Genomic DNA, 102,049 nt, shown 5'->3' on the forward strand with positions numbered 1-102,049 from the left:
TCAGCTGCGGAGCCAGATTCGCCTGCCGGACGCGCCGGGGCAGCGGTGCCGTACCCGGTTCCGGCTGTCCCGCCGCCGTGTCGCGGCGGGAAGTCGTGTCGTCCGGTCTCCCGGCGGACGCGGTGGTGCGGGTGCGCCGGGGCAGGGCTGGGGCGTCATGGGGGCCCTGGACGTCCGGACGGCCGGTGGTGCCCGCACGGAGACCGGGCGTACCGGGAGGTTCTGGTGCCTCGTGAAGAGCGGGCCTTCCGGGTGTTCGGGCGCCCCCACGCGGACCGGAGGCGCCGGGGCGTTCGCCGCCGCTCCGGGCCGAGGCCGCGGATCGCTCGCCGCGCCGCTCGGGCAGGGGCTTCATGCCTTCGAGTTCGGGCATCCGGCGTTTCCGGTGTTCCGCGTTCTCTCCCGGCTCCGGGTCCCGTGCCGATTCGAGGTCCTGGGCCGTGGTCTCGTCCGTCTGTTCGCGCCACGCCCCGGTCCGGGTGACGGGACGGCCGTGGGAGCTGACGAGCTTGGGTGCCCGGCGGCGCGGCAACGGGACGGGAGCGGTGTCCGGACGGTCGTCGTCGCCCGGGCGGGCGGTGTCGTCGCCGTCGCCGGTCCGCTGGTACCGCCCCGCGGGAACCCCGGCGATGGAGCGCCGCGGGCGGAACAGTCCTCCGCGTTCGCTGTCGTCGTCGCCGAGAGCACCGGGGAATCCGGTGAGCGTGTCCAGGTCGACGGGCTCGTCCAGCTCGACGGGGCCGTCCAGGACCGAGGCGGGCAGGCCCGGAAGCCGCGCCGACGATTCGGTGAGTGTCGGGCCGCGGCGTTCCCCGGTCTTGCGCTCCTTGGCGGGCAGGGTGCGGTCGAGGCGGAATCCGATGCCGTTGGTGTCCGGGACGTCGTCGCTGAGCAGGGCGTCCGGCATGAAGACAACTGCGGTGGTGCCGCCGTACGGGGAAGGCTGCAGCGAGACGCGGACGTTCTGCCGCTGGGCGAGCCGGCTGACCACGAAGAGACCGAGCCGGTCGGTGTCGGAGAGTTCGAACTCGGGGGTCTCGGCGAGCCGCAGGTTGGCGTCGAGCAGTGCCTCGGCGGTCATGCCGAGGCCGCGGTCGTGGATCTCCAGGGTGAAGCCGTTGGCGACGCGCTCGCCGACGACGTGGACGGCCGTGTGCGGGGGCGAGAACACCGTTGCGTTCTCGAGGAGTTCGGCCACGAGATGGGTGACGTCGGCGACGGCGGGGCCCGTGACCGCGACACGCGGCAGCCGGCGCACCTCGACGCGTTCGTAGTCCTCGACCTCGGCGACGGCGGCGCGCACGATGTCCATGAGCTGGACCGGCTTGCGCCACTGCCGGGACGGCGCCGCGCCGGACAGGATGACCAGTCCCTCGGCATGGCGGCGCATTCGGGTGGTCAGGTGGTCGAGGCGGAACAGGTCGGCCAGTTCGTCGGTGTCCTCGGTCCTGCGTTCCATGGTGTCGAGGAGGGTGAGCTGTTTGTGGAGCAGCACCTGACTGCGGCGGGCGAGATTGACGAAGACCTCGGAGACGCCCTCGCGCAGTTCGGACTGCTTGACGGCCGCCTCGACGGCGGCCCGCTGAAGGGTGTTGAGGGCCTGGCCGACCTCGCCTATCTCGTTCCTGTCGTACTCCAGGCGCGGCACCTCGGTCTCGACGTCGACCTGCTCGCCCGCGGAGAGCCGGCGCATGACGCTGGGCAGCCGCACGCCGGACGCCTCGTGGGCCTCCGTGCGCAGCCGCCGCAGGTCACGGATGAGACTCCGGCCGATGCGTACGGACATGACGAGCGAGATCAGCAGGGCGATCAGACCCACCACGCCCGCGCCGACGGCCTGGAGGATGACGCCCATGGCCACCGGCCTGATCCGGTCCCGGTGGTGGTCGCCCGCCCGGTCCTCGAGCTGACCGAGTTCGGCGAGCACATGTCCGGCCGCGCCGTCCCAGCTCTTCGCGGTGACACCGCTCGGCGAGCCGGCCGTGGAGGCGGCGACGGCCTGCTCCGCCGCGCGCAGCGGTCCGGTACCGGCGTTCCTCCAGTAGCGCTCGAAGCGCTCGCGGTCCGACGAGGGCAGCGACGGCAGGCTGATCTCGTACAGCAGGGTGCGCTGGGCCACGAGGTCGGAGACGTCGCGGAGTTCGTCCCGGGTGATGCGACCGGCGACCAGCGCGGAGCCGAGGAGGGCGTCCTCACGGGAGAGCAGCTCCCGGGCGCGGGAGACGTTGACGAGGGCGCGGCCCTCTTTGTCCACCTCCACGTCGTCGACGACGTGGAGGTTGGCCAGCAGGACGTAGCAGGGATCGATCAGGCGGTCGTAGAGGCCGAGCGCCTGGGCGCGGTTGATGGTGCCGTCCTCGACGCCGTCGCGCAGCGAGGAGATCCCGTCGACCGCGTCGATGAGGGAGGTGAGGCGCTCCGCGGTGCCCTCGCCCAGTTCCTCCCGCACGCTCTTGTCCCTGGCGTTCCTGCGGACCCTCGCCAGGACGAGGTCCGTGGCACCGCGGCTGCGCTTGAGCGCCGCGAGCCCGTCGGACGCGCGGGGGTCGGCCAGATAGACCAGCGTCCGACGGCGTTCCTGCTGGAGGACCCTGACAGTGTCCTCGGTCGGATGACCGATCTTCTTGACGATCTCCGAGACGCTGAAGAGCTGACCGGCTTCACGCCCCGTCAGTACCGTCGCGAAAGCCCAGATCGCCGTCAACGACACCAGGGGCACGAGGAGCAGCGCCACAATCTTCCGGCGGATGGACTTCCCGCGAAAGCGCATGGCCTCCCCCAGCTCGACCCCCTCCGGCCGGGGGCACACATGTGCGTCAACAAACGGCGTGAGCCTACTACTGACGCGGAGGTAACTCGAAGACCCGTCCGGGCGTGGCCCCGGCTCGACAGGGAACGAGACATGGGGAGTTGTCCGTTCATTGGGGGAGATTGTTCCCCTGGATCCGGCACTTGGGGCCGGATCCCATCGGAGTGGGAAACTTCGTCGGTTGGCTGAAATTCTTCGCTCGACGGGAATCTTCGGCGCAGGTCGTTCGTCTGTATGTACGGGAATTGAGGGCGGAATCGGCCACAGGCGCCGCATGCCGCTCTCAGTCGGCGTAAAAGAACGCAAGCCGGGCAGCCACTGGGGGGCGGGGGTCGCGAAGACACCCGTGCGAGAGGACTGCTGGGCGGTGGGGAGTGACAAGTTGATGGGCACGGCGGAGCGGAGCGGGTCACCCGCTGCTGAGATCGCGACACGGAAGGCGGTACAACCGGCCACCCGGACACGGGACGAGGGCGTCCCGACAGCGGAACACGGCCGTCCGGACGCGGGGTCCGCGGCGGACGGGCTCGGCAAGGCGGACCTCCAGGACCCCACCCAGGACAAGGGTGGCCGAGTCGAGGAGAAGGGCGCTGCCACGAACGGACACGAGGACCACGAGGAGCGGGCGTACTACCGGCCGTTGTGGATCGAGGAGCCTGCACGGAGGCGTCGGCTGCCCGACCCGGTGCGTACGTCCGCCGTGCGCGCGGTGCTCGTCATCTCGGTCACGCTGATACAGGCCGTGGTGGCCTTCCTGTGCACGGTGGCGGAGTCCTGGCTGGCTTTCCCGATGGTCATCAGCAGCGTGGCCAGCACGGTCGTCGCCACATGGGCCGCCCTGGACGTCTGGGTGACACGGCAGGTCTGGAACCAGCGGAACGGCGTGGTGTCGGTTCCCAGCAGCACGGCGCGGGCACTGCGGCGCGAGCGCCGCAAGGCCAGGCGCCAGGCACGGATCACGGCGCGGGCCCAGGAGCGGATACGCAGGCAGGGCGGGGCCGGGCAGTTGTCGCACTCGTGAACGGAGCGGCGGCCCTCGCCGCCCCGGTCCTTCGACCGGCCGTCTTCGGCGGCTCCCTCGCCCGCCGGACCGTGTCCGGTTCCTGTCGCCGTGCGGGGACAGCGAAGTCACCACGGTTCGGCGGGCGGGCAACTCCCGGACCATGACGTGGGGGTGCCCCGGTGGTACAGGTCCCGTGTCCGGTACGGGTGCATTGCCGACCTGGGCAGGACCGCCGAGGGCGACGACGCCTGGGGCCGACCGCACAAGCACCCTCACGCTGCGCGCAGCGCGCTGTCGCTGTCGCTGTCGCTGTCGCTGTCGCTGTCGGCAGATCCCGAACCGGCTGGCCGACGCGAAGCAGTGCCGCTCCCCGCCCGCCGATGCCGGTTATCACGACTTCGGCGGGCGGGGAGCGGCCGTCGGACAGTTTCACTCCGGTGTCCGTGCCGGGAGACGTTCATGTGGTTCGGCGATTCGTCACCGGACCACGTGGACGAGCGCACCGCGAGGAGGGCGGGGAACCACGCGGCCGGCTGCTGACGGCACGCGGTCCCCCGCTGCTCGATCGCTACGAGGCGACCGGCGCCGGGCGCTTGAACATCCGGGTCGCGGTGATCTCGGTGTGCACGGCCTCCCCGGCGGCCGCCTCGCGCGGCAGCCCCGGCCGCAGGTGCTCCTCCACGCTGATGTACTTCAGCCCGGCGCGAAGGTCGGCGTCGTTGCGCAACCGGATGACGAGGGGGAACTCGGCGAGCGCGGTCGTGTCGAACAGGCCGGTGGTGTAAAGGAGCTGAACGCCCAGCGCGTCCGAGACGGCCCGCTGGAGCTCCAGCAGATACGTCGCGTTGGCGCGCCCGATGGGGTTGTCGAGGAACAGGGTGCCGGCGTGCCGGTGCTTGTCGCGGCCGCGGTCGTTGCTGCGCAGTGCGGCCATCGTGCAGTACAGCGCGATGGCCGCGGTGAGCAGCTGGCCTCCGGAGAACACGTCGCCCATCTGCCCGACGGGGACGCGCTCGGCGCGCAGTACGGCGTCCGGCTTGAGGATCTCGACGGCGACGCCCTTGGGCTGGAGCGCGGCGCTGACTCCGCGCAGCAGCAACGACATGCCGTCGCGCCGCATGTCGGAGTTCTTCTTGACCGCCGCGCGGGTGGCCTCGTCCACCACCTCGCCGAGCCGCTCGGTGAGGGTGGCCTGGTCGGGTTCCTCGAAGCGGATGCGCAGGAATTCCTGCCCGGACCACTCCCCCAGTCCCTCCGGCAGCCGGGACAGCCGCTGGGCGGAGCGAAGGGTGGCGAGGGAGGACTCGACGAGCCCGCGCAGCCGGTCCACGATCGAGTCCCGGTTGCGTTCCAGTTGCGCCAGTTCGTCGGTCAGCACCCGCAGCCGGGGCGCGAAGGCGTCCGCCCACTTCTGCGCGTGCTCGGGCAGCGAGGAGGCGGGCAGCTCGCGGATCTGCTGCCGGGCGGGGGTGCGCACCTGCTCGTAGCGCGTGGAGTTGGCGTGGCGTACGAGGATGTCGCTCGCCTCGCGGACCGCAGCCTCGGCCGTGGACAGGTCGGTGGCGCAGCCGCGCAGCGAACGGCGGCTCTCGGCGGCGGAGTTCCGCGCCTCTTCGAGGGTGCCGGGGTAGGGCTCGGGCTCGTCCTGCTCCTCGTCGACGTGGTCGCGGAGCAGGTCCCTGAGGAGCGCGGCGACCTCGTCGAAGCCGCCGGCCGCGTCCTCGGCGGAGCGGTGGGCGTCGAGGAACTCCGCGTGTGCCTCACGGGCGTGGTTCAACGCCTCGGTGCGGGAGACGAGTTCGGTCGTGGCGGTGCGCAGCAGCGCCTGGGCCTGCTCGGCGTCGCCCGGGACCAGTTCCTCGGCCAGCTCGGTGTGGGCCTCGCCCTCCTCGGGCGCGTGCCGCTCGGCCTCGCCGCGCAGCCGCCCGAGCTGTTCGCTCGCGGTCGACATCCGGGTCTCCAGGAGCTGCACCAGCTCCTCGGCCCGTGCCGCGGCCGCCTGGCGGGAGGGACCGTCCGAGCCGTCGGGTGATTCCAGGAGCTGCTCGGCGCGGGTACGGACCTTGTTGCTAAGCCGGTCCAGCTCCGCGAGGGCCGCGGTCTCGTCGCTCTCGGCCCGTGCCTGCTCCGCTCGCAGGTCGGCGCCCACGCCGACCTTCTCGTAGAGCTGCGACGCGGCCCGGTAGGCCTCGCGCAGGGCGGGCAGCGAGGCCTTGGCCACCGCCGGCCCGTCCTGTGTCACGTCGTCGGGGGCGCCCGCGATCTCCGCGCGTTCGGCGCGCAGCGCGCGGGCCGTGCGGCGGGCGTCGTCGGCGGCGCGCTGGGCGCCACGGCGGTCCTCGTCGGCGGCGCGGGCGCGCTCCAGGCACACCTGGGCGCGGGCCTCCGACTCCGCCGCCTCGTCGGCGAGTTCGCGGAGTTTGACCTGCCATCCGGCGCGTTCGCGCAGCCGGAAGGCGAGTCCGGCGAGCGCGTCGGCGGCGCGCCGGGCCTTCTGCGCGGCTTCCTGCCGCTCGTCGCGCACGTGGGCGGCTTCGGCCGCCGTCTCCTCGGCCTCCGCCCGGACGGTGCGGGCCTCGGCCAGCTCGGCCTCGGTCTCCTCCGCGAACACGCGGGCGTCGCGGGCGGCCGCGGCCAGCTCGGCGAGCCGCCCGGCGGGGCAGCCGGTGCGCCAGGAGGCGAGGCGCGCGGCCAGCTCCCGGTCCTTGCCGAGGCGGGCGGCGAGGGTGCGGATCTCCTCGTCCCGCAGGACCGTCCGGGCCCGCAGCGCCTGGCGCTCCTCGTCCGCCGCGTGTTCGTCGTGCATGGCGGGGTTCGGCGGCACGAGGAAGACACCGCCGTCGTCCGCGCCGGCGGCCGGGGTGGGGGCGAGCAGCGCGGCGGCGGTGCCGACCGCCACCGTAGAGCGCGGCAGCAGCGCCGCGTCGCCGAGGACCTCGCGGGCCCGCACGTGGGTGTCGGGGTCGGTGATGATCACGCCGTCGACGAGTTCGGGCCGGGCGGCCAGTACGCGCGCGTGGTCGACGGGGTCGACGGCCTGCGCGAGGTAGCGCCAGCCGGGCAGTGCGGGGATGCCGTGCTCACCGAGGTACTCGACGGCGGCGAGGACGTCGGGGCCGGGCGGCAGCAGCCCGCCGTCGCCGAGCGCCCCGAGGATCCGCGCGTCGTCGGCCGCCGCGGTGCGCAGTTCGAAGAGCTGGCGCTCGGCGGCGGCGACCCCTTCGTCGAGCAGTCCGCGCAGTTCGTCGGCGTACCGGTCGAGCTCTTCGGGAGCCAGCGGCACGCCCGGCGAACCGGCCGGGCCGTCGGACTCCTCGTCACGGTGCGGTTGCGGAACACCGCGGCGGGTGTCGGTGCCCGGCAGGCTCAGCAGCTCCGCGAGCCGTTCCTCCTCCGCCAGCGCCTCGGCCGTGCGCCGCTCCGCTTCGTGCGCCCGCTCGGCGGCTGTCGCCGCGTCCGCCGCGCGGGCGGCCGTCAGCTCGGCGCGGGACTCAGCGGACGCCGCCTCCCGCGCCTGATCGGCGGCGCGCCGCGAGACCTCGCGCGCGGTGTCCCAGGCGGCGACGGCGCTCTTCTCCGCGTCGCTGGCGGCGAGCGCGGCCCGGGCCGGGTCGGCGTCGGGGGCGCTGTCGTCGAGCCAGCCCGCCCGGACCGCCTCGGCGGTCTCCTGCTCGACCTCGGCCAGCCGCTGGCGCAGGTGTCCGATCTCGCTGCGGGCACGCTGCGCGGCGGTGGCGGCGGCAGTCGAGTCGGCGTACGCCGTCTCGCCGGCCTCCAGGAGGCCGGCGGAGCGCTCCTCCTCCTCGTTGGCGAGCGACTCGGCGCCCTCGGCGGCCCGGTGCAGCGCGCGGACGAGGTCGACGGCGGCCGTGGCCCGGGCCGCGAGCGCGGGGGCGGCGTCCCGTTCGGCCTCACGGATCGCGTCGGCGACGCGGGTGGAGCGGTCCGCGGCGGCGCGGTGGCGCAGCACGGCCTCGGCGGCCTGCCAGGCCGCGTGCAGGGTGCGTGCGTCGGCGAGCTCACGCTTCTGCGCCGCGGCCGACTTCTCCGCTCCGGCGAGGGCCAGCGAGGCGTGCCGGTAGGCGAGTTCGGCGGCGATCAGCGCGCTGCGCTCGCGGGCGCCCTCGGCGTGGGTGACGGCGTACGCGGCGGCGGTCACGCGCTGGGCCAGCTCACCGGCGCGCACGCGCTCCTGCACGGCCCGCGCGGACAGCCGCCGTGCCAGGGTCCTGGTGCGCCGCTCGGCGCCGGTGTGGACGTCACGCGCGCGTGCCCGCGCCCCGGCGGCGTCGACGATCCGGCCGAGCAGATCCACGGAACCGGCGGTGAAGTCGCGCTCGGCGATGAGTTCGGCGCGTCGCCCCAGCTTGTTGCCGAAGCCGCTGACCAGGTCGGCGAGCCCGTCGGTGTCGCGGGTGTCGGTGACCGCGCGCAGCAGCAGATCGGTGAAGTCGGAGTCCTTCTTGACCGCGAAGAGGCCGGCGGCCTCGCCCTCGTCGGCGTTCATCTCCCGCTGGTAGCGGAAGAGTTCGGGGTCGAGGCCCAGGTCGCCGAGGTGCTCGTTCCAGCGGTCGTGGATCTCCTCCCAGTGCACCTCCAGGTGCGGGTAGGCCTTGCCCGCCTCGGTGATCGCGTCGCGGAAGCCCTTCATCGTGCGCCGCCGCCCCTGTGCTCCGGAGGCACCCTCGACGGGCGGCCGCACCGAAGTGGCCTCGGCGACGGGCAGGTTGTCCAGGCTGAGCCCGGGGCCCGGCCGGAACGAGTACCAGGCCTCGGCGAACTTCCGCGGGTCGTTGGAGACCTGGCGCCCCCGCCACTCGCTCGCCTTGCCGACGACCACGCACTCGCCGGTCAGCGTGTGCTGCCACTCCAGCGCGACGTGACCGCAGTCGTCGGCGAGCAGGAACTTGCGCAGCACGCCGGAGCTGGCGCCGCCCAGGGTGTTGCGGTGGCCGGGGAGCATGACCGAGAAGATCAGCTTGAGCAGCACGGACTTGCCGCCGCCGTTCTCCAGGAAGAGCACACCGGCGGGCGCGGGGCGGCGCGGCGGGCCGACCGGCTCCTCCTCGAAGAACTCCGCCTGGGTGGGCGCGGGGTCGAGTACGGGTTCGCCGACTCCGCGCAGGTCCAGCACGGTGTCGGCGTAACGCGCACCGGCGGGCCCGATGGAGTAGAGGCGGACCCGGGACAGCTCGTACATGGCGGCGGACTCTCGTAGTCGAAAAGCGGGAGATCGTGGAACGGGAGGTCGTGGGGGGGGGACGGGGAGGGCGGGGCCGTCAGGAGTGGAACGGCAGTCCGGCGCCGGCCACGAGCTCCAGGTCGTCGGCGTCCTCGGCGGGCAGCAGTGTCGCCGTGCCGTCCGTCACCGGGACGATGCCCAGCTCCAGCAGTTCGGCCATGGCCGCGCTGCCCGCCATGTCGCGGACCTGGAGTTGGTAGCGGGCCGTCGTCCGGTAGGTCCCGCCGGCGTCGTCCCCGGTGCGCTGGAGGAACCCGGAGTCGGTGAGGAAGGCGACGGCCTTGGCGATGATGCCCGTCGTCGAGCCGGCCAGTCTGCGCGCGTCCTTGGTGGCCCCGGTGGAGCTGCGCCGTGCCCAGATCCGCCAGGCCGCCTCCAGTCCGGGCGCGTCGGTCGCCGGGTCGGTGTTCTCGCCGGTCTCCTCGGCCCGCTCCTCCAGGCGCCGGCAGGCCTGTCGTACGAAGGCGTCGACGCCGTTGACCGAGACGCGCCCGATGTATCCGTCGTCGGCGAGGTCCTCGGGGCGCGGGAAGGCCAGGGCGGCCACGGCGAGGTGGGCGAGTCCGTGCAGGAACCGGTCCCCGGAGTCGGTCGAGGCGCGGCGCGCGTAGTCGCCCATGCGGACGGCGAAGACCGAGTCCTCGGCGGCGGTCACCGCCATCCCCGCGCGCGGGGACACCTCCAGGACGACGAGCCCGAGGCCGGCGGCGACCGCGTCGGCGAGCCGCGCGAAGGGCGGGTCCTCGCGGTAGCGGCGCAGCAGCTCGGTGTACTCCTGGTCGCGCGCGGGCTGCAGTTTGGGCTGTAGCCCGAAGGCGACGAGCCGCGCCGCGTCGGCGGCGTCGGCAGGGGTGACGGGGGCGTTCGCCGGTGCGGCGGTGGCCTCCGGTTCACTCCACTCGACGTGCTCGGTCACGGCTGGGGCTCCTTGTTCGAAAGTACGAGGGTACGTGCACGGGCGGGGGCGGGCGCCCCGCGCGGGGCTCGCGGACCGAAGGGGTGCGGTCTCCCCGGACGGGCGCGGCCGGTGGCGCCGGACGCGGGGGTCCGGGGCGCCCCGCGGTGTCCGGTTTCTCGCGGCGGAGGGTTCATGCCCGGTCCGCCTTCATCCCGGCCGCGTCGAGCAGGGCCATCCCCACGATCAGATCGGCCCCGCCGAATTCCGGGTCGTCCAGCTCGGTCCCGTCGTCCACGGCGAACAGCAGGCGCTCCTCGCCCTGCCGGTAGGCGGTGCCGACCGGCGGACTCGCGGCGTGCACCGCCAGGAGTGCCACCAGGTAGGGCAGCTCGGGATCGTGGCGGCGGGCCTCCGCGAGCAGCCCGGACAGCCGTCGCGGCGCGTCGGGGGGAAGGTTCAGCAGCTCCTTGGCCGCGGCCAGCTGCTCCTCGCTGAAGCGGCTGTCGTCCGGTGTGGCGATCAGGTCGGGCTCGGGCATCTCCGCGCCGAGGTGCTCGCGCTCCAGCGGCGGTGTCAGCAGGATGTCGACGAGGTCCGCGACCCGCACGGCGACGGGGGTGCGCAGGCCCGTCCCGCGCTTGAAGAAGGCGTCGGTGACGCGCAGCGCCCGCTCCACCGGCAGGGGCAGTACCGGCGCGACCAGATGGCCGTAGAGATCGATCCCCGAGGTCGTCATGGGGGTCCCGAAGGCCTGCCGGTCCTGCTCGGCGCGGAAGAGGGGGCCGGCCTCGAGGAGGCGGGACTGGAGCTGGGTGTGCCGGCGGATGCAGTCCTTGACGATGTCGACGAGCTCGGCGGCGCGCCGCTTCTGCTCGGGGTCCTCGGACTCGTCACGGGCCTTGCGGATGTTGGTGAGGATCGCGTTCTCGTGGCGGTACCGGTCGGCCACGTGGTCCAGTGCCTCGGCGATCATGTCGGGCACGGCCTGGAGCCAGTCGACGGCCCGGACGTTGCGCCGGGTGGCGTCGAGGGCCTTGCGCAGGGTCTCCGCGTACTGCACGGTGCGGTAGCGGGCCTGCTCGGCGGCGAGCTGCGCGTCGGCCAGCCGGCCGCGGCTGATCAGGACCTCCAGCTTGACCTCGGCGGCGATCTGCGCGCTGGTGACATCGGTGTCGAGGGCGCCGACGAGGACGTTGACCGCTTCGTCGGTCGTACGGAGGTAGACGCTTCCCCCGTAGCCCGGCACTTCCTCGATCAGCTTGAAGTCGTAGTCCCGGCGCACATAGGTGCCGTCGGGGGCGAAGGTGCCGTACACCGCCCTGAAGCCCCGGTCGACGCTGCCGACGTTGATCAGGTTCTCCAGGACCCAGCGGGCCACGCGCTCGTGCTCGGCGACCGGGCGGGCGGGGGCCTGGGCGGCGATGCGCGGGACGAGCCTGGCCACTATCTGCTCGTGGTCGGCGCCCGTGTCGAAGTCCATGTTCAATGTGACGAGATCGATGGCCGCGAGGGCGACCTCGGCCATGCCGTACACCGTGTACTCGCCCGCGAGGTTCGCCTTGCGCATGTCCAGGTCGTGCAGCGGCGCGGTGCAGGCGAGCGCGCGCAGCCGCCGCGCCAGGCCCTCGTCGGCGGCCGGGCCCGGCGCCGGGCGCGGTCCCGCGCTGAGCTGGGGCGGAACGCTGTCCGTCGATGCAGGCGAAGTCACGGTGAACAGACTAAATCCTCGGTCCGACAACGGCCGAAACCGCGCAGAAGCGACCGCCGTCACGACCGCGCCACAACCCGCCGGCCCTGCTCCGACCCGCCGGCCCGCCCGGCCCCGACCCCGCCGACCCACCGGCCCGTGAACCGCCGACCGACCCAGCGCCCCGCCACCGGGCCGCCACACCCGTCTCGAGCCCTCACGGCCCGGCCCCGCGACGCCTGAGGAGGACCCCGCCCCGGCCGGAGCCCGCGGTGGCTCCCCCGGCGCGGGCAGTCACGCGCACACCCGCTCCGCGTGACCGACGCCACGGCGTCCGTCCCAGTGGCGGCGCCATGACACCCGCCTCCGTGGCCGAAGGCGCGGCACCGGTCCCGGGCGTCCGCCGCCACGGCGCCCGCCCTCATGGCCGACGTCACACGCCGGCCCGCACGGCACGCACGCCCGTCCGTCCGTCAGGCCGTGCCCTGCCCCCCGTCGGCCACCCGGCGCGCGTACACCTCGACCAGGCCCCGGAGCGAGTCGTCGAGGTAGGCCGCGAGGAGGCGCTCCGCGCCGTCCCGGTCGCCCGCCCGGAGGGTCTGGAGGATCTCGTGGTTGCGCGCGAGGTAGGGCTCGTGGAGCCGCTGGGGGTCGTCCACGACGTGGAAGGCCAGACGCAGCTCCGCGAAGACGCTGCGCATCACCTCGTCGGTGCGGGCGCTGCCGGCGAGCGCGACCAGCTCGCGGTGGAAGTGGATGTTGGCGGTCGACACTCCTTTCCAGTCACCTTCGCGCGCGGCCCGCTGCCCGTCGGAGACGGCCTTGCCGATCCCTTCCACGGCGTACGGCGGACTGCCGAGTCCACGGACCACGGCGCACTCGACGAGGGACCGGGTGCGGTAGATGTCCTCGACGTCCTCGACGGTGAGCACCCGCACGAAGACCCCGCGATTGAGTTCGTGCACCAGCAGCCGCTCGTGCGTGAGCAGCCGGAACGCCTCCCGCAGCGTGTTGCGCGAGACCCCGAGGGCACCGCCGATGCTGTCCTCCGACAGCCGCGTCCCGGGCGGGAAGAAACCCTCCGCGATCCGGCTCCTGAGGATGTCCGAGACCCGCTCGGCAGTGCTGGTGCGGCCCAACAGGGCGCGATCGTCGGCCAGTTCCGTGAGCTCCGCCATGCCCGGAATTCAACCGCAGACCCCGGAACGAAACAACACGGGTATTGAGGGATCGTTCAACGATCCTCTACCTTGTCGGGCAGGCGCTCTCCGCACCACCGGGTGCGCGCGGTCCGTCGCACCACCGCACGCGCACAAGATTTCGCACCACCGCACGCGCACGGGATGTCGCACCACGACACACAGCACTCCGCGCACCGCTTCGCACCACCCCGAACTGCCAAGCGCCCCAAGGCTTCCGCACGGCTCGGCTCAGTCCTCACGCACTCTTCGTCTCTCACTGCGAGGTGCCCATGAGCACGACCCCTCCACCCCAGGCCCTGACCCCCGGCACCACACCCGCCACGGGTGAACCCGCCGCCCGGGAGGGCGCGTTCGGCTGGCTGCGCGCACTCGGCCCGCGGGGCCGGCGCGCCTTCGGCGGCGCGTTCGGCGGCTACGGCCTCGACTCGTACGACTACTTCACCCTGCCGCTGAGCATGGTCGCCCTCGCGGCGTACTTCGGCCTCGACAGCGGTCAGACCGGCCTGTTCACCACCGTCACGCTGGTCGTGTCCGCGGTCGGCGGCGCGCTCGCGGGCGTGGTCGCGGACCGGATCGGACGCGTCAAGGCGCTGATGATCACGGTCGTCACCTACGCGGTGTTCACCGTGGCCTGCGGTTTCGCGCCGAACTACGAGACCCTGCTGGTGTTCCGCGCCCTCCAGGGCCTCGGCTTCGGCGGCGAGTGGGCGGTCGGCGCCGTCCTGGTCGCCGAGTACGCGAGCCCGCGCCACCGGGGGCGCACGCTCGGCGCGGTCCAGAGTGCCTGGGCCGTCGGCTGGGGCCTGGCGGTGGCCGTCTACACACTGGTCTTCCAGTACCTCGACGACGGCCTCGCCTGGCGCGTGATGTTCTGGACCGGCGCGCTGCCCGCGCTGCTCGTGGTCTGGGTGCGGCGCGAGGTGCGGGACGCCCCCGAAGCGGCCGCGGTCCGTGAGAAGAGCGCGGACAAGGGGTCGTTCACCGCGCTCTTCAGGCCCGGCACGGCGCAGACCCCGGGCCTGCTGCGCACCACGTTCTTCGCGGTCCTGCTCTCCACCGGTGTCCAGGGCGGCTACTACACGCTGGCCACCTGGGTGCCCACCTATCTGAAGACGGAGCGCGGACTGTCCGTCGTCGGCACCGGCGGCTATCTGACGCTCCTGATCTCCGGAGCCTTCCTCGGCTACCTCACCGGCGGTCTCCTCACCGACAGACTGGGCCGCAAGCACAACATCCTGCTGTTCGCGGTCCTCTCCGCGGCCTGCATCCTCGCGTACGCGAACATCCCGAGCGGCGCCGACACCCTTCTCCTGGTGCTCGGTTTCCCCCTCGGCTTCTGCATGTCGGCGATCTTCAGCGGCTTCGGCTCGTTCCTCAGCGAGCTGTACCCGGTGGCGGTACGGGGCACGGGACAGGGCTTCGCGTACAACACCGGGCGCGCCGTCGGCGCGGCCTTCCCCACCACGGTCGGCTTCCTGGCCGACAGCTGGGGCGTGGGCGGAGCGCTGGTCTTCGGCGCGATCGGCTACGCGCTCGCCGCACTCGCCCTGACCGGACTCCCCGAGACCCGTGGCAAGGAGCTCCTGTGAACGACACCGTCCAGGTCCGCCCGCCCGCCCTCCCCGAAGACGGCTCGCCCGGCCTGCTGACGCCCCTCGCCCGCGCGCACGCGTGGACCCCCGCGAGAGCCCGTCGGCGGTTCCGTTCGGGGCTGTCGGTCCCCACCGCCGGAATCGCCGCGGGCCACGCCCAGGCCAACCTCGTCTCGGTACCGGCCGACTGGGCGTACGAGATGCTGCTGTTCTGCCAGCGCAACCCCAAACCGTGTCCCGTCCTCGACGTCACCGACGCCGGTTCCTGGACCACCGTGCTCGCCGGGGGCGCCGATCTGCGCACCGACCTGCCGGGCTACCGGGTGTGGGAGCACGGCGAGCTGGTCGCCGAGCCCACGGACGTCGTCGACCACTGGCGCCCGGACCTGGTGTCGTTCCTGATCGGATGCAGCTTCACCTTCGAGTGGGCGCTGAGCTCCGCGGGCGTCCCGATGCGCCACATCGAGCAGGGCCGCAACGTCTCGATGTACGTGACGGCGCGTCAGTGCCGCCCGGCGGGCCGGCTGAGCGGGCCGATGGTCGTCTCGATGCGCCCGGTGCCGCCCGAGCACCTGAGCACGGCGATCCGGGAGAGCAGTCTGCTGCCCGCCGTGCACGGCTCCCCGGTGCACTGCGGCGATCCGTCGGGGCTGGGCATCGAGGATCTGGCACGCCCCGATTTCGGCGATCCGGTGGTCGCCGCCCCGGACGACATCCCGGTGTTCTGGGCCTGCGGAGTGACACCCCAGGCCGCGGTGATGGCGTCCCGTCCGCCGTTCGCGATCACCCACGCGCCCGGCCGGATGTTCATCACCGACACCCGCGACGAGCAGTACCGAGTGGCCTGAACGGGCCGGAGGAGGAGGAACGGCAGCCCATGACCCCCATCGATCTCAACGCCGATCTCGGCGAGGGCTTCGGCCGCTGGCGGCTGACCGACGACGAGCAGCTGCTGTCCGTCGTGACCAGCGCCAACGTGGCCTGCGGCTTCCACGCCGGGGACGCGGCCACCATGCGGCGGGTGTGCGAGCTGGCGGCGGAGCGGGGCGTACGGATCGGCGCCCAGGTCTCCTACCGTGACCTGGCGGGGTTCGGGCGGCGGGCGATGGACGTGCCGCCCGGCGAGCTGACGGCCGAGGTGGCCTACCAGATCGGCGCCCTGGAGGTCTTCGCGCGCGCGGCGGGCTCGCGGGTGGCGTACGTGAAACCGCACGGCGCGCTCTACAACCGCGTCGTGCACGACGAGGAACAGGCGGCGGCGGTCGTCGACGGCGTCCTGCTCGCGGGCGCGGGGCTGCCGGTGCTCGGCCTGCCGTCCTCGCGCTTCCTGAAGACCGCCGAACGGGCCGGACTGCCCGTCGTCGCCGAGGCGTTCGCGGACCGCGCGTACACCGGGGAGGGCACTCTGGTGCCGCGGTCCCAGGAGGGCGCGGTGATCGCGGAGGCCGATGCCGTGGTCGAACGCTCCCTGGGACTGGCGTGCTCCGGGGAGGTCGTCTCCCTCTCCGGGGAGCGCGTTCCGGTCCGGGCGCGCTCGCTGTGCCTGCACGGGGACACACCGGGGGCGGTCGGGCTGGCCCGTCGGGTGCGGGCCCGGCTGGAATCGGCGGGCGTGCGCGTGGAGGCGTTCGCGTGAGGGCCCTGCCCGTCGGTGACCGGGCGCTGCTCGTCGAGGTCTCCTCGGGAGAGGCCGCCCAGGCGCTGCACGCCGAACTGGTGCGGCGCCGCGCGGAGGGATCGCTCACCGTGCGGGAGATCGTCCCGGCGGCCCGCACGGTGCTCCTGGACGGACTGGACGACCCCGTCCGGCTCGCGGAGTCGCTGCCCGGCTGGGAGATCCCCCCGCTGAACGCGCGCGTGGAGGACACCGTCGAGATCCCGGTACGGTACGACGGCCCCGACCTGGCGGACGTGGCGGCCTTCTGGGGGGTGGCGGTGCGTGATGTGCCGGAGATCCACGCGGCGGCCGGGTTCCGGGTCGCGTTCTGCGGGTTCGCGCCCGGCTTCGGCTACCTCACGGGGCTGCCGGAGCGGTACGACGTGCCGCGCCGGGCGACCCCGCGGACGGCGGTGCCCGCGGGATCCGTGGCGCTCGCGGGCCCGTACACCGGTGTGTACCCGCGCAGTTCGCCGGGCGGCTGGCAGCTGATCGGCACGACGGACGCGGTGCTGTGGGACCACGCGCGCGTGCCGGCCGCGCTGCTGGCGCCCGGCGCGCGGGTGCGTTTCGTGCCGGAGGGACGTCCATGAGCGACCGGGCCCTCGCGGTGGTGCGGGCCGGGGCCCTGACAACCGTCCAGGACCAGGGGCGGACGGGGCACGCCCACCTCGGCGTACCGCGTTCCGGAGCGCTCGACGCGCCCGCGGCGGCACTGGCCAACCGGCTCGTCGCCAACCCCGTGGAGGCCGCCGTGCTGGAGACGACGGTCGACGGCTGTGCCCTGCGGCCCCGTTCGACGGTCACGGTGGCGGTGACCGGAGCGCCCTGTTCGGTGAGGGTGGACGGCCGCCCGGCCGCCTGGGGGGCTCCCGTCCGGGTGCCCGCGGGGGCGCTCCTGGACGTCGGTCCCGCGCGCGCGGGGCTGCGGAGCTACGTGGCCGTGTCCGGCGGCGTGGCGGTCGATCCGGTGCTCGGCAGCCGCTCGACCGACCTCCTCTCGGGGCTCGGCCCCCCGCCCCTGGCGGACGGCGCGGTACTTCCCCTGGGCGGTCCCGGCGTCCTTCACGCGCGCGTGGACGTCGCCGCGCACCGCGCGCCGCCCGCCGAACTGGTTCTGCGCGTGACCCTCGGCCCGCGCGACGACTGGTTCACCGGGCCGGCCCTGCGGACGCTCACGACGCGCGCCTACCGGGTGTCGGCGGCGAGCAACCGCATCGGCCTGCGCACGGAGGGGCCGTCGCTGGAGAGGAGCGTGTCCGGCGAACTCCCCAGTGAGGGCATGGTGCTGGGTGCCGTCCAGGTGCCCCCCGACGGCAGGCCGGTCGTCTTCCTCGCCGACCATCCGACCACCGGGGGCTACCCGGTGATCGCGGTCGTCCGTCCCGGCGACCTCCCGGCGGCCGCCCAGGCGGTCCCGGGGACCCCGGTGCGCTTCGTGGCCGTACGCCGCCGCTGACGCCGACGCGGGCGGGCACTCGCGGAGGAAGCACCGGCCCGTGCGGCCGGTGCCCGCCTCACGCGTCCGGCCGTCCACCGGGCCGCACCCGCCCGTCAGGCCACGTCCGGCCGTTCCGGCACGGACAGGGCCGCCAGGGCGGACGCGACGGCGTGCGAGGCACTCAGGTCGAGGCGGGCGCTGGTGCCCCGGGCCCGGTGGCGCACCTCGGACGCGGCGAGGGTGAGCAGTTGGGGCAGCAGGTCCGTGCAGCGCCGGGCCACCCAGCCCGTTCCCGCCGTGGCCAGCCACAACAGGCTCGCGGAGCGGGTCGGCGCGGGGAATTCGGCCTCGGCCGAGGGGCCGGTCCCGGCGGCGAGGCCCTCCTCGGTGAGCAGCGCGTGGAAGCGCAGGGCCAGTTGACGGTGCCCCAGCTCCCCCGGATGCAGCCGGTCGGCGCTCCACACGGAACGGTCCTCGATCCACTCCTCCTCCGCCGCGTGCAGATGCATCGCCCCGTGCCGCTTCGAGAGCGCGTGCACCACGGCGTTGACCGCGTGCTGACGCCGGGCCAGCGGACGGGCCAGGGCTCCCGGCAACCCCAGCATCGAGCCGGGGTCCGGGAGGCAGGCGGTCAGCACGGTCGTGTCCCGCGCGCGGAACGCCGCGTACACCGTGTCGAGCCGTTCGGCCACCGCATGGATGTCGAAGGTGTACCGCAGGGTGTCGTTGACGCCGATCACGACGGAGACGACGTCGGGTTCCAGGGCGAGCGCCGCCGGGGTCTGCCGTTCGAGGACGTCCCGTGTCTGTGCCCCGCTGACCGCGAGGTTGGTGAAGTCCACGGGCGCGTCCGCCGGGGCGAGCCCGGGGGCGAGGAGTTCGGCCCACCCCCGCCACCGGTCCCCGACGGGGTCGCCCACTCCTTCGGTGAGGGAGTCCCCGAGGGCGACGAACCGCACCGGTCTCATGCCACGCCCTCCTGGAGACGCGGCCGCGGCACGGCCACCGCGTCGTGCGCGGCGAGGAAGCCCGTCACGGCGGCGTCCCAGCCGAAGCACTCGGCACGCGCGCGTGCGGCCTGCCTGCGCTCGCTCTCGGCGCGGCCGAGCAGCAGCCGTACCGCGTCCGCGAAGGAGTCCCCGCTGTCGGCGGCGGTGGCTCCGGCGGAGCCGACGATCTCCGGCAGGGCGGAGTGCGCGCTGGCGACGACGGGGGTCCCGCAGGCCATGGCCTCCAGGGCGGCGAGCCCGAAGGTCTCCGCGGGCCCGGGTGCCAGGCACACGTCCGCCGAGGCCTGGAGCGAACCGAGCAGGGCGCGGTCGGCGACGTGCCCGAGGAAGGTGACGGGCAGCCTCCGTTCCCGGGCGCGCTGTTCGAGCCGGGGCCTGAGCGGTCCGTCCCCGGCGACGACGAGCACGGCCCGCTCACCGCGCCGCAGCAGCGCCTCCAGCGCGTCGAGCGCCGTGCCGGGGCGCTTCTCCACCGAGAGGCGGGAGCACATGACGAGCAGGACCTGGTCCGCGCGCGCGTGGCGGGCGCGCAGCGCCGGGTCGCGCAGGGCCGGGTGCCGGCCCACCAGGTCGACGCCCAGGGGGGCGCGTACGACGTTGCGGGCGCCGATCCGCACGAACTCGCGCTCGGCGAACTCCGTGGTGCACACCACGCGTGCGTAGGTGTGCGCGGTACGGACGTTGAGGGCGTCGGCGGTCCGCCGGGCCATCGCCTCGGACAGTCCCCAGGTCCGCAGGACGCCGTCGGCGGTCTCGTGGGAGACCATCACCGCGGGCACCCGGGCCCGTCGTGCCCAGACCCCGGTCCAGCGCAGGGTCGTGCGGTCGGAGACCTCCAGGCGGTCGGGGGCGAGCGACTCCAGGAGCCGGGCGACCCTCCGCCTGTCGGTGAGGACGCGGTAGCCGCCGGTGCCGGGCAGCAGCGGGCCGGGCAGCGTGATCACCCGTCCCTGCCCGGTGTCGCGGTCGCTCGCGCGCGCGCCGGGTACGACGAGGACCGGTTCGTGACCGGCGGCCAGGTAACCGGTGCCCAGCTCCCGCAGCGCGGTGCGCAGCCCTCCGGAGGCGGGGGCGACGAAGTTGGCGAGCCGTACGATGCGCAGGCTCATGCCGCCACCGGCTTCCGCGCGGAGAGCACGTCCTCGTAGTGGCCGATGAGCTGGTCGCCCACCGCGGCCCAGGTGCGGCCCTCGACCATGGCACGGCCGGCGGCGCCGTAGGCCGCTCGCAGCGCGGGGTCGGCGGCGAGGACGCGCACCGCGTCCCGTACGGCGTCGCCGTCGCGCGGCGGGACCAGCAGTCCGGTGCGCCCGTGGGCGACCAGGTCGAGCGGTCCGCCCGCGGCGGGGGCGACGACGGGCACCCCGCCGGCCATGGCCTCCTGCACGGTCTGGCAGAAGGTCTCGAAGGGGCCGGTGTGCGCGAAGACGTCCAGCGAGGCGAAGATCCGGGCGAGTTCGTCGCCGGTGCGCCGGCCGAGGAAGACCGCGCCGGGGAGCGCGCCGCGCAGGGTGGTCTCGCTGGGGCCGTCGCCGACCACGACGACGCGGACGCCGTCCAGTCCGCAGACGCCGGAGAGCAGTTCGACCTGCTTCTCGGGAGCGAGCCGGCCGACGTAGCCGACGATCAGCTCGCCGTTCGGCGCCAGTTCGCGGCGCAGCGCCTCGTCGCGGCGGTCGGGGTGGAAGCGGACCGTGTCGACACCGCGGGCCCACAGCCGTACCCGGGGCACGCCGTGCGCCTCCAGGTCGCGCAGGGCCGCGCTGGAGGGGGCGAGCGTCCGGTCGGCCGCGGCGTGCACCGAGCGGATGCGCCGCCACGCGGTGGCCTCACCCGCGCTGATGTACGTGCGGGCGTATCCGGCGAGGTCGGTCTGGTAGACGGCCACGGCGGGGATGCCGAGCCGGGAGGCGGCCGCCATGCCGCGGACGCCGAGGACGAAGGGGCTGGCCAGGTGGACGATGTCGGCGCGGTGTTCGGTGATGGCCGCGGCGACGCGTCGGCTGGGGAGGGCGACGCGGACCTGGGGGTAGCCCGGGAGCGGGATGGAGGGGACGCGGACGACCGGGCACGGCGCGAGGGCGTCGGGCCCGTTCCCGGTGGGGGTGCCTCCCTGGTCGGGGGAGGCCGAGAACCTGGGCGAGGCGGCCGGGGCGACGACGAGGGGAGTGTGACCGCGGTCGACGAGGTGCCGGGCGGTCTGGAGCGCGCAGTGGGCCACGCCGTTCACATCGGGGGGAAAGGATTCGGTCACGATGACGACACGCATACGGGTGTTCTCGCCGCATTGGACGTGGCCGCGTCAACGTGGATCTATGCGAACGATGAACGTCCCGTGAGCGTTGCTCTCCGCCCCTGAGCAGGCCGACCCCCGTCCACGCGCTCCTGACTCACGGGTCACCGAACGTTCATACGGCCGGCATGTCGGGCCCGATCCTGCTCCGTACCGCTGTCTGGACTTCGGCCTCCTCGGCCGGATCCGCCGCCAGCCGGCGCAGCTGGTCCACCACGCGCGCGTCACCGGTCTCGGCGTGCCGGGCGGCGATCTCCCGGGTGGTCTCCTCGCAGTCCCAGAGGCACTCGACGGCGAAGCCCGCGGGGAAGGAGGGGTCGGTGGCGGCCAGGGCGCGGGCGGCGCGCTGACGCAGGTGCGACGACGCGGTCTCCCGGTAGACGTGCCGCAGCACGGGGGCGGCGCAGGCGATGCCGAGCCGTCCGGTGCCGTCGACGAGGGTCCACAGGGTCGGCGCGTCGGGGCCCTCGCCCCGTACCGCCTCGCGCAGGGCCGCCAGGACGAGATCGCGGTCCTGCGTACCACCCCGGCAGGCGAGCACGCGGCCGGCGGCGGCACCGAGGGCGTCGGGCCGGTGCGCCCAGCCCCGCGCCCGGTCGACGGCGGCGACGCTCCGCATCCGTTCGAAGGCGTCGACGGCGGCTTCGACGACGGCCGCCGACCCGTCCGCGACGGCCGACTCGACGAGGTCGAGGGCGTCCGGATCGTTGCCGTCGGCCAGATAGCGCAGGGCCGTGCAGCGCGCGCCGTCCGAGCCGTGGCGGGCGGCCTCGACGATCTCGGGGCGGTCCTCCGGTCCGGCGACGGCGGTCAGGCAGCGGGCGGCCGGGACGTGCAGTGCGGCCCCGCGCTCGACGCCCTGCTGGGCCCACTCGAAGACGGCGCCGACGCTCCACCCGGGACGGGGTCCCGACGGCCGCATCTGGCGCTGCCAGCGGTCGAAGGACCCGGCCTCCTGAGCGGCACGCACGCGGCGAGCGACGGACTCACGGGAGTCGTCGGCCCACAGCCGCCACGGCCGTGGCTCGAAGGCGTCGCGCACGGCGGCGGCGAGGGCGGCCTCGCCGTCCGGGTCGGCGGGGAACCGGGCGAGCACGGGGGCGGCGAGGGCGCGCAGGCCCGCGTCGTCGTCGCGCAGGGCCAGCTCGTCGAGGGCCCAGGCCCAGTTGGAGCCGACCGCGGCGTACCTGCGCAGCAGCGCGAGCGCGTCACGCCTGCCGTACGAGGCGAGGTGCCCGAGGACGGCGAGGGCGAGCCCCGTGCGTGACTCGCAGTCGTCGAGGATGTCCTCGGCGTCGAAGAGGTGACGCTCGATCTCGTCGAGTTCACCGTTCAGGTCGAGGTAGAGACGGGCGTAGTACAGGGAGCGGTTCTCCACCTGCCAGTCGTGGCGGGGGTCCCTGAGGACACAGTGGTCCAGTGCCGCGAGCGCTTCGGCCCGCGGTGCGGTGAGCGCGTGCAGCGTGCCGTCGCCGCGGCCCCTCTGGAGGAGGCCGAGCAGCGTACCGCTGGGCGCTATGACCGGATCGAACATGGGAAACAGCCTCACATCAAGCGTCGACGCAACCGGGATCCTGCATTACCTGGCCGCGTGACAACACGTCGGGGCGCCCGCCGTCTCTTGCTTGCTGTAGACCATCTTCCTCTGCCTCTCGTCGGTGGCCCATGCGGGCCGAGTCACGGCCCGCGCGGTGCGGCAACTCCTGCCCAGCCATCGCGTCCGTGAATCACGTCGTCATGATGACCCGGCCGTTCTTCCTGCCGCGACCGTATTTCCGGCGGCCCCGTTCCGCCTCCCTTTTTTCCCGCGTATCGCCTGGTCAGAGCGTTCGATTCATGATGTGCCGAACAATTCGAGCAGGTCCGTCTTGGCGAACATGCGTGCCGTGTCGACGGCCGAGGGAGTACCCGCGGCCGGATCGGCGCCGGCGGCCAGGAGGACCCGGATGACGGCCTCCTCGCCCTTGAAGACGGCTCCGGCGAGGGGGGTCTGGCCCCGGTCGTTGACGCGGTCGGCCTCGGCGCCGCGCTCCAGCAGCGCGCCGACCGCCCCGGCGTGACCGTGGTAGGCGGCGAGCATCACGAGCGAGTCCCCGCGGTCGTTGGTGAGGTCGGCCGGAACACCCGCGTCGACATACGCCACGAGCGTCTCCGTCTCGCCGCGTCGCGCCAGATCGAAGATCTTGGTCGCGAGCTCCACGACCTCGGGGTCGGGGGCTTCGCTCATCGGCCGGACCGCCTCTCACTGCAACCGTTCGGGTGAATCGACAGGGTACTGGCTCCGGCGGCGCACGACAGGCATCCTCCGCTGCAAAGATCACAAAATGCGCATCGAGCGCAACGGAGCAGCTCAGGCGGCGCAAGACGGCTCCGTCACATGGATGAAATCCGGCGTTTTTCACCCAGTTGCACCTTTTATCGTATGGATACATGCTGTGATCCTGGAACAACTCATGGTGACCGTCCCCACGAACCAGGAGAGCTCAAATGATTCTGTCCATGTCAGGCGTCGTCCTTCTCGGCATCATCGTCTTCCTCTTCTTCAAGAAGGACGGACTGAAGGCGTCGCACGCTTTCGTGGCCGCGCTCTTCGGCTTCTACCTCGCGAGCACGGCCATCGCGCCGAGCATCAAGGCCGGCGGGGAGAGCCTGGCCGGCCTCCTCGGCGGGATCAAGTTCTGACGACGTCCCCACCTCGTACGCACCTCCAGGAGACAGCAGTGGCCCGGCGCCCTCTCCCCCGCATCCTCAGCAACGGCACCACGCAGATCGCCAAGAGCCGGGAGCTGGCCCGGACGGCGGCCGACAGCGCCACCGACGTCCTCCACCCGTTGATCACGGTCACCCGTGGACTGCGCCGGCTGGCAGCCGCCGGGCGGCGCAGGTGGGCCGCCACCCCCAAGGACCGGCGCGGGCCGCTGCTGTTCCTGGCGGCCTCGGTGATCCTGATCGTGGCTCTGGTGCCGTACGGACCTCTGCTCGCCGTCATCGGTCTGATGGCGGCGGCGGCCTGGGCCGGTCGCGAGCGCACCCCACCGCCCGCGACCGGCCCGGACGAGGCGCAGACCGGACGCCTCCAGTCCCTCTACGAGGCGCTCGTCCCGTACTTCTCCGCGGCCGAGGACCCCGCTCCCCTGTACGCCCACGACGGCGACTGGGAGAAGGTCTTCTCCTCGTACGACTTCGACGACGACGGGCGGATCTCCCGTCTGCTCATCCACTACCCGGCGTACTTCACGGACGGCGAAGCGGACTCCCGCGCCCGCATCGAGCAGCTCCTGCACGCCAAGTCGGGCCGTGGCCGTGAGTACCACTTCGACTGGGACGAGGAGGGCAACGAACTCACCGTCACGGTCCTTCCGCCCCTGCCCACCGACATCGCCGCCCAGCGTTTCGTCACCGCGCCCGGCGAGACGGTCCTCGGGTTCACCGATCCGGCCGACGTCCAGCGCACGCTCCCCCTCACCCACGGCGAGGAGCGGCGCGACGTCCCCCCGGTCGTCTGGCGCACGGGCGCCCGCTCCACCGAGCCGCATCTTCTGATCACCGGCGAACCGGGCACCGGTACGACCACCCTCCTGCGCTCCATCGCCCTGCAAACCCTCCGGTACGGCGATGTCGTCGTCGTCGACGGCGGGGGCACCGGCGAGTACGCGTGTCTGACCGGGCGGGAGGGCGTCCTGGCCGTCGAGTGCTCGACGGGCGGGGCGCTCGCCAGTCTGGAGTGGGCGGCGCACGAGACCGAGCGACGGCTGATCGCCGCGAACCGCGCCCGCCAGGCCGGGCATCCCGCCCCCGACGACATCAGGAACCCGCTGTGGATCCTGCTGGACCGGCCGAGCGCGCTCGGCCATCTGGCCGCCGCCGACGGACGCGAGGACCCCCAGTCGCTGCTCCAGATCCCCCTGCGGCACGGCCGTGCCGCAGGCGTCACGGTCGTGGTCGCCGAGCACCTCGAGAACCTCGACTTCATCGGCGACGCGGTACGTCAGCACACCCGCGCGCGCGTGGTGCTCGGCCCCGCATCGGCCGCGCAGCTCGAAGAGGTCCTGGGCGCGCCCCCGCACACCACCCCGACCCGGAACGTGCCGCCCGGCCGCGGCTACGCACGCCTGGGCACCGGCCCCGTCCTGCGTCTCCAGGTCCCCGCGACGCCGGACCCCTACGACAACGCCACCAGCGAGGCACAGCGGCGGGCGGTGCTCGATCTGCTGCCGGAACGGACGACCCCGGCGGACGCGGCGGAGCAGGCGCCCTCCGAGGCCGCCGGGGTGGCCGGGGTCGCGGTGGCGGAGGGATAGCCGAAGAGGCGCACGGAGGACAGGGCACGCCCCCGGGGCCGGCACACGGACACCGGGCGGGCCGGAACCCGGCCCGCCCGACGTGCAAGCGACCGAGCCGATCGGCCACACCGAATCCCGCCCCCGCCCGACATGCAGGCGACCGGGCCCACCCGACGTACAGGCGACCGGCCTCAGCCGACACGCAGGCAACCGACCCGTCCGACATACGGATGGCCGGACTCAACCGCGCCCCGGCGGCCGAGCCCGCCAGGCGTGCCGGCAACCGGGCTCGGCCGGCACGCAGGCAACCGGGCTCAACCGGTGTCCCGGCAACCGACTCCGCTCAACGCGCGGGCGACCGGGCCCGTCCGGTGTTCCGGCAAGCGGGCTCCGCTCCCCCGGTGTGCGTTCCCGGGCCGCTCGTACGGCTACGCCACGAACGTCCGGGGCCCCTCGCCCCCTCCGCTCGCGCCGGTCTCCACCAGCCGGGCGGCCGCTGCCAGCCGGGTCGCCGCCTCGTCCGCGACGGCGCCGCCCACGGTGAACGGCAGCCGCACGTACCCCTCGAAGGCGCCGTCCACCCCGAACCTGGGCCCGGAGGGCACCCGTACGCCCACGCGCTCGCCGACCTCGGCCAGCCGCGACCCGGACAGACCGCCGGTGCGCACCCACAGGGTGAGACCGCCGCGCGGCACGGAGAACTCCCATCGGGGCAGCTCCCTGCGGACGGCCGCGACGAGGGCGTCACGGTTCTCCCGGGCCTGGTCGCGCCGGACACCGACGGCCTCCTCCCAGCCCCCCGTGCTGAGCAGCCAGTTCACGGCGAGCTGTTCCAGCACGGGCGTGCCGAGGTCGGCGTAGGCGCGCGCGGCGACCAGGCTGCGGATGACGTCGGGGGCGGCCCGCACCCAGCCGATCCGCATGCCCGCCCAGAAGGCCTTGCTCGCCGAGCCCACGGTGATCACGGTCGAGCCGGCCGGGTCGAAGCCGCACACGGGGCGCGGCATCTCCAGCCCCTCGTCCAGGTGCAGCTCGCTCATCGTCTCGTCGACGACGAGGACGGTGCCCGCCGAGCGCGCCGCCTCCACGAGCCCGCGCCGCTGGTCCTCGTCGGCGAGCGCGCCGGTGGGGTTGTGGAAGTCGGCGACGACGTACGCGAGCCGGGGCGCGGCGTCACGCAGGACCTGGCGCCAGCGGTCCATGTCCCAGCCGGCCAGTCCCTCGGCCATCGCGACGGGCACCAGCCGGGCGCCGGCCTCCCGCATGAGCTGGAGGATGTTGGCGTAGGAGGGGGACTCGACGGCGATGCGCTCACCGCGGCCCGCGAAGAGATGGCAGATCGCGTCGATCGCGCCCATCGCGCCCGTGGTCACCATGATCTGCTCGGGCATGGTCGGGATGCCGCGTGCCGTGTACCGCTCGGCGAGCATGGCGCGCAGCGCGGGAAGGCCCGCGGGGTAGTCGCCGTGCGTGTGCGCGTACGGCGGCAGTTCCTCCAGCGCGCCCTGCACGGCCCGGGTCAGCCACGGCTCCGGCGCGGGCAGCGCCGCGCAGCCGAGGTCGATCATCGAACCGAGGGTCTCGGGCGGCAGCGGTTCCAGACCGCGCGCGGGCAGCGGGTTCCCGGCGGGGACCGCGGTCCAGCTGCCGGCTCCGCGGCGCGACTCCAGGAAGCCCTCCGCCCGCAGGGCCTCGTAGGCGGCGGCGACGGTCGTACGGCTGACCGACAGGGCGAGGGCCAGCTCCCGTTCGGCGGGCAGCCGCGCGGCGACCGGCACCCGTCCTTCGAGCACGAGCAACCGCACCCCGTCGGCGAGGGCACGATAGGCGGGCGGGCGCCGGGTCCCCTGCCCGGCGGGCCGCTCCTGCTGGGAGTTGAGGAGCCGGGCCAGCTGCGCGGCCCCCACCGCTGAAGTCCACTGCGCCATGATTCCAGTCCACCTTCCCCGAATTGGCCATGGTTGAAGCCAGTTCCCAAGCCACAGAGTGTCATGCGCCAGGCCACTACCACCACTGGGGGGCATCACGTGTCCACACGCTCCGACTCCGCACCCGCCGGGGCTCCCGGTCCCGGGCGGCTCCCCAGCCGTCTCGTCCAGCTCTACGCCGGCCTCGCCCTGTACGGCGCGAGCTCGGCGCTCCTCGTGGAGGCGGGTCTCGGGCTGGAGCCGTGGAACGTGCTGCACCAGGGTCTCGCCGAGCTGACCGGCCTGACGATCGGCGTGGTGTCGATCGTCGTGGGCGCGGCGGTGCTGCTCCTGTGGATCCCGCTGCGCCAGCGGCCGGGCCTCGGCACCGTCTCGAACGTCTTCGTGGTCGGCCTCGCCATGGACGGCACGCTCGCGCTGGTGCCGGACGTCCGCTCCCTGGCCCTGCGGATCCCGCTCCTGGTGGCGGGCGTCGTGCTGAACGGCGTGGCCACGGGCCTCTACATCTCCGCCCGCTTCGGCCCGGGTCCCCGCGACGGTCTGATGACGGGACTGAACCGGCGTACGGGCCGCTCGGTCCGTCTGGTGCGCACGGTCCTCGAGGTGGCCGTCGTCGCGACCGGCTTCGCGCTCGGCGGCACGGTCGGCGTCGGCACGGTGCTCTACGCCGTGGCCATCGGCCCCCTGGCCCAGCTCTTCCTGCGGGTGTTCGCCGCCCGGCCGGCACCGGTCGTCAGCGCCGTTGTCGCCCCGGGTCAACCCGAGCGCGCCATACTGCCCGGGTGAGCACCCGCACCCTTCACCCCTACCTCGACCATCCCGGCCCGATCCCCTTCGCGCATCGCGGCGGGTCCGCGGACGGCCTGGAGAACACCCTGGCGCAGTTCCGTCGGGCGGTGGACGCCGGATACCGCTACATCGAGACCGACGTGCACGCCACGGCGGACGGCAGGCTGGTCGCCTTCCACGACACGACCCTCGACCGGGTGACCGACGGCGCGGGCAGGATCGCCGACCTCCCCTGGGACGACGTGCGCCAGGCGCGCGTGGCGGGCAAGGAGCCGGTCCCCCTCTTCGAGGAACTGCTCGAGGAGTTCCCCGAGACGCGCTGGAACATCGACGTCAAGGCGGAACCCGCGCTCCTGCCGCTGCTCGACCTGATCGGCCGCACCGACGCCTGGGACCGGATCTGCGTCGGCTCGTTCTCCGAGGCCCGCGTGACCCGCGCCCAGCACCTGGCCGGACCGCGCCTCGCGACCTCGTTCGGCACCCGGGGGGTGCTCAACCTGCGGCTGCGCTCCTGGGGCGTGCCGGCCGCGGTGCGCCGCTCCGCGATCGCGGCCCAGGTTCCCGAGACGCAGTCGGGGGTGCCGGTGGTCGACCGCCGGTTCGTGCGGGCCGCCCACGCGCGCGGGCTCCAGGTGCACGTGTGGACCGTAAACGAATCGGAACGCATGCACCGGCTGCTGGACCTGGGGGTCGATGGCATCATGACCGATCACATCGACACACTGCGCAAGGTCCTGGAAGACCGGGGCACCTGGTTCTGAGCCTCCTCGCGCGGTCCGTTCACGGGGAAGCGAGGGCACGGGTGAGCACCGACACCGTGCGGGCGGGGGCGGCCGACGAGGCCGCGGAGCGCCGGCGAGAACAGCGCGGCTGGTACTTCTACGACTGGGCCTGCTCCGTCTACTCGACGAGCGTGCTCACCGTGTTCCTCGGCCCCTACCTGACGGCGGTGGCCAAGCACGCGGCGGACGCGGACGGGTTCGTCCACCCGCTCGGGATACCGGTCCGCGCCGGTTCCTTCTTCGCGTACGCGGTCTCCGCCTCGGTCATCCTGTCGATCGTCGTGATGCCGATGGCGGGCGCCGCCGCCGACCGCACGGGCCGCAAGAAGCCGCTGCTCGCGGCGGCCGCCTATCTGGGCGCAGCAGCCACCACGGGCATGTTCTTCCTGGACGGCGACCGCTACCTGCTGGGCGGGCTGCTGCTGATCGTCGCGAACGCCTCGCTGGCCGTGTCGATGGTCCTGTACAACTCCTACCTCCCGCAGATCGCCCCGCCCGAGGAACGCGACGCCGTCTCCTCCCGGGGCTGGGCCTTCGGCTACGCGGCCGGATCGGTGGTCCTGGTGGCCAACCTGGTCCTGTTCACGGCCCATGACAGTTTCGGCGTCTCCGAGTCGACGGCGGTGCGCATCTGTCTGTCCTCGGCGGGTGTCTGGTGGGGCGCCTTCACCCTCGTACCGCTGAAGCGGCTGCGTGACCGCCGGGCGCCGTCCGACTCCCCCGGACGGCCGTCCGCGCACGGATGGCGGCAGCTGGCCGCCACGGTGCGCGACATGCGCCGCCAGCCCCTCACGCTGTCCTTCCTGCTCGCCTACCTCATCTACAACGACGGCATCCAGACGGTCATCTCGCAGGCCTCGGTCTACGGCTCCGAGGAACTGGGGCTCAGCCAGTCGACCCTGATCACGGCCGTACTCCTGGTGCAGGTGCTCGCGGTCGCGGGCGCACTGGGCATGGGCCGACTGGCCCGCGCGTACGGCGCCAAACGCACCATTCTCGGATCGCTCGTCGCCTGGACGCTCACCCTCGCCGCCGGGTACTTCCTGCCCGCGGGCGCGCCCGTGTGGTTCTTCGTCCTCGCGTCCGGCATCGGTCTGGTCCTGGGCGGCAGCCAGGCGCTCTCGCGCTCCCTGTTCTCGCACCTCGTGCCGAGCGGCAAGGAGGCCGAGTACTTCTCGGCGTACGAGATGAGCGACCGCGGGATGAGCTGGCTCGGCCCGCTGCTGTTCGGGTTGACCTACCAGCTGACGGGAAGTTACAGGGACGCGATCGTCTCGCTCGTGGCCTTCTTCGTCATCGGCTTCGTCCTGCTCGCCCGGGTCCCGGTGCGCCAGGCGGTGCGGGACGCGGGCAATCCCGTACCCGAGAGGATTTAGCGTCCGGGGCCAAAGAGCGGTAGTGTACGCGTTTGGCCTGCCTGGCGTACCGTTACTGCGCGTCAATGATACTGAAGCGTTGGGTGACATCTGATGCCAGATGTGACAAACCGGGCGACGGTGGGTACAACAAGGGGCGGCTACGACGGCGACGCATGACCCATCAACGGGAATCTTTACCGCCGACCGGACGTTGACCGGATGACGACGACAGCGACACCTGTCCTGTGGGCGACAAGCCCGGGAGGCACGATTCATGAGTGAGCGAGCTCTTCGCGGCACGCGCCTCGTGGTGACCAGCTACGAGACGGACCGCGGCATCGACCTGGCCCCGCGCCAGGCCGTGGAGTACGCATGCGAGAAGGGGCACCGCTTTGAGATGCCCTTCTCGGTCGAGGCGGAGATCCCGCCGGAGTGGGAGTGCAAGGTCTGCGGGGCGCAGGCACTCCTGGTGGACGGCGACGGCCCTGAGGAAAAGAAGGCCAAGCCCGCGCGTACACATTGGGACATGCTGATGGAGCGGCGCACCCGAGAGGAGCTCGAAGAGGTCCTCGAGGAGCGCCTGGCCGTCCTGCGCTCCGGCGCGATGAACATCGCGGTGCATCCGCGGGACAGCCGCAAGTCCGCCTGACCTCTTCGAGGGTCGAGCGGCATACACCGCACGCCGAGACCGCGGGCACCGTACTCCAGGTACGGGTCCCGCGGTCTCGTGCGTTGCGGTGACGACGGTCCGGTTCCGGCGGGCGCGGTTCCGGCGGGCGCCGGGCCGTGACGCGGCCCGGCTCCCGCCGGAGTGGTGGCTAGCGGTTCAGGGGCGGATAGTGGCCGCCGGGCTCGCTCGGGGTCTCCTCCCTGATGACCTCGCCCTGGACCACCTTGCCGTCGGGGCGGTGGATACGGGCCTGCTGGAAGGCGTCGCCGACGGAACCGGGGGCGGCCAGCCGCATCCTGCGCTCGAAGGCGCCCTGCGCGTAGCGGCTGACGCCCTTCTGGACCGGCGGGACCAGCAGGAGCAGGCCGATCACGTCGGAGATCAGGCCCGGGATCATCAGGAGCAGGCCGCCGAGCATCGTCAGGCCGTTGCCCCGGCCGCCGTCGCCGGGGGACGCCGCACCGCCCTGCGCCTGCTGGAGCGTCTGGCTCAGGTTCCGGAAGGCGCGGCGGCCGGCCCGCTTGATGACCACGGAGCCGAGGACGAACCCGGCGACCAGCAGCAGGAACACCGTGAAGCCGCTCGTGGCGTGCGCGACGAGCGTCAGCAGCCAGATCTCCAGCACCAGCCACACCGCGACACCGAGCGGCAGGAAGGTGCGCGGCCGCGAGCGCCGCGGACGGGAGGGAGCGGGGGTCGGAACGCCTGTCGTCATGCTCCCAGTGTGCCTGGGCCCGCCTCTGTTCGGGATAAGCGGACGCTCAATCCCTGCCGCCGGACCGCCGCCCCCGGCGTGACGGCACCGCTCGCCGGCCCCGGCGGCGGCGCGGGCCCGCCGGCCCGTCCTGTCGTCGGGAGAGCCGGTGGGCCCGCGCGGTGCCGGGACGGCGTCAGGACTGCTTGCGGCGGCCCGTGATGCGGCCGACGCGCTCGCCCACGCCCCACGTGGTGACGCGCCACAGCGCCTCGACGATGATGTCGCGGCTCATCTTGGAGTCGCCCAGCTCGCGTTCGACGAAGGTGATCGGGACCTCGACGACGTGGTAGCCGGCCTTCACCGCGCGGCGGGCCAGGTCGACCTGGAAGCAGTAGCCCTGGGAGGCGACCTCGCCGAGGCCGAGGCCTTCGAGGGTCTCCCGGCGGAAGGCGCGGTAGCCGCCGGTCACGTCCCGGATCGGCACGTCGAGCAGGACACGGGAGTAGAGACTGCCGCCGCGCGAGATGAACTCACGGGACTTGGGCCAGTTCACCACGCGGCCGCCCGGCACCCAACGCGAGCCGAGCACCAGGTCGGCGCCCTTGAGCGCGGTCAACAGGCGGGGAAGTTCCTCCGGCTGGTGCGAGCCGTCGGCGTCCATCTCGATGAGGACGCCGTAACCGTGCTCCAGGCCCCAGCGGAACCCGGCGAGGTAGGCGGCACCGAGCCCTTCCTTGCCCTTGCGGTGGAGGACCTGGACGTTCTCGTCGTCGGCCGCCAGCTCGTCGGCCAGCTTGCCCGTGCCGTCGGGGCTGTTGTCGTCCGCCACCAGAACGTGCGCCTCGGGCACGGCGGATCGCACCCGGCCGACGATCTTCTTGATGTTCTCCGCCTCGTTGTAGGTCGGAATGATCACCAAGGCCGTGCCGAGCGGGCCGAACCGCCTCCCCTGGGCTTCCGCCGCGAGGGTCCCGTCGCCGTCGTTCACTGCTGCCCCTTCGTATCCGTACGCAGAGGTCCACCATAGTGCGCCCAGCCTGCGCTGTTGCGTCGCAGCATGCCTACGGGGGTGTCGATTCACCAAGAGGCGGGTAAGACGGACACTCCGTGGCGGGAAACGCGTCCTGCGGATCGGGGCCCGGCGCCCTTCGGGCCGGCCCGGGACCCGCTGGCTGCGGGTCGACCGAAAGCCGTTGTCTACTGGACGTCCGGGCCCCACCCGGGTCGCACCTGCCGACGTGTCGGAACGTTCCATCTCCTCGCGGCGCCCGCGCTGGGCCTGGCTCCCGGCGGCGGTGCACCGGTGCGGCGCACCACCCCTGACCCAGCGGCGCCGCGAGGCCGTGCGGAAGTTCCCCGGCCGGCCGTCCGGTGGTGGACCCGGCCGAACCTACCCGCCCCCTGCGGTCGGCTGTCAACACTGGCTTGATCTGCACCTTTCCGGCAAAGCGCAGGTCAGCGCCGAGGACACGCAGGTCGAACGACGGGGTGCCGGGCCCTGACCCGTCCCTGGCACCCCGGGACATCACTCGTTGGGCCGTACGAACACCGTCCGTCCGCCGACCACCGTGCGCAGACAGAGGGGAAGGTCACCGCCGGGGGTCAGATCCGGCAGTCCGGGAGTGCCGGATCGGGGGTCGGTGGACCAGCGCGCGACCCGGTCGTCGGGAGCCTGCACGAGGAGGCTGCCGGTGCGCCACACCGCGTAGTCCGCGGGCGCTCCCGGAACCAGGATGCCCGCGTCGTCCCGTCCGACGGCCCGCCAGCCGCCCCGCGTGTGGGCCGTGAAGGCGGCCCGCACGGACACCCGGTGCCCGGGCGTGCGGTGGAAGGCCGCCGCACGCACGGTGCCCCACGGGTCGAGCGGGGTCACGGGGCTGTCGGAACCGAAGGCCAGCGGCACGCCGGCGCGCAGCAGGGCCGCGAACGGGTTGAGCTCCCTGGCCCGCTCGACCCCGAGCCGCTGGGCGTACATGCCGTCCTCGCCGCCCCACAGGGCGTCGAAGGCGGGTTGCACGGAGGCGGTGAGGCCGAGCTCGGCGAAGCCCGCGACGGTCTCCGGGGTGAGCATCTCGGCGTGCTCGACGCGGTGCCGGGCGGCGCGCACGCGCGCCAGGCCGACCTTCTCGGCGGCGGCGCGGACGCCCTCGACCACCGAGGTCACCGCGGCGTCCCCGATCGCGTGGAAGCCCGCCTGGAGGCCCGCCTCGGTGCAGGCGACCACGTGCGCGGCGACGGCGTCCGCGTCGAGGTGGGCGACGCCCGTGTGGTCCGCGTCGAGGTACGACTCGCGCAGACAGGCCGTGTGGGAGCCGAGGGAGCCGTCGACGAACAGGTCGCCGGCCGCGCCGACGGCACCCAGGGCCCGCGCCTTCTCGACGTCGCGGTCGGCCCAGTAGCCGACGACCCTCGGTCCGGGCTCCTCGGCGGCGAGCCGCAGCAGTCCGGTGAAGTCGTCCTCGGAGGAGATCTCGGGTCCCGCGCACTCGTGCACGGAGCCGATGCCGAGCGAGGCCGCGTGGGCGAGCGCGGCGCGCTGGGCCTCCGTGCGCTGCTCGGCGCCGATCGCGCCGAGGGCCGCGGCACGCACGGCGTGGTGGGCGTCGCGGGTCAGGGGACCGTCGGGTGCGTACCCGGCGAGCGCCGTGACACCGGGGACCAGGTCCAGGAGCGCGCTGGTGGCCACGGCGGAGTGCACGTCGATGCGGGAGAGGTAGAGCGGCCGTCCGCCGGTCGCGGCGTCGAGTTCGGTGCGGGCCGGGGGCCGGCCGCCGGGCCAGCGGGCCGCGTCCCAGCCGTGGCCGAGCAGCACCCGGTCGGCCGGACGGGCGGCGGCGAACTCGCGCACGAGGACGAGGGCCGCCTCCAGCGACGGCGCGTCGGACAGGTCGAGGCCGGTGAGCGCGAGCCCGGTGGCGGTGGTGTGCACGTGCGCGTCGGTGAACGCCGGGGTGACCAGGGCGCCTTCGAGGTCCACGACCTCGTCGACGCCGCCCGCGAAGGCGTCGGCGGCTCCTTCCGAGCCGACCCAGGCGACATGGCCCCGTTCCACGACCATGGCGGTGGCGAAGGGGTCGGCGGGGCTGTGGACTTCTCCACCGCGCAGCAGCACGGTGTCCGACGGGGCGGTGCTCTCACTCATGGGAACAGTCTCGCGCCTGCCGGCGGCCGGTCGTCGCCCGGGGCGGGGCGACACGGCGGGGCGGCCGGGGAGGCCGCCCGTCCGGACGGGCCGCGGGCCGGGGGTCGGTGACCCTGCGGGTCCCTCAGATGCGGGGCGGGCGGGATTCGTACGGTGTCGACAGGACGACCGTGGTGCGCGTCGACACACCCGCGAGCGCCCGCAGCCGCCCGAGGAGTTCCTCGAGCTCGTGCGGGGTCGAGACGCGTACCTTGAGGATGTAGTTCTCGTCGCCCGCGACGCTGTGGCAGGCCTCGATCTCCGGTACGCCCGCGAGGCGTTCGGCGATGTCGTCGGGGGCGCTGGGGTCGAACGGCTTCACCGAGATGAAGGCGGTCAGGGGCAGCCCGACGGCCTCCGGGTCCACGACCGCGGCATAGCCCCGGATGACGCCGCGCTGCTCGAGGCGGCGCACCCGCTGGTGCACGGCGGACGTGGACAGGCCCGTGGCCTTGCCCAGGTCGGTGTAACTCATCCGCCCGTCTGCGACGAGCAGCTGCACGATCTGTCGGTCCAGCTCCTCCATGGCGCAAGAACCTACAGGCCGCCGATCCCCCGGGACACCTCAGCGGTGCAGGTCATGACCGCTTTGTGATGTGCCCGGTCCCGGTCGCGCGCCACCCGGCCGACAGAATTCCGCCGGGGCCGGGCACCTGCGGGCGGCATGTGACGAAGGACACACGGATGCAACCGGGTCCGCGATGTTCGCGTGATTACCCCGGAGACGGGGCGGGAAGTGCTTGCTGTGGTCGAGGTCGCAGCGCCTTGTCGGCCCACCCGAGGGGGAGAATCCCATGCAGAGTCTTAAGCGCCCTGGTCGTACCGCACCCAAGCGGCAGCAGGCCGTTCTCGAACCCGAGCCGGAGGGTGTCGAACCCGACGCCCTGGACGGTGACGAGTTCGACGCGTACGACACCTTCGAGATGTACCGGGTCATCTGCCCGGACTGCGCGCAGCCCATCGCGCTGCTGGCGGACGAGGAGGTCCTGCCGGAGCACGCCCTGTGCGCCTCCCCGTGGAACCCGTTCGGACTCACCGTCTGCTCGGGCACGGGGCGCGCGGCCGCCGAGACGCGGTCCGCGGACGACACCGCGGAACTCCAGCAGCAGGACACCGCCCTCCTGCTGACGCTCCCTCAGGGGCTCGACTGGCGCATGCAGCCGTTCTCCCACGTGGGCGGTCCGGGTTCGATCCCGATGCGCGTCCACGAGCTGCGGCGCGCCGCCTGACCGGTCGCCGCGTCCGTCGGTGACGTCCGGTCCGCTTCCGCAACCACCCCGCACCACGGCCCGTGGGCTGCCGTGGTGCGGGACCGGCGCGTCCGGGGCCGGGGAGATCCTCGCCTCGCCGGAGCGCACCCGTCGGCGGGCGGACCCGGCATGACGGTCGTGCGCCGCGGTGCAGACAGCCGGCGCGATCCGGGGGGACACGCACCCCGACGACGGAACCGACGGCCCGTCAGGCGGGCGCAGAAGGCCGGACGGAGCGCTCCCCCGCGGACCTCGCGGGGGTCCCGCCGCGAACACACACCCGATTCCACGTGCGGGTGACCTGTCCGCCCGCCCGCACGTTGCCCCGGTATGAGCCCCACACCTTCCGCGACCGGGCACCGGCGCCGGATCCTCGTCCCGGCTCCGGTGCAATCGGTTCACTGGGCACCGCCACCACCCCCGCCGGTCCAGGATCCGCCCATCTACCGCGCCCTGATGCGCGCCTGGGCCGATCGGGGCCGCACACTGCCGGGGCGCCACGACCCCGAGTGGGTACGCCTGGCGGCGCCGTCGGTGATGTACGGGTACGGGCAGTTCGGCGCGCTCACGGAAGCGCGGGGGGAGGAACGCTTCGCCCCGGGCCGGGACCCGCGCGAGGACGGACACTTCGACGCGCCCCGGGACCCTCGGCACGAGTTCCGCGCGGGCGCGGATCCCCGGGGGGAGTTCGGCACGGACGCGGACCCGCGCGACGGCCTCAGCCCGTCCCGGGACCCACGAGGTGCCGCGCGATGACCATGCGCTGGATCTGATTGGTGCCTTCGACGATCTGCAGCGCCTTCGCCTCCCGCATGTACCGCTCGGCCGGGAAGTCGGCGGTGTACCCGTACCCGCCCAGGACCTGGACGGCGTCCGTGGTGACCTTCATCGCCCCGTCCGTGCACAGCAGTTTCGCCATGGCCGCCTGCTTGGAGAAGGGCCGCCCGGCGTCGCGCAACCGGGCGGCGGCCAGGCAGAGCGCCCGGCCGGCCTCGACCCGGGTGGCCATGTCCGCGAGCAGGAAACGAAGCCCCTGGAAGTCCGCGATCCGTCCGCCGAACTGGCGCCGTTCCGTGGCGTACGCGACGGCTTCGTCCAGCGCGGCCTGGGCCACCCCTGTCGCGCAGGCCGCGATGCCGAGCCGCCCGGAGTCGAGCGCCGACAGCGCGATGGCGAAGCCCTGGCCCTCGTCGCCGAGGCGGCGGGCGTCGGCGACCCGCACTCCGTCGAAGTGGACCTGAGCGGTCGGCGAGCCCTTCATGCCCATCTTCCGCTCGGGCGGCGAAGCGCTCAGCCCCTCGGCGTCGCCGGGCACCAGGAAGGCGGTAATACCGCGCGGGCCCTCGCCGCCGGTCCGCGCGAACACCGTGCAGAAGTCGGCCACCCCGCCGTGCGTGGTCCACGCCTTGGTGCCGGTGACGACCCACTCGTCCCCCTGCCGTACCGCCTTCGTCCGCAGCGAGGCGGCGTCGGAACCCGAGGACGGCTCGGAGAGGCAGTACGCGCCGAGCAGGCCGCCGCCGAGCATCGCGGGCAGGTGCCGGGCCCGCTGCTCCTCGGTCCCGTAGTCCGCCAGCGCGTGGCAGGCGAGGGTGTGGACGCTGGCGCCGAGGCCCACGGTGAGACGGGCCATGGCGAGTTCTTCGAGGACCTGGAGGTAGACCTCGTACGGCTGGCCGCCGCCACCGTGGGCGGGGTCGTACGGCAGTCCGAGCAGTCCGGACCGCGAGAGCAGCCCGAAGACCTCGCGCGGAAAACGCCCGGCGTCCTCCTCCTCGGCCGCCCTCGGGGCGATCTCGCGCCGCGCGATGTCGCGGACGAGCGAGATCAGGTCCCGGGCCTCGTCCGTGGGCAGCTGACGGTCCACCGGCTGCGGGGCGCGATCGGGCACGGCGACGCTCCTCCCTGTTCGGGTACGACGACGGACGCCCGCCCGGGGGCGGCGGCGCCGGGTCTCACCTGGCCCCGCCGATGCTCCCGGCCGGGCTCACGAAACCCGGTGAACGACGGCCGTGGCGCCGGGAGTACGCCCGAACGGAGGCACGGCCGCGCCGGACGCCGACAGGACGCGCCCATCGGATCCCGGCCGCCCGCCGAAGGGGCACGCCCACCGGATCACCGCCGTCCACCCAGGGGCGCGCGATTGGTCCGAACCATTGACAGGGTGGTCTAGTCCTCATACCGTTCCGTCAGTCGTCCCGCCGGGCGTCGGGCGGGGCCGCGTAGGAGGGGTCGAGCTCCTCGACGGCACGCATCGCGCCCCCCAGCATCTTCACCAGCAGTTCGCGCATCGTGTCGCGCGGCAGCACGGGGTGGTCGATCCAGTCGAGGGTGGCCCCCTCCACGCCGTGCAGCCAGCCGAGCAGGGCGACGCGCGGCAGCGGTCCGACCTTGCCCTTGCCGTACGCCCCTTCGGCGATCGTCGCGACGATCGCCTCGCGCACGCCCTCGCGTATCGCCTGCACCTCGGCGTCGAAGCCCACGCCACCCGCGATGATCGTGCGGTAGGCGGCCTGGTTGTGCTCGGCGTAACGGAGATAGCCGTCGATCGTGCGCTGGACCCGCTCCACCCCGGGGAGCTCCAGACCGTCGGCGGCCCGGGAGACCAGATCCGCGACCGAGTCCTCGACGATGGCGAGGTAGTAGCCGCGCTTGGACTTGAAGTAGTAGTAGATCAGCCCCTTGGCGACATGCGCCTGTCGTGCGATGTCATCCATCGACAGCGCGTCGTACGACGTGTCGGCGAACAACTTCCTTCCGATGGCGATGAGTTCGGCGCGACGCGCCAGTGAGCGGTCGGTGCCCCGCGCACGGGGACGGTCGACCTCACGCTGTTGACTATTATTCAATTCCGGCCCTGGTCTCCAACTGCCGACGGAACATGCGCAGTATGGCAGAACCGTGCCGACCGTCATCCGGGGGCGATCGGCACCCGTCGGCACAGGACGAACGACGGCTCCCGGCCGTCCGTGAACGCCAGGGAGCCCGCCTCGGGTCCCGGGCAGGGCCCTCTCAGAGAAGGCCGAGCCGCGTCACCAGCATGGCCACGACCACCACGAAGATCCAGCCCAGGACGTGTTCGAGGATCTTCGGGCCGTCGTCCCAGGGACCTCCGGTACGGGTACGGGCGCGCGGCCGGAAGGCGGTGGCGGAGCTCGCGGTCATGGCATCTCGCTGACGTAGTGGTGCGGTGGTGTCCCCCGCCTCCCGTCGGCTCCCCACCGACCCGACCACCTTGCCACCGGAACCGCCGTCACCGGTAGAGACCCAGGTCACGTCCGCGGCCCGGCCGGCCCCTCGCCCCGCCGGATTCCCTCCGGAGCGCACCGCGTGTGCGTCTCGTCACACGGCCCGGCCGGAATCCCCCTGCGGGCAGACACCGGCCGGACGGAAGCTCTCCCGCGGGCGGGCCCCGCCGGCCGGGGGCCCGCCCCCCGCGTCACCGGACGCCCACCGCCGCGAGCGCCTTGCGCTGCCGCGCCGAGGGGTGCGCCGGGAAGTACAGGTAGCAGACCCCGCCGGTGCCGGAGACGACCTTCCCGGAGGCGTTGTAGCGCTTGGTCCGCAGCCAGATGTTCTCCCACTCGGAGCGCTTGTAGACCCTGCGCACCGCGTCGTCGCCGGGCGAGGCCGGGTCGTTGGCGATCACGTCGCCGTCCGCGGTGAACCCCACGACCGTCATGAGGTGGCCCGAGGTACCGTAACCCGCTCCCGTCAGCTCGGACTTGAGGAACGACTGGGACGTTATGGCCGGGATGCCCGCGGCGATCAGCGTCTCCAGGTCGGTCAGCGAGCCGAGCCGGGTCACCACGCCCTGGAGGTCCTTGTACGTGGCCGCGTAGGCGGCGTTGAAGGGCCAGTTGCCGCAGCCGGCGTACTGGTAGTCGTAGGTGGAACGGGCCGCGAGGCACACCTGCGGGTCGGCGTACGAGGGGTCGACCCAGGCGAGCTGCCCGGCGGTGGGCCTGCGCCCCCAGTACTCGATGATCATCTGCGAGGAGGTGGGGCTGCACCAGGCCTCGCCGCCGTTGTCGTACTCCGGGTACTGGCCGGCGTGGATCTCCTGCGAGTAGCGCGGGACGTTCAGTTCCTGGGCGAGGCCCGGGACCGAGGCGGGGACGGTGAAGCGGTCCGGGATGTCGGAGCCCATCGCCCCGAGGCGCCACACGGTGGGGGTGACCTTGGAACCCGGGGCGCGGTAGAGGGTCAGGCGCAGCCGGTAGGAGACGAGGCGCAGGCCGGAGGCGGCGTCGTCGATGGAGAAGGTGTCCGTCCAGATGGTGCTGCGGCCGTCGGTCTGGTCGTCCACGGAGGTGCGCCGGATGTCCTGGTCGCCGGAGGCCCAGCGGCCCATCACGTACCAGGGCGTGTCCGTGCCGTCGGAGTACGTTCCGGTCAGCTCGACCTGGAGCCAGGTGCCGGCCGGGGTGTGGGCGTTCCAGGAGGCGATGGCCTCCGTGGCGGGGACCGGGAGCCGGTGGACCGGAGAGGTCCAGGTCGCGTACTCCCAGGTGGCCGTCCTGCCGGTGTGGGGATCGGTGTAGTCCGTCGTGCCGGCCGGGGCGGCGATCACCAGGCCGGGACGGGCGCCCCGGGTGGCACGCGTGCCCGCCGCGCTGCCCGCACGCCAGTCGCTGTACGAGGTCCAGGCGCGGTTGTCGACGAGACCTCCGGGAGGTCCGGTCCGGCGGGCCGGGGCGGCGGCGGCCACGGGACCCGCGGCCCCCACCGCCGCCGCGGCGACCGCGGCGGCCAGGACGGTTCTGCGGGACGGCTGTTCGGCTCTGCTCATGGGTGGAGAACCCCCAGGGTGTCCGGAACGGGCGGGCCCAATGCTCTGTCGTGCGCCAACTATGGACGCCGGTGGGCGACTTCTGCCAGCACTTCGGCCCGTGCCGCGCCCACCAATATTGGTCGGGACCACTGACATGACCTGGGACGCCCCGGTCCCGGCGGGTGCCGGGGCCGGGGCTGAGGGGTGATCAGACGAGGTCCATGGCGGCGACCTCGTCGGGGCGGCCGTAGCTGACGGGACCCTGGAAGCGGCGGCGCGCCGTGGCGAACCACCACACCGTCGCGACGGTCAGCACCACGGCCAGGGCGATCGAGGCGTAGTTGAAGTTGTCCCCGGTGATCGGCGAGACCTGGGGCAGCATGAAGAGCACGCTGCTGGCGAGGATCCAGGTCACGGCCACCCAGCCGACGGGCTTGCTCCAGCGGCCCAGGTTCCAGGGGCCGGGCTGGAACTCGTCACCGAGCCGCAGCCTCAGGAAGACCGGCACGGCGTAGGCGAGGAAGAGTCCGACGACGTTGACGCTGACGATGGCCGTGAAGGCGGTGTGCGACCACCATCCGGGCAGGACGAGGGCCAGCGAGCAGGCGACCGCCAGCCAGACGGCCTTGACGGGCGTGCGGGTGCGCGGCGAGACGGAGTGCCACCAGCGCGAGCCCGGCATCGCGCCGTCGCGGGAGAAGGCGAAGATCTGCCGGGTGTTGCTGGTCAGGTTGGCCAGCCCGCAGAAGAGCATGGAGCCGATCACGATGAGCAGGATGAATTTAGCCATGCCCATGCCAAGTCCGTCGATGAGGATCTGCACGGGCGGCGCCGAGGAGCCGGCGACCCGGTCGTAATCATGAATGCTGTACACGAGGGCGAGCATCAGGACGAGCCCGGTGATCGCCGAATAGCCTATCGAACGGGTGATCCCCTTCGGCGCGTTGACCGTGGCCCGCACCGTTTCCTCGGACATGTGGAAGCTGCCGTCGAAGCCCGTGAAGGTCCAGCTCGTGACCAGCAGACCGAGCATCCCTCCGTAAATCCCGTTCGTGAAGCCGGTGTTGTTCGCGAAATGAGTGACGAACGAGGCCGACTGATGGTCGTCGGGCATCACGACGAGTGTGCTCACGATCACTACGAGCCCGATCAGGAGCCACCACACGGAGATCCGGTTCAGCACGGCGACCAGCTGGACCGTGTAGGTATTGGCCAAACCCTGGAGCACGATGATCAGTGCCGTGATGAGGACCGTCTGCTCAGCGGTCGGACGGTACGAGTCCCACTGCAGGGCGACGAACGCCTGGATGAAGGTGGCGGCCGCGTACCCGGTGGCCGCCGTGCCCCCCACCTGACCCACGAAATTCAGCCACCCCGTGTACCAGGACCAGGCACCCTTGTGCCGCTTGGCGAGCTTGCCGGCGGAGAAATAGAGCGCCCCGCTGGTCGGATAGGCGGAAGCCACTTCCGCCATCGCGGCACCGATGAAGAGCACCATCACGGAGACGCCGATCCAGCCGAACACGAGAATGCGCGGGCCGCCGGCGTTCATTCCGAAACCGAAGGACGAGAAGATACCGGAAATAATATTGATGATGGTGAAGGAGATCGCGAAATTGTCGAACGCCTGGAATCGACGGGTGAGTTTTCTCGGATATCCCATCGCGTGAAGCGTGGCGTCGTCGTCGAAGGTGACGGAATCCTTTCCGGGACCGGTTCTCCGACCCGGGGCCGTTATTCGCTCTGACACGGCTGACCTTTCTCTCGGGGGTGGTTCGGGACGACGGGGAGGGCCGGCGGTCAGCCGGCCCCCGGCACGGGCAGGCCGCAGGCGCGGCGGGCGCGGGAGAGCTGCTCCTCGGGTTCGCCGAACACGCTCCACGGCATGCGGCAGGCGTACGGCCCCATGGCCATGAACACCGCGCGCGCCTCGAACTCGCGCTGCGCCATGAAGAGCGCGTGCGCCAGGTACGCCAGGTCGAGCACCGGCGTGAAGCGGTATCCGGCCACTTCCGGCAGCCAGTTCTGGTAGATCGCGAGCGCCGTGGAACGCCACTGCGGCTGCTCCCAGGTGCGGTCGACCAGCAGTTGCGTGGGGTTGTAGCTCTCCACCAGGGCCACCAGCGGCAGCAGTCGCAGCGGCGAGGTGGCGGGGGCGCGCTGGCTCAGGAAGGCGGCGACGTCCCAGGCGGCGTTCACGGAGCCGCCGTAGCGCGTGAAGAAGAACGCCAGGAACCGGTGGTGGCCCTCACGGTTCCAGGGGTCGAGGCGCAGGACGTGCGAGAACAGGCGCCAGGGGCCCGGAGGCCGGGTCAGCAGCCCCTCCGGGGCCGAGTCGCGCAGGTCGTGCAGCCGGGCCATGGACAACCGGGCGACCCAGGGCGTGGGATCGGCCCGGTCCATCACCGCGGCCCGGTCGCAGGCGGTCAGCGCTATGCGCTCCAGCGCCTCGGCCCGGTCGTCCTTGGCGTCGGCCGCGCGCAGTGCCCGCAGCACGGCCACGCGGGCCCACATCAGGGCGGACTCGGGGGTCTGCTCCTCCGCCAGCCAGCGTTCGGCGAGGTCGGAGTCGGCGGCCTCGGAGGCGAGGACCAGGGAACGGTGGGCCCGTAATCCGTAGTGGGAGCGGGTTTCCTCAAGAGCTTGGTGGGCGCTCAGATAGCGGCCCGCTCTGACGTCCGTGCAGACGCTCGCGAGAGTGCGGTCGTCGGCCGCCGGATGCCACACATACTGTCCCTCGAATAATCCCGCGGCCATCTTCCCCTGTCCGTCCCCGTACGACTTCGCCGTTCCGCAACAGGAACCCTACTCAGCATCTCCGAGTACCGGAACGCCTTATCCGAAATACCTGGTTCCGCGGGGTCGGGAATTTGGGGAGCGAGTCCGTGAAGTTCTTGAGGATTGTTCAGCGAATGGTTCAATACGACACCATCCTGAACCCATGGATCCGCTGTGGGCGGCGCCTCGATAGAATGTTCCCCAGGACTATGCCCACCCCGCGCCTCACCCCGGGAAACCCCATTCACGACCTCGCCTCGCGGCTGCTGCGGCTGCCACCCTCCTGCGGGCCCGTCCGGCTGATCGGCGTGGACGGCCACGCCGGCTCCGGAAAGACCACGTTCACCGGGTCACTGGCGGCGGCCCTGGGCGGCGCGCCCGTACTGCACCTCGACGACATCGCCACCCACGAGGAACTCTTCGGCTGGACCGGGCGCCTGCTGAGCCGGGTGATCGAACCGTTCGGGCGCGGCGAGACGGCGCGGTACGCCCCCTACGACTGGACCGCCCGGGAGTTCGGACCGGTCCGCGAACTGCCGGCCGCGCCCGTGGTGCTCGTCGAGGGCGTCGGAGCCGGACGCCGTGCGCTGCGCCCGTGGCTCGCGCGCGTCCTGTGGATGGAGTTGCCGCACGAGCAGGCCTGGGCGCGGGGGCGGCGGCGGGACGGCCGGGCGCAGAGCGACTTCTGGGACGGATGGGTCCGCGCCGAGCGCCGGCACTTCGCCGAGGACCCCACACGGCCGTTCGCGGACCTCGTGGTGCGGCAGTGTCGCGAGGGGTACGAGGTGCTGCCAGGGCCTGCCGGGACGTCTGGACCGGACCAGCTCATCACTCACCGTGATGGACCGTCCGCAGTGTGCTGAAGTCGCGAAGACCCACTCCGGAGAAGTTGCCTCGGTGCCCCAACTCCGCTTGACCAGGGGGCCGTACAGGTCTTACGTTCTGAAGCAGCGGCCCTTCGGGAACCGCCCGCAGTCGCGAAGCCCCCGGTTGTTCCCCCGTGATCGGGGGCTTCGTTCTGCCCACACCCTCTCTTTCCGGACACCCCGCAGCGTGATTCGCTCACCCTGGGTCACTGTCCGCAGTGCGCCCCGTCCGCTCCCACCTCGTGGAACGGGCCGTGCGGCACCCTTCGGCAGGCCCGTCGACCGCGGGTACCATGCCTCTCGGTGCGGCTTTCGGACGGCTGCTCTGCCGCACCGCTTCAACTCCCGTCCGCGGCACAGTCGTTCGACCAGAGCTGCCGACGGGCACCGGCCCGGCGGCAAGGGGATGTCCTGATCCGCGAGGCACTTCCCGATCATCGGGGGCACGGTTTGTGGGGGACGTGATGGACTTCGGCACGCAGGGCCCCGAGGCCCCGGCCGACCTCGCCTGGCTGCGAGGCGTGGACGCCTACACGATGGGCGCCTACCCGCAGGCGGAGGAGGAGTTCCGCGCCGCGGTCCGGATGGACCCCGGCATGGCGGACGGCTGGCTCGGACTGCACGCGCTACGGGTGGACACGACGACCGCTCTGCTGCGGATGTTCCGGCACCGGGACCGCTTCGGCGAGCAGCGCTCCCGCCACCGACGCACCCTCAACTCCTGGTACTGGCTGGGCTGGTGGGTCCAGCCGGTGCTGGAGAGCCCGCGCGACCTGCTGCTCGCGCACGCCTCGCACTGGCTCGACGGCCGTCATGTCCCCGAACTGGACCGGGCGTTGGCAGGTCTGCCGCCGGTCGACGCGGACCACCAGGTGCGGTTCCTGCACGCGTGCCGCGCCTATCTGGTGAAGGACTGGGAGCAGTTGGTGCGGCACACCGATCCGCTGATCAACGATCCCATGCTCGGTATCGAGGCCGGCCTGTTCGGCGGCATGGCACGGGTCCGGCTGGAGATGTACGGACAGGCCGAGCCGCTGCTGTCGTCCGCCCTGATGCGCTGCCGCAGCGAGCAGCCGCAGCGCAAGGAGCTGCGGTACTGGCTGGCCCGCGCCCACGAGGGCACCGGACGCTCCGCCGCGGCCCTGCCCCTGTACCGGGCGGTGCACCGGGTCGACCCCTCCTTCATGGACACCTCGGCGCGGCTCGCCGCCATCGCCGAGGGGGACGGGTACGACGAGACCGCCGCCGACCTCGCGGCGATCACGCTCGCCGGGATCGGGCAGGACGTGCTGGAGGGCCCGGACGGCATGGACGCGCTGTTCGGCACCGAGGGACGCGATCTGAGGCTCCCGGATCCCGACCCGTCGCCGCCCGGTGCCCTGCCGGTCCAGGCCGACGGCTTCCGGGAGAAGGCCGCGGTGCCGGTGCAGCCGATGCCCGCGGGGCCGACCGACCCCGCCCTGCTCGACGAGGCGCTCGCCGAGCTGGAGCGCATGGTGGGCCTGGAGCCGGTGAAGCGACAGGTCAAGGCGCTGTCGGCACAGCTGAACATGGCCAGGCTGCGCACCGGGCAGGGACTGCCGGTGCAGCCGCCGAAACGGCACTTCGTCTTCTCCGGCCCCTCCGGCACCGGCAAGACCACGGTGGCCCGCATTCTCGGCCGGGTCTTCTACGCGCTCGGGCTGCTCGGCGGGGACCACCTGGTCGAGGCCCAGCGGGCCGACCTGGTCGGCGAGTACCTCGGCCAGACCGCCGTGAAGGCCAACGAGCTGATCGACTCGGCGATCGGCGGCGTCCTGTTCGTGGACGAGGCGTACTCCCTGTCCAACTCCGGCTACGGCAAGGGCGACGCGTACGGCGACGAGGCCCTCCAGGTGCTGCTGAAGCGGGCCGAGGACAACCGGGACCACCTGGTCGTCATCCTCGCGGGATACCCCGAGGGCATGGACCGCCTGCTCGCCGCCAACCCCGGTCTCTCCTCGCGCTTCACCAGCCGCGTGGACTTCCCCTCCTACCGCCCCCTCGAACTGACCTCCATCGGCGAGGTGCTGGCCGCCGAGAACGGCGACGTCTGGGACGAGGAGGCGCTGGACGAGCTCCGCTCGATCGCCGGGCACGTCGTCGACCAGGGCTGGATCGACGAGCTCGGCAACGGCCGCTTCCTGCGCACGCTGTACGAGAAGAGCTGCGCGTACCGCGATCTGCGGCTGTCGGGATACCCCGGCACACCGTCGCGCGACGACCTGTCGACGCTGCGTCTGCCCGACCTCATGCAGGCCTACGGGGAGGTCCTCTCCGGCCGGGGCCCGCAGGATCCGTCCGCCATGTGACAGATGCGACAGGGCCCCGGTCCCGCCGGGCCGTACGACCGTCACCGGTCGCACGGCCCCCGGGGAGCCCGGGGCCCACGCGCGGTCAGCTCGCCAGCGCCTCCTCGGCCTGGCCGGGGCGCTGCTCCGCGACCCGTACCGGCGTCACCTCGCGGTGCGCCGGGTCCCGTACCTCGCCGACCAGCAGTTCCAGCACGTCCTCGAGGGCCACGAGGCCGAGGACCTTCCCGGAGGCGTCGGCGACCTGGGCGAGGTGGGTGGCGGCACGGCGCATCACGGTGAGGGCGTCGTCCAGCGGGAGTTCGGACCGCAGGGTGGTCATCGGCCGCCACATCTGCTGCGGCACCGCCCGCTCGGACTCCTCCAGGTCGAGGACGTCCTTCACGTGGAGGTAGCAGCCCATGAAGGCGCCGTTCTCCGCGACCACCGGGAACCGGGAGTACCCGGTGCGCGCGGTGAGCGCGACCACCTGGCCCGGGGTGACCGACGGGTCCACGGTGACCAGCGAGGCGCCGTCGAGGAGGACGTCGGTGACCGGGCGGGAGCCGAGTTCCAGGGCGTCCTCGAGGCGCTCCTGCTCCTCGGGTTCGAGGAGTCCCGCCTGTCCGGAGTCCTCCACCAGCCGGTTGAGCTGCTCGCTGGTGAAGACCGCCTCGACCTCGTCCTTGGGCTCGACCCGGAACAGCTTGAGGATCAGCTGCGCGCAGGCGCCGAGGGCCACCGTGACCGGGCGGCACACCCGTGCGAAGGCGACCAGTCCGGGACTGAGCCACAGGGCCGTCTTCTCGGGCGCGGCCATCGCCAGGTTCTTCGGGACCATCTCGCCGATGACGAGGTGGAAGAAGACGACGAGGGCGAGCGCGATCACGTAGCCGAGGGGGTGGATCACCCCGTGCGGCAGCCGGACCGCCTCGAAGACCGGCTCCAGCAGCCGGGCGACCGTGGGCTCGGCGACCGCGCCGAGGGTCAGCGAGCACAGCGTGATGCCGAACTGGGCCGCCGCCATCATCTGCGGCAGGCGCTCCAGGCCGTACAGGACCTGCCGGGAGCGGGCGGTGCCCAGCGGTTCGATCTGGCTGCGCCGTACGGACACGAGCGCGAACTCGGCGCCGACGAAGAAGCCGTTGGCGAGCACCAGCAGGCCCGCGAACAGCAGTTGGAGCATGCTCATCGGACGGCCTCCGGGGCGAGCGCGGTCCGCACGAGGCGGACGCGTTCGGCGCGGTAGTGCCCGACCTGCCGCACCACGAGGCGCCAGCCCGGGAGCTCCGCCTTGTCGCCGGGGGCCGGGATCCGGCCCAGCAGGTCGGCGACGAGGCCGGCCACGGTCTCGTACGGCCCCTCGGGCACGTCGAGGCCTATGCGCTGGAGGATGTCGACCCGGCAGCTGCCGTCGGCGTCCCAGGCGGGCCGGCCGTCCTCGGGGGGAGCCGCCGCGAGCTCGGGCTGCTCCCCCTGCACGTCGTCGTGCTCGTCGCGGACCTCGCCGACGAGTTCCTCGACGATGTCCTCCAGGGTCACCACGCCGGCCGTGCCGCCGTACTCGTCGACGACGACGGCGATCGGCTGTTCGCTGCGCAGCCGCTCCAGGAGGGGCTGCACGGGCAGGGTCTCCGGGACGAGCAGCGGGGCCTGGGCGATCCGGCCCACGGGGGTGCGCAGCCGGTCGTGCGCGGGGATCGCGAGGGCGTCCTTGAGGTGCACCATGCCCACGACCTCGTCGATCCGCTCCCGGTAGACGGGGAAGCGGGACAGGCCGGTGGCACGGGTGAGGTTGACGACGTCCTCGGCGGTGGCCGACGACTGGAGGGCGCTGACCTTCACCCGCGGCGTCATGACGTGCTGCGCGGTGAGGTCGGCCAGGGACATCGTGCGGACGAAGAGGTCCGCGGTGTCCTGTTCCAGGGCGCCCGCGCGGGCCGAGTGGCGGGCGAGGGAGACGAGTTCGCCGGGGGTGCGGGCGGAGGCCAGCTCCTCGGCGGGTTCCACGCCCAGGGCGCGGACGAGCCGGTTGGCGACCGCGTTCAGCGCGGCGATCACCGGCCGGAACAGCCGGGAGAAGACGTGCTGCGGGCCGGCGACGAAGCGGGCCACCTGGAGCGGCTTGGACACCGCCCAGTTCTTGGGCACGAGTTCACCGACCACCATCTGCACGGCCGAGGCCAGCAGCATGCCGGTCACCACGGCGACGCCGGGCACCGCGCCCTCGGGCAGTCCGAGCGCCCCGAACGGGCCGTCCAGCAACTGGGCGAGGGCCGGTTCGGCGAGCATGCCGACGACGAGCGAGGTGATGGTGATGCCGAGCTGGGTGCCGGAGAGCTGGAAGGACAGCTCCTTGAGCGACTCGACGACCGTGCCGGCGCGTCTGTCGCCGTCGGCCGCGGCCTTCTCGGCGTCGGGGCGCTCGACGGTGACGAGGCCGAACTCGGCGGCCACGAAGAAGCCGTTGGCGAGGATCAGCAGGAACGCCGCGCCAAGGAGCAACAGGGGGATGGTCATGCCGCCGCCTCGCTATGTCGGAAGGGGGCGGCGCAGGTACTACAGGACGATCCGTCCATCGCTGGAGGGAGTCACTCCTCGGGTAGCAGGGGGCCTCTGAGGGCGGGAGCACGACGGAGGCGGAGGCGCGATGAAAACGCCTCCGCCGACAGATTAATCAAGACATGGGTTCTCGGGGCAGGGTGGAGGGCCGAGAGTCAGCTCTCGTGTCCGCCGTTGCGCCCGTCCGGCTCCGGGATCGCGCGGGCCGAAGCCAGGGCCCGCAGAGCACGGGCGTCCTCGATGGCGCGCTGCCTGGCGATGCCCGGCTGGATGCCGAGCGCCGGGAGACTGGTGCCGTCGCTGAGGTCGAGGAACACCCAGGGGTCGCCGGGACGCAGGTTGACCTGGAGGATCTCCGCCCAGTCCAGGTGCCGGCGGCTCGCGATGTTGACGACGGTGACACCGCTCTCGTCGGCGACGACCTTGGGCCGCGCGAGCAGCACGAGCACGCCGAAGAGCAGCGCCGCGGTGAGGATGAAGCTGAGCCGCTCCCCCGGGCCTAGTTGCTCCAGAAGCATGGCGACCGTGGTGATGACCACAAGGATCGAGGCGCCCGCGGTGAGCAGCACGGCCCGGGTACGGGAAGGGCGGAAAGTTATGGGAAGGGAGGGAAGATCCGACATGTCCGTTGGTTCCGTCAGAGCCGGCAGGCGTGGATGGCCGTGGTCAGGATGGCCCGCGCGCCGAGCGCGTACAGGTCGTCCATGATCCGCTGGGCCTCCTTGGAGGGGACCATGGCGCGGACGGCGACCCAGCCCTCGTTGTGCAGGGGCGAGATGGTCGGCGACTCCAGGCCGGGAGTGAGCGCGACGGCCCTCTCCAGGTGCTCGGCGCGGCAGTCGTAGTCCATCATCACGTACGTCCGCGCGACCAGCACGCCCTGGAGGCGGCGCAGGAACTGCTGCACCTTGGGCTCGGCGTCCTCGGTGGGGCCGGCCCCGACGCGGCGGACGACGACGGCCTCGGACTTCATGATCGGCTCGCCGAAGATCTCCAGACCGGCGTTGCGCAGCGAGGTCCCGGTCTCCACGACGTCCGCGATGACCTCGGCGACACCGAGTTCGATGGCGGTCTCGACGGCGCCGTCGAGGTGGACGACGGAGGCGTCGATGCCGTGGTCGGCGAGGTGCCCCGCGACGATGCCCTCGTAGGAGGTGGCGATCGTCCTGCCCTTCAGGTCCGCGACGCCGTTGGCGGTGCCCGGCTTGGCGGCGAAGCGGAAGGTGGAGCGGGCGAAGCCGAGCGGGAGGATCTCCTCGGCGTCGGCTCCGGAGTCGACCAGCAGGTCGCGGCCGGTGATGCCGATGTCTAGCTTGCCGGAGGAGACGTAGATCGCGATGTCCCGGGGGCGGAGGTAGAAGAACTCGACCTCGTTGTTCGGGTCGACGATCCGCAGTTCCTTGGACTCCCGGCGCTGCTGGTAGCCGGCCTCATGCAGCATGTCCGCCGCAGGTCCTGAGAGGGAACCCTTGTTGGGGACGGCGATGCGCAGCATGAGGTCGGCTTCCTTTGCTCGGTGGTGTTCGGGGTGGGTGGGACGGGCGGACGTGCTCGGTGAGGGGGTACCGCTGGAAGCGGCCCCTACAGATGCGCGTACACGTCGTCGAGGGAGATCCCGCGCGCGACCATCATCACCTGGACGTGGTAGAGCAGCTGCGAGATCTCCTCGGCGGCGGCGTCCTTGCCCTCGTACTCGGCGGCCATCCAGACCTCCGCGGCCTCTTCGACGACCTTCTTGCCGATGGCATGGACGCCCTTGCCGACGAGTTCGGCGGTGCGCGAGGTGGCGGGATCGCCCGTGGCGGCCTTGTGCTGGAGCTCGGTGAAGAGCTCCTCGAACGTCTTATTGGACATGGTGGTCCTCACCCTACGCGCTCGGGGCCGTACCTCAGTGCCAGGGTTCAGATACTGAGCGGAGGGTGGCCGCGGTCGCCACGGCGGCCGTCACCGCCTCGTGGCCCTTGTCCTCGTTGGAGCCCTCGATGCCCGCCCGGTCCAGGGCCTGCTCCTCGGTGTCACAGGTCAGCACGCCGAAGCCGATGGGGACGCCGGTCTCGATGGAGACCTGGGTGAGGCCCTGGGTGACGCCCTGGCACACGTACTCGAAGTGGGGGGTCCCACCGCGGATGACGACGCCGAGCGCGACGATCGCGTCGTAGCCGCGGCCCGCCAGGACCTTGGCGGCGACCGGCAGTTCGAAGCTGCCGGGGACCCGCAACAGGGTCGGCTCGTCGATTCCCAGCTCGCGCAGGGCGCGCAGCGCGCCGTCGACGAGACCGTCCATCACCTTGTCGTGCCACTGTGCCGCGATGACCGCGACCCGCAGGTCGCCGCAGTTGCGTACGGACAGTTCAGGTGCACCCTTGCCGCTCACGTCTCTCCTTCAGTCCCGCTGTGCCGTGTTGCCGATAGTTCCGTGCTGTCGTGCTGTCGTGCTGTCGTGCCGATGGTGCCGTGTGCCGCCGGTCGTGCGGGGTCACTGGCTCCCGCAGGCCGACACGGTGACCGAGTCGAGCCAGGGCAGGTCGTGTCCCATCCGGTCCCGCTTGGTCCGCAGGTAGCTCAGGTTGTGCTCGCCCGCCTGGACCGGCATCGGTTCCCGCCCGGTGACCCGCAGGCCGTACCGGACGAGCGCGTCGGTCTTGTCGGGGTTGTTGGTCATCAGGCGCAGGCTGCGGACGCCGAGGTCCTCCAGGATCCGGGCGCTCGCGCCGTAGTCCCGGGCGTCGGCGGGCAGGCCGAGTTCCAGGTTGGCGTCGAGGGTGTCCCGGCCGCGCTCCTGGAGTTCGTACGCGCGCAGCTTGGAGAGCAGGCCGATGCCGCGCCCCTCGTGGCCGCGCAGGTAGACCACGATGCCGCGGCCTTCGGCCTGGATGCGCTCCATGGACGTCTGGAGCTGGGGACCGCAGTCGCAGCGGTGCGAGTGGAACACGTCGCCGGTGAGGCATTCGGAGTGGACGCGGACGAGGACGTCCTCGCCGTCGCCGATCTCGCCGTGGACGAGGGCGACGTGCTCGACGCCGTCGGCGGTGGAACGGTAGCCGTAGGCGGTGAACTCACCGAAGGCGGTGGGCAGACGGACCTCGGCCTCGCGCCGGACGGTGGGGGCGGCGGCACCCGTCTCCGCCGACGTGCCGTGCTCGGTGGAGCGGCGGTAGGCGATCAGGTCCTCGATGGAGATGATCGTCAGGCCGTGCTTGCGGGCGAAGGGGATCAGCTCGGGCAGCCGGAGCATCCGGCCGTCCTCGCCCGCGATCTCGACGATCGCCCCGGCCGGGCGCAGTCCCGCGAGGCGGGCCAGGTCGACGGCGGCCTCGGTGTGGCCGTTGCGGGCCAGCACACCTCCGGGCCGCGCGCGCAGCGGGAAGATGTGGCCGGGGCGCACGAAGTCGTCGGCCCCCGAGACACCGTCGGCGAGGAGCCGCAGGGTGGCGGCGCGGTCGGCCGCCGAGATGCCGGTGGTCACCCCGTGGGCGGCGGACGCGTCCACCGACACCGTGAACGCGGTCTTCATCGACTCGGTGTTGTCGTCGACCATCTGCGGCAGGCGCAGCCGGTCGAGTTCGTCGCCCTCCATCGGCGCGCAGATCAGTCCGCGGCACTCGCTCATCATGAAGGCGACGATCTCGGGGGTCGCCTTCTCGGCGGCGACGACGAGGTCCCCCTCGTTCTCGCGGTCCTCGTCGTCGACGACCACGATGGGACGGCCGGCCGCGATGTCGGCGATGGCCTGCTCGACGGGGTCGAGCGCGAAGTCCGAGGCATCCTGATCGTGCCCGGTGCTGTACCAAACCGGCGCCGTTGTCATGCCGGGGCTCCTTCCATGACGGGCTGCCCGGCCTCACGGGAGCGCAGCCACCAGTCGCGCATGCCCCACAGGACGAGCGCGCCGTACAGGACGTAGACGAAACCGGAGAAGGCGTAGCCGTTGGCGAAGTTGAGCGGGACGCCCACCACGTCGACGAGCAGCCAGGCGAACCAGAACTCGACCATGCCGCGGGCCTGCGCGTACATGGCGACGATCGTGCCGACGAAGATGTAGGCGTCGGGCCAGGGGTCCCAGGACAGCGTCGGGTACGCGTGGAACAGGCCGCTGACCGCGAGGGTGCCCACGGCCGCGGCGCCCACCATGGCCGCGCGTTCGCGCCAGGTGGCGAACCGGACGGAGACGCGCCCGTCCTCGCTCTCGCCGCGGTTCCACCGCCACCAGCCCCACAGGGCGACGGCGATGACCACGACCTGCTTGCCGGCGCTGCCGGTGAGGTGGCCGAAGAAGGCGGCGAAGAGGACGAGTCCGGAGAGGAGCTGGACGGGCCAGCTCCACACGGAGCGCCGCCAGCCGAGCGCCAGGGCGATCAGACCGATCACGTTGCCGATCATGTCCGACCACACGATGTGCTGGTCGAGGAGGACGAAGGCCTCGGAGTTGAGCCAGTTCACCTGCCCGCCTCCTGTGCGCCGGGCTGCTCACCGCGTGCGCCCAGCAGCCGCTCGACGTACTTGGCGATCACGTCGACCTCGAGGTTGACCGGGTCGCCGGGCTGCTTGTGGCCCAGCGTGGTCAGGTCGAGGGTGGTGGGGATGAGGCTGACGGTGAAGAAGTCGGGACCGGCGTCGACCACGGTCAGGCTGATGCCGTCGACGGTGATGGAGCCCTTCTCGACCACGTAGCGCGAAAGGTCGGCGGGCAGCGAGATCTTGACGATCTCCCAGTTCTCGGACGGCTTGCGCTCGATGACCGCGCCGGTGCCGTCGACGTGTCCCTGCACGATGTGGCCGCCGAGGCGCTCTCCCACGGCCATCGGCCGTTCCAGGTTGACGCGGGAGCCGACGGTGAGGGCACCGAGGCTGGAGCGGTTCAGGGTTTCGGCCATGACGTCGGCGGTGAACTCGTCACCCTCGTGCTCGACCACGGTGAGACAGACTCCGTTGACGGCGATGGAGTCGCCGTGCTGCGCGCCCTGCGTGACGACGGGGCCACGCAGCCGGAAACGCGAGGCGTCGTCGAGGATCTCGACGGCGGTGACCTCACCCAGCTCTTCGACGATTCCGGTGAACACTTCCCGGGTCCTCCTGCCTCATGGGGCACGGACTCCGGGGCTGTCGATGACGACACAATGAGCGGACCGCGGCACACCGGGAGCGACGCCGAAAGGACACCCGTCCCGCAGGACGAGCAGCAACAAACGGCAGCGCGCACGAATGCCCGCCCGCCGCGCACTGCCTCCCATCCGGACTTTAACCGTCGGTCCAGGAATTTCACCTGGTCAACCGGCCGCTGGAAGCGACCGGGTCGCGGACTGTAACCGCCGGTTCGGAATTACACCGACCCCGGAGTGCGCTGCTTCTGGTACATGGCCAGTGTGCCACGCCCGATCGACGGCCATGCGGTCACATCCCTGTGGGGTGGCTCACAGGCGATCCGCATGGACTTCCACGGAACGGTTCGCCGGTCAACTTCCCCGCCCCCGCGCGGCCTTGGGCCGCGGCGCACATCTTCGCGACTGGTCCATACCTATTGACGCTATGGTCTAGTCCTCTTAGTGTCCTCGATCAAGACTGCGTGATCATTCATTGCCGGTCCCCCCACGATCGACCCGGCGGCGGTGACGAAGGCCCTTGCCCCGCCGCCGGGTCTCCAGCAGGCCCGGCGGACCGGCCCCCACGTGATCCGCGGACGTGCGGCCTCTGCGACGCTGGAGGCGTGACCACGAGCCCCGCCGACGAGTTCGAGACGTACCGCCCGCGGCTGTTCGGGCTCGCCTACCGCATGCTCGGTTCCGCCGCCGACGCCGAGGACACCGTGCAGGACGCCTATCTCCGCTTCAGCGGCGCCGACCGGGCGGGGGTCGAGCAGCCCGGCGCCTGGCTCGCCAAGGTCGTCACCAACCTCTGCCTCAACCGGCTCACCTCGGCCCGCGCGCGGCGTGAGCGGTACGTGGGGCCCTGGCTGCCCGAACCGGTCGCCACCGGGGACGGCACCCTCGGCCCCCTGGAGTCGGCGGAGCGGCGCGACGCCGTGTCCGTGGCCCTGCTGGTCCTGCTGGAGCGGCTCACGCCGACCGAGCGGGCCGTCTACGTCCTGCGGGAGGCCTTCGCCTACGGCCACCGGGAGATCGCCGGCGTCCTGGAACTGAGCGAGGCCAACTGCCGCCAGCTGTACCGGCGGGCGGTACGGCGCCTCACCGTGCCCGAGGCCCGCTTCGAGGCTCCCGCCGAGCAGCGGACCCGGCTCGTCGACTCGTTCCTCTCCGCCGCCCGCGAGGGTGATCTGGCGGGCCTGGAGCGGCTGTTCGCCGAGGAGGTCGTCTGGTGGTCCGACGGCGGCGGCAAGGTCTCCGCGGCGCGGCGGCCCGTCGAGGGACGCGAGAAGGTACTGCGTTTCCTGGCCGGTGTCGCCGCCCGGGCCGGGGCGGACGGGTTCGCCCTCTCGGTGGCCGAGGTCAACGGCCACGACGCCCTGATCGTCCGCGGCCCCGCGGGCGCGGACGGGGACGCGGGCGTGATCGGCGTCGTCGCCTTCGAGGTCCGCGACGGCGTGATCGCGGAGGCGCGGATGGTGATGAACCCTGACAAGCTGGAATTCCTGGGACGTCAGCTGGAACGGGCCCGCACTCCGGGGTGACCGGAACCCGGGAGCAGACGGGCCGGGGGCCACCGGACCCCCTCCGCCCGTTCGCCGGCGGCGTTGTCACATTCACGCGGGCCGCGCGGTCTCAGTCGGCGAAGGGCGCTCCACCCGGGAGCGTCCGGCGTGGAGAGGACCGAACAGCATGACCACGATCCTGGTGACCGGCGGCACCGGAACCCTCGGCCGGCTCGTCACCGAGCGGCTGAGGGCGGACGGCCACGAGGTGCGGGTGCTCAGCCGGCACGCGCAGCCGTACGCCGTCGATCTCCGTGAGGGCGGCAGCGGCCTGGAGGCGGCGGTCGCGGGGGCGGACGCGATCGTGCACTGCGCGACCTCGCCCCGCGGAGGGGACGAGGAAGCGGCCGCGCGGCTGATCGAGGCCGCCCGCCGGGCGGGCGTCCCGCATCTGGTCTACATCTCGATCGTCGGCGTCGACGCGGTGCCGTTCGGCTACTACAGGACCAAACGGGCCGTGGAGAAGCAGGTCGAGGAGTCCGGGCTCGGCTGGACGATCCTGCGCACCACCCAGTTCCACGACCTCGTCGCCCAGGTCCTCGGCGGCCTCGCCAGGCTGCCCGTGCTGCTCCTGCCCGCCGGGGTCTCCGACCAGCCGATCGAGACCGCCGAGGTCGCCGAACGGCTGGCGGGGCTGGCGGCCGGGGTGCCCGCGGGGCGGGTCGAGGACATGGGCGGGCCCGAGGTGCGCACGTTCCGTTCGCTGGCGCGGGCCCACCTGCGCGCCACCGGGAAGCGCCGCCCGCTGCTCGACGTACGCCTGGCGGGCAAGGCCTACCGGGCGTTCCGGGAGGGGCACCACCTCACGCCGGGCCACGCCGTGGGGAAGGGAACGTTCGAGGACTTCCTGAAGGCGCGCTCCGGAAGCCCGCGCTGACCTCGCACCACGACTCGGACGACAAGGTTCCCGGCCCGGGAAGTGCCCGCGTCCCGCGAGGCGTCCCCGCTCCGGGCGGGCCCGGGGTCCCCCGTTCCGGGCGGGCCCGGGATCTCCCGCTCCGGGTCGGCCCGGGGCCTACCGTGACGGCGGCGGGGCGAACAGCTCGTCCTGTGCGCCGTCGCGCGCGATCAGCAGGGCGCCGCGCAGCACCGCGCCTCCGCCCAGCGCGCTCGCGCGCACCTCGGTCGGGAGCGGCGAGATGCGGGCGAGCCGCCGCCCGACCCGGACGGCAAGTTCCGTGCCGCCCGCCTGGCCGACCTCGCCGCCGAGGACCACGCACCCGGGGTCCAGCACGGCGCTGACGGAGGCGGCGCCGACGGCGAGGCGCTGGGCGAGGGCGTCGAGGAAGCCCTCGGCCGCCGGGGATCCGGGGCTCGCCAGCGCCTGCCGCACCAGCGCCGCGGCGTGCGGTTCGTGGCCCTCGGGCCGGGCCTGGACACCGTGCTCCGCCGCCAGCTCCGCGATCGCCGCGGACCCGACCAGCGAATGGAAGCCGCCCCCGCAGTCGGTCGCCGAGGGCAGGCTCGTGGTGCCCGGCACCGGCAGGAAGCCGATCTCCCCAGTTCCTCCGGAGGCGCCGCGGCGCAGGGCGCCGTCGAGGACGACGGCGGCGCCGGTGCCGTGGCCGAGCCACAGCAGGACGAACGTGTCACGGTCCCGGGCGACACCGTCGCGCTGCTCGGCCAGGGCCGCGAGGTTGGTCTCGTTCTCGACGAGGACGCGGGCCTCGGGAAGCCGCTCCTGGAGGACCGCGACCAGCCGCCGGTGCCAGGCGGGCAGACCGGTGGAGTTGCGGAGTTCACCGCTGGCGGGATCGATCAGACCGGGCGCCCCGATGCCGACGGTGTGCAGCCTGCCCCACCCCCGGACGAGTTCGGGCGGGGACGACGCCCCGAGCGACCCCGCCGCCTTCGCCACCCGCTCGACCAGCGCCACCGCCTGCTCCACCGCAGGCCCGGTCCCGGTGCCCTCGCCGATGGGCACGGACGCCTCGGCCAGGACCTGACCGACCAGGTCGGAGACGACGACGGACACGCCCTCCGTGCGGACGTCCAGCGCGGCCAGACGGGCGCGGTCCGCGACGATCCCGTAGACCCGGGCGTTGGGGCCGCGCCGCTGCTCCCCCGATTCCCCGACGACGGTGACGAGACCGGAGGCCGTGAGGCGTTCGACGAGGTCGGCGACGGTCGGCCGGGACAGTCCGGTGAGCTGCTTCAACCGCGTGGCCGTCAAAGGGCCCTCCTGCTGCAGCAGCCGCAGGGCGAGCCGGTCGTTGATGGCCCGTGCGGTGCTCGGGGATGCGGGCATGCCGGGAATCCTCCCAGATCGGCTCGGCCGCCGGACGAGCGGGCGGCGAGCGGACATCTATTTATCAGGCAGGGTTCCTGATAGTTTACGGCGGCACACTGTTGAACCATCACCCGGGGAGGGGCCCGAGCATGAGTGGAGTGGTCTACGACCAGCGCGAGGTCAGGCGCGCCCGGTACGCCGTGGCGGCCGTGTTCGCCGTGCACGGAGCCGTCACCGGGTCCTTCGCGACCCGCGTGCCGTGGATCCAGGACCACGCGTCGGTCAGCGCGGGGCAGCTCGGCTTCGCCCTCGCCTTCACCGCGTTCGGCGCGTCCTGCTCGATGCCGCTGGCCGGCCGGATCACCCACCGCTTCGGCAGCCGTGCGGCGCTGCGCGGTCTCATCGCCCTGTGGACGCTGGCGCTGGTCCTGCCCGCCCTGGCGCCGAACCTGCCGGCCCTGTGCCTCGCGATGTTCGTGTACGGCGCCACGGCGGGAATGGCCGACGTCGCCATGAACGCGCTGGGCGTCGAGGTCGAGAACCGGCTCGACAAGTCGATCATGTCCGGGCTGCACGGCATGTGGAGCGCCGGCGCGCTGATCGGCGCGGCGGCCGGCACGCTCGCCGCGCACCTGGGCGCGGACGCGCGGCTGCACCACGGCCTGGCCGCGGCCGTCCTCACCCTTCTCGGCCTCGCCGCCTGCCGGTGGGTGCTCGACCTGCAACCCACCGAGGACGAGGAGCCGCCGCCGCGCTTCGCGCTGCCGCCCCGGTCGGCACTGCTCATCGGCGCGGTCGGCTTCTGCGCGGTCTTCGCCGAAGGCGCGAGCCTGGACTGGTCGGCGGTCTACCTGCGCGACCGGCTGGACAGCTCGGCCGCCCTGGCCGCGGCCTCGACCACCGGCTTCATGCTGACCATGGCGGTGGCCCGACTGGTCGGCGACACCGTGGTGAACCGCTTCGGCGCCGTCCGCACCGTGCGGGCCGGCGGCGTCCTCGCCGTGCTCGGCGGACTGCTGGTCGTCCTCTCGGAGCATCCGGCGGTGGCGATGAGCGGCTTCGCGCTGCTCGGACTCGGCATCGCGGTCGTCGTCCCGCTCTGCTTCGCGGCGGCCGGGCGCAGCGGCCCCAACCCCAGTCAGGCCATCGCGGGCGTCGCCACCATCACGTACACCTCGGGGCTCATCGCGCCGAGCCTGATCGGGTCGGTGGCACAGGCGACGAACCTGATGGTGTCGTTCGTCCTGGTCACGGTCCTGGCGGTCGGGCTGGTCACGCTCGCGGGCGTGCTGCGCGCCGGGGACCGCGTCAGCCCGAAGGTCGGTCCGCTGAGCGCAGCAGTTCCCGACCCACGGCCCTGAACCGCTCGCTCCACGGCGCCGGGCGCAGCGTCCCGGCGTCGAGCCGGACGAGGACCCGGGTCCCGTGCGCGTAGGTGACCGCGCCATCGGGGGAACAGAAACGGAAGCCGTACGTCAGTCCGGTGTTCCCGAGCCTTTCCAGCCAGAGGTGGACGGCGTACGTGCCGGGGCGGCTGACCGGGGCCTCGTAGGTGATCCGCAGCTCCTTGACGGCGTTGCAGGAGTCGCCCGCCGCCTCCCAGTCGCCGTCGAAGCCGAAGCCGCGCTCGTTCCACAGCGCGGTCCAGGCGCGCTCGACCAGGACCGGGTAGCGGGCGTTGTGGAGCAGTCCGAGCGCGTCGAGGTCGTCGAAGTGGACGGTGACGGGCAGGAGCCGTCCGTACGGGAGGGCGGGGGCGACGGGTGCTTCGGCGGTCACGGGCGGGGCTCCTGGGACGTGCTGCGGCGCGCGGAGGTGCGGGCCTGGCTGAAACGGTGCCCCCATCCTAAGCAAACGCTCAGGAGCCCCGCCCGGGCGGGATCAGCCCGCGATGGAGTCGAGCTGCTCGGCGGCCGGACGCAGCTCCCACAGATCACCGCCGGGCGGTGCCTCGAGCCGTGGCACGGCGGCCCGCGCGGCCGGGTCCCCCGCGTCGGCGGCGGCGCGCACCACGTCGCTCGCCGCGAAGCGGTGGAACTCCAGCTCGGGATGGCCCCACGGTTCGGCGCCGGTCGCCGTCGGCAGCAGGTAGTCGACCGCCTTGAACAGGCTCTGGCCGTCCGGCCCCCGGTACGCCCACAGGTCCACGCCGACCTTCCGGCCGATCGCCGCGAGCCGGGTGTACGCCACCAGGTCGAAGGTCGAGTAGTGCCAGCTCCGGGTGCGGGCGAGCTCCTGGGGCTGGCCGCCGTCGGCGGCGATCTGCGGGTCGACGCGCAGGGCGCCCGCGGCGAGCACGGTCCGCCGGGCGAGTCCCCTGTCGCCGGTCGCGCACGCGAGGGCGGCGAGCTGCATGTCGTAGAAGGTGCCGTGGTTGTTGCGCGCCGCGCCCTCCTCCTTGCCGAAGGCGCTGTCCGTCAGCCAGTCGCGGTAGCCGGTGTTCCAGGCGAGCATCGCGGCCCGGTCGCGCCGGGACCAGCCGGGGGCGCCGGTGTCCAGGAGGGCGATCGCGTCGAGGACGCTCGTGTAGGACTGCGAGAAGTCGATGACGCCGATGGCCCGGCCGTCGTACTTGCAGGGGATGAACTGGCCGTGGTCCAGGTTCGGGTTCATCCGGGTGGCCGGGTCCAGGAACCAGGTGCGCAGGACCTGGGCGGCCTTCACCGCGTACCTCTTCTCGCCGGTGTAGTACCAGGCGAGAGCCAGGTCGTACGTCGAGTCGAACACCTTCTCCACGTCCTGACGGTCGGTGCCGCTGTCCACCTCGGGGTTGCGCTGCCCGTCGCGCTGGACGTACGGGCACCCCCAGGGGTTGTCGGCGGTGGCGGGACGTGAGGGCCACCAGTAGGGAGCCTGGCTGAGGTAGTCGTGGACGTCCCCGCCGGGAGCGGGTCTCGGCTTGTCGACGACCGTCCAGGGGCCCTGGTCCAGCCAGTTGTCGGCGCGGGTGGTCAACTTCCGCAGGGCACCGGCGAGTCGGCGGTCGCCCTTCTCCAGCCGGGCCCGGGTGCGCCACAGCCGGCCGCCGTCCAGGACCACGGTCTCCGGCGGCTCGGACGCGGTCCGGCCGGACACCGCGGACGCGGTGCGGGCGGATGCCGGGGGGAGGAACGGGGCCGCCGTACGGGCCGACGCCGAGGGGGCCACGAGGGAGACGAGGGCGACGGCGACCGCCGCGATCGCCAGGCCCGGTCCGGATCGTGTACTCACATGACACTCCGATCAGACATATGAACGACGTTCATGAGAAGGACCGTGCGAGCGTAGAGCGGCTGGCCGGACGTGACAATGGTCCGGACCGATTCACGTACAGAGAAAGCGGACCTCACCATGGACCTCGGCGTGGGCTGGAAACTGCACGGCGACGGGCGGACCCCCGCCCCGGGAGCGGTCGTCCGCCCCGATGAACGCCTCTCCTGGCCCCGGACCTTCGGGCTCGGCGCCCAGCACGTCGTGGCCATGTTCGGGGCGTCTTTCGTCGCGCCCGTTCTGATGGGACTCGACCCGAATCTCGCCATCATGATGTCCGGCGTCGCGACGGTCGTCTTCCTGCTCGCCACCCGTGGCCGGGTGCCCAGCTATCTGGGCTGTTCGCTCTCCTTCGTGGGCGTCGCCGCCGTGATCCGCGCGCAGGGCGGCACCAGCGCCACGGTGACCGGCGCGTGCTTCGTGGTCGGTGTCGCGCTGTTCCTGGTGGGTCTGGCCGTCCAGCGGTTCGGGGCGAGGATCATCCACGCCGCGATGCCGCCGATCGTGACCGGCGCGGTCGTCATGCTGATCGGCTTCAACCTGGCGCCGGTGACGGCGTCCACCTACTGGCCGCAGGACCAGTGGACGGCCCTGCTCACCATGCTGGTCACCGGCGCGGCCGTGGTGTGCCTGCGCGGCTTCTGGTCGCGCATCGCGATCTTCCTCGGACTGGTCTTCGGCTACGCGGTCTCCTGGCTCTTCGACCGGATCTTCGGCCGGATCCACGCGGCGGACGCGAGCGGCAAGGTCACCGACCACTGGCGGCTGGACCTCTCCGGGGTCGAGCACGCGGACTGGATCGGGCTGCCGTCCTTCCACGGACCGTCGTTCCAGTGGTCCGCGATCCTCGTCGCGCTGCCGGTGGTCATCGCGCTGGTCGCCGAGAACGCGGGGCACGTCAAGGCCGTCGGCGAGATGACCGGCGACCCGCTGGACGACGAGCTGGGCACCGCGATCTCCGCGGACGGAGCCGCCTCCATGCTCTCCACCGCGGTCGGCGGACCGCCCAACACCACGTACTCCGAGAACATCGGCGTGATGGCCGCGACCCGGGTCTACTCCACGGCCGCGTACTGGGCCGCCGCCGGCTTCGCCCTGCTCTTCGGGCTGTGCCCCAAGTTCGGCGCGGTGGTCGCGGCGATCCCGGGCGGCGTCCTCGGCGGCATCACCGTCATCCTCTACGGCATGATCGGGCTGCTCGGCGCCCAGATCTGGCTCAACGCCCGGGTGGACCTGCGCAATCCGCTGAACCTGGTGCCCGCCGCCGCGGGCATCATCATCGGCATCGGCGGCGTCACCCTGAAGTTCACCGACAACTTCTCGCTGAACGGCATCGCGCTGGGCACCATCGTCGTGATCACCGGCTACCACGCGCTGCGGGCGATGGCCCCGCCCCACCTCCGGCAGGAACCGCTGCTCGACTCGGGGACGTCGGGGTACGACGAGCCCGGGGACCGGCGCGCCGGATCGTAGACGTGCTCCGCCGGGAAGGCCCCGGTGCGCCCCGGTGGTCGCTCGGCTCCCCGGCCGCGTTCCCCCGTTCCGGGGAAGCCCCCGGAACGGCGGCGCGCCGGCCGGCCCACGACTGGGACGCTGCCTTCATGACGCAGTCGGCACCGTTCACCGCTCCCGTTGACATGGTCGTCTCCCGCATGCGCGCCCTGGACGCGAGGCTCCCCGAGCGCGACGGCCTCGCGGTCTTCAACCGCGTCTACCTCACGGTCACCGAGGAGTTCGGCCGTCTCCTGGACGCCGGGGCCTTCCCCGACCGCCGGGCCGCGACGACGCTGGACGTGCGGTTCGCGGAGCGCTACCTGACGGTGGCCGAGGAGGGCCGGGCGCCCGCGTGCTGGCGGCCGTTGCTGCGCTTCCGCCGCCATCCGGGGGTACGTCCCCTACAGTTCGCGCTCGCGGGCATCAACGCGCACATCGGGCACGACCTCGCGCTCGCCGTGGTGGACAGCTGCCGGTCGCTCGGCTGCGAACCGGCCGACCTGGAGGACGAGTTCGACCGGGTCGGCGACCTCCTGTCCGCACTGGAGGAACGCATCCGCGAAGAGCTGATGCCGGGCCCCGACCTGCTCCAGATCGCCGATCCGCTCACCCATCTGCTCGGCTCCTGGAGTCTGGAGCGGGCCCGCGAGGCGACCTGGGCGGCGGCGCGGGCCCTGTGGGCGCTGCGCGGACTCCCCGGCCTGGCCGAGGAGTTCGGCGACCGCCTCGACGCCGCGGTGGGCCTGGCCGGCCGGATGCTGCTCACTCCCCTGCCGGACTGATCCGGCCACGCGTCGCGGTCCTCGCCGGAACATCCGGACGCTCACTGTACGTTGACACGTCGGCACACCCCGACGCGAAGGAGTGCACAGGTATGACGACGCGACTCGGCCTCACCCTCCCCCAGATGCGGCAGTACGACCTCGGACGGGACGTGCCCGACGTGGCGCGCGCCGCGGAGGCGATCGGGTACGACAGTCTGTGGGTCTTCGAGCGGGCCCTGTTCCCGGACCCCCCGACCCAGGGGCTGTACGGCGTCGAGGGGCTGGCCTGGCCGGACTCGTACCGGGCCGTCGCCGATCCGCTGGTCACCCTGACCCTGGCGGCCGCGGTCACCGGGCGCGCCGAACTCGGCACCAGCGTCCTGGTCGCGCCGCTGCACACGCCCTTCCAGCTCGCCAAGGCCCTCGCCTCGCTCGACGCGGCCAGCGGCGGCCGGGTCGTGGCGGGCCTCGGCACGGGCTGGTCGCTCGACGAGTACGCGGCGGCCTCCGCGCGGCCCTTCGAGGAGCGCGGCGCCGCCCTGGACGAGGTGATCGAGGTGTGCCGCGCCGTGTGGGGTCCGGACCCCGTGGTCCTCGACGGCACGCTCACCAAGGTCGCCTCGGCCGTGGTCGGCCCCAAGCCGGCCCGGCCGATCCCGATCCTGCTCGCCGCCAACACGGGCAAGGCTCGGCGCAGGCTCGTCGACCACGCGGACGGCTGGATGCCGATCGGCATGGGGGCCGCCCGACTGGCCGCGCAATGGCGCGAGTTGCAGGACCTGGCGGCCGAGCGCGGGCGCACCCGGCCGATCCGGACCGTGCTGCGCACCAATCCGAGCTACACGCCCAAACCGCATATGGGCGAGGACCGCCAGCCCTTCCAGGGAGCCGTCGAGCAGATCGTGGAGGACCTGGTCGCCCACGCCGAGGTCGGCCTCGACGAGATCTTCCTCGATCTGCAGGGCGAGGTGCGGGACGCCGCGGAGCTGAAGGACGTGGCGGCCGAGGTGTACGAAGCGGCGCGGGCCGCCGGGGTGTGACCCGGCCGCCCGCGCCGCGGGACGAGGATCAGTCCTCGGGCAGTTCCACCGGCGCGATGTCGTCGTAGACGTCGCCGGGCCCGGGGTTGGTCGGGTCGGTCGTCCCGCCGAGCTGGTGCATGACGCCCCAGACCGCGTTCAGCGCGGTCTGGACGGCGCCCTCGGCCCAGCCGGCCGTCCAGGAGATGTCGTCGCCCGCGAGGAAGATGCCCCGCTTGTCCTCGGGCAGCCGGTCCTGCATGAAGTGCGTGAACAGACGGCGCTGGTAGCGGTAGTGGCCCGGCAGGTTGGCCTTGAAGGCACCCATGAAGTAGGGCTCGTTCTCCCAGGACACGGTCACCGGGTTGCCGATGATGTGCTTCCGGATGTCGACCTTCGGGTAGATCTCGCCGAGCGACTTCAGCATGACCTCCATGCGCTCGCCCGCGGACAGCGGCAGCCACTTCAGGCTGTCGTCGCACCACGTGTACGAGAGGCAGATGACGGCGGGCTTGTCCGGGCCGTCGTCGAGGAGGTAGGTGCCGCGCGTCATCCGGTCGGTGAGCGTCATCGACATGACGTCACGACCGGTCTCCTCGTCCTTGTCCAGCCAGAACGGCCGGTCGACGGGCACGAAGAGCTTGCTCGACTCCATGTAGTGGGTGCGCTCGATCGCCGTCCAGTGGTCGATCGGGAAGAGCGAGTCGTCGCAGGCGACCTTGGAGAGCAGCATCCAGGACTGGGCGGTGAAGATCGCCGCCTTGTAGGTGCGGATGTCGCCGCTCGCGTCCGTCACCGTGATGCCGTTGCCCGCGGTGCGGTTCAGCCGGGTCACGGCCGGGCGCGGGGCCCCGTCGTGCAGCGAGGACAGCGAGGTGCCGTACGCCCAGTGCACGATCTTCTGCGGCTCGCGCTCCCACAGGCGCAGCGGGAGCTGCTGGGAGCCGCCGACGATGCCGCGGTGGTGGTCGTCGGCCTCGGTGTAGACGACCCGCAGGATCTCCAGGATGGAGTTCGGGAAGTCGGTGTCCCAGCCGCCGGTGCCGAAGCCGACCTGGCCGAAGATCTCGCGGTGGCGGAAGGACTTGAAGGACTCCGAGTCGCACAGGAAGCCGTAGAAGGTCTGGTTGTCGAGCTTCTCGACGAGCTCGGACCAGATCTCCCGGATGCGCGGGACGTCGCGCTCCCGCATGGCCTGGTTCATGTCGGAGAAGTCGGCGCCGTCCTCGAGACAGGCGTTCCAGGCGTTCATCACGTCGCGGTAGACCTGCGGGAGGTCGTCGACGGAGGTCGCGTAGTGCGACTCGCCCTTGAGGTCGACGACCGTCGAGGGCGTCGACTCGGCGAGGGGGTTGGGGAACGGGCGGGTCTGGAGGCCGACCAGGTCGATGTAGTGCTGGAGGGCGGTGGAGGAGGGCGGGAAGCGCATCGCGCCCATCTCGGCGGTGAGCGAGGGGTCGCAGCCCTCGAAGCCGACCGTGCGCAGTCGGCCGCCGATCTCGTCGGCCTCGTAGACGACGGGCTTGAGGCCCATCTTCATCAGCTCGTACGCGGCCACGATGCCGGACAGTCCGCCGCCGATGACGGCGACCTCGGTGCCGTGCTCGGTGGCGGGTATCTGACCGAGGCCCGCGGGGTGCGCGAGGAAGTCGTCGTAGGCGTAGGGGAAGTCCGGGCCGAACATGGTGATCGGCGGCTGCTGCACGTCGGCGTGCTGGACGGCGTTGGGCACGGTGGACGTCATGGGGTACGGACTCCTTGCGCGAAAACTGGTGAGGGGGAGGCTGTGCGGACCGGTCCGGGGGGTGCGGGCCGGGCGGAGGATCAGACGAGGGACCCGTAGAGGCCGGGGCGGCGGTCCTTCAGGTACGGGTTCGTCTCGCGCGAGGCGGCCAGCAGGACCGGGTCGGCGTCCGCCAGGACCAGTTCCTCGCCACGGCCGGCGCGGGCCCGGGCGACGCCGTCGGGGCCGGCCAGTGTGGACAGTCCGACGAACTCGAACTCCCCTTCAGGACCGGTGCGGTTGACGTAGGCGACGTACATCTGGTTCTCGAAGGCGCGCACCGGGACGACGGACTCGGCGACGAACTGGAACGGGTGCATCTGCGCGGTCGGCACGAGCAGCAGGTCGGTGCCGGCGAGGGCGTGCGCCCGGACGTTCTCCGGGAACTCGACGTCGTAGCAGATCATGAGGCCGACCCGCAGACCGTTCAGGTCCGCCTGCACGACGGGCTGGTCGCCGGGCGTGAAGTGGTCGTGCTCGAAGCAGCCGAAGAGGTGGGTCTTGCGGTAGTTCGCGAGGCGGGTGCCGTCGGCGGAGATCAGCTGCACGGAGTTGAAGACCGCCGCGCCGCCGTCCGCCGCGCGCTCGGGGTAGCCGTAGGCGACGGCGACGCCGTGCCGGCCGGCGATCTCGGCCACCGCGTCGGCGGAGTCGCCGTCGGCCGGCTCGGCGAGGCGCGCGATGTCGTCGCCGATGGCGTAGCCGGTCAGGAACATCTCCGACGTCACGATCAGCCCGGCTCCCGCTGCGGCGGCGCGGCCCGCGGCCTCGTCGAGCACCTTGAGGTTCTCGACGACCGAGCCGGGGCGGCCGGAGCTCTGGAGCAGGGCTGTGCGCATGCGGGTTCTCCACCGGTACGAGGGGGGTTCGGGGGCCAGATAGACGGTACGGTCGGCCGGCTCGGGGGGACAAGAAGGACCCGTTGCGCGCAACTGGACGATTCGTTGCGCGCGCACGACTCCCGGCGGCGATTCGTTGCGCACCCCTCACGGACCCCGAACCCGGCCCCGGACCCGGGAGACGCAGGTCACAGGCGGGTTCGACCACCCTCGGACACGACGGGGGACGAACGAGGCGGAGACCTCACGGAGGCGAGGCACCAGGACGGGGCCGGCGGCCGCGATCGGGGGCGGATGCCCGACGACCGCGGTCGGGGGACGGTGGATACCCGGCGGCCGGGCCGCGCGGGCAGGATCCCGGCACCACCGTCACGGGGGCAGAAGACGCCTGGCGGGCGGGCCGCGCGGGCAGGATCCCGGCACCACCCTCGCGGGAGAGGCAGAGGGCGCCCGGCGGTCACGGCCACGCGAGGCAGAGGGCGCCCGGCGGGCGGGACGCCCTGCGTCACAGTCGCGGAGGGCGGTGGACGCCCGGTGTCACGGGCGCGCAGGGTCGTGGTGCCTGCCCGCTGTGGTCCCGCACCTCACGGTCCCGCGCGTTCACAGCTCGCGCAGCCGCTCCACGATCTCGCGCAGCAGTTCCGGGTCGGCCGCCGGAGAGCCGTCCGGCGGGCGGTACGGCTCGTCGATGCTCAGCAGACCGGCCTCGGCCAGGTCGCCCAGCAGGACGCGCACGACGGTCAGCGGCAGGTCGGCGTCCGCGGCGAGCTCCACGACCGGGCGGGGACCGCGGCGGGCCAGATCGAGCAGCGCGGCCGCCGCGTGGTCGAGACCGGGCGGCCCGGCGTCCGCCTCCAGGACCGTGACCCGCGACATCAGATCGATGACGTGCCGGTCCGAGGGCCGGGTCCGGCCCCCGGTGACGGTGTAGGGCCGCACCATCGGCCCGGTCTCGTCCTCGTACCAGTGCTCGTGCTCGTCGGTCACGGCCGGATCAGAGGCCCGCGGGGTCAGCCGCCGAACGTACGGCGGCGGCCATGTGGCGGCCGACGCGGCGGACGAGCAGTGCCATCTCGTGGGCGAGCTGTCCGACGTCCGTCTGCACCTCGCTGAGCACGGCGAGCCGGCTGCCGTCGCCCGCCGGAGTGATGAAGAGGTAGGCGTCGTCGAGCATCACCATGGTCTGGCGCACCCCGCCCGCGGCGAAGCGCTCGCCCACCGAGCGGGCGAGGCCGTGGAAGCCCGAGCAGACCGCCGCGAGGTGTTCGACGTCCCGTCTGCGCATGCCGTCCGAGCAGCTCAGCGGGAGGCCGTCGGCGGTGAGGAGCACGGCCTGGCGGACGTGATCGGTCCTGGCCACGAGGTCGTCGAGCAGCCACCCGAGATCGGTGCCGGGCCGGCCGGCGTCGTCCCCGGAGTCGTGGGCGGTGCCCGCGGGCTCCGGGTGGCGGTCCTCCAGGGGCTGGGCGGGGTGCTCTGGGAGCTGGTCAGGGCGCATCGTCGGCGTCCGTCCCTTCCTCGGTGTCGGTTCGCTGCGCGGGCCCGGGCCGCGCGGAGCCCTGCCCGCCGGCCTCCGGCTGTGCGGGCAGGCCCTTGCGGCCTCGGTCGAGGCCGCGCTGGAAGGCTCCGAAGACCGCGCGCATCTCCTCCGGCGTGATCTCACGCTCCGGCGGCTCGTCGGCCGCCGGTGCCGGGTCACGCAGTTCCGGGGCGAGGGCCCGCTGACGGACCCGGGTGGGCAGCGCGGGCGGTTCCGGAGCCGGGGCCTCCGGCGGTACGGGGCCGGTCCCGCGCTCCTCGGCCGTCTTCCGCCGCGCCGGGAGGACCGCGGTGGCGGTCCGCGTGGGCAGGACCGCGGGAGCCGTGTCGGCCACCACCGCCGGGGGCGTGGTCTCCACCGGGGCGAGGACCGTCTCCGGCAGCAGGACCACCGCCGTCGTACCGCCGTACGGCGAGCGGCACAGCGTGACCTTGATGCCGTGCCGCGCGGCGAGCCGCCCCACCACGTACAGCCCGAGCCGGTCGTGCCGGGTCGGGTCGAAGTCCTCCGGCGTGGTGAGGGTGCGGTGGGCCTCGTCGATCTGGTCGGGCTCGAGGCCGAGACCCCGGTCGTCGATCTCCAGGACGAACCCGCTCCCGGCCCGCCCGGTACGCAGGGTGACCTGGGTGCGGGGCGGCGAGAAGACGGTGGCGTTCTCGACGAGTTCGGCGATCAGGTGGACGACGTCGGCGACCGCGTCCGCCGCGACGCCCACCTCGGGCATCGGCGGGACCACGACGCGCGTGTACTGCTCGATCTCGCTCACCGCGGAGGCCACGACCTCGGCGAGGGGCACCGGCCGCCGCCAACGGCGGCCCGGGGCCGAGCCGGAGAGGATGATCAGGCTCTCCGCGTGGCGCCGCATGCGGGTGGTGAGGTGATCGATCCGGAAGAGGTCGTCCAGGACGTCCGGGTCGTCGGTACGCCGCTCCAGCGTGTCGACGAGCTTGAGCTGGCGGTGGACGAGCGCCTGGTTGCGACGGGCGATGTTCAGGAGCACCGCGAACAGTCCGCGGCGCAGGGTCGCCTGTTTGACGGCGGCCTCGACGGCGGCGAGCCGGGCGGTGTTGAAGGACCGGCCGACCTGACCGATCTCGTCGGCCACCGCCTCCATGTCCGCCAGCGGTGGTGCCTCCGCGGCCGCGTCGACCTCCTCACCTGCGCTCAACCGCTGCATGACGTGCGGAAGCTGACGGTTGGTCAGTAGGTCGGCGGCGTCGCGCAGCGACTCCAGGCGGCGCGAGATGCGCCGGGCGCCGCGCACCGCGAACCAGAGGGACAGCCCGACGGCCGCCAGTCCGAGCACACCGACGATCGCGGCCTTGGTGAGCTCCCGGTAGGCGAACGCCCGCCCGCGGGCACCGGAGTTGATCGCGGACCGGGTGCACAGCTGCATGTACCGCTTGACGGCACGGTCGCTGGTGGTGCGCCAGGATCCGGCCGCGACGGCCTCGCCCGCCCGCTGCGCGCCCGCCCGCAGCAGGGCGTCCTCGTCCCGGGTCAGTTCCCGGTGGAGGTCGTCGCGCTGGAAGGCCTCGAAGAGGGCGCGGGAGTCGGCCGGCAGGTCGGGCACGTAGGTCCGCTCGAAGACCCGGCGGTCCTCGATGGTCGCGGTGAGGGTGTCGTACTGGGGGTCGGTGAGGGCGCCGGCGGCCCGCGCCCCGGCGACGAGCGCGTCCTCGCGCGACACGAACTCCCGTACCCGCACCAGTTCGACGACGACCTGCGCCTCACGGGCCAGCTGTCCCGCCTGGAGTGCCGTGAGCGCGGACTCGACGTCGAATCCCGGTTCCACCAGGGTGCTGTATTCGGCCACGGCGCGGTCCCAGGTGACGTCGCGGGACAGCACCCGGCCGCGCAGACCCTCCAGCTCGCCGACGGAGTCGAGCATGACGTCGAGCGCCTGCCGCTGGTGGCCGGAGAGCCGGCTCCGGTCCCCGTTCCGGACGGCCGCGCGCAGCGCGGTCACGGCGCGGTCGGTGCGGCGCTCCTGGGCCAGCAGTTCGACGCCCGGCCGTGTTCCGCGCTTGGCGCCCAAGTATGCGGCGGCGAGGCGCCGTTCTATCTGGATCTGGCCGATCGCCGTGTCGACCGGGGTGCCGAAGTCGTTGTAGACGCCCTCGAGGCGGACGAGCGCGCGCAGTTCGCCGGTGACGGACACCATGGCGAAGCTCCACAGCGTCATGAGGGCGATCACCGGAGCGATCGAGAGGGCCACGATCCGCGAACGGACCGTGGGCGTACGGCCGAAGGGCCAGCGCATGATCTCCCCAGGACGACGGGACTACGGGACGGTCGGGTGGCCGGGTGACGGTCGTGACCCATCAGGTGTTACTCGCGGGTAGCGATCGTGGCTCAAAGTAGCGGATGGCCGGCCCGGACCGCAATGGCTTGGACTGACTCATCGTTCAACAAAATGGCACGTCACGGCACGGTCCCGATCATCGGCCGCCGTCGGACAGGGCGAAGACGGTGACGACCGCGGCGTGGTCGGAGGGCCAGTCGTCGCCCGCGACCTCCGGCCAGGGCCGCGGGGTGCCGACGCCCGGGGTGCGGGAGTCGAGGACGGTCAGGCCCCGGCGGAGGACGCCGTCCGCCTCCGACTCCCGGAAAGGACACCGGTGCTGCACGTGCTGCGGGTGCGCGGCCTGGACGGCGACCCGGTGCTGCCGGCTCGATCGGCAACAACGCCCTGGCGAGAAAGACGGCCGAGTAGCCGCCGGTCAGTGACACGGGCCCCGTGTCACTGCCGGGCGCCGGAGCGCCCGTAAGGGGCGCGGGGAACTGCGCAACAAGCCACGAAGCCCCCGCAGCGCCTGCGGGGGCAGGATCCGACCCCTGGGGCGCCCCGCACCTCCGGGGGCACCGACTAGGTCGGTGACCCCGACGAAAACCTCCGCAGGAGGGGCGAGAGAACCAGAACGGACTTCGTCCGCTCGACGAACGACTCCCCCGCGATCCGCTCCAGCACCCGCTCGAAGTGCCGCATGTCCGAGGCGAACACCTGCACCACCGCGTCCGCCTCCCCGGTGACGGTGGAGGCGGCCACGACTTCCTGGTAACGCTCCAGACCGCGCTGGATGGTCTCGGGCGAGGTGTTGCGGCGGCAGTAGATCTCGACGAAGCCCTCCGTCTCCCAGCCGAGCGCCGCCGGGTCCACCCGTACGGTGAACCCGGTGATGGCCCCGGTGGCCCGCAGTCGGTCGACCCGCCGCTTCACGGCGGGCGCGGACAGGCCGACCAGTTGCCCGATGTCCGCGTAGGAGCGGCGGGCGTCCTCGGCGAGGGCGTGCACGATGCGTTCGTCGAGATCGTTCAGCACTGCGGGTGGTTCACTTTTCTGCGAGGGGTTCTACGGTTGCTCGGCGACGGCGGGTTCCGCGGTCGCCATCCGGGACCGGCGGTAGCCGTAACTGAAGTAGAACACGAGCCCGACGGCCATCCAGACTCCGAAGACCACCCAGGTGACGGCGGACAGAGAAGCCATCATCCACACGCACAGCAGGAAGCCGATCGCGGGCATCACCGGCGCGAACGGAACCCGGAAGGTGCGGCGCATGGCCGGGCGCGTCCGGCGCAGCACCACGACGGCGACGTTGACCAGCGCGAAGGCGAACAGCGTGCCGATGCTGGTGGCGTCGGCGAGCTGGCCGAGCGGGATCGCGGCGGCGAGGACACCGCAGAACAGCGAGACGATGACCGTGTTGGCGCGGGGCGTGCCGGTCTTCGGGTGGACCCGGGCGAACACCTTGGGCACCAGGCCGTCGCGGGCCATCGCGAACAGGATGCGGGTCTGTCCGTAGAGCACGGTCAGCACGACGCTGGCGATGGCGATGACGGCGCAGGCGGCCAGCAGCGTGCCCCAGAAGGTCTGTCCGGTGACGTCCTTCATGATCTCGGCGAGCGCGGCCTCCGAGTCGCCGAACTGCCGCCAGGGCTTCGCGCCGACGGCGACGGCCGCGACGAGGACGTACAGGGCGGTCACGATGACCAGCGAGAGCATGATCGCGCGGGGGAGGTCGCGCTGCGGGTCCTTGGCCTCCTCACCGGCGGTGGAGGCGGCGTCGAAGCCGATGTAGGAGAAGAACAGGGTGGCGCCGGCGGCGCTGACGCCCGCCATGCCGAGCGGCATGAAGTGCTCGTAGTTGCCGGAGCGCAGGCCCTGGAGCCCGATCGCGCAGAACAGCACCAGCGCGGCGATCTTCACGGCCACCATGATGGTGTTGGCACGCGCCGACTCGCGGGCTCCGCCGAGCAGGAACGCCATCGCGAGCAGGACGACGATCAGCGCGGGCAGGTTGAAGATGCCCCCGTCACCGGGCGGCGCGGAGAGCGCGTCCGGGATGGTGACGCCGATGGTGCCGTCGAGCAGTTCGTTCAGGTACTCGCCCCAGCCGACCGCGACGGCCGCGACCGAGACGCCGTACTCCAGGACCAGGCACCAGCCGCAGATCCAGGCGATCAGCTCGCCCATCGTCGCGTACGCGTACGAGTACGAGGAGCCGGCGACCGGGATGGTGCCGGCCAGCTCCGCGTAGGAGAGGGCCGAGAACAGCGCCGTGAGACCGGCGATGACGAAGGACAGGGTGACCGCGGGTCCGGCCTTGGGGACGGCCTCGCCGAGGACCACGAAGATGCCGGTGCCGAGCGTGGCACCGATGCTGATCATGGTGAGCTGCCACAGGCCGAGGGAGCGCCGCAGCGAGCCTCCCTCGCCGTGTCCGCCCTCCTGCACCAGGTGCTCCACCGGCTTGCGGCGCATGAGACGCGCGCCGATGCCCGAAGAGGGTGTGGCGGACGTGGGTGGGGACTGCGGGGGTGCGCCTTGGTCGAGCACGCGCTGGCTCCTTCATCGCTGCCGGTCGAAGAGGACGGGAACCGGCGGCACCCCTGACAGCCGGGACCCGCCGAGCGGGGTCCCCGCCACGCCTGTGTACAGCGCCCGACCCTATGAGTTCGGGCTTCCCGGGCGTAATGCAGCAACCTTGCGCATCTCCGCAAGATCGTTGCGTTCATCGCATCCCGGCGCGTGATCGTTGCGCGGGACTTTTCGATGGTTGCGCAGGGCTGCTTCCGGCCGGGCCGGGAGCCGCGGGGACGGCCTGACGACCGCCGTGCGCCCGGCCCCGCGGGACGGCCGCGCCGGAGGCCGTCCACGCACACGGCCCCCGCTCCCGGAAGGGGAGCGGGGGCCGTACGGGGAACGGCGGCGGATCAGCTCCAGCTGGCGTGCAGGGGCTTGCCCTCGGCGTAGCCGGCCGCGCTCTGGATGCCGACGATCGCCTTCTCGGCGAACTCCTCCAGGGAGTCGGCGCCCGCGTAGGTGCAGGAGGACCGGACGCCCGCGATGATCGAGTCGATCAGGTCCTCGACGCCCGGACGGGCCGGGTCGAGGAACATGCGCGAGGTGGAGATGCCCTCCTCGAACAGCGCCTTGCGGGCGCGGTCGTACGCGGACTCCTCGCTGGTGCGGTTCTTGACGGCCCGCGCGGACGCCATGCCGAACGACTCCTTGTACAGGCGCCCGCTGGCGTCCTGCTGGAGGTCGCCCGGGGACTCGTACGTGCCGGCGAACCACGAGCCGATCATGACGTTGGACGCGCCGGCGGCCAGTGCCATGGCGACGTCGCGGGGGTGGCGGACACCGCCGTCGGCCCACACGTGCTTGCCGTACTTCTTCGCCTCGGCGGCGCACTCCAGGACCGCGGAGAACTGCGGCCGGCCGACGCCGGTCATCATGCGGGTGGTGCACATGGCACCCGGTCCGACACCGACCTTGATGATGTCGGCGCCCGCGTCGATCAGGTCCTTGACGCCCTCGGCGGCGACGATGTTGCCCGCGACGATCGGCACCTGCGGATCGAGCGCGCGCACGGTCCGGACGGCGCTGATCATCGACTCCTGGTGGCCGTGGGCCGTGTCGATGACGAGCGTGTCGACGCCCGCGTCCAGCAGCTGCTTGGCCTTGCCCGCCACGTCGCCGTTGATGCCGACGGCGGCGGCGACGCGCAGCCGGCCCTTCGCGTCGGTGGCCGGCGTGTACAGCGTGGCGCGCAGGGCGCCCCTGCGGGTGAGGATGCCCGCCAGCTTGCCGTCCGCGTCCACGGCGGGGGCGTAGCGGCGGTTGGCGGCGTCGAGCCGGTTGAAGGCCTCGCGGGGCTCGATGTCCGCGTCGAGGAGCAGCAGGTCCTTGGACATGACCTCGGACAGCTGGGTGAAGCGGTCCACGCCGGACAGGTCGGCGTCGGTGACCACGCCGACGGGACGGCCGTCCTCGTCGACGACGACGCCCGCGTTGTGCGCGCGCTTGGGCAGCAGCGCCAGCGCGTCGGCGACGGTCTGGTGGGGCGCGAGGACGATCGGGGTGTCGAGCACCAGGTGGCGGCCCTTGACCCAGGTGACGACCTCGGTGATGACCTCGATCGGAATGTCCTGCGGGATGACGACAAGGCCACCGCGACGGGCGACGGTCTCGGCCATCCGGCGGCCCGCGATCGCCGTCATGTTGGCGACCACGAGCGGGATGGTGGTGCCGGTGCCGTCGGGGGAGGCGAGGTCCACTCCCTGACGGGAGCCCACGGCCGAGCGGCTGGGCACCATGAAGACGTCGTCGTACGTCAGGTCGTACGGGGGCTGGATGTCGTTGAGGAAACGCACGTGCTGCACATCCCAGTCGATCAGAGGTGGCCCCCGGACAGGTCAGCCAGGGGGAAGAGCACGTACTTCATTGTCCCATGCAGTCCTGCAAGCGGTCCCCGGGCGGATCATCCAGGCTGGTCAGGGGGCAGTTGGTCGGATCCTCCAAGGGAGAGGACGACCGACAGCGCGGCGTCGAACTGCTCGTAGTACCCGGAGGCCGACTCCAGGACCTCCTGCGCCGTCTCCCACTCCTCGGGCCGGCTCCGCGCGTAGGGGCGCCAGCCGGTCACCACGACGAGTCTGCCCGGACTGGCCGGTCCCCAGTCGGGGTCGCCGAGCACGTCGGCGAGCGCGTCCCAGTTCCGCCCGAACCACTCCGGCAGGTCGAGGTCGCGAATGCAGCGCGCCATGAAGGCGCCCTTGTCGAGCACCCCGGAGAGGTCGAGCTCGGTGACCTGCCACCCGGCCGAACGGCACACCGCCGCGAGCGGACCGTGCGTCATCTCAGCACCGCCTTGAACGAGTTGTAGTGGTCGTCGGTGTAGAAGATCTCCCCGCCCCGCCCCGTGACGATGCGCCGGGCCCCGCGGTCGCGCTCCCCCGGGGTACGCACCGTGTACTCGTGGTAGTACCCCCTGGCCTGCCGGGGCAGCTCGCGCTCGAAGTTGCCGAAGACGGAGCCGTCCTTGGCGTAGGGGTAGGGGCCGCCCCGGTCGATGAGGGCGAGGGTCGCCCGCGCCTCGGCGGGAAGCGCGGCGGCCGGGACGACCGGCAGGCCGCCGGCCCAGGACGGAGTCGCCGCCGCACGGCTCGCGGCGGTGGCCGCGGAGTCTCCCGGACCGGCCGTGCCCGTCGGCGAGCAGCCCGCGAGCAGGACCGTCAGACAGACCAGCAGCCCGGCGAACAGGCGGCCCGTGAACGCGTGAGGGGACGGCCGCGACAGCATGACGTCGATGCTGCCACGGCCGTCCCCTCACGGCGCGCTCCGGTGCCGCCCTCAGGGCCCGTCCGGGTCCGCCCGGTTGAGCGCCGGACGCGGCGGCGGGCCCGCCGTCATCAGCGCGTCCGCGGCCGAGGTGTCCGTCACCAGGCTGGTGACGAGACCGGACCGCAGCACCGCGTCGATGGCGGCCGCCTTGCGCTGCCCGCCCGCTATGGCGACGACCTCGGGGATACGGCGCAGCCGGTCGGCCTCGACCGTGATGCAGCGCTCGCCGAGGTCACGCCCGACCCGGCGGCCCTCGGCGTCGAAGAGGTGCGCGGACATCTCGGCGGCGACCCCGAGGGACGCGTAGTGCGCGCGCTCCTCGTCGCTGAGCATGTCGTGCACCGTGGAGATGCCGGGCTCCCAGGAGCCGATGGAGACGCAGGCGACGGTCACCTTGTCGAAGTACTCGAAGGCGCGGGCGATTCCCGTCTGGTGGCGCAGCGCCGCCGCGGTGGCCGCGTCGGGCAGCAGCATCGGCGCGTAGATGGGGTGGGCGTCGCCGCCCGACACCTGCGCGGCGCGCCGGACGGCCTCGACGGAGCCGCGCTCGGCGGTCCCGGCGTCGTACACGCCCGTCAGCTGCACCACGGTGCACGGCGGGAGCCGGTCCAGGGCCGCCGCCATGTGGATCGTGGAGCGGCCCCAGGCGAGGCCGAGCACATCGCCCTCGTTGACGAGTTCGCCGAGCAGGTCGGCGGCCACCTCTCCGAGGTTCTCCGGGTCGGGCGACTCCTCGGCCTCGGCCGGGGACTCGACGACCACGGCGTGCCGCAGGCCGTAACGGGCCCGCAGCGCGTCCGAGCGCTCCGCGTCGAGCTCGGCGGGGACGCGGATCTCGATCCTCACGAGATCCCGTTCGAGAGCGGTCTCCAGGACCCGGGCCACCTTGAAGCGGCTGACGCCGAACTCCTCGGCGATCTGGATCTTGGATTTGCCCTCGAGGTAGAAGCGGCGGGCCATGGCCGCCGCCTGGACCAGCTCAGCGGGTCCCATCCGCATGGCTGACCGGCCCGCCGACATACCCGACACGGCCATCTCCTCACTTCTGTTCACACTCTGGATTCGCCGTTCATCCTCGCAGATCCGGCGCACTTGATCCGCCCTGATGGGCGGCGTTCACGTTCCCTTGGCTCAGTGGTCGCACGCCCACGACGCACGGGCCGTCGCCTCCTCGGCCTGCGTGCGCAATGCACGTACCGCCTGAGCGGGGTCCGCCGCCCCGTACACCGCCGAACCGGCGACGAACACGTCGGCTCCCGCCTCCGCGCACCGCTCGATGGTCGAGGCCGAGACCCCGCCGTCGACCTGGAGCCACAGTTCCAGGCCGTGCTTGCTGATCAACTCGCGCGTGCGGCGGATCTTGGGGAGCATGATGTCGAGAAAGGCCTGGCCCCCGAATCCGGGCTCGACCGTCATGATCAGCAGCATGTCGAGCTCGGGCAGCAGGTCCTCGTACGGCTCGATGGGGGTCGCGGGCTTGAGCGCCATGGAGGCACGGGCGCCCTTGGCCCGGATCTCCCGGGCGAGCCGTACGGGCGCGGCGGCGGCCTCCACGTGGAAGGTGACGGAGCCGGCACCGGCTTCCACGTACTGGGGCGCCCACCGATCGGCGTCCTCGATCATCAGATGGCAGTCCAGCGGAGTGTCCGTCGCACGGGCCAAAGACTCTACGACCGGCACCCCGAGGGTGAGGTTCGGTACGAAATGGTTGTCCATGACGTCGACATGGAGCCAGTCCGCGCCTTCCACCGCCTTTGCCTCCTCGGCAAGACGGGCGAAGTCGGCGGACAGGATGCTGGGGTTGATCTGCGCGGCCATGCCCCAAGACTGCCATGTCCCGGGCTCGTTGCCCGCCCCGGTCCGGACCTGGATCGTCCCGCGCACGCCGTACGACGGTCCGCCGTGCCATTCTGGACGGTCCGACGGCACTGCGTCCGGTCCCGGGGGTGGGCATGAAACGGCTCGACGTCTGGAAGCACGGAGCCATCGGAGTCGTGTGCGGCCGGCGGTCCAAGTGGCTGGTTCTCGCCCTGTGGCTCCTGGTGCTCCTGTTCGTGGCCCCGCTCGGAACGAAACTCAGCGACGCCCAGGACAACGACGCCCAGTCCTGGCTGCCGGGGTCGGCCGAATCCACCCAGGTCCTCGACATCTCCAAGGGGTTCAGGCCCGAGCAGATCCCCGCGGTCGTCGTCTACGCGCGCCCGGACGGTCTGACGGTGCAGGACCGGCGGCAGATCGCCGAGGACGTCCAGCAGCTGAAGACACTGCACGAGCACGGCATCCGCGGGGCGGAGACGCGGGGGCCGTTGTTCGACCGGCAGCCGGATCCGCGCGCGGCACAGGTGTACGTCCCGATCACCATGGACGCGTCCGGCTGGCAGCGGATCTCCCCCGCCGTCGACTCCATCCGTGACCAGGTCGGCAAGGGCGACGACGGGCTCTCCGTGCACATCACCGGGCCCGGCGGTACCGCCGCCGACTCCGCCAAGGCCTTCGAGGGCATCGACTCGACGCTGCTCTACGCGGCGATGGCCGTCGTCATCGTCATGCTGCTCATCACCTTCCGCAGCCCGACCCTCCTGTTCGTCCCGCTGCTCGGCGTGGTCGTCGCCCTGTTCACGGCCCAGGCGCTGATCTATCTGCTGGCGAGACACGCCGGTCTGACCGTCAACGGCCAGAGCGCGGGCATCCTCACCGTGCTGGTGTTCGGCGCGGGGACCGACTACGCCCTGCTGCTGGTCGCCCGCTACCGCGAGGAACTGCGCCGCCACGAGGACCGGCACGAGGCGATGGCACTCGCCATGAACCGGGCCGGACCGGCCATCCTCGCCTCGGGTGCCACGGTCGTCCTGAGCATGCTGGTGCTCCTGGTCGCCGAGATGAACTCGACGCGGGGCCTCGGCCCGGTCGCGGCGATCGGCGTGGCCGTCGGCCTGATCGCCATGCTCACGCTGTTCCCCGCGCTGCTGCTCGTCTTCGGCCGCTGGATCTTCTGGCCGGCCGTCCCGCACCTCGGGTCGGCCGATCCGACCCGGAGCGGTGTCTGGGCGCACATGGGCCGGCGGATCGCCCGCCGCCCCCGGACCACCTGGGTCGCCACGGCGCTGGCACTGGGGCTGCTGTCCCTCGGCCTGATCCAGCTGCGGGCCGCGGGCATCCCCAACGCCGACCAGTTCACCGGGAAACCGGACTCGATCACCGGCCAGGAGGTGTCGGCGCGCTACTTCCCCGCCGGTGGCGGGGACCCGCTGGTCATCGTGGCCGACACGGCCCAGGGCAGACAGGTCGGCGAGGCCGTGGCGGCGGACCCGGGCGTGGTGACGTCGAGCATCGGGGTGCCACCGGGCGTCGCGCCCGTGCACGACGGCAAGGTGCTGTTCGAGGCGACCACCCGCGCCCCCTCCGACAGCGCGGCGGCCAAGGACACGGTGGAGCGGGTGCGCGACGCGGTGCACGCCGTTCCGGGCGCCGACGCGAAGGTGGGCGGCGGCTCGGCGGCCCTGCTGGACATGGAGAACGCCCAGACGCACGACAACTACCTGGTCATCCCGCTCGTCCTGGTGGTGGTCCTGCTGGTCCTGAGCGTCCTGCTGCGCGCCCTGGTCGCCCCGCTCCTGCTGATCGGGACCGTGGTGCTGTCGCTGGCCACCGCCCTCGGCGTGAGCGCGCTGGCCTTCCGGCACGTCTTCGACTACGCGGGCGAGGACGTGGCCTTCCCGCTGTTCGTCTTCGTGTTCCTGGTGGCGCTCGGCATCGACTACAACATCTTCCTGACCACCCGCATCCGCGAGGAGGCCACCAGACACGGCACGCGCCAGGGCGTGGTGACGGGACTGGCCACCACCGGCGCGGTGATCACCTCGGCCGGTCTGGTCCTCGCGGGCACGTTCGCGGCCCTCGGCACCCTGCCGGTCGTGGGCTTCGCGGAGATCGGCTTCGCGGTCGCCCTCGGCGTGCTCCTGGACACCTTCGTGGTGCGCTCGGTGCTGGTCACCTCGCTCTTCCTCGACGTCGGCCCGAAGGTGTGGTGGCCCAACCGGCTCGCGCACGAGGACGGCGGGTCCCGCCCCGCGGACGCGAGCCCTCCGGGCGAGTCCGGGGAGCCGGGGACGTCCGGCACGGCCGGGCGTCCCGGACCGTCCCGGGAGCCCGCGGTGCCGCCGAACCCCGGGGACGCCGAAGACCCCACGAGACCGGCTCGGCCACCCGGCTGAGGGCACGGACCGGAGCCGCACGGCCGCGCCGCGCCCGACCGGAGCGTGCGCGCGGCCGCCCGGTCCGCGGAACGGCGCACGGCGGGGCGGACCGGAGGCGGCACGGCAGTCGGAAGCGGCGCGGCGGGCGGGCGCTGAGCGGGACGGCGGTGCGGTCGGCCCGGATCCGTCCGGCCCCGCCGCGCGGCCGGGTCAGCCGGTCCGGCGGATCAGGGCCAGGTACATCGCGTCCGTGCCGTGCAGGTGCGGCCACAGCTGGACGTCGGGGCCGTCGCCCAGCGCGGGCACGCCGGGCAGCAGCGGACGGGCGTCGAGCAGTTCGGCGGAGCCGTCCTCGAGGTGCTTGAGGACGTCGTCGACGACGGCGCGGGTCTCGGCGAGGTGCGGCGAGCAGGTCGCGTAGCCGACGACACCACCCACGCGCACCGACGCGAGCGCCGTGCGCAGCAGTCCGCGCTGGAGCGGCCCGAAGCCGTCGAGGTCCTCGGGGCGGCGGCGCCAGCGGGCCTCGGGACGGCGGCGCAGGGCGCCCAGGCCCGTGCAGGGGACGTCCATGAGCACCCGGTCGAAGGTGCCGGTCCGCCACGGCGGGCGGGTGCCGTCGGCGGCGATGACCTGGTAGGGGCCGGGGTTCCCGGCGAGCGCCTTGGCGACGAGCCCCGCGCGGTGCGGCTGCTTCTCGGAGGCGAGCAGCCTCGCCCCCCGCTGCGCGGCGAGGCCCGCCAGCATCGCGGCCTTGCCGCCGGGCCCGGCGCAGCCGTCCAGCCAGAGGCGGTCGGGGCCGTCGAGCGGCGCGTTCGCCAGGGCGATCGCCACCAGCTGGCTGCCCTCGTCCTGGACGCCCGCACGGCCCTCGCGCACGGCGTCGACGGCGCCCGGCTCGCCGCCCTCGGTGAGCCGCACGGCGTACGGGGACCAGCGCCCGGGAAGCGCCGAGTCCTCGTCGAGGGCGCCGAGGAGTTCCTCGGCGGTGGAGCGTCCGGGCCGGGCGACGAGGGTCACCTCGGGCCGCTCGTTGTCGGCCTCCAGCAGGTCCTCGATGCCCGCCCGGCCGCCGCCGAGGGAGTCCCAGAGCGCGGAGACGACCCAGCGCGGGTGCGAGTGCACGACGGCGAGGTGGTCCTCGGGGTCCTCGTCGTAGGGCGGGGCGACCTGTTCCAGCCAGGTGTCGAGGTCCTGCCGCGCGACCTTGCGCAGCACCGCGTTCACGAACTTGGCCCGCCCGTCGCCGAGCACCACCCGGGCCAGCTCGACCGAGGCGGAGACGGCCGCGTGCGTCGGGATGCGGGTGCCGAGCAACTGGTGGACGCCGAGGCTGAGCACGTCGAGGACCGGCGGGTCGACCTCGCGCAGCGGCCGGTCGACGCACGCCGAGATGACGGCGTCGTACGTCCCCTGGCGGCGCAGCGTGCCGTACACCAGCTCGGTGGCGAGCGCGGCGTCCCGGGCGTCGAAGTCGCCCTTGTCCCGCGCCTTGCGCAGCAGCGGCGGCAGAACGAGGTTCGCGTACGCGTCCCGCTCGTCCACGGCCCGCAGCGCCTCGAAGGCGAGCATGCGGACCGGGTCCTTCTGGGGGCGGCGGTAGGGCTTGCCGGGCTTCTGCGGCCGACGGGGCTGCTCACTCACGAAAAAGGTGCTCCGGATCCAGGAAAAAGATGCGCTTATCAGCGTACGCCGCGGGGGCCGGCGTCAGACGCCCCCGCGGGGCCGGCGTCAGACGCCGAGACGCTCGCCGGAGGGGATCCGCACCCCGCGGGCCCAGTCCGCGGCACGCATCGGCTTCTTGCCCTGGGCCTGCACCCACAGCAGCTCGACGGCGTACGAACCGGTGCCCACGTACACGTTGTTCTTGGCGACGGACAGCTCTCCCGGGGCGAGGTCCGTGCGGTCGGGCACCGTCGCCACCTGGATGAGCTTGAGCCGTTCGGCGCGGAAGACGGTCCAGGCGCCGGGGGCGGGCGTGCACCCGCGCACCATGCGGTCGACGCGCAGCGCCGGGGCGGCCCAGTCGATGTGGGCGTCCTCGACGGTGATCTTCGACGCCGTGCTGATGCCGTCGGCGGGCTGCGGTACGGCCTTGAGGGTGCCGTCCTCGATCCCGTCCATCGTCGCGGCGAGCAGCCCGGACCCGGCGAAGGCGAGCCGCGTGAGCAGGTCCCTGCTGGTGTCGGTGGGCCGGATCTCCTCGGTGACGGTCCCGTACACCGGTCCCGAGTCGAGGCCCTCCTCGATCAGGAAGGTGGTGGCGCCCGTGATCTCGTCACCGGCCATGATCGCGTGCTGGACGGGGGCGGCGCCGCGCCAGGCCGGCAGCAGCGAGAAGTGCAGGTTGACCCAGCCCTGGGAGGGGATGTCGAGGGCGACCCGGGGCAGCAGGGCCCCGTACGCGACGACGGGACAGCAGTCCGGGCCGATCTCCCGCAGCCGGGCCAGGAAGTCCTCGTCCCGCGGCTTCAGGGGCTTGAGCACCTCGATCCCGGCCTCTTCGGCCCGCTCGGCGACCGGACTCGCGACGAGCCGTCGCCCCCGTCCGGCCGGCGCGTCCGGCCGGGTCACGACGGCGGCCACCTCGTGCCGCCCGGAGGCGATCAGGGCGTCCAGGGCGGGAACGGCGACCTCGGGGGTGCCTGCGAAGACGAGCTTCATGGGTGGCGGTTGGCCTCTCGGGCGGGAGCACTTCCGTCCCCCGCACGCGCCGGTTCGGGCACGGTACGGGGCAGCGCACCAGTCTATGCCGCGCGGGACCCGAGGGCTCGGGGGTTCTCCGGGGGGGTCATGTCCCCCGGCCCGCACGGGCGGCGCGGGCCGGGCCCGGGGGCGGGCGGTACCGACCGTGCGCGCCGGGCACGGTCACGGCCGGCGCGGACCCGCCCGTCGCCGCAGGTCACGCGGCCGTCCGTGGACGCACGGGGCGCGTCCGCGGCACGACAGGGGGCGTACGGCCCGGGACACGCCCCGTTCATATGCTCTTGCGCCCTTGCACCCGTGACCACTCACCCGTCCACGCGTTGGTCAAGAAAGAGTTGACCACAGCGGGCTGTGCACGAGCGGCCCGATCCCTTTCAACGCCGGTTCGAGAGGCTTGTTCATGGCCGACCATGCAACCCACGACGCCCAGGCTCGGGCCAGCCTGCACTTGCTGGTGCGCGACATCGAGCGGGTCCGTCGGCAGGTGGACGCACTGCGCACGCTCACCGCCCAGTTGGGCAACGTCTACCGCCCGCGCCGTGCCGGCCCCTCCACGGGCTTCGTCGTCTACGGACGCGCTCCCGCCCCGACCGTCCGGCTGGCCCAGGAGCTGCGGGACAGCGTCGAGACGCTGGTCACCGCCGCCGTGGACTTCGACCGGTCGCTCGGCTTCTCGTGGGACGCGGTGGGCTCGGCCCTCGGGGTCACCAAGCAGGCGGTGCACCGGCGTTACGGCGCCCGTCGCGCCGCGGCCCAGGCGGCCGCCGAGGCGGAGCGCGCGACGGAGGCGGCCGACACCCGCACGGTCTCCGTCAACGCCGCCCTTCCCCCGGTGCCGACGGTCCCCGCCGCCCACTCCATGCCGACCCAGCCGACGGCCGGCAGCCCGACGCTCCGTGACGAGGTCAGGCCCACGGCCTTCCCCGGCCCGCGCAACGGCTGATCCGACGTCCTGGGACGACGGTCGCCTCCCGGCGCCCTGACCCCGGGGGCAGTCCCGCGCACGCACGACACCCGTCCCCCTGCCCCTGCCGGCCGTTCAGAGACACGGCCGGCAGGCACCCTGGCCACACCCGTCGTCCGCGGCGGCACCCGTACGTCACGTGCTCCGCGCCCCGCACCGGATCTCACCCGATGTCGGGCGGGTCGATCCGGATGCGTACGGACTCACCGCCCCCGCGCGCCATCCGCGCCGCCTGCGCGCTCTTCAGCGCGGTCGCCAGGGCCGCACCACTGCCCGGGGGCACCCGGACGAGCACCCGCTCCCCGGGTTCCCCGGAAGGCCCACCGGGCCGCCGGGGCCGCCCCGCCTCACCGGACGGCAGCGGTACGGGACCCAACACCTCGGCGTCGCGCGGCAGTTCGACCGCCGACAGGAAACCGGCGAGCGCCTCCGGCGTCCCGGACACCGCCGCCATCCGCGAGACCGGCGGGAACGCCAGCTCGGCCCGCTCGGCGAGTTCACGCACCGCGTGCCCGACCGGATCCCACCGCACGAGCGCCTGCACGGGCCGCAGGGCCGGTTCGGCCACGACCACGACCGTGCCTCCCGCCCCCTGCGGGCGGACCAGCGCGGCGGCACCCGTCCACCGGCGCAACGCGTCCTCACCGGCCCGCAGATCGGGCCGTCCGAGCATGGCCCAGCCGTCGAGCAACAGGGCCGCCGCGTACCCGCCCTCGGCGACCGGCTCGGCCCCCGGCGTGCTGACCACCAGGGCGGGCGCCGCGGACACCGTGTCCAGCACCTGCTCCCTCCCGGACGTGCGCACGGGCACGGCCGGGAACGCCCGCCCCAGCTCCTCGGCGGTCCGCCGGGCGCCGACGACCTGCGCCCGCAGCCGGAACCCGCCGCACTCCTGGCAGTGCCAGGAACCCTCGTCGCGCCCGCACCACCCGCAGCGCAGCGCCTGGGCGTCCTGCGCCTCCAGCGGCCCCGCGCAGTGCCGGCACCGCGCGGGCTCCCGGCACCGCGCACACGCCATCCGGGGAACGTATCCCCGCCGGGGCACCTGGACCAGCACGGGGCCCTGCTTCAGCCCCTCCCTGACGACCTGCCAGGCGAGCGTCGGCAGCCGGGCGGCCCTGGCGGCCTCGTCGCGCGAGAGATCGCCGTCCGAGACGGTCCGCACGAGCGGCGCGGCGGCGCGCACCTGTTCCCGGTCGGCGGTCAGCGGCAGTGCCCAGCCGCTCTCGACCAGTTGCGCCGCCTCGACCGTGCACGTCCAACCGCCGAGCAGGAAGCCGCACTTGTCGCGCGAGGCGCGCAGCTCCAGCACTTCCCGGACATGCGGGAAGGGAGCGTTGTCGTCGCTGTGTCCGTCGTCGCCGTCGTCCCAGACGACGACGAGCCCCAGGTTCCGTACCGGCGCGAACATGGCGGCACGGGTGCCGACCACCGCCCGTACGGACCCCCGTCGTACGGCGAGCCAGTCGCGGTAGCGCCGCTCCGGTCCGGCGTCGGCGGTCAGCACGGTGTGCTGCCCCTCCCCCAACTGGGCCTTGAGGGCCGCGTCCACGCGGGCGGCGGGCCGGCCCGCCGGTACGACGACGAGCGCACCGCGTCCGGAGGCGAGCGTCGCCCGCACCGCGCGGGCGATCTCCTCGGCCCACTCGGGACCGGGCAGCGCGGTCCACACGGCGCGCGGGGCGCCACCGGAGGCGAGCGAGGTGAGGAGGTCCGCCCCCCTTCCGTACCGCCGCCAGGTCCCGGGATCGGGGGCGGTGGGCGGGGACGGGGGCGCCGGCGACTCCCGCGCCTCGGCGCGCGCGTGCCGGGGCGGCACGGCCAGTTGCAGCACGTCCGCGAGCGATCCCGCGTACCGGTCGGCGACGGCACGGGCGAGCCCCAGCAGTTCGGGGTCGAGGACGGGTTCGGGCGAGACGACCTGGGCGAGGGCGGCCAGCGGTCCGGAGTAGTCGGACTCGGCGACCCGCTCGATCAGGTATCCGTCGATGAGACCGCCGCCCTCGCGCCGTCCCTGGCGCACGTTGCGTCCGCCGGCGCCGAAGCGGACCCGCACCCGGACGCCCGGCCTCGCGGCCTCGTCGAGTTCCTCGGGCACGGCGTAGTCGAAGTAACGGTCGAGGTGCAGCACGCCCTTGTCGACGAGCACCCGCGCGACGGGCAGTTCCCTCGCCAGCGCGGCACCCCGCCAGGTACGCGGCTTCGCCTTCGGCTCCTTGGCCTGCCGCACGGCCTCCCGGATCAGCGCAAGCTGTTCGGGCGGTGCGCCCTCCGCGCCGCCCGCGCCGTCGTCGGATCGCCCGTTCGCACTGCTCACAGCAGTATTCCTACCAGACCGCACCGACAGCGCCGCCCGCCCGAGATCGGGTCGGCCGCGGATCGTCGACGCCCCAGGGGCGCTTCCGCCATGGACCGCTCGGCCATGCCGGTCGGGGACCGGCAGCGGGATTCGAACCCGCGAGGGGCACTCGCCCCAGAAGTATCCGCGGCCCTCGCACCGGACAGGGCGGCGTGGGTCTCCCGAGATCAGGGTGGCAGCGGAACGTGATCCAGATTCACCGCACGCCGTGGGCGTACTCCACCGAAGTAACCGCGGCCGTCGCACCGGGAGATCATCAGCGTACGGACGCCGGTCCGGGCGGGCCACCGCTTTTCCCCGAGGGACCTGGCCCCGGTCTCCGCGGGGCCGGCCCCGGTACCGCCTTCCCCGGGGTCCGGCACTCGGCCGCCGTCTTCCGCGCAGCCGTGAGGCCCGGCACCCCGAGGGGTGCCGGGCCTCACGACTCGACGAAGCCTTCGCGGACTACAGGCCGACGGCCTTGCGCAGCGCGTCCACCCGGTCCGTCCGCTCCCACGTGAAGTCGGGCAGCTCACGGCCGAAGTGGCCGTAGGCGGCGGTCTGGGAGTAGATCGGGCGCAGCAGGTCGAGGTCGCGGATGATCGCGGCCGGACGGAGGTCGAAGACGTCCGTGATGGCCGTCTCGATCTTCTCGGCCTCGACCTTGGCGGTGCCGAAGGTCTCGACGAACAGACCGACGGGCTCGGCCTTGCCGATCGCGTAGGCGACCTGGACCTCGCAGCGCGAGGCGAGGCCCGCGGCGACGACGTTCTTCGCGACCCAGCGCATCGCGTACGCGGCGGAGCGGTCGACCTTGGACGGGTCCTTGCCGGAGAAGGCGCCGCCGCCGTGGCGGGCCATGCCGCCGTACGTGTCGATGATGATCTTGCGGCCGGTGAGGCCGGCGTCGCCCATCGGGCCGCCGATCTCGAAGCGGCCGGTCGGGTTCACCAGCAGGCGGTAGCCCTCGGTCTCCAGCTTGATGCCGTCGTCCAGGAGGGCCTTGAGCTCCGGCTCCACGACGAACTCGCGGATGTCGGGGGCGAGCAGCGATTCCAGGTCGATGTCGCTGGCGTGCTGCGAGGAGACGACGACGGTGTCCAGGCGGACCGCCTTGTCGCCGTCGTACTCGATGGTGACCTGGGTCTTGCCGTCCGGGCGCAGGTACGGGATGGTCCCGTTCTTGCGCACGTCGGACAGCCGGCGCGAGAGCCGGTGCGCCAGGTGGATCGGGAGCGGCATCAGGTTCGGGGTCTCGTCCGTCGCGTACCCGAACATCAGGCCCTGGTCGCCGGCGCCCTGCCTGTCCAGCTCGTCCTCGTCGCCCTCGACACGGGACTCGTACGCCGTGTCGACACCCTGCGCGATGTCCGGGGACTGGGAGCCGATCGACACCGACACGCCGCAGGAGGCTCCGTCGAAGCCCTTCTTCGACGAGTCGTAGCCGATCTCCAGGATCTTCTCGCGGACGAGCTGGGCGATCGGCGCGTACGCCTTGGTCGTGACCTCTCCGGCCACGTGCACCAGGCCGGTGGTGATGAGCGTCTCCACGGCGACCCGGGACGTCGGGTCCTCGCGCAGGAGGGCATCGAGAATGGTGTCGCTGATCTGGTCAGCGATCTTGTCGGGGTGACCCTCGGTCACGGACTCCGAGGTGAACAGGCGACGGGACACAACGCTCCCTGTGGTTGCAGCGGCTGCTGGCTGATCATTGGTGGACGGCCGGGGGCTGCGCCCGGCGTCGTCCGAGAACAGTTTATCGGTCGCACTCGGCCGCGGGACCCCTGTCTCGCCTCTCGGAAGGCCTGTGACCTGCGGCACGGGCATTCTGCGCCATCGCCGCGGGTCTCCGCCAGGGTCGCCACGCCCGATTTTGCGGGCTTTGTGGTGACGGGTGCGATGGGTGAGGGTTCACCCCAGTCGGCGTGTCACCAGGTCCCACACGGTCTCGGCCAGCGCTTCCTTGGGTCCGTGCGGCACCGGGGTCTCACTTCCGTCGGCTCCGAGCACCACCGCCTCGTTCTCCTCGGAACCGAAGGTCTTGCGCTCGCCCACCTCGTTCACCACGAGGAGATCGCATCCCTTGCGCGCCAGCTTCGTCCGTCCGTTCGACAGGACGTCGTCGGTCTCGGCGGCGAATCCGACCACGATCTGGCCGGGGCGCGCGCGGTCGGCGGAGATCTCCGCGAGGATGTCCGGATTACGGACGAGAACGATCGGCTCCGGTTCCTGGCCGTCCTTCTTCTTGATCTTTCCGGCAGCGTATGCCCGGGGGCGGAAGTCCGCCACCGCGGCGGCCATCACCACGGCGTCGGCGTCCGAGGCCGCCTTCAGCACGGCCTCCCGCAGCTGCACGGCGGTGCCGACCTGGACCACGTCGACCCCGGCCGGGTCGGCCAGGCCCGTGTTCGCCGCGATCAGCGTGACCCGGGCGCCGCGCGCGGCGGCGGTGCGGGCGAGCGCGTACCCCTGCTTGCCGGAGGAGCGGTTGCCGAGGAAGCGGACCGGGTCGAGGGGTTCACGGGTGCCGCCGGCGCTGACGACGACGTGCCGTCCGGCGAGATCCGGCTCGGTGACCCCGCGGGCGAGGACGCGGCGGCAGACCTCGAAGATCTCCCCCGGGTCGGGCAGCCGGCCCTTGCCGGTGTCGACACCGGTCAGGCGCCCCACGGCGGGCTCGACGACGACGGCGCCGCGGCGCCGCAGGGTCGCCACGTTCTCCTGGGTCGCCGGGTGCTCCCACATCTCGGTGTGCATGGCGGGCGCGAAGACGACCGGACAGCGGGCGGTGAGCAGGGTGTTGGTCAGGAGGTCGTCGGCCAGCCCGTGGGCGGCCTTGGCGAGCATGTCGGCCGTCGCGGGGGCGACCACCACGAGGTCGGCCTGCTGTCCGATGCGGACGTGCGGGACCTCGTGGACGTCCGACCAGACCTCGGTGGAGACCGGGTGGCCCGAGAGCGCGGACCAGGTGGCGGCTCCGACGAACTCCAGCGCGGAGGCCGTGGGCACGACACGCACGTCGTGGCCCGACTCCGTGAGTCGTCGCAGCAGCTCACAGGCCTTGTACGCGGCGATGCCACCGCTGACCCCCAGAACGACCTTCGGCTTGTCCACCGTCTCTCCCCGGGCTCGAAAACGTACGACTCCATGACACACCACAGGCCCGGCAGTCGCGCCGCCGGGCCTGGGATGAGCGTTTTGATGCGCCTACTGAGCGGGGCCCTCGACGGCCTCGGAGGTCAGCAGACCCGCGTTGATCTCGCGCAGGGCGATCGACAGCGGCTTCTCGTGGACGTGGGTGTCGACGAGCGGACCGACGTACTCGAGGAGGCCCTCGCCGAGCTGCGAGTAGTACGCGTTGATCTGGCGGGCACGCTTGGCCGCGTAGATCACCAGGCTGTACTTCGAGTCGGTGGCCTCGAGGAGCTCGTCGATCGGAGGGTTGATGATGCCCTCGGGAGCGGTGATGGAAGAGGACACGCTCTGCCTTCCGAAAGGTGGAAAATTGACCTGAAAGATCAAACAACTGCCACCAAGGCTAGCAGCTCACGCGCCACGTCCTCGACGGAGGTGTTGACCAGGGTGACGTCGAACTCCGGCTCGGCCTCCAGTTCGACCCTCGCCGCGTCCAGCCGACGCTCGATCACCTCGGGCGGTTCGGTGCCCCGCCCGGTGAGCCTGCGCACCAGCTCCTCCCAGGAGGGCGGGGCCAGGAACACGAGCAGCGCGTCCTTCATGGACTCGCGGACCTGCCGGGCTCCCTGGAGGTCGATCTCCAGGAGGACCGGCACACCCGACTCCAGGTGCTCCGTGACCGCGGCACGCGGAGTGCCGTAGCGGTTGCCGGCGAACTCGGCCCACTCCAGGAGCTCGCCGTTGGCGATCAGCTTGTCCATCTCGTCGTCGGAGACGAAGAAGTAGTGGACGCCGTGCTTCTCGCCGGGGCGCGGCTTGCGGGTCGTCGCCGACACCGAGAGCCAGACCTCGGGGTGAACCTTGCGCATATGAGCGACGACCGTGCTCTTGCCGACCCCTGAGGGGCCGGAGAGCACGGTCAGCCGCGGACGTACGTCCGGGGGTACGGGGGTCGTCCCCCGGGGTGTTGCAGCCATGCAGCGATTATTCCAGCAATCCCGGTGTGTCCAGGACTCAGGCGCCGGAACCGCCGAACTCGCGCTCCAAAGAGGCGATCTGGTTCGAGCCGAGACCGCGGACGCGGCGGCTCTCGGAGATCCCGAGTCGCTCCATGATCTGCTTGGCGCGGACCTTGCCCACGCCCGGCAGGGACTCCAGGAGAGCGGAGACCTTCATCTTGCCGATGACGTCGTTCTCCTGGCCCTGCTTGATGACCTCGTGAAGAGAGGCGCCGGAGTGCTTGAGTCGATTCTTGACCTCGGCCCGCTCCCGGCGAGCCGCGGCGGCCTTTTCGAGCGCGGCTGCGCGCTGTTCAGGGGTAAGGGGCGGAAGAGCCACGCCTACGTCACCTCGGATGTCGAACTGTCGGATACGGACCGGTGAGGAACCTAGTCGCCCCACACCTGGGAGCCCCGGGCAACATGCTCACCCGTTCTTCCCCGTCGCCTTGACAGCGCGGGAGGTGCTCCACTCGACGGAGACTAGCGGGCAAGTGCGCCGGAGTCAGCGAGAACAGAGGAAAAGTCCTGGTCAGCCTCCCTGGAGCCCGGCATTTAAGACATACCTCCCCGGATTTGAGGATGTATTCAGACTCGGGGAGCCCGGAAGGCACTCGTCGGAGGAGTCTCGAACGGCCGTCCGGAGCACTCAGGCGGCCGCCACGGCCGCCCCGATCTCCTCCGCGAACCCCTCGGCCGACTCGCGCAGGGCCATGACGTCGGGACCGTGACGCAGGACACCCCGGCTCACGTTCGGGACGACGTTGCGCACGGCGGCCCCGAAGACGCCCGCCAGGTCGGCCGCGGTCGCCCCCTGGGCGCCGATGCCGGGCGCGAGGAGCGGGCCGTTGATGTCCAGGTCGTAGGAGGAGAGATCGCCCAGCGTGGCGCCGACGACCGCCCCGAAGGAACCGAGCGGCCTCTCGTCCGCGTTCTCGGCGGCCAGGTGCCCGAGCATCGTCGCTCCGACGTTCCGCCCGTCCGCGCGCACCGCGTGCTGCACCTCGCCGCCCTCCGGGTTGGAGGTGAGCGCGAGGACGAACAGCCCGGCCCCGCTCTCCCGGGCCAGCTCCACCGCGGGCTTCAGCGAGCCGTAGCCGAGGTAGGGCGACACCGTCAGCGCGTCCGAGAAGAGGGGCGCGTCCTTGCGCAGGAAGGTCTCGGCGTACGCGGCCATGGTCGAACCGATGTCGCCGCGCTTGGCGTCCATCACGACCAGCGCGCCGGCCGCCCGCGCCTCTTCGACGGACTTCTCCAGGACGGCGATCCCGCGCGAGCCGAACCGCTCGAAGAACGCGCTCTGCGGCTTCAGGACGGCGACCCGCTCGGCGAGCGCCTCGACGACCGTGCGGCTGAAGCGCTCCAGGCCCGCGATGTCGTCACCGAGCCCCCAGTCGGCGAGCAGGGAGGCGTGCGGGTCGATGCCCACGCACAGGGGACCGCGTTCGTCCATGGCGCGGCGAAGGCGCGCGCCGAAGGGTTCCAGGCTCATGCGGGCTTCCTCACGTCGGCGCCGACCGCGTCGGCGAGGGTGGCGTACGGGCTCGTCCGCAGACGGGCGGCGAGTCCCTTGTGGATGGCACGGCCCCAGAAGGGGCCCTCGTAGATGAAGGCGCTGTAGCCCTGGACCAGCGTGGCGCCGGCCAGGATGCGCTGCCAGGCGTCCTCGGCGTTCTCCACGCCGCCGACGCCCACCAGGGTGATCCGGTCGCCCACGCGCGCGTACAGGCGCCTGAGGACCTCCAGGGAGCGCGCCTTGAGCGGCGCGCCGGACAGGCCTCCGGTCTCCTTCACCACGGAGGGGTCGGACGTCAGCCCGAGCCCCTCGCGCGCGATGGTCGTGTTCGTGGCGATGATCCCGTCCAGGCCGAGCTCGACGGCGAGGTCGGCCACCGCGTCGACGTCCTCGTCGGCGAGGTCGGGCGCGATCTTGACCAGGAGCGGGACGCGCCGGTCGGTGACGGCGCGGTCGGCGGCCTCGCGGACGGCGCTGAGCAGCGGGCGCAGCGCCTCGGTGGCCTGGAGGTTGCGCAGTCCGGGGGTGTTCGGGGACGAGACGTTCACGACGAGGTAGTCGGCGTGCCGGGCGAGGCGCTCGGTCGACTTCACGTAGTCGCCGACGGCCTCCTCCTCGGGGACCACCTTGGTCTTGCCGATGTTGACGCCCACGACGGTCCTGAAGACGGGCGTACGGGCCGCCAGTCGCTCGGAGACGGCCGCGGAGCCCTCGTTGTTGAATCCCATGCGGTTGATCAGCGCACGGTCCGGGACGAGGCGGAACAGCCGCTTCTTGGGGTTGCCGGGCTGCGGCTCGCCGGTGACCGTGCCGATCTCGATGTGGTCGAAGCCGAGCATCGCCATGCCGTCGATGGCCACGGCGTTCTTGTCGAAGCCGGCCGCGAGTCCGAAGGGGCCGTGCATCCGCAGGCCGAGCGCCTCGGTGCGCAGCTCCTTGTACCGGGGCGCGAGCGCGGCGGCGACGAAGGTGCGCAGGACGGGGACGCGGGCGACGAGCCGGATCCAGCGGAAGGCGAGGTGGTGGGCCTGCTCCGGGTCCATCCGCTTGAAGACGAGGTCGAAGAACAGCTTGTACATGATCGTGTCCTCTGAGGGGCGCGGTGAGGGCGCCTCTGGAAGGGGCGGGGGGCTCATGAAGAGGGGGACACCGTTTCCGGTGTCCCCCTCGGGGCCGCTAGTCGCGCGCCGCGGTCAGATGCTCCGCGTGTTCCTGGAGCGAGCGCACGCCCACGTCCCCGTGGTTGAGCGCGTCGATGCCCTGGACGGCGGCGGCGAGCGCCTGCACCGTCGTCAGGCACGGGACCGAGCGGGCCACGGCCGCGGTGCGGATCTCGTAGCCGTCGAGACGGCCGCCGGTGCCGTACGGCGTGTTGACGATGAGGTCGACCTCGCCGTCGTGGATGAGCTGGACGATGGTCTTCTCGCCGTTCGGGCCCTCGCCCTCGCTCTGCTTGCGCACGATCGTGGCGTTGATGCCGTTGCGCTTGAGCACCTCGGCGGTGCCGGAGGTGGCCATGAGCTCGAAGCCGTGGGCGACGAGTTCGCGCGCCGGGAAGATCATCGAGCGCTTGTCGCGGTTGGCGACGGAGATGAACGCGCGGCCCTTGGTGGGCAGCGGGCCGTACGCGCCGGCCTGCGACTTGGCGTACGCGGTGCCGAACACCGAGTCGATGCCCATGACCTCGCCGGTGGAGCGCATCTCCGGGCCGAGGACGGTGTCGACGCCGCGTCCGTGGATGTCGCGGAACCGCGACCACGGCATGACGGCCTCCTTGACGGAGATCGGCGCGTCGAACGGCAGGGTGCCGCCGTCGCCGTTCGCGGGCAGCAGGCCCTCGGCGCGCAGCTCGGCGACGGTCGCGCCGAGCGAGATGCGGGCGGCGGCCTTCGCGAGCGGCACCGCGGTCGCCTTCGAGGTGAAGGGGACGGTGCGCGAGGCGCGCGGGTTGGCCTCCAGGACGTAGAGGATGTCCCCGGCCATCGCGAACTGGATGTTGATCAGGCCGCGGACGCCGACACCCTTGGCGATGGCCTCGGTGGAGGCGCGCAGCCGCTTGATGTCGAAGCCGCCCAGCGTGATCGGGGGCAGGGCGCAGGCCGAGTCGCCGGAGTGGATGCCGGCCTCCTCGATGTGCTCCATGACGCCGCCGAGGTAGAGCTCCTCGCCGTCGTAGAGGGCGTCGACGTCGATCTCGATCGCGTCGTCGAGGAAGCGGTCGACCAGGACCGGCCGGGAGGGGCTGATCTCGGTCGACTCGGCGATGTAGGAGGACAGCCGGGTCTCGTCGTAGACGATCTCCATGCCGCGTCCGCCGAGGACGTACGAGGGGCGGACCAGGACCGGGTAGCCGATCTCGTCGGCGATGGCCTTGGCCTCGGCGAAGGTGGTGGCGGTGCCGTGCTTGGGGGCGGGCAGGCCCGCCTCCGCCAGCACGCGCCCGAAGGCGCCGCGGTCCTCGGCGGCGTGGATCGCCTCGGGCGAGGTGCCCACGATCGGCACGCCGTTGTCCTTGAGCGCCTGGGACAGGCCCAGCGGGGTCTGGCCGCCGAGCTGGACCACGACACCGGCGACCGGGCCGGCCTGCTGCTCCGCGTGGACGATCTCCAGCACGTCCTCGAGCGTCAGCGGCTCGAAGTACAGGCGGTCGGAGGTGTCGTAGTCGGTGGAGACGGTCTCGGGGTTGCAGTTGACCATCACGGTCTCGTAGCCCGCGTCGCTGAGCGCGAAGGAGGCGTGGACGCAGGAGTAGTCGAACTCGATGCCCTGGCCGATGCGGTTCGGGCCGGAGCCCAGGATGATCACCGCGGGCTTCTCGCGGGACGCGACCTCGGTCTCCTCGTCGTAGGAGGAGTAGAAGTACGGCGTCCTCGCGGCGAACTCGGCGGCGCAGGTGTCGACCGTCTTGTAGACCGGGCGGACTCCGAGCGCGTGCCGCACCTCGCGGACGACGTCCTCGCGCAGCCCGCGGATCTCGGCGATCTGGGCGTCGGAGAAGCCGTGCCGCTTGGCGTCGGCGAGCAGCTCGGGGTCGAGCTTGTCGGCGGCGGCCAGCTCGTCCGCGATCTCCTTGATCAGGAAGAGCTGGTCGACGAACCACGGGTCGATCTTCGTGGACTCGAAGACCTCCTCGGGCGTGGCGCCCGCGCGGATGGCCTGCATGACGGCGTTGATGCGGCCGTCGGTGGGGCGGACGGCCTCGCGCAGCAGCTCGGCCTTGTCGCCGGGCTCGCCCACGAAGGTGAACTGGCTGCCCTTCTTCTCCAGCGAGCGGAGTGCCTTCTGCAGCGCCTCGGTGAAGTTGCGGCCGATGGCCATGGCCTCGCCGACCGACTTCATGGTGGTCGTGAGGGTGGAGTCGGCGGAGGGGAACTTCTCGAAGGCGAAGCGCGGGGCCTTGACGACGACGTAGTCGAGGGTCGGCTCGAAGGAGGCCGGCGTCTTCTCGGTGATGTCGTTCGGGATCTCGTCGAGCGTGTAGCCGACGGCTAGCTTGGCCGCGATCTTGGCGATGGGGAAGCCGGTCGCCTTGGAGGCGAGGGCCGAGGACCGCGAGACGCGCGGGTTCATCTCGATGACGATGATGCGGCCGTCCTCGGGATTGACCGCGAACTGGATGTTGCAGCCGCCGGTGTCGACGCCGACCTCGCGGATGATCGCGATGCCGATGTCGCGCAGGCGCTGGTACTCGCGGTCGGTGAGCGTCATGGCCGGGGCGACGGTGATGGAGTCGCCGGTGTGGACGCCCATGGGGTCGAAGTTCTCGATGGAGCAGACGACCACGACGTTGTCGTTCTTGTCGCGCATCAGCTCCAGCTCGTACTCCTTCCAGCCGAGGATGGACTCCTCCAGGAGCACCTCGGTGGTCGGGGAGAGCGTGAGGCCCTGGCCGGCGATGCGGCGCAGCTCGTCCTCGTCGTGGGCGAAGCCGGAGCCGGCGCCGCCCATGGTGAAGGAGGGGCGGACGACGACGGGGTAGCCGCCGAGGGTGTCGACGCCCTTGAGGACGTCGTCCATGGTGTGGCAGATGACGGACCGGGCGGACTCGCCGTGGCCGATCTTCTCGCGCACGGCCTCGACGACGCCCTTGAAGAGGTCGCGGTCCTCGCCCTTGTTGATGGCCTCGACGTTGGCGCCGATGAGCTCGACGCCGTACTTCGCGAGCACGCCCTGCTCGTGCATGGAGATCGCGGTGTTGAGCGCCGTCTGGCCGCCGAGGGTCGGCAGCAGGACGTCGGGGCGCTCCTTGGCGATGATCTTCTCGACGAACTCGGGGGTGATCGGCTCGACGTAGGTGGCGTCGGCGATCTCCGGGTCGGTCATGATCGTCGCCGGGTTGGAGTTGACGAGGATGACCCGCAGGCCCTCGGCGCGCAGGACGCGGCACGCCTGGGTGCCGGAGTAGTCGAACTCGGCGGCCTGGCCGATGACGATCGGGCCGGAGCCGATGACCAGGACGGACTGGATATCGGTGCGCTTAGGCACGCTGGCCCTCCATCAGGGAAACGAAGCGGTCGAACAGGTAGGCGGCGTCGTGCGGTCCTGCCGCCGCTTCGGGGTGGTACTGGACGCTGAAGGCCGGCTGGTCGAGCAGCTGGAGGCCCTCCACCACGTTGTCGTTGAGGCAGACGTGGGAGACCTCGGCGCGGCCGTAGGGGGTCTGGGAGACCTCGTCGAGCGGGGCGTCGACGGCGAAGCCGTGGTTGTGCGCGGTGACCTCGACCTTGCCGGTCGTGCGGTCCTGCACGGGCTGGTTGATGCCCCGGTGGCCGTACTTCAGCTTGTAGGTGCCGAAGCCGAGGGCGCGGCCGAGGATCTGGTTGCCGAAGCAGATGCCGAACAGCGGCGTCTTGCGGGCGAGGACTTCCTTCATGACGGCGACGGGGCCGTCGGCGGTCGCCGGGTCGCCGGGCCCGTTGGAGAAGAAGACGCCGTCCGGGTTGACGGCGTAGATCTCCTCGGCGGTGGCCGTGGCGGGCAGCACGTGCACCTCGATGCCGCGTTCGGCCATCCGGTGCGGGGTCATGCCCTTGATGCCGAGGTCGACGGCGGCGACGGTGAACTTCTTCGTCCCGATCGCGGGGACGACGTAGGTCTCCTTGGTGGCGACCTCGGCGGCGAGGTTCGCGCCCTTCATCTCGGGCGCCTGGCGCACCTCGGCGAGCATGGTGCCCGCGTCGGGCAGCGCGTTGCCGGAGAAGATGCCGACGCGCATGGCGCCGCGCTCGCGCAGGTGGCGGGTGAGGGCGCGGGTGTCGATGCCGCTGATGCCGACGACGCCCTGGTTGCGCAGTTCCTCGTCGAGCGAGCGCCGCGAGCGCCAGTTGGAGGAGACGCGCGCGGGGTCGCGGACGACGTATCCGGCGACCCAGATCCGCTGGGACTCGGGGTCCTCGTCGTTGACGCCGGTGTTGCCGACGTGCGGGGCGGTCATCACGACGACCTGGCGGTGGTAGGACGGGTCGGTGAGGGTCTCCTGGTAGCCGGTCATGCCGGTGGAGAACACCGCTTCGCCGAAGGTCTCCCCCACGGCCCCGTAGGAGCGGCCGTGGAAGACCCGGCCGTCCTCCAGGACGAGTACGGCGGGAAGCGCCTTCTCCTTCTGTGAGGCGTTCCCCTGGGTGGAGGTCGTCATCGTGCGCCTTCCGTTTCCGTCTTGTCGATCATGCTGTTCAGGGTGTCGGCCCATTCGTTGTGCTCGGCCGCGCGGTCCGAGCGGAATCCGGAGTCGAGGAGCCGGTCGCCGTGCGCCCAGGTGACGACGAGGAGTCCGCCCTCGGTGAGGACCTTGCCCGCGATGCCCTTGTCGAGCCGGGCCCCGCGCAGCTGCGCGGCCGGGATGAAGAAGTCGTCCGCTCCGGGGCGTACGACGTCCAGTCCCGCGTCCGTCAGGGTGAGCTCGGCCCGGCTGCGGGTGCCCAGGCCGTGCGCCACGATGCGGTCGAGCCACTGTCCGGCCGTGGTGGAGCCGTGGTAGCGGCCGCTCATGCTCAGTCTCGCCGGGCCGGGGTCTTCCGGCGCGGCAGGGAGCTCCGGCAGGTCGCCCTGGAGGGTGCCCCGCCACTTCCAGCCCTCGCGCATCAGCCAGTAGACGAGCGCGACGAAGAGGGCGAGGCCGACCAGCCAGCCGATGCGGGCGGACCAGTCGGTCACTTCCGCGGACTTCTGTGCGGCGGCGATGGAGAGGAGAGGTGTCACGCGAGCTTCCCGTCGACGAGGGTGGCCTTGCCCCGCAGCCAGGTGTGGGTGACCCGGCCCGGCAGCTCGCGGCCCTCGTAGGGGGTGTTGCGGCTGCGCGAGGCGAAGCCAGCGGGGTCCACGGTCCCACGGTATGCCGTGTCGACGAGCGTGAGGTTGGCGGGCTCACCTGCCGAGACGGGACGTCCATGGCCGGTGGCCCGCCCGATCGCGGCGGGCTTGACCGACATGCGGTCGGCGACGCCGGCCCAGTCGAGCAGTCCGGTCTCGACCATCGTCTGCTGGACGACGGACAGCGCGGTCTCCAGACCGACCATGCCCATCGCCGCGGCCGCCCACTCGCAGTCCTTGTCCTCGTGCGGGTGCGGCGCGTGGTCGGTGGCGACGATGTCGATCGTGCCGTCGGCGAGCGCCTCGCGCAGGGCCATGACGTCGCGCTCGGTGCGCAGCGGCGGGTTGACCTTGTAGACCGGGTTGTACGACCGCACCAGTTCGTCGGTGAGGAGCAGGTGGTGCGGGGTGACCTCGGCGGTGACGTCGATGCCGCGGGACTTGGCCCAGCGGACGATCTCGACGCTGCCGGCGGTCGACAGGTGGCAGATGTGGACGCGGGAGCCGACGTGCTCGGCGAGCAGGACGTCCCGGGCGATGATCGACTCCTCGGCCACCGCGGGCCAGCCGCCGAGTCCGAGTTCTGCGGAGACGACGCCCTCGTTCATCTGGGCGCCCTCGGTGAGGCGGGGCTCCTGGGCGTGCTGGGCGACGACACCGCCGAAGGCCTTCACGTACTCCAGGGCGCGGCGCATGATCACCGCGTCGTCGACGCACTTGCCGTCGTCGGAGAAGACCGTGACGCCGGCGGCGGACTCGTGCATGGCGCCGAGTTCGGCGAGCTTCTTGCCCTCCAGGCCGACGGTGACGGCGCCGATGGGCTGCACGTCGCAGTAGCCGTGCTCCTGACCGAGTCGGTAGACCTGCTCGACCACACCGGCGGTGTCGGCCACCGGGAAGGTGTTGGCCATGGCGAACACGGCCGTGAAGCCGCCGCTCGCGGCCGCGCGGGTGCCGGTCAGGACGGTCTCGGAATCCTCGCGGCCGGGCTCGCGCAGATGCGTGTGCAGGTCGACCAGGCCCGGCAGCAGCACCTTGCCGTCGGCCTCGACCACCTCGGCGCCCTCGGCGGACAGGCCGGTGCCGACGGCCTCGATGACCTCGCCGTCGATCAGGACGTCCTGCGGCTCGCCGCCGAGCACCCTCGCACCACGGATAAGGATCTTGCTCATGGTCTTACTTCTCCTCGGTACGGGTGTGGGTGACGGCGGGCTCGTTGCCGCCCAGGAGCAGGTACAGGACGGCCATGCGGATGGAGACACCGTTGGCGACCTGCTCGACGACCGTGCAGCGCTCGGAGTCGGCGACCTCGGCGGTGATCTCCATGCCGCGGACCATCGGACCGGGGTGCATCACGATGGCGTGCTCCGGCATTTTCGCCATGCGGTCGCCGTCGAGCCCGTAGCGACGCGAGTACTCGCGCTCGGTCGGGAAGAACGCCGCGTTCATCCGCTCGCGCTGGACGCGCAGCATCATCACGGCGTCGGACTTGGACAGGGTGCTGTCGAGGTCGTACGAGATCTCGCAGGGCCAGTTCTCCACGCCGACCGGCACCAGGGTGGGCGGCGCGACGAGGGTGACCTCGGCACCGAGCGTGTGCAGCAGGTCGACGTTGGAACGGGCGACACGGCTGTGCAGGACGTCGCCGACGATCGTGATGCGCTTGCCGGACAGGTCCTGGCCGATCCCTGCGTCCCGGCCGACGAGCCGGCGGCGCATGGTGAAGGCGTCGAGCAGGGCCTGCGTGGGGTGCTGGTGGGTGCCGTCGCCCGCGTTGATGACGGCGGCGTCGATCCAGTCGGAGGTGGCGAGGCGGTAGGGGGCTCCGGAGGCGCCGTGCCGGATGACGACCGCGTCGACGCCCATGGCCTCCAGGGTCTGGGCGGTGTCCTTGAGGGACTCGCCCTTGGAGACGCTCGACCCCTTGGCGGTGAAGTTGATGACGTCCGCGGACAGGCGCTTCTCGGCGGCCTCGAAGGAGATCCGGGTGCGGGTGGAGTCCTCGAAGAAGAGGTTGACGATCGTGCGGCCGCGCAGGGTCGGCAGTTTCTTGATCGGCCGGTCGGCGACCCGGGCCATCTCCTCGGCGGTGTCGAGGATCAGGACGGCGTCGTCGCGGGTGAGGTCGGCGGCCGAGATGAGATGACGCTGCATCTGTCAGGCTCCGTAAGGAAGTTCAGGGAGGATTCGGGCATGCGGGCGCGCGGGAGCGCACGTCGCGGCGCGGGCCGGAGTGCTACTGGGGCGCGCCCGGGGAGGTCCGCTTGGCGCCGAGCAGCACGGTGTCGCGACCGTCCTCCTCGGCGAGCTGGACCTTGACCGTCTCCCGCAACGACGTGGGGAGGTTCTTGCCGACGTAGTCGGCGCGGATGGGCAGTTCGCGGTGGCCCCGGTCGACGAGGACGGCGAGCTGCACGGCGCGCGGGCGCCCGATGTCGTTCAGCGCGTCGAGCGCGGCGCGGATGGTGCGGCCGGAGAAGAGCACGTCGTCGACGAGGACGACGAGGCGGCCGTCGATGCCGTCACCGGGGATCTCGGTGCGGGCCAGCGCGCGCGGCGGGTGCATGCGCAGGTCGTCGCGGTACATCGTGATGTCGAGGGAGCCGACCGGGATCTTGCGGTCGGTGATCTCTTCGAGCTTGTCGGCCAGCCTACGGGCCAGGAAGACACCCCGGGTCGGGATGCCGAGGAGCACCACGTCGTCGGCGCCCTTGGCGCGTTCGACGATCTCGTGGGCGATGCGGGTCAGCACCCGCGCGATGTCGGGCGCCTCCAGAACGGCACGCGCATCGGCTTCGTCGTGCTGCTTGTCGTGCTCGGTGTCCATGGGAAACGGACCTCCTTCTCCGCCTCACGGGACGGATCATTAAAGGACGTCGGATTTGCGCCATCAACGGTACCAGCCCGGCAACGCAGCTGATCACACCGGTTTGAGCCACCCTTCCGTCACGCCCGTCCCGGGCCGGTCGAAAATCCTTCGGCTTGACGGGGGAGAGTAACGCTGCGTAACCTCACAGTGAGTCACCAGCCGCGCGGCGGAGCCGCACGTTGATACAGCGTCCGGGGAGCTATATGTCCAGCGAATACGCCAAACAACTCGGGGCCAAGCTCCGCGCCATCCGCACCCAGCAGGGCCTTTCGCTCCACGGCGTGGAGGAGAAGTCGCAGGGCCGCTGGAAGGCGGTCGTGGTCGGTTCGTACGAGCGCGGCGACCGCGCCGTCACCGTACAGCGTCTCGCCGAGCTGGCGGACTTCTACGGGGTTCCGGTCCAGGAGCTGCTTCCGGGCACCACCCCGGGCGGGGCCGCCGAGCCGCCGCCGAAGCTGGTCCTCGACCTCGAGCGTCTCGCGCACGTGCCGGCCGAGAAGGCGGGCCCGCTCCAGCGCTACGCGGCGACGATCCAGTCGCAGCGAGGCGACTACAACGGCAAGGTGCTGTCGATCCGCCAGGACGACCTGCGCACCCTCGCCGTGATCTACGACCAGTCCCCCTCGGTCCTGACCGAGCAGCTGATCAGCTGGGGCGTCCTGGACGCGGACGCGCGCCGCGCGGTCGCCCACGACGAGGGCTGATTCCCTGGGGACAGCTCAGCAGAAACGTGCCGCCGGGGTGGCCGGAACCTGATGGTTCCGGC

General features: G+C 72.6%; 87 protein-coding genes and 1 riboswitch. Of the genes, 26 read left to right on the forward strand and 61 right to left on the reverse strand.

The window, feature by feature from the left end:
• On the reverse strand, positions 1-2,770 hold a 2,770-nt coding region (locus CW362_RS13380), incomplete at its 3' end, for a sensor histidine kinase (protein WP_103549727.1).
• A gap of 406 nt (positions 2,771-3,176) precedes the next feature.
• Here CW362_RS13380 and CW362_RS13385 point away from each other — a divergent pair.
• Positions 3,177-3,830: a hypothetical protein gene (locus CW362_RS13385; RefSeq protein ID WP_240657774.1), complete on the forward strand. Its 654-nt coding sequence runs from the start codon at positions 3,177-3,179 to the stop codon at positions 3,828-3,830.
• A 550-nt stretch (positions 3,831-4,380) separates the two neighbouring features.
• Here CW362_RS13385 and CW362_RS13390 read toward each other — a convergent pair.
• The 4 genes from CW362_RS13390 to CW362_RS13405 form a co-directional block, all read right to left on the reverse strand.
• Positions 4,381-9,012, reverse strand: a complete 4,632-nt coding sequence (locus CW362_RS13390) for a hypothetical protein (protein ID WP_103549658.1) — start codon at positions 9,010-9,012, stop codon at positions 4,381-4,383.
• A gap of 79 nt (positions 9,013-9,091) precedes the next feature.
• Positions 9,092-9,970, reverse strand: coding sequence for a hypothetical protein (locus CW362_RS13395; protein ID WP_103549659.1), 879 nt, complete (start codon positions 9,968-9,970; stop codon positions 9,092-9,094).
• 172 nt (positions 9,971-10,142) lie between these two features.
• Positions 10,143-11,660, reverse strand: a complete 1,518-nt coding sequence (locus tag CW362_RS13400) for a hypothetical protein (RefSeq protein WP_103549660.1) — start codon at positions 11,658-11,660, stop codon at positions 10,143-10,145.
• A gap of 452 nt (positions 11,661-12,112) precedes the next feature.
• Positions 12,113-12,817: a GntR family transcriptional regulator gene (locus CW362_RS13405; protein ID WP_103549661.1), complete on the reverse strand. Its 705-nt coding sequence runs from the start codon at positions 12,815-12,817 to the stop codon at positions 12,113-12,115.
• 293 nt (positions 12,818-13,110) lie between these two features.
• On the opposite strand from CW362_RS13405, the gene CW362_RS13410 reads away from it, so the two are divergent.
• From CW362_RS13410 to CW362_RS13430, 5 genes are read left to right on the forward strand one after another with little or no spacing between them, the layout of a single operon-like run.
• Positions 13,111-14,430, forward strand: coding sequence for an MFS transporter (locus tag CW362_RS13410; protein ID WP_103549662.1), 1,320 nt, complete (start codon positions 13,111-13,113; stop codon positions 14,428-14,430).
• Between the two features lie 53 nt (positions 14,431-14,483).
• Positions 14,484-15,281, forward strand: coding sequence for a putative hydro-lyase (locus tag CW362_RS13415; protein WP_240657777.1), 798 nt, complete (start codon positions 14,484-14,486; stop codon positions 15,279-15,281).
• Between the two features lie 29 nt (positions 15,282-15,310).
• Positions 15,311-16,069, forward strand: a complete 759-nt coding sequence (locus CW362_RS13420) for a LamB/YcsF family protein (protein ID WP_103549664.1) — start codon at positions 15,311-15,313, stop codon at positions 16,067-16,069.
• On the forward strand, positions 16,066-16,683 hold the full coding sequence (locus tag CW362_RS13425; RefSeq protein ID WP_103549665.1) for a 5-oxoprolinase subunit B family protein: 618 nt from the start codon (positions 16,066-16,068) through the stop codon (positions 16,681-16,683). Before CW362_RS13420 ends, CW362_RS13425 begins: the two co-directional genes overlap by 4 nt.
• Entirely contained in the window at positions 16,680-17,549 is an 870-nt protein-coding gene (locus tag CW362_RS13430; protein ID WP_103549666.1) for a 5-oxoprolinase subunit C family protein, read from the forward strand. The genes CW362_RS13425 and CW362_RS13430 overlap by 4 nt, the downstream gene beginning before the upstream one ends.
• A 95-nt stretch (positions 17,550-17,644) precedes the next feature.
• Here CW362_RS13430 and CW362_RS13435 read toward each other — a convergent pair whose 3' ends face one another.
• From CW362_RS13435 to CW362_RS13455, 5 genes are all read right to left on the reverse strand, one after another.
• Entirely contained in the window at positions 17,645-18,499 is an 855-nt protein-coding gene (locus CW362_RS13435; protein WP_103549667.1) for an SGNH/GDSL hydrolase family protein, read from the reverse strand.
• Positions 18,496-19,650 (reverse strand): glycosyltransferase, encoded by a 1,155-nt coding sequence (locus CW362_RS13440; protein WP_103549668.1) that lies wholly within the window; start codon positions 19,648-19,650, stop codon positions 18,496-18,498. Before CW362_RS13440 ends, CW362_RS13435 begins: the two co-directional genes overlap by 4 nt.
• A complete protein-coding gene (locus CW362_RS13445; RefSeq protein WP_103549669.1) occupies positions 19,647-20,810 on the reverse strand; it encodes a glycosyltransferase family 4 protein in 1,164 nt (387 codons plus the stop codon). The genes CW362_RS13440 and CW362_RS13445 overlap by 4 nt, the downstream gene beginning before the upstream one ends.
• Before the next feature lie 139 nt (positions 20,811-20,949).
• Positions 20,950-22,368 carry a hypothetical protein gene (locus CW362_RS13450; protein ID WP_103549728.1) on the reverse strand — a complete coding sequence of 473 codons (1,419 nt, stop codon included), beginning with the start codon at positions 22,366-22,368 and terminating at the stop codon, positions 20,950-20,952.
• Positions 22,369-22,668: 300 nt separating this feature from the next.
• Entirely contained in the window at positions 22,669-23,061 is a 393-nt protein-coding gene (locus CW362_RS13455; RefSeq protein WP_103549670.1) for an ankyrin repeat domain-containing protein, read from the reverse strand.
• A 260-nt stretch (positions 23,062-23,321) separates the two neighbouring features.
• On the opposite strand from CW362_RS13455, the gene CW362_RS13460 reads away from it, so the two are divergent.
• Positions 23,322-23,516 (forward strand): hypothetical protein, encoded by a 195-nt coding sequence (locus CW362_RS13460; RefSeq protein WP_103549671.1) that lies wholly within the window; start codon positions 23,322-23,324, stop codon positions 23,514-23,516.
• Between the two features lie 38 nt (positions 23,517-23,554).
• A complete protein-coding gene (locus tag CW362_RS13465; protein WP_103549672.1) occupies positions 23,555-25,135 on the forward strand; it encodes a hypothetical protein in 1,581 nt (526 codons plus the stop codon).
• A 410-nt stretch (positions 25,136-25,545) separates the two neighbouring features.
• Here CW362_RS13465 and CW362_RS13470 read toward each other — a convergent pair whose 3' ends face one another.
• Complete coding sequence (locus tag CW362_RS13470; protein WP_103549673.1) at positions 25,546-27,045, reverse strand: SCO1417 family PLP biosynthesis transcription factor; 1,500 nt, start codon at positions 27,043-27,045, stop codon at positions 25,546-25,548.
• A gap of 63 nt (positions 27,046-27,108) precedes the next feature.
• Between CW362_RS13470 and yczE the strand changes: the two genes are divergently transcribed.
• From yczE to CW362_RS13490, 4 genes are all read left to right on the forward strand, one after another.
• Positions 27,109-27,831, forward strand: coding sequence for a membrane protein YczE (yczE, locus tag CW362_RS13475; protein WP_206300951.1), 723 nt, complete (start codon positions 27,109-27,111; stop codon positions 27,829-27,831).
• Entirely contained in the window at positions 27,828-28,595 is a 768-nt protein-coding gene (locus CW362_RS13480) for a glycerophosphodiester phosphodiesterase family protein (protein ID WP_103549675.1), read from the forward strand. Before yczE ends, CW362_RS13480 begins: the two co-directional genes overlap by 4 nt.
• A gap of 41 nt (positions 28,596-28,636) precedes the next feature.
• A complete protein-coding gene (locus CW362_RS13485) occupies positions 28,637-29,992 on the forward strand; it encodes an MFS transporter (protein WP_103549676.1) in 1,356 nt (451 codons plus the stop codon).
• Positions 29,993-30,248: 256 nt separating this feature from the next.
• Complete coding sequence (locus CW362_RS13490; RefSeq protein WP_003977404.1) at positions 30,249-30,623, forward strand: RNA polymerase-binding protein RbpA; 375 nt, start codon at positions 30,249-30,251, stop codon at positions 30,621-30,623.
• Positions 30,624-30,792: 169 nt separating this feature from the next.
• On the opposite strand, the gene fxsA is transcribed toward CW362_RS13490, so the two are convergent.
• The 4 genes from fxsA to CW362_RS13510 form a co-directional block, all read right to left on the reverse strand.
• The gene (fxsA, locus tag CW362_RS13495; RefSeq protein ID WP_103549677.1) at positions 30,793-31,359 is read right to left on the reverse strand and encodes an FxsA family membrane protein; all 567 of its coding nucleotides are present in this window, start codon (positions 31,357-31,359) and stop codon (positions 30,793-30,795) included.
• Positions 31,360-31,534: 175 nt separating this feature from the next.
• Entirely contained in the window at positions 31,535-32,329 is a 795-nt protein-coding gene (locus CW362_RS13500) for a polyprenol monophosphomannose synthase (protein ID WP_103549678.1), read from the reverse strand.
• 537 nt (positions 32,330-32,866) lie between these two features.
• A complete protein-coding gene (locus CW362_RS13505; protein ID WP_103549679.1) occupies positions 32,867-34,483 on the reverse strand; it encodes an amidohydrolase in 1,617 nt (538 codons plus the stop codon).
• Positions 34,484-34,607: 124 nt separating this feature from the next.
• Entirely contained in the window at positions 34,608-35,048 is a 441-nt protein-coding gene (locus CW362_RS13510; protein WP_037621061.1) for an Lrp/AsnC family transcriptional regulator, read from the reverse strand.
• 268 nt (positions 35,049-35,316) lie between these two features.
• Here CW362_RS13510 and CW362_RS13515 point away from each other — a divergent pair, with 268 nt between their 5' ends.
• Positions 35,317-35,751, forward strand: coding sequence for a hypothetical protein (locus CW362_RS13515; protein ID WP_103549680.1), 435 nt, complete (start codon positions 35,317-35,319; stop codon positions 35,749-35,751).
• A gap of 351 nt (positions 35,752-36,102) precedes the next feature.
• Positions 36,103-36,528 carry a hypothetical protein gene (locus CW362_RS45605; protein ID WP_162684061.1) on the forward strand — a complete coding sequence of 142 codons (426 nt, stop codon included), beginning with the start codon at positions 36,103-36,105 and terminating at the stop codon, positions 36,526-36,528.
• On the opposite strand, the gene CW362_RS13525 is transcribed toward CW362_RS45605, so the two are convergent.
• The 6 genes from CW362_RS13525 to CW362_RS13550 form a co-directional block, all read right to left on the reverse strand.
• On the reverse strand, positions 36,491-37,663 hold the full coding sequence (locus CW362_RS13525) for an acyl-CoA dehydrogenase family protein (protein ID WP_103549682.1): 1,173 nt from the start codon (positions 37,661-37,663) through the stop codon (positions 36,491-36,493). The two genes, CW362_RS45605 and CW362_RS13525, sit on opposite strands and share 38 nt — an antisense overlap.
• A 298-nt stretch (positions 37,664-37,961) precedes the next feature.
• Entirely contained in the window at positions 37,962-38,621 is a 660-nt protein-coding gene (locus tag CW362_RS13530) for a TetR/AcrR family transcriptional regulator (RefSeq protein WP_103549683.1), read from the reverse strand.
• Positions 38,622-38,784: 163 nt separating this feature from the next.
• Positions 38,785-38,937, reverse strand: coding sequence for an SCO1431 family membrane protein (locus tag CW362_RS13535; RefSeq protein ID WP_103549684.1), 153 nt, complete (start codon positions 38,935-38,937; stop codon positions 38,785-38,787).
• A 274-nt stretch (positions 38,938-39,211) separates the two neighbouring features.
• The gene (locus CW362_RS13540; RefSeq protein ID WP_103549685.1) at positions 39,212-40,564 is read right to left on the reverse strand and encodes a peptidase C39 family protein; all 1,353 of its coding nucleotides are present in this window, start codon (positions 40,562-40,564) and stop codon (positions 39,212-39,214) included.
• 190 nt (positions 40,565-40,754) lie between these two features.
• The gene (locus CW362_RS13545) at positions 40,755-42,296 is read right to left on the reverse strand and encodes an amino acid permease (RefSeq protein WP_376451612.1); all 1,542 of its coding nucleotides are present in this window, start codon (positions 42,294-42,296) and stop codon (positions 40,755-40,757) included.
• A 50-nt stretch (positions 42,297-42,346) separates the two neighbouring features.
• Positions 42,347-43,303, reverse strand: coding sequence for a hypothetical protein (locus CW362_RS13550; RefSeq protein WP_206300953.1), 957 nt, complete (start codon positions 43,301-43,303; stop codon positions 42,347-42,349).
• Positions 43,304-43,533: 230 nt separating this feature from the next.
• Between CW362_RS13550 and CW362_RS13555 the strand changes: the two genes are divergently transcribed.
• Positions 43,534-44,187: a uridine kinase family protein gene (locus tag CW362_RS13555; RefSeq protein WP_103549687.1), complete on the forward strand. Its 654-nt coding sequence runs from the start codon at positions 43,534-43,536 to the stop codon at positions 44,185-44,187.
• A gap of 467 nt (positions 44,188-44,654) precedes the next feature.
• Entirely contained in the window at positions 44,655-46,520 is a 1,866-nt protein-coding gene (locus CW362_RS13560; RefSeq protein ID WP_103549688.1) for an AAA family ATPase, read from the forward strand.
• 85 nt (positions 46,521-46,605) lie between these two features.
• Here CW362_RS13560 and CW362_RS13565 read toward each other — a convergent pair whose 3' ends face one another.
• From CW362_RS13565 to CW362_RS13605, 9 genes are all read right to left on the reverse strand, one after another.
• Positions 46,606-47,691, reverse strand: coding sequence for a hemolysin family protein (locus tag CW362_RS13565; RefSeq protein ID WP_103549689.1), 1,086 nt, complete (start codon positions 47,689-47,691; stop codon positions 46,606-46,608).
• On the reverse strand, positions 47,688-49,019 hold the full coding sequence (locus CW362_RS13570; protein ID WP_103549690.1) for a hemolysin family protein: 1,332 nt from the start codon (positions 49,017-49,019) through the stop codon (positions 47,688-47,690). Before CW362_RS13570 ends, CW362_RS13565 begins: the two co-directional genes overlap by 4 nt.
• 197 nt (positions 49,020-49,216) lie before the next feature.
• On the reverse strand, positions 49,217-49,684 hold the full coding sequence (locus CW362_RS13575) for a PH domain-containing protein (protein ID WP_103549691.1): 468 nt from the start codon (positions 49,682-49,684) through the stop codon (positions 49,217-49,219).
• A gap of 14 nt (positions 49,685-49,698) precedes the next feature.
• Positions 49,699-50,556: an ATP phosphoribosyltransferase gene (gene hisG, locus CW362_RS13580; protein WP_103549692.1), complete on the reverse strand. Its 858-nt coding sequence runs from the start codon at positions 50,554-50,556 to the stop codon at positions 49,699-49,701.
• An 86-nt stretch (positions 50,557-50,642) separates the two neighbouring features.
• Complete coding sequence (locus CW362_RS13585; RefSeq protein WP_030038616.1) at positions 50,643-50,915, reverse strand: phosphoribosyl-ATP diphosphatase; 273 nt, start codon at positions 50,913-50,915, stop codon at positions 50,643-50,645.
• A gap of 34 nt (positions 50,916-50,949) precedes the next feature.
• Entirely contained in the window at positions 50,950-51,435 is a 486-nt protein-coding gene (gene ribH / locus CW362_RS13590; RefSeq protein ID WP_037621081.1) for a 6,7-dimethyl-8-ribityllumazine synthase, read from the reverse strand.
• A 102-nt stretch (positions 51,436-51,537) separates the two neighbouring features.
• Complete coding sequence (locus tag CW362_RS13595) at positions 51,538-52,869, reverse strand: bifunctional 3,4-dihydroxy-2-butanone-4-phosphate synthase/GTP cyclohydrolase II (RefSeq protein WP_103549693.1); 1,332 nt, start codon at positions 52,867-52,869, stop codon at positions 51,538-51,540.
• On the reverse strand, positions 52,866-53,501 hold the full coding sequence (locus tag CW362_RS13600) for a nicotinamide mononucleotide transporter family protein (RefSeq protein ID WP_103549694.1): 636 nt from the start codon (positions 53,499-53,501) through the stop codon (positions 52,866-52,868). Before CW362_RS13600 ends, CW362_RS13595 begins: the two co-directional genes overlap by 4 nt.
• Complete coding sequence (locus CW362_RS13605; RefSeq protein ID WP_103549695.1) at positions 53,498-54,121, reverse strand: riboflavin synthase; 624 nt, start codon at positions 54,119-54,121, stop codon at positions 53,498-53,500. Before CW362_RS13605 ends, CW362_RS13600 begins: the two co-directional genes overlap by 4 nt.
• A gap of 153 nt (positions 54,122-54,274) precedes the next feature.
• A riboswitch (FMN riboswitch) is annotated at positions 54,275-54,405 on the reverse strand.
• A gap of 360 nt (positions 54,406-54,765) precedes the next feature.
• Between CW362_RS13605 and CW362_RS13610 the strand changes: the two genes are divergently transcribed.
• Both CW362_RS13610 and CW362_RS13615 read left to right on the forward strand, forming a co-directional pair.
• Positions 54,766-55,686 (forward strand): RNA polymerase sigma-70 factor, encoded by a 921-nt coding sequence (locus CW362_RS13610; protein ID WP_103549696.1) that lies wholly within the window; start codon positions 54,766-54,768, stop codon positions 55,684-55,686.
• A 148-nt stretch (positions 55,687-55,834) separates the two neighbouring features.
• Positions 55,835-56,584, forward strand: a complete 750-nt coding sequence (locus CW362_RS13615; protein ID WP_103549697.1) for an SDR family oxidoreductase — start codon at positions 55,835-55,837, stop codon at positions 56,582-56,584.
• Between the two features lie 138 nt (positions 56,585-56,722).
• Here CW362_RS13615 and CW362_RS13620 read toward each other — a convergent pair whose 3' ends face one another.
• Complete coding sequence (locus tag CW362_RS13620) at positions 56,723-57,955, reverse strand: ROK family transcriptional regulator (RefSeq protein ID WP_103549698.1); 1,233 nt, start codon at positions 57,953-57,955, stop codon at positions 56,723-56,725.
• A gap of 131 nt (positions 57,956-58,086) precedes the next feature.
• On the opposite strand from CW362_RS13620, the gene CW362_RS13625 reads away from it, so the two are divergent.
• Positions 58,087-59,298: an MFS transporter gene (locus tag CW362_RS13625; RefSeq protein WP_103549699.1), complete on the forward strand. Its 1,212-nt coding sequence runs from the start codon at positions 58,087-58,089 to the stop codon at positions 59,296-59,298.
• Here CW362_RS13625 and CW362_RS13630 read toward each other — a convergent pair.
• Together CW362_RS13630 and CW362_RS13635 are read right to left on the reverse strand one after the other, a co-directional pair.
• Positions 59,246-59,716: an acyl-CoA thioesterase gene (locus tag CW362_RS13630; RefSeq protein ID WP_103549700.1), complete on the reverse strand. Its 471-nt coding sequence runs from the start codon at positions 59,714-59,716 to the stop codon at positions 59,246-59,248. The genes CW362_RS13625 and CW362_RS13630 overlap by 53 nt on opposite strands.
• A 102-nt stretch (positions 59,717-59,818) precedes the next feature.
• A complete protein-coding gene (locus CW362_RS13635) occupies positions 59,819-61,147 on the reverse strand; it encodes an alginate lyase family protein (protein ID WP_103549701.1) in 1,329 nt (442 codons plus the stop codon).
• 120 nt (positions 61,148-61,267) lie between these two features.
• Here CW362_RS13635 and CW362_RS13640 point away from each other — a divergent pair, with 120 nt between their 5' ends.
• The 3 genes from CW362_RS13640 (at position 61,268) to CW362_RS13650 (ending at position 64,484) form a co-directional block, all read left to right on the forward strand.
• Positions 61,268-62,659, forward strand: a complete 1,392-nt coding sequence (locus CW362_RS13640; RefSeq protein ID WP_103549702.1) for a uracil-xanthine permease family protein — start codon at positions 61,268-61,270, stop codon at positions 62,657-62,659.
• A 128-nt stretch (positions 62,660-62,787) separates the two neighbouring features.
• A complete protein-coding gene (locus CW362_RS13645) occupies positions 62,788-63,462 on the forward strand; it encodes a DUF5995 family protein (protein WP_103549730.1) in 675 nt (224 codons plus the stop codon).
• Between the two features lie 92 nt (positions 63,463-63,554).
• Positions 63,555-64,484: an LLM class F420-dependent oxidoreductase gene (locus tag CW362_RS13650; protein ID WP_103549703.1), complete on the forward strand. Its 930-nt coding sequence runs from the start codon at positions 63,555-63,557 to the stop codon at positions 64,482-64,484.
• A gap of 28 nt (positions 64,485-64,512) precedes the next feature.
• On the opposite strand, the gene CW362_RS13655 is transcribed toward CW362_RS13650, so the two are convergent.
• From CW362_RS13655 to CW362_RS13675, 5 genes are all read right to left on the reverse strand, one after another.
• Positions 64,513-66,207: a flavin monoamine oxidase family protein gene (locus tag CW362_RS13655; protein WP_103549704.1), complete on the reverse strand. Its 1,695-nt coding sequence runs from the start codon at positions 66,205-66,207 to the stop codon at positions 64,513-64,515.
• 80 nt (positions 66,208-66,287) lie between these two features.
• Positions 66,288-67,085 (reverse strand): carbon-nitrogen hydrolase family protein, encoded by a 798-nt coding sequence (locus CW362_RS13660; RefSeq protein ID WP_103549705.1) that lies wholly within the window; start codon positions 67,083-67,085, stop codon positions 66,288-66,290.
• A 600-nt stretch (positions 67,086-67,685) separates the two neighbouring features.
• Positions 67,686-68,072 carry a DUF742 domain-containing protein gene (locus CW362_RS13665; RefSeq protein ID WP_240657775.1) on the reverse strand — a complete coding sequence of 129 codons (387 nt, stop codon included), beginning with the start codon at positions 68,070-68,072 and terminating at the stop codon, positions 67,686-67,688.
• A 7-nt stretch (positions 68,073-68,079) separates the two neighbouring features.
• A complete protein-coding gene (locus CW362_RS13670; RefSeq protein ID WP_240657776.1) occupies positions 68,080-68,583 on the reverse strand; it encodes a roadblock/LC7 domain-containing protein in 504 nt (167 codons plus the stop codon).
• Positions 68,573-70,888 (reverse strand): sensor histidine kinase, encoded by a 2,316-nt coding sequence (locus CW362_RS13675; protein WP_103549706.1) that lies wholly within the window; start codon positions 70,886-70,888, stop codon positions 68,573-68,575. Before CW362_RS13675 ends, CW362_RS13670 begins: the two co-directional genes overlap by 11 nt.
• Before the next feature lie 223 nt (positions 70,889-71,111).
• Here CW362_RS13675 and CW362_RS45610 point away from each other — a divergent pair, with 223 nt between their 5' ends.
• Positions 71,112-71,396 carry a UTRA domain-containing protein gene (locus tag CW362_RS45610; protein ID WP_376451626.1) on the forward strand — a complete coding sequence of 95 codons (285 nt, stop codon included), beginning with the start codon at positions 71,112-71,114 and terminating at the stop codon, positions 71,394-71,396.
• 98 nt (positions 71,397-71,494) lie between these two features.
• Here CW362_RS45610 and CW362_RS13690 read toward each other — a convergent pair whose 3' ends face one another.
• The 7 genes from CW362_RS13690 to rpe form a co-directional block, all read right to left on the reverse strand.
• Positions 71,495-71,947 (reverse strand): Lrp/AsnC family transcriptional regulator, encoded by a 453-nt coding sequence (locus tag CW362_RS13690; protein WP_037621108.1) that lies wholly within the window; start codon positions 71,945-71,947, stop codon positions 71,495-71,497.
• A gap of 30 nt (positions 71,948-71,977) precedes the next feature.
• Positions 71,978-73,462 carry an amino acid permease gene (locus tag CW362_RS13695; protein ID WP_103549707.1) on the reverse strand — a complete coding sequence of 495 codons (1,485 nt, stop codon included), beginning with the start codon at positions 73,460-73,462 and terminating at the stop codon, positions 71,978-71,980.
• A gap of 377 nt (positions 73,463-73,839) precedes the next feature.
• Complete coding sequence (locus CW362_RS13700) at positions 73,840-75,282, reverse strand: GuaB1 family IMP dehydrogenase-related protein (RefSeq protein ID WP_162684063.1); 1,443 nt, start codon at positions 75,280-75,282, stop codon at positions 73,840-73,842.
• Positions 75,283-75,389: 107 nt separating this feature from the next.
• The gene (locus tag CW362_RS13705) at positions 75,390-75,767 is read right to left on the reverse strand and encodes a barstar family protein (RefSeq protein ID WP_103549709.1); all 378 of its coding nucleotides are present in this window, start codon (positions 75,765-75,767) and stop codon (positions 75,390-75,392) included.
• Positions 75,764-76,210, reverse strand: a complete 447-nt coding sequence (locus CW362_RS13710) for a guanyl-specific ribonuclease (protein WP_103549710.1) — start codon at positions 76,208-76,210, stop codon at positions 75,764-75,766. The genes CW362_RS13705 and CW362_RS13710 overlap by 4 nt, the downstream gene beginning before the upstream one ends.
• Positions 76,211-76,261: 51 nt before the next feature.
• Positions 76,262-77,305: a sugar-binding transcriptional regulator gene (locus CW362_RS13715; protein ID WP_162684062.1), complete on the reverse strand. Its 1,044-nt coding sequence runs from the start codon at positions 77,303-77,305 to the stop codon at positions 76,262-76,264.
• Positions 77,306-77,383: 78 nt separating this feature from the next.
• Complete coding sequence (gene rpe / locus CW362_RS13720; RefSeq protein WP_103549712.1) at positions 77,384-78,070, reverse strand: ribulose-phosphate 3-epimerase; 687 nt, start codon at positions 78,068-78,070, stop codon at positions 77,384-77,386.
• A 134-nt stretch (positions 78,071-78,204) separates the two neighbouring features.
• Here rpe and CW362_RS13725 point away from each other — a divergent pair, with 134 nt between their 5' ends.
• A complete protein-coding gene (locus CW362_RS13725; RefSeq protein WP_103549733.1) occupies positions 78,205-80,466 on the forward strand; it encodes an MMPL family transporter in 2,262 nt (753 codons plus the stop codon).
• A gap of 192 nt (positions 80,467-80,658) precedes the next feature.
• Here the strand turns inward: CW362_RS13725 and CW362_RS13730 are convergent, their stop codons facing one another.
• Together CW362_RS13730 and fmt are read right to left on the reverse strand one after the other, a co-directional pair.
• Positions 80,659-82,092, reverse strand: coding sequence for an RsmB/NOP family class I SAM-dependent RNA methyltransferase (locus tag CW362_RS13730; RefSeq protein WP_103549713.1), 1,434 nt, complete (start codon positions 82,090-82,092; stop codon positions 80,659-80,661).
• Positions 82,093-82,179: 87 nt separating this feature from the next.
• Positions 82,180-83,112 (reverse strand): methionyl-tRNA formyltransferase, encoded by a 933-nt coding sequence (fmt, locus tag CW362_RS13735; RefSeq protein ID WP_103549714.1) that lies wholly within the window; start codon positions 83,110-83,112, stop codon positions 82,180-82,182.
• Positions 83,113-83,554: 442 nt separating this feature from the next.
• On the opposite strand from fmt, the gene CW362_RS13740 reads away from it, so the two are divergent.
• On the forward strand, positions 83,555-84,097 hold the full coding sequence (locus CW362_RS13740; RefSeq protein ID WP_103549734.1) for a hypothetical protein: 543 nt from the start codon (positions 83,555-83,557) through the stop codon (positions 84,095-84,097).
• Positions 84,098-84,281: 184 nt separating this feature from the next.
• Here the strand turns inward: CW362_RS13740 and CW362_RS13745 are convergent, their stop codons facing one another.
• The 14 genes from CW362_RS13745 to pyrR form a co-directional block, all read right to left on the reverse strand.
• Positions 84,282-86,435: a primosomal protein N' gene (locus CW362_RS13745; protein WP_103549715.1), complete on the reverse strand. Its 2,154-nt coding sequence runs from the start codon at positions 86,433-86,435 to the stop codon at positions 84,282-84,284.
• Between the two features lie 486 nt (positions 86,436-86,921).
• Positions 86,922-88,130 carry a methionine adenosyltransferase gene (gene metK, locus CW362_RS13750; RefSeq protein WP_103549716.1) on the reverse strand — a complete coding sequence of 403 codons (1,209 nt, stop codon included), beginning with the start codon at positions 88,128-88,130 and terminating at the stop codon, positions 86,922-86,924.
• Positions 88,131-88,367: 237 nt separating this feature from the next.
• Positions 88,368-89,570: a bifunctional phosphopantothenoylcysteine decarboxylase/phosphopantothenate--cysteine ligase CoaBC gene (gene coaBC, locus CW362_RS13755; RefSeq protein WP_103549717.1), complete on the reverse strand. Its 1,203-nt coding sequence runs from the start codon at positions 89,568-89,570 to the stop codon at positions 88,368-88,370.
• A gap of 93 nt (positions 89,571-89,663) precedes the next feature.
• Positions 89,664-89,936, reverse strand: a complete 273-nt coding sequence (rpoZ, locus tag CW362_RS13760) for a DNA-directed RNA polymerase subunit omega (RefSeq protein ID WP_003982715.1) — start codon at positions 89,934-89,936, stop codon at positions 89,664-89,666.
• Between the two features lie 38 nt (positions 89,937-89,974).
• Positions 89,975-90,568: a guanylate kinase gene (gene gmk / locus CW362_RS13765; RefSeq protein WP_103549718.1), complete on the reverse strand. Its 594-nt coding sequence runs from the start codon at positions 90,566-90,568 to the stop codon at positions 89,975-89,977.
• 37 nt (positions 90,569-90,605) lie between these two features.
• Positions 90,606-90,929, reverse strand: coding sequence for an integration host factor (locus tag CW362_RS13770; protein WP_016638838.1), 324 nt, complete (start codon positions 90,927-90,929; stop codon positions 90,606-90,608).
• Positions 90,930-91,238: 309 nt separating this feature from the next.
• Positions 91,239-92,081 carry an orotidine-5'-phosphate decarboxylase gene (gene pyrF / locus CW362_RS13775; RefSeq protein WP_103549719.1) on the reverse strand — a complete coding sequence of 281 codons (843 nt, stop codon included), beginning with the start codon at positions 92,079-92,081 and terminating at the stop codon, positions 91,239-91,241.
• On the reverse strand, positions 92,078-93,184 hold the full coding sequence (locus CW362_RS13780; protein ID WP_103549720.1) for a quinone-dependent dihydroorotate dehydrogenase: 1,107 nt from the start codon (positions 93,182-93,184) through the stop codon (positions 92,078-92,080). Before CW362_RS13780 ends, pyrF begins: the two co-directional genes overlap by 4 nt.
• A gap of 97 nt (positions 93,185-93,281) precedes the next feature.
• Entirely contained in the window at positions 93,282-96,590 is a 3,309-nt protein-coding gene (gene carB / locus CW362_RS13785) for a carbamoyl-phosphate synthase large subunit (protein WP_103549721.1), read from the reverse strand.
• Entirely contained in the window at positions 96,583-97,740 is a 1,158-nt protein-coding gene (gene carA, locus CW362_RS13790) for a glutamine-hydrolyzing carbamoyl-phosphate synthase small subunit (protein ID WP_103549722.1), read from the reverse strand. The genes carB and carA overlap by 8 nt, the downstream gene beginning before the upstream one ends.
• The gene (locus CW362_RS13795) at positions 97,737-98,303 is read right to left on the reverse strand and encodes a PH-like domain-containing protein (RefSeq protein ID WP_103549723.1); all 567 of its coding nucleotides are present in this window, start codon (positions 98,301-98,303) and stop codon (positions 97,737-97,739) included. Before CW362_RS13795 ends, carA begins: the two co-directional genes overlap by 4 nt.
• Positions 98,300-99,586 carry a dihydroorotase gene (locus CW362_RS13800; protein ID WP_103549724.1) on the reverse strand — a complete coding sequence of 429 codons (1,287 nt, stop codon included), beginning with the start codon at positions 99,584-99,586 and terminating at the stop codon, positions 98,300-98,302. The genes CW362_RS13795 and CW362_RS13800 overlap by 4 nt, the downstream gene beginning before the upstream one ends.
• 4 nt (positions 99,587-99,590) lie before the next feature.
• Entirely contained in the window at positions 99,591-100,568 is a 978-nt protein-coding gene (locus tag CW362_RS13805) for an aspartate carbamoyltransferase catalytic subunit (RefSeq protein WP_103549725.1), read from the reverse strand.
• Between the two features lie 82 nt (positions 100,569-100,650).
• Positions 100,651-101,241: a bifunctional pyr operon transcriptional regulator/uracil phosphoribosyltransferase PyrR gene (gene pyrR / locus CW362_RS13810; RefSeq protein WP_103549726.1), complete on the reverse strand. Its 591-nt coding sequence runs from the start codon at positions 101,239-101,241 to the stop codon at positions 100,651-100,653.
• Between the two features lie 245 nt (positions 101,242-101,486).
• Between pyrR and bldD the strand changes: the two genes are divergently transcribed.
• A complete protein-coding gene (gene bldD, locus CW362_RS13815) occupies positions 101,487-101,987 on the forward strand; it encodes a transcriptional regulator BldD (protein WP_037621142.1) in 501 nt (166 codons plus the stop codon).
• The last annotated feature ends 62 nt before the right edge of the window (positions 101,988-102,049 follow it).

The sequence above is a fragment of the Streptomyces populi genome, from assembly GCF_002911015.1.
Taxonomy (GTDB): domain Bacteria; phylum Actinomycetota; class Actinomycetes; order Streptomycetales; family Streptomycetaceae; genus Streptomyces; species Streptomyces populi.

What these genes read in the sequence shown, in the direction of transcription:
- CW362_RS13390 (WP_103549658.1), bottom strand. Translation starts at nt 9,012, where the DNA reads ATGTACGAGCTGTCCCGGGTCCGCCTCTACTCCATCGGGCCCGCCGGT.
- CW362_RS13405 (WP_103549661.1), bottom strand. Translation starts at nt 12,817, where the DNA reads ATGGCGGAGCTCACGGAACTGGCCGACGATCGCGCCCTGTTGGGCCGC.
- CW362_RS13410 (WP_103549662.1), top strand. Translation starts at nt 13,111, where the DNA reads ATGAGCACGACCCCTCCACCCCAGGCCCTGACCCCCGGCACCACACCC.
- CW362_RS13420 (WP_103549664.1), top strand. Translation starts at nt 15,311, where the DNA reads ATGACCCCCATCGATCTCAACGCCGATCTCGGCGAGGGCTTCGGCCGC.
- CW362_RS13430 (WP_103549666.1), top strand. Translation starts at nt 16,680, where the DNA reads ATGAGCGACCGGGCCCTCGCGGTGGTGCGGGCCGGGGCCCTGACAACC.
- CW362_RS13435 (WP_103549667.1), bottom strand. Translation starts at nt 18,499, where the DNA reads ATGAGACCGGTGCGGTTCGTCGCCCTCGGGGACTCCCTCACCGAAGGA.
- CW362_RS13440 (WP_103549668.1), bottom strand. Translation starts at nt 19,650, where the DNA reads ATGAGCCTGCGCATCGTACGGCTCGCCAACTTCGTCGCCCCCGCCTCC.
- CW362_RS13445 (WP_103549669.1), bottom strand. Translation starts at nt 20,810, where the DNA reads ATGCGTGTCGTCATCGTGACCGAATCCTTTCCCCCCGATGTGAACGGC.
- CW362_RS13450 (WP_103549728.1), bottom strand. Translation starts at nt 22,368, where the DNA reads ATGTTCGATCCGGTCATAGCGCCCAGCGGTACGCTGCTCGGCCTCCTC.
- CW362_RS13455 (WP_103549670.1), bottom strand. Translation starts at nt 23,061, where the DNA reads ATGAGCGAAGCCCCCGACCCCGAGGTCGTGGAGCTCGCGACCAAGATC.
- CW362_RS13460 (WP_103549671.1), top strand. Translation starts at nt 23,322, where the DNA reads ATGATTCTGTCCATGTCAGGCGTCGTCCTTCTCGGCATCATCGTCTTC.
- CW362_RS13470 (WP_103549673.1), bottom strand. Translation starts at nt 27,045, where the DNA reads ATGGCGCAGTGGACTTCAGCGGTGGGGGCCGCGCAGCTGGCCCGGCTC.
- yczE (WP_206300951.1), top strand. Translation starts at nt 27,109, where the DNA reads ATGCGCCAGGCCACTACCACCACTGGGGGGCATCACGTGTCCACACGC.
- CW362_RS13490 (WP_003977404.1), top strand. Translation starts at nt 30,249, where the DNA reads ATGAGTGAGCGAGCTCTTCGCGGCACGCGCCTCGTGGTGACCAGCTAC.
- fxsA (WP_103549677.1), bottom strand. Translation starts at nt 31,359, where the DNA reads ATGACGACAGGCGTTCCGACCCCCGCTCCCTCCCGTCCGCGGCGCTCG.
- CW362_RS13505 (WP_103549679.1), bottom strand. Translation starts at nt 34,483, where the DNA reads ATGAGTGAGAGCACCGCCCCGTCGGACACCGTGCTGCTGCGCGGTGGA.
- CW362_RS13510 (WP_037621061.1), bottom strand. Translation starts at nt 35,048, where the DNA reads ATGGAGGAGCTGGACCGACAGATCGTGCAGCTGCTCGTCGCAGACGGG.
- CW362_RS13515 (WP_103549680.1), top strand. Translation starts at nt 35,317, where the DNA reads ATGCAGAGTCTTAAGCGCCCTGGTCGTACCGCACCCAAGCGGCAGCAG.
- CW362_RS45605 (WP_162684061.1), top strand. Translation starts at nt 36,103, where the DNA reads ATGAGCCCCACACCTTCCGCGACCGGGCACCGGCGCCGGATCCTCGTC.
- CW362_RS13535 (WP_103549684.1), bottom strand. Translation starts at nt 38,937, where the DNA reads ATGACCGCGAGCTCCGCCACCGCCTTCCGGCCGCGCGCCCGTACCCGT.
- CW362_RS13540 (WP_103549685.1), bottom strand. Translation starts at nt 40,564, where the DNA reads ATGAGCAGAGCCGAACAGCCGTCCCGCAGAACCGTCCTGGCCGCCGCG.
- CW362_RS13550 (WP_206300953.1), bottom strand. Translation starts at nt 43,303, where the DNA reads ATGGCCGCGGGATTATTCGAGGGACAGTATGTGTGGCATCCGGCGGCC.
- CW362_RS13555 (WP_103549687.1), top strand. Translation starts at nt 43,534, where the DNA reads ATGCCCACCCCGCGCCTCACCCCGGGAAACCCCATTCACGACCTCGCC.
- CW362_RS13560 (WP_103549688.1), top strand. Translation starts at nt 44,655, where the DNA reads ATGGACTTCGGCACGCAGGGCCCCGAGGCCCCGGCCGACCTCGCCTGG.
- CW362_RS13565 (WP_103549689.1), bottom strand. Translation starts at nt 47,691, where the DNA reads ATGAGCATGCTCCAACTGCTGTTCGCGGGCCTGCTGGTGCTCGCCAAC.
- CW362_RS13570 (WP_103549690.1), bottom strand. Translation starts at nt 49,019, where the DNA reads ATGACCATCCCCCTGTTGCTCCTTGGCGCGGCGTTCCTGCTGATCCTC.
- CW362_RS13575 (WP_103549691.1), bottom strand. Translation starts at nt 49,684, where the DNA reads ATGTCGGATCTTCCCTCCCTTCCCATAACTTTCCGCCCTTCCCGTACC.
- hisG (WP_103549692.1), bottom strand. Translation starts at nt 50,556, where the DNA reads ATGCTGCGCATCGCCGTCCCCAACAAGGGTTCCCTCTCAGGACCTGCG.
- CW362_RS13585 (WP_030038616.1), bottom strand. Translation starts at nt 50,915, where the DNA reads ATGTCCAATAAGACGTTCGAGGAGCTCTTCACCGAGCTCCAGCACAAG.
- CW362_RS13595 (WP_103549693.1), bottom strand. Translation starts at nt 52,869, where the DNA reads ATGACAACGGCGCCGGTTTGGTACAGCACCGGGCACGATCAGGATGCC.
- CW362_RS13615 (WP_103549697.1), top strand. Translation starts at nt 55,835, where the DNA reads ATGACCACGATCCTGGTGACCGGCGGCACCGGAACCCTCGGCCGGCTC.
- CW362_RS13620 (WP_103549698.1), bottom strand. Translation starts at nt 57,955, where the DNA reads ATGCCCGCATCCCCGAGCACCGCACGGGCCATCAACGACCGGCTCGCC.
- CW362_RS13625 (WP_103549699.1), top strand. Translation starts at nt 58,087, where the DNA reads ATGAGTGGAGTGGTCTACGACCAGCGCGAGGTCAGGCGCGCCCGGTAC.
- CW362_RS13640 (WP_103549702.1), top strand. Translation starts at nt 61,268, where the DNA reads ATGGACCTCGGCGTGGGCTGGAAACTGCACGGCGACGGGCGGACCCCC.
- CW362_RS13645 (WP_103549730.1), top strand. Translation starts at nt 62,788, where the DNA reads ATGACGCAGTCGGCACCGTTCACCGCTCCCGTTGACATGGTCGTCTCC.
- CW362_RS13650 (WP_103549703.1), top strand. Translation starts at nt 63,555, where the DNA reads ATGACGACGCGACTCGGCCTCACCCTCCCCCAGATGCGGCAGTACGAC.
- CW362_RS13655 (WP_103549704.1), bottom strand. Translation starts at nt 66,207, where the DNA reads ATGACGTCCACCGTGCCCAACGCCGTCCAGCACGCCGACGTGCAGCAG.
- CW362_RS13660 (WP_103549705.1), bottom strand. Translation starts at nt 67,085, where the DNA reads ATGCGCACAGCCCTGCTCCAGAGCTCCGGCCGCCCCGGCTCGGTCGTC.
- CW362_RS13670 (WP_240657776.1), bottom strand. Translation starts at nt 68,583, where the DNA reads ATGCGCCCTGACCAGCTCCCAGAGCACCCCGCCCAGCCCCTGGAGGAC.
- CW362_RS13675 (WP_103549706.1), bottom strand. Translation starts at nt 70,888, where the DNA reads ATGCGCTGGCCCTTCGGCCGTACGCCCACGGTCCGTTCGCGGATCGTG.
- CW362_RS13705 (WP_103549709.1), bottom strand. Translation starts at nt 75,767, where the DNA reads ATGACGCACGGTCCGCTCGCGGCGGTGTGCCGTTCGGCCGGGTGGCAG.
- CW362_RS13710 (WP_103549710.1), bottom strand. Translation starts at nt 76,210, where the DNA reads ATGCTGTCGCGGCCGTCCCCTCACGCGTTCACGGGCCGCCTGTTCGCC.
- rpe (WP_103549712.1), bottom strand. Translation starts at nt 78,070, where the DNA reads ATGGCCGCGCAGATCAACCCCAGCATCCTGTCCGCCGACTTCGCCCGT.
- CW362_RS13725 (WP_103549733.1), top strand. Translation starts at nt 78,205, where the DNA reads ATGAAACGGCTCGACGTCTGGAAGCACGGAGCCATCGGAGTCGTGTGC.
- fmt (WP_103549714.1), bottom strand. Translation starts at nt 83,112, where the DNA reads ATGAAGCTCGTCTTCGCAGGCACCCCCGAGGTCGCCGTTCCCGCCCTG.
- CW362_RS13740 (WP_103549734.1), top strand. Translation starts at nt 83,555, where the DNA reads ATGGCCGACCATGCAACCCACGACGCCCAGGCTCGGGCCAGCCTGCAC.
- gmk (WP_103549718.1), bottom strand. Translation starts at nt 90,568, where the DNA reads ATGGCTGCAACACCCCGGGGGACGACCCCCGTACCCCCGGACGTACGT.
- pyrF (WP_103549719.1), bottom strand. Translation starts at nt 92,081, where the DNA reads ATGAGCCTGGAACCCTTCGGCGCGCGCCTTCGCCGCGCCATGGACGAA.
- CW362_RS13780 (WP_103549720.1), bottom strand. Translation starts at nt 93,184, where the DNA reads ATGTACAAGCTGTTCTTCGACCTCGTCTTCAAGCGGATGGACCCGGAG.
- carA (WP_103549722.1), bottom strand. Translation starts at nt 97,740, where the DNA reads ATGACGACCTCCACCCAGGGGAACGCCTCACAGAAGGAGAAGGCGCTT.
- CW362_RS13800 (WP_103549724.1), bottom strand. Translation starts at nt 99,586, where the DNA reads ATGAGCAAGATCCTTATCCGTGGTGCGAGGGTGCTCGGCGGCGAGCCG.
- CW362_RS13805 (WP_103549725.1), bottom strand. Translation starts at nt 100,568, where the DNA reads ATGCAGCGTCATCTCATCTCGGCCGCCGACCTCACCCGCGACGACGCC.
- pyrR (WP_103549726.1), bottom strand. Translation starts at nt 101,241, where the DNA reads ATGGACACCGAGCACGACAAGCAGCACGACGAAGCCGATGCGCGTGCC.
- bldD (WP_037621142.1), top strand. Translation starts at nt 101,487, where the DNA reads ATGTCCAGCGAATACGCCAAACAACTCGGGGCCAAGCTCCGCGCCATC.